Annotated in this window: 112 protein-coding genes, 1 tRNA gene and 1 pseudogene (2 of these 114 running past the window's edge); 62 read left to right on the top strand and 52 right to left on the bottom strand. The window is 64.1% G+C overall.

Annotated features, from left to right (window positions below; genetic code table 11):
- On the top strand, positions 1-397 hold the 3' portion of the coding sequence (gene rimO / locus JQ627_RS08305; RefSeq protein ID WP_212483707.1) for a 30S ribosomal protein S12 methylthiotransferase RimO. The gene continues 923 nt to the left of window position 1, outside the view; 397 of the gene's 1320 nt are visible here — the last part of the coding sequence; its start codon lies beyond the left edge, outside the window; its stop codon occupies positions 395-397.
- A 77-nt stretch (positions 398-474) separates the two neighbouring features.
- On the opposite strand, the gene JQ627_RS08300 is transcribed toward rimO, so the two are convergent.
- Positions 475-717, bottom strand: coding sequence for a hypothetical protein (locus JQ627_RS08300; RefSeq protein ID WP_212483706.1), 243 nt, complete (start codon positions 715-717; stop codon positions 475-477).
- 124 nt (positions 718-841) lie between these two features.
- On the opposite strand from JQ627_RS08300, the gene JQ627_RS08295 reads away from it, so the two are divergent.
- Positions 842-1042, top strand: a complete 201-nt coding sequence (locus JQ627_RS08295; RefSeq protein WP_212483705.1) for a hypothetical protein — start codon at positions 842-844, stop codon at positions 1040-1042.
- Positions 1043-1052: 10 nt separating this feature from the next.
- Here the strand turns inward: JQ627_RS08295 and JQ627_RS08290 are convergent, their stop codons facing one another.
- Positions 1053-1994 carry a hypothetical protein gene (locus JQ627_RS08290; protein ID WP_212483704.1) on the bottom strand — a complete coding sequence of 314 codons (942 nt, stop codon included), beginning with the start codon at positions 1992-1994 and terminating at the stop codon, positions 1053-1055.
- A gap of 298 nt (positions 1995-2292) precedes the next feature.
- Here JQ627_RS08290 and JQ627_RS08285 point away from each other — a divergent pair, with 298 nt between their 5' ends.
- Together JQ627_RS08285 and JQ627_RS08280 are read left to right on the top strand one after the other, a co-directional pair.
- Complete coding sequence (locus JQ627_RS08285; RefSeq protein ID WP_212483703.1) at positions 2293-2496, top strand: hypothetical protein; 204 nt, start codon at positions 2293-2295, stop codon at positions 2494-2496.
- Positions 2497-2746: 250 nt separating this feature from the next.
- Positions 2747-3937 (top strand): acetylornithine transaminase, encoded by a 1191-nt coding sequence (locus tag JQ627_RS08280; RefSeq protein ID WP_212483702.1) that lies wholly within the window; start codon positions 2747-2749, stop codon positions 3935-3937.
- Positions 3938-4055: 118 nt separating this feature from the next.
- On the opposite strand, the gene JQ627_RS08275 is transcribed toward JQ627_RS08280, so the two are convergent.
- The 3 genes from JQ627_RS08275 to pcsA form a co-directional block, all read right to left on the bottom strand.
- Positions 4056-5030 carry a quinone oxidoreductase gene (locus tag JQ627_RS08275; RefSeq protein ID WP_212483701.1) on the bottom strand — a complete coding sequence of 325 codons (975 nt, stop codon included), beginning with the start codon at positions 5028-5030 and terminating at the stop codon, positions 4056-4058.
- An 81-nt stretch (positions 5031-5111) separates the two neighbouring features.
- Complete coding sequence (locus tag JQ627_RS08270) at positions 5112-5846, bottom strand: TerC family protein (protein WP_212483700.1); 735 nt, start codon at positions 5844-5846, stop codon at positions 5112-5114.
- Complete coding sequence (gene pcsA / locus JQ627_RS08265; RefSeq protein WP_212483699.1) at positions 5843-6622, bottom strand: phosphatidylcholine synthase; 780 nt, start codon at positions 6620-6622, stop codon at positions 5843-5845. The genes JQ627_RS08270 and pcsA overlap by 4 nt, the downstream gene beginning before the upstream one ends.
- A gap of 87 nt (positions 6623-6709) precedes the next feature.
- Here pcsA and JQ627_RS08260 point away from each other — a divergent pair, with 87 nt between their 5' ends.
- Positions 6710-7894 carry a UbiH/UbiF family hydroxylase gene (locus tag JQ627_RS08260; RefSeq protein WP_212483698.1) on the top strand — a complete coding sequence of 395 codons (1185 nt, stop codon included), beginning with the start codon at positions 6710-6712 and terminating at the stop codon, positions 7892-7894.
- A gap of 6 nt (positions 7895-7900) precedes the next feature.
- On the opposite strand, the gene JQ627_RS08255 is transcribed toward JQ627_RS08260, so the two are convergent.
- Positions 7901-8854 carry an AEC family transporter gene (locus JQ627_RS08255; protein ID WP_071913784.1) on the bottom strand — a complete coding sequence of 318 codons (954 nt, stop codon included), beginning with the start codon at positions 8852-8854 and terminating at the stop codon, positions 7901-7903.
- 106 nt (positions 8855-8960) lie between these two features.
- Here JQ627_RS08255 and hspQ point away from each other — a divergent pair, with 106 nt between their 5' ends.
- Positions 8961-9293, top strand: coding sequence for a heat shock protein HspQ (gene hspQ, locus JQ627_RS08250; protein WP_014495177.1), 333 nt, complete (start codon positions 8961-8963; stop codon positions 9291-9293).
- Positions 9294-9386: 93 nt separating this feature from the next.
- On the opposite strand, the gene JQ627_RS08245 is transcribed toward hspQ, so the two are convergent.
- Entirely contained in the window at positions 9387-10208 is an 822-nt protein-coding gene (locus tag JQ627_RS08245; RefSeq protein WP_212483697.1) for an invasion associated locus B family protein, read from the bottom strand.
- 272 nt (positions 10209-10480) lie between these two features.
- Here JQ627_RS08245 and JQ627_RS08240 point away from each other — a divergent pair, with 272 nt between their 5' ends.
- From JQ627_RS08240 to JQ627_RS08230, 3 genes are all read left to right on the top strand, one after another.
- Positions 10481-12325 carry an extracellular solute-binding protein gene (locus JQ627_RS08240; protein WP_212484091.1) on the top strand — a complete coding sequence of 615 codons (1845 nt, stop codon included), beginning with the start codon at positions 10481-10483 and terminating at the stop codon, positions 12323-12325.
- Positions 12326-12329: 4 nt separating this feature from the next.
- Positions 12330-13832, top strand: coding sequence for a class I adenylate-forming enzyme family protein (locus tag JQ627_RS08235; RefSeq protein ID WP_212483696.1), 1503 nt, complete (start codon positions 12330-12332; stop codon positions 13830-13832).
- An 84-nt stretch (positions 13833-13916) separates the two neighbouring features.
- Positions 13917-15140, top strand: a complete 1224-nt coding sequence (locus JQ627_RS08230) for a GGDEF domain-containing protein (protein WP_212483695.1) — start codon at positions 13917-13919, stop codon at positions 15138-15140.
- A gap of 112 nt (positions 15141-15252) precedes the next feature.
- On the opposite strand, the gene JQ627_RS08225 is transcribed toward JQ627_RS08230, so the two are convergent.
- From JQ627_RS08225 to JQ627_RS08215, 3 genes are all read right to left on the bottom strand, one after another.
- The gene (locus JQ627_RS08225) at positions 15253-16389 is read right to left on the bottom strand and encodes an acyl-CoA desaturase (protein ID WP_212484090.1); all 1137 of its coding nucleotides are present in this window, start codon (positions 16387-16389) and stop codon (positions 15253-15255) included.
- Between the two features lie 296 nt (positions 16390-16685).
- Positions 16686-20204 carry a transcription-repair coupling factor gene (gene mfd, locus JQ627_RS08220; protein WP_212483694.1) on the bottom strand — a complete coding sequence of 1173 codons (3519 nt, stop codon included), beginning with the start codon at positions 20202-20204 and terminating at the stop codon, positions 16686-16688.
- A complete protein-coding gene (locus JQ627_RS08215; protein ID WP_212483693.1) occupies positions 20201-20491 on the bottom strand; it encodes a succinate dehydrogenase assembly factor 2 in 291 nt (96 codons plus the stop codon). Before JQ627_RS08215 ends, mfd begins: the two co-directional genes overlap by 4 nt.
- 184 nt (positions 20492-20675) lie before the next feature.
- Between JQ627_RS08215 and recG the strand changes: the two genes are divergently transcribed.
- On the top strand, positions 20676-22784 hold the full coding sequence (gene recG / locus JQ627_RS08210; protein ID WP_212483692.1) for an ATP-dependent DNA helicase RecG: 2109 nt from the start codon (positions 20676-20678) through the stop codon (positions 22782-22784).
- Here the strand turns inward: recG and panE are convergent.
- From panE to JQ627_RS08195, 3 genes are all read right to left on the bottom strand, one after another.
- On the bottom strand, positions 22781-23710 hold the full coding sequence (panE, locus tag JQ627_RS08205) for a 2-dehydropantoate 2-reductase (protein ID WP_212484089.1): 930 nt from the start codon (positions 23708-23710) through the stop codon (positions 22781-22783). The genes recG and panE overlap by 4 nt on opposite strands.
- A gap of 194 nt (positions 23711-23904) precedes the next feature.
- Positions 23905-24735 (bottom strand): helix-turn-helix domain-containing protein, encoded by an 831-nt coding sequence (locus tag JQ627_RS08200; RefSeq protein WP_212483691.1) that lies wholly within the window; start codon positions 24733-24735, stop codon positions 23905-23907.
- Between the two features lie 96 nt (positions 24736-24831).
- Entirely contained in the window at positions 24832-25221 is a 390-nt protein-coding gene (locus JQ627_RS08195; RefSeq protein ID WP_212483690.1) for a nuclear transport factor 2 family protein, read from the bottom strand.
- A gap of 175 nt (positions 25222-25396) precedes the next feature.
- On the opposite strand from JQ627_RS08195, the gene JQ627_RS08190 reads away from it, so the two are divergent.
- Positions 25397-25918 carry an AAA family ATPase gene (locus JQ627_RS08190; protein ID WP_212483689.1) on the top strand — a complete coding sequence of 174 codons (522 nt, stop codon included), beginning with the start codon at positions 25397-25399 and terminating at the stop codon, positions 25916-25918.
- A 27-nt stretch (positions 25919-25945) separates the two neighbouring features.
- On the opposite strand, the gene JQ627_RS08185 is transcribed toward JQ627_RS08190, so the two are convergent.
- The 3 genes from JQ627_RS08185 to glmS all read right to left on the bottom strand — a co-directional run bounded on the left by JQ627_RS08185 (position 25946) and on the right by glmS (position 29602).
- Positions 25946-26803 carry an NAD(P)-dependent oxidoreductase gene (locus JQ627_RS08185; protein ID WP_212483688.1) on the bottom strand — a complete coding sequence of 286 codons (858 nt, stop codon included), beginning with the start codon at positions 26801-26803 and terminating at the stop codon, positions 25946-25948.
- A gap of 106 nt (positions 26804-26909) precedes the next feature.
- Positions 26910-27686, bottom strand: coding sequence for a DUF502 domain-containing protein (locus JQ627_RS08180; RefSeq protein ID WP_212483687.1), 777 nt, complete (start codon positions 27684-27686; stop codon positions 26910-26912).
- A gap of 89 nt (positions 27687-27775) precedes the next feature.
- Positions 27776-29602: a glutamine--fructose-6-phosphate transaminase (isomerizing) gene (gene glmS / locus JQ627_RS08175; RefSeq protein WP_212483686.1), complete on the bottom strand. Its 1827-nt coding sequence runs from the start codon at positions 29600-29602 to the stop codon at positions 27776-27778.
- A 220-nt stretch (positions 29603-29822) separates the two neighbouring features.
- Here glmS and JQ627_RS08170 point away from each other — a divergent pair, with 220 nt between their 5' ends.
- Positions 29823-30041 carry a hypothetical protein gene (locus JQ627_RS08170; RefSeq protein ID WP_212483685.1) on the top strand — a complete coding sequence of 73 codons (219 nt, stop codon included), beginning with the start codon at positions 29823-29825 and terminating at the stop codon, positions 30039-30041.
- Between the two features lie 7 nt (positions 30042-30048).
- Here JQ627_RS08170 and JQ627_RS08165 read toward each other — a convergent pair whose 3' ends face one another.
- Both JQ627_RS08165 and glmU read right to left on the bottom strand, forming a co-directional pair.
- Positions 30049-30234 (bottom strand): hypothetical protein, encoded by a 186-nt coding sequence (locus tag JQ627_RS08165; protein ID WP_212483684.1) that lies wholly within the window; start codon positions 30232-30234, stop codon positions 30049-30051.
- A gap of 47 nt (positions 30235-30281) precedes the next feature.
- The gene (glmU, locus tag JQ627_RS08160) at positions 30282-31637 is read right to left on the bottom strand and encodes a bifunctional UDP-N-acetylglucosamine diphosphorylase/glucosamine-1-phosphate N-acetyltransferase GlmU (RefSeq protein ID WP_212483683.1); all 1356 of its coding nucleotides are present in this window, start codon (positions 31635-31637) and stop codon (positions 30282-30284) included.
- 171 nt (positions 31638-31808) lie between these two features.
- Here glmU and JQ627_RS08155 point away from each other — a divergent pair, with 171 nt between their 5' ends.
- Positions 31809-33191, top strand: coding sequence for a hypothetical protein (locus JQ627_RS08155; RefSeq protein ID WP_212483682.1), 1383 nt, complete (start codon positions 31809-31811; stop codon positions 33189-33191).
- Between the two features lie 183 nt (positions 33192-33374).
- Complete coding sequence (locus JQ627_RS08150; protein ID WP_212483681.1) at positions 33375-33755, top strand: hypothetical protein; 381 nt, start codon at positions 33375-33377, stop codon at positions 33753-33755.
- On the opposite strand, the gene JQ627_RS08145 is transcribed toward JQ627_RS08150, so the two are convergent.
- Positions 33715-35379: a beta-(1-6) glucans synthase gene (locus JQ627_RS08145; RefSeq protein ID WP_212483680.1), complete on the bottom strand. Its 1665-nt coding sequence runs from the start codon at positions 35377-35379 to the stop codon at positions 33715-33717. The two genes, JQ627_RS08150 and JQ627_RS08145, sit on opposite strands and share 41 nt — an antisense overlap.
- A 221-nt stretch (positions 35380-35600) precedes the next feature.
- On the opposite strand from JQ627_RS08145, the gene JQ627_RS08140 reads away from it, so the two are divergent.
- From JQ627_RS08140 to JQ627_RS08110, 7 genes are all read left to right on the top strand, one after another.
- Positions 35601-36194, top strand: coding sequence for a beta-1-3, beta-1-6-glucan biosynthesis protein (locus tag JQ627_RS08140; RefSeq protein WP_212483679.1), 594 nt, complete (start codon positions 35601-35603; stop codon positions 36192-36194).
- Between the two features lie 214 nt (positions 36195-36408).
- Positions 36409-39078 (top strand): glycosyltransferase, encoded by a 2670-nt coding sequence (locus JQ627_RS08135; RefSeq protein WP_212483678.1) that lies wholly within the window; start codon positions 36409-36411, stop codon positions 39076-39078.
- A 328-nt stretch (positions 39079-39406) separates the two neighbouring features.
- Positions 39407-39482 (top strand) — tRNA-Lys (locus JQ627_RS08130).
- 379 nt (positions 39483-39861) lie between these two features.
- On the top strand, positions 39862-40152 hold the full coding sequence (locus tag JQ627_RS08125; RefSeq protein ID WP_212483677.1) for a hypothetical protein: 291 nt from the start codon (positions 39862-39864) through the stop codon (positions 40150-40152).
- Between the two features lie 174 nt (positions 40153-40326).
- Positions 40327-40599 carry a hypothetical protein gene (locus JQ627_RS08120; protein WP_212483676.1) on the top strand — a complete coding sequence of 91 codons (273 nt, stop codon included), beginning with the start codon at positions 40327-40329 and terminating at the stop codon, positions 40597-40599.
- 927 nt (positions 40600-41526) lie between these two features.
- Complete coding sequence (locus JQ627_RS08115; RefSeq protein ID WP_409363804.1) at positions 41527-41850, top strand: hypothetical protein; 324 nt, start codon at positions 41527-41529, stop codon at positions 41848-41850.
- Entirely contained in the window at positions 41847-41993 is a 147-nt protein-coding gene (locus JQ627_RS08110; RefSeq protein ID WP_212483675.1) for a hypothetical protein, read from the top strand. Before JQ627_RS08115 ends, JQ627_RS08110 begins: the two co-directional genes overlap by 4 nt.
- A 14-nt stretch (positions 41994-42007) precedes the next feature.
- Here JQ627_RS08110 and JQ627_RS08105 read toward each other — a convergent pair whose 3' ends face one another.
- On the bottom strand, positions 42008-42244 hold the full coding sequence (locus tag JQ627_RS08105; RefSeq protein ID WP_212484087.1) for a hypothetical protein: 237 nt from the start codon (positions 42242-42244) through the stop codon (positions 42008-42010).
- Positions 42245-43360: 1116 nt separating this feature from the next.
- Positions 43361-44023, bottom strand: a complete 663-nt coding sequence (locus JQ627_RS08100) for a hypothetical protein (RefSeq protein WP_212483674.1) — start codon at positions 44021-44023, stop codon at positions 43361-43363.
- A gap of 280 nt (positions 44024-44303) precedes the next feature.
- On the opposite strand from JQ627_RS08100, the gene JQ627_RS08095 reads away from it, so the two are divergent.
- The 3 genes from JQ627_RS08095 (at position 44304) to JQ627_RS08085 (ending at position 45873) form a co-directional block, all read left to right on the top strand.
- The gene (locus JQ627_RS08095; RefSeq protein ID WP_212483673.1) at positions 44304-44474 is read left to right on the top strand and encodes a hypothetical protein; all 171 of its coding nucleotides are present in this window, start codon (positions 44304-44306) and stop codon (positions 44472-44474) included.
- A gap of 718 nt (positions 44475-45192) precedes the next feature.
- Positions 45193-45435, top strand: coding sequence for a hypothetical protein (locus tag JQ627_RS08090; protein ID WP_212483672.1), 243 nt, complete (start codon positions 45193-45195; stop codon positions 45433-45435).
- Positions 45436-45609: 174 nt separating this feature from the next.
- Complete coding sequence (locus JQ627_RS08085; protein WP_409363803.1) at positions 45610-45873, top strand: hypothetical protein; 264 nt, start codon at positions 45610-45612, stop codon at positions 45871-45873.
- A gap of 522 nt (positions 45874-46395) precedes the next feature.
- Here JQ627_RS08085 and JQ627_RS08080 read toward each other — a convergent pair.
- The 3 genes from JQ627_RS08080 to JQ627_RS08070 all read right to left on the bottom strand — a co-directional run bounded on the left by JQ627_RS08080 (position 46396) and on the right by JQ627_RS08070 (position 48479).
- Positions 46396-46764, bottom strand: a complete 369-nt coding sequence (locus JQ627_RS08080) for a hypothetical protein (RefSeq protein ID WP_212483671.1) — start codon at positions 46762-46764, stop codon at positions 46396-46398.
- A gap of 146 nt (positions 46765-46910) precedes the next feature.
- A complete protein-coding gene (locus tag JQ627_RS08075) occupies positions 46911-47303 on the bottom strand; it encodes an NUDIX hydrolase (RefSeq protein WP_212483670.1) in 393 nt (130 codons plus the stop codon).
- Between the two features lie 96 nt (positions 47304-47399).
- Positions 47400-48479, bottom strand: a complete 1080-nt coding sequence (locus JQ627_RS08070) for an AI-2E family transporter (protein WP_409363800.1) — start codon at positions 48477-48479, stop codon at positions 47400-47402.
- Between the two features lie 169 nt (positions 48480-48648).
- Between JQ627_RS08070 and JQ627_RS08065 the strand changes: the two genes are divergently transcribed.
- From JQ627_RS08065 to JQ627_RS08055, 3 genes are all read left to right on the top strand, one after another.
- The gene (locus JQ627_RS08065; protein WP_212483668.1) at positions 48649-48870 is read left to right on the top strand and encodes a hypothetical protein; all 222 of its coding nucleotides are present in this window, start codon (positions 48649-48651) and stop codon (positions 48868-48870) included.
- 186 nt (positions 48871-49056) lie between these two features.
- Positions 49057-49284: a hypothetical protein gene (locus JQ627_RS38980; protein ID WP_249142947.1), complete on the top strand. Its 228-nt coding sequence runs from the start codon at positions 49057-49059 to the stop codon at positions 49282-49284.
- Positions 49285-50003: 719 nt separating this feature from the next.
- Positions 50004-52049: an acetoacetate--CoA ligase gene (locus tag JQ627_RS08055; RefSeq protein ID WP_212483666.1), complete on the top strand. Its 2046-nt coding sequence runs from the start codon at positions 50004-50006 to the stop codon at positions 52047-52049.
- A 6-nt stretch (positions 52050-52055) separates the two neighbouring features.
- On the opposite strand, the gene JQ627_RS08050 is transcribed toward JQ627_RS08055, so the two are convergent.
- Entirely contained in the window at positions 52056-52268 is a 213-nt protein-coding gene (locus JQ627_RS08050; RefSeq protein ID WP_212483665.1) for a hypothetical protein, read from the bottom strand.
- A gap of 207 nt (positions 52269-52475) precedes the next feature.
- Here JQ627_RS08050 and JQ627_RS08045 point away from each other — a divergent pair, with 207 nt between their 5' ends.
- Positions 52476-52778 (top strand): hypothetical protein, encoded by a 303-nt coding sequence (locus JQ627_RS08045; RefSeq protein ID WP_011087444.1) that lies wholly within the window; start codon positions 52476-52478, stop codon positions 52776-52778.
- A 5-nt stretch (positions 52779-52783) separates the two neighbouring features.
- Here JQ627_RS08045 and JQ627_RS08040 read toward each other — a convergent pair whose 3' ends face one another.
- Together JQ627_RS08040 and JQ627_RS38975 are read right to left on the bottom strand one after the other, a co-directional pair.
- Complete coding sequence (locus tag JQ627_RS08040; RefSeq protein WP_212483664.1) at positions 52784-53017, bottom strand: hypothetical protein; 234 nt, start codon at positions 53015-53017, stop codon at positions 52784-52786.
- Positions 53018-53140: 123 nt separating this feature from the next.
- Entirely contained in the window at positions 53141-53542 is a 402-nt protein-coding gene (locus tag JQ627_RS38975; protein WP_249142946.1) for a hypothetical protein, read from the bottom strand.
- A 233-nt stretch (positions 53543-53775) separates the two neighbouring features.
- Here JQ627_RS38975 and JQ627_RS08025 point away from each other — a divergent pair, with 233 nt between their 5' ends.
- The 3 genes from JQ627_RS08025 (at position 53776) to JQ627_RS08015 (ending at position 55394) form a co-directional block, all read left to right on the top strand.
- A complete protein-coding gene (locus JQ627_RS08025) occupies positions 53776-54363 on the top strand; it encodes a formyltransferase family protein (protein WP_212483662.1) in 588 nt (195 codons plus the stop codon).
- 196 nt (positions 54364-54559) lie between these two features.
- Positions 54560-54904 (top strand): hypothetical protein, encoded by a 345-nt coding sequence (locus tag JQ627_RS08020; protein ID WP_212483661.1) that lies wholly within the window; start codon positions 54560-54562, stop codon positions 54902-54904.
- Positions 54849-55394, top strand: a complete 546-nt coding sequence (locus tag JQ627_RS08015; RefSeq protein WP_212483660.1) for a hypothetical protein — start codon at positions 54849-54851, stop codon at positions 55392-55394. The genes JQ627_RS08020 and JQ627_RS08015 overlap by 56 nt, the downstream gene beginning before the upstream one ends.
- Positions 55395-55444: 50 nt before the next feature.
- On the opposite strand, the gene JQ627_RS08010 is transcribed toward JQ627_RS08015, so the two are convergent.
- Positions 55445-55843 carry a RidA family protein gene (locus tag JQ627_RS08010; protein ID WP_038955466.1) on the bottom strand — a complete coding sequence of 133 codons (399 nt, stop codon included), beginning with the start codon at positions 55841-55843 and terminating at the stop codon, positions 55445-55447.
- Positions 55844-55986: 143 nt separating this feature from the next.
- On the opposite strand from JQ627_RS08010, the gene JQ627_RS08005 reads away from it, so the two are divergent.
- Positions 55987-56862 (top strand): DMT family transporter, encoded by an 876-nt coding sequence (locus JQ627_RS08005; protein WP_212483659.1) that lies wholly within the window; start codon positions 55987-55989, stop codon positions 56860-56862.
- 204 nt (positions 56863-57066) lie between these two features.
- A complete protein-coding gene (locus tag JQ627_RS08000; protein ID WP_212483658.1) occupies positions 57067-58494 on the top strand; it encodes a caspase family protein in 1428 nt (475 codons plus the stop codon).
- Positions 58495-58547: 53 nt separating this feature from the next.
- Here the strand turns inward: JQ627_RS08000 and JQ627_RS07995 are convergent, their stop codons facing one another.
- The gene (locus JQ627_RS07995) at positions 58548-59507 is read right to left on the bottom strand and encodes a LysR family transcriptional regulator (RefSeq protein ID WP_212483657.1); all 960 of its coding nucleotides are present in this window, start codon (positions 59505-59507) and stop codon (positions 58548-58550) included.
- Between the two features lie 126 nt (positions 59508-59633).
- Here JQ627_RS07995 and solA point away from each other — a divergent pair, with 126 nt between their 5' ends.
- The 5 genes from solA (at position 59634) to JQ627_RS07970 (ending at position 64137) form a co-directional block, all read left to right on the top strand.
- The gene (gene solA, locus JQ627_RS07990; RefSeq protein ID WP_212483656.1) at positions 59634-60803 is read left to right on the top strand and encodes an N-methyl-L-tryptophan oxidase; all 1170 of its coding nucleotides are present in this window, start codon (positions 59634-59636) and stop codon (positions 60801-60803) included.
- 76 nt (positions 60804-60879) lie between these two features.
- Positions 60880-61692 carry a transporter substrate-binding domain-containing protein gene (locus JQ627_RS07985; RefSeq protein WP_212483655.1) on the top strand — a complete coding sequence of 271 codons (813 nt, stop codon included), beginning with the start codon at positions 60880-60882 and terminating at the stop codon, positions 61690-61692.
- 98 nt (positions 61693-61790) lie between these two features.
- Positions 61791-62534: an amino acid ABC transporter permease gene (locus JQ627_RS07980; protein ID WP_212483654.1), complete on the top strand. Its 744-nt coding sequence runs from the start codon at positions 61791-61793 to the stop codon at positions 62532-62534.
- Complete coding sequence (locus JQ627_RS07975) at positions 62531-63373, top strand: amino acid ABC transporter permease (RefSeq protein WP_212483653.1); 843 nt, start codon at positions 62531-62533, stop codon at positions 63371-63373. Before JQ627_RS07980 ends, JQ627_RS07975 begins: the two co-directional genes overlap by 4 nt.
- A gap of 11 nt (positions 63374-63384) precedes the next feature.
- A complete protein-coding gene (locus JQ627_RS07970; protein ID WP_249142944.1) occupies positions 63385-64137 on the top strand; it encodes an amino acid ABC transporter ATP-binding protein in 753 nt (250 codons plus the stop codon).
- Positions 64138-64183: 46 nt separating this feature from the next.
- Here JQ627_RS07970 and JQ627_RS07965 read toward each other — a convergent pair whose 3' ends face one another.
- Both JQ627_RS07965 and cysK read right to left on the bottom strand, forming a co-directional pair.
- Positions 64184-64426 (bottom strand): BrnA antitoxin family protein, encoded by a 243-nt coding sequence (locus JQ627_RS07965; protein WP_212483652.1) that lies wholly within the window; start codon positions 64424-64426, stop codon positions 64184-64186.
- Between the two features lie 3 nt (positions 64427-64429).
- Positions 64430-65407, bottom strand: a complete 978-nt coding sequence (cysK, locus tag JQ627_RS07960; RefSeq protein WP_212483651.1) for a cysteine synthase A — start codon at positions 65405-65407, stop codon at positions 64430-64432.
- A 223-nt stretch (positions 65408-65630) separates the two neighbouring features.
- On the opposite strand from cysK, the gene JQ627_RS07955 reads away from it, so the two are divergent.
- Complete coding sequence (locus tag JQ627_RS07955) at positions 65631-65849, top strand: hypothetical protein (RefSeq protein ID WP_212483650.1); 219 nt, start codon at positions 65631-65633, stop codon at positions 65847-65849.
- 1 nt (position 65850) lies between these two features.
- Here JQ627_RS07955 and tgt read toward each other — a convergent pair whose 3' ends face one another.
- On the bottom strand, positions 65851-66996 hold the full coding sequence (gene tgt, locus JQ627_RS07950) for a tRNA guanosine(34) transglycosylase Tgt (protein ID WP_212483649.1): 1146 nt from the start codon (positions 66994-66996) through the stop codon (positions 65851-65853).
- 193 nt (positions 66997-67189) lie between these two features.
- Here tgt and JQ627_RS07945 point away from each other — a divergent pair, with 193 nt between their 5' ends.
- The 4 genes from JQ627_RS07945 to JQ627_RS07930 all read left to right on the top strand — a co-directional run bounded on the left by JQ627_RS07945 (position 67190) and on the right by JQ627_RS07930 (position 71402).
- Positions 67190-68398, top strand: coding sequence for a patatin-like phospholipase family protein (locus tag JQ627_RS07945; protein WP_212483648.1), 1209 nt, complete (start codon positions 67190-67192; stop codon positions 68396-68398).
- A 135-nt stretch (positions 68399-68533) separates the two neighbouring features.
- Positions 68534-69280: a TetR/AcrR family transcriptional regulator gene (locus JQ627_RS07940; RefSeq protein WP_212483647.1), complete on the top strand. Its 747-nt coding sequence runs from the start codon at positions 68534-68536 to the stop codon at positions 69278-69280.
- A gap of 252 nt (positions 69281-69532) precedes the next feature.
- A complete protein-coding gene (locus JQ627_RS07935; RefSeq protein ID WP_212483646.1) occupies positions 69533-70138 on the top strand; it encodes a PepSY domain-containing protein in 606 nt (201 codons plus the stop codon).
- Positions 70139-70364: 226 nt separating this feature from the next.
- Entirely contained in the window at positions 70365-71402 is a 1038-nt protein-coding gene (locus tag JQ627_RS07930) for an aspartate-semialdehyde dehydrogenase (RefSeq protein WP_212483645.1), read from the top strand.
- Positions 71403-71514: 112 nt separating this feature from the next.
- On the opposite strand, the gene queA is transcribed toward JQ627_RS07930, so the two are convergent.
- From queA to coaD, 5 genes are all read right to left on the bottom strand, one after another.
- Entirely contained in the window at positions 71515-72588 is a 1074-nt protein-coding gene (gene queA / locus JQ627_RS07925; protein WP_212483644.1) for a tRNA preQ1(34) S-adenosylmethionine ribosyltransferase-isomerase QueA, read from the bottom strand.
- A gap of 119 nt (positions 72589-72707) precedes the next feature.
- The gene (locus JQ627_RS07920) at positions 72708-73172 is read right to left on the bottom strand and encodes a peptidylprolyl isomerase (protein WP_212483643.1); all 465 of its coding nucleotides are present in this window, start codon (positions 73170-73172) and stop codon (positions 72708-72710) included.
- A complete protein-coding gene (locus JQ627_RS07915) occupies positions 73169-73594 on the bottom strand; it encodes a hypothetical protein (protein ID WP_212483642.1) in 426 nt (141 codons plus the stop codon). Before JQ627_RS07915 ends, JQ627_RS07920 begins: the two co-directional genes overlap by 4 nt.
- 9 nt (positions 73595-73603) lie before the next feature.
- On the bottom strand, positions 73604-74167 hold the full coding sequence (locus JQ627_RS07910; protein WP_212483641.1) for a peptidylprolyl isomerase: 564 nt from the start codon (positions 74165-74167) through the stop codon (positions 73604-73606).
- A gap of 41 nt (positions 74168-74208) precedes the next feature.
- Positions 74209-74706 carry a pantetheine-phosphate adenylyltransferase gene (gene coaD, locus JQ627_RS07905; protein ID WP_212483640.1) on the bottom strand — a complete coding sequence of 166 codons (498 nt, stop codon included), beginning with the start codon at positions 74704-74706 and terminating at the stop codon, positions 74209-74211.
- A gap of 249 nt (positions 74707-74955) precedes the next feature.
- Here coaD and JQ627_RS07900 point away from each other — a divergent pair, with 249 nt between their 5' ends.
- Positions 74956-75213, top strand: coding sequence for a hypothetical protein (locus JQ627_RS07900; RefSeq protein ID WP_212483639.1), 258 nt, complete (start codon positions 74956-74958; stop codon positions 75211-75213).
- Between the two features lie 199 nt (positions 75214-75412).
- Positions 75413-77266 (top strand): potassium transporter Kup, encoded by a 1854-nt coding sequence (locus JQ627_RS07895; RefSeq protein WP_212484084.1) that lies wholly within the window; start codon positions 75413-75415, stop codon positions 77264-77266.
- A gap of 226 nt (positions 77267-77492) precedes the next feature.
- Here JQ627_RS07895 and gyrA read toward each other — a convergent pair whose 3' ends face one another.
- The 3 genes from gyrA to JQ627_RS07880 form a co-directional block, all read right to left on the bottom strand.
- Complete coding sequence (gene gyrA / locus JQ627_RS07890; RefSeq protein WP_212483638.1) at positions 77493-80237, bottom strand: DNA gyrase subunit A; 2745 nt, start codon at positions 80235-80237, stop codon at positions 77493-77495.
- A gap of 180 nt (positions 80238-80417) precedes the next feature.
- Positions 80418-80816: a DUF2306 domain-containing protein gene (locus JQ627_RS07885; RefSeq protein ID WP_212483637.1), complete on the bottom strand. Its 399-nt coding sequence runs from the start codon at positions 80814-80816 to the stop codon at positions 80418-80420.
- Positions 80817-81017: 201 nt separating this feature from the next.
- Positions 81018-81512, bottom strand: a complete 495-nt coding sequence (locus JQ627_RS07880) for a single-stranded DNA-binding protein (RefSeq protein WP_212483636.1) — start codon at positions 81510-81512, stop codon at positions 81018-81020.
- 451 nt (positions 81513-81963) lie between these two features.
- Here JQ627_RS07880 and JQ627_RS07875 point away from each other — a divergent pair, with 451 nt between their 5' ends.
- The 6 genes from JQ627_RS07875 to JQ627_RS07850 all read left to right on the top strand — a co-directional run bounded on the left by JQ627_RS07875 (position 81964) and on the right by JQ627_RS07850 (position 89629).
- Positions 81964-82731: an outer membrane protein gene (locus JQ627_RS07875; RefSeq protein WP_212483635.1), complete on the top strand. Its 768-nt coding sequence runs from the start codon at positions 81964-81966 to the stop codon at positions 82729-82731.
- 241 nt (positions 82732-82972) lie between these two features.
- Positions 82973-83656, top strand: a complete 684-nt coding sequence (locus tag JQ627_RS07870) for an outer membrane protein (RefSeq protein WP_212483634.1) — start codon at positions 82973-82975, stop codon at positions 83654-83656.
- Between the two features lie 721 nt (positions 83657-84377).
- On the top strand, positions 84378-87350 hold the full coding sequence (gene uvrA / locus JQ627_RS07865) for an excinuclease ABC subunit UvrA (protein WP_212484083.1): 2973 nt from the start codon (positions 84378-84380) through the stop codon (positions 87348-87350).
- Positions 87351-87399: 49 nt separating this feature from the next.
- Positions 87400-87963 (top strand): DinB family protein, encoded by a 564-nt coding sequence (locus JQ627_RS07860; RefSeq protein WP_212483633.1) that lies wholly within the window; start codon positions 87400-87402, stop codon positions 87961-87963.
- Positions 87964-88019: 56 nt separating this feature from the next.
- On the top strand, positions 88020-88667 hold the full coding sequence (locus tag JQ627_RS07855; RefSeq protein WP_212483632.1) for an HAD-IA family hydrolase: 648 nt from the start codon (positions 88020-88022) through the stop codon (positions 88665-88667).
- 35 nt (positions 88668-88702) lie between these two features.
- The gene (locus tag JQ627_RS07850; RefSeq protein WP_212483631.1) at positions 88703-89629 is read left to right on the top strand and encodes a nucleoside hydrolase; all 927 of its coding nucleotides are present in this window, start codon (positions 88703-88705) and stop codon (positions 89627-89629) included.
- A gap of 126 nt (positions 89630-89755) precedes the next feature.
- Here the strand turns inward: JQ627_RS07850 and JQ627_RS07845 are convergent, their stop codons facing one another.
- The 3 genes and pseudogenes from JQ627_RS07845 to JQ627_RS07835 all read right to left on the bottom strand — a co-directional run.
- Positions 89756-90709, bottom strand: coding sequence for a cytochrome D1 domain-containing protein (locus JQ627_RS07845; protein ID WP_212483630.1), 954 nt, complete (start codon positions 90707-90709; stop codon positions 89756-89758).
- Positions 90710-90711: 2 nt separating this feature from the next.
- On the bottom strand, positions 90712-91281 hold the full coding sequence (locus JQ627_RS07840) for an SRPBCC family protein (protein WP_212483629.1): 570 nt from the start codon (positions 91279-91281) through the stop codon (positions 90712-90714).
- Between the two features lie 133 nt (positions 91282-91414).
- Positions 91415-92001, bottom strand: a pseudogene (locus JQ627_RS07835) (ATP-binding protein); the annotation flags it as partial.
- 265 nt (positions 92002-92266) lie between these two features.
- On the opposite strand from JQ627_RS07835, the gene JQ627_RS07830 reads away from it, so the two are divergent.
- Positions 92267-94348, top strand: coding sequence for a DUF1217 domain-containing protein (locus tag JQ627_RS07830; RefSeq protein WP_212483628.1), 2082 nt, complete (start codon positions 92267-92269; stop codon positions 94346-94348).
- 16 nt (positions 94349-94364) lie between these two features.
- Here the strand turns inward: JQ627_RS07830 and JQ627_RS07825 are convergent, their stop codons facing one another.
- The 3 genes from JQ627_RS07825 to JQ627_RS07815 all read right to left on the bottom strand — a co-directional run bounded on the left by JQ627_RS07825 (position 94365) and on the right by JQ627_RS07815 (position 97445).
- Complete coding sequence (locus tag JQ627_RS07825) at positions 94365-95225, bottom strand: PCC domain-containing protein (protein ID WP_212483627.1); 861 nt, start codon at positions 95223-95225, stop codon at positions 94365-94367.
- A 9-nt stretch (positions 95226-95234) separates the two neighbouring features.
- On the bottom strand, positions 95235-96842 hold the full coding sequence (locus tag JQ627_RS07820) for an acyl-CoA synthetase (protein ID WP_212483626.1): 1608 nt from the start codon (positions 96840-96842) through the stop codon (positions 95235-95237).
- 105 nt (positions 96843-96947) lie between these two features.
- Entirely contained in the window at positions 96948-97445 is a 498-nt protein-coding gene (locus JQ627_RS07815; RefSeq protein WP_212483625.1) for a hypothetical protein, read from the bottom strand.
- A 94-nt stretch (positions 97446-97539) separates the two neighbouring features.
- On the opposite strand from JQ627_RS07815, the gene JQ627_RS07810 reads away from it, so the two are divergent.
- The 3 genes from JQ627_RS07810 (at position 97540) to JQ627_RS07800 (ending at position 98793) form a co-directional block, all read left to right on the top strand.
- Positions 97540-97899 (top strand): hypothetical protein, encoded by a 360-nt coding sequence (locus JQ627_RS07810; protein ID WP_212483624.1) that lies wholly within the window; start codon positions 97540-97542, stop codon positions 97897-97899.
- A gap of 91 nt (positions 97900-97990) precedes the next feature.
- Positions 97991-98506 (top strand): DUF3828 domain-containing protein, encoded by a 516-nt coding sequence (locus JQ627_RS07805; protein WP_212483623.1) that lies wholly within the window; start codon positions 97991-97993, stop codon positions 98504-98506.
- Positions 98507-98517: 11 nt separating this feature from the next.
- The gene (locus JQ627_RS07800) at positions 98518-98793 is read left to right on the top strand and encodes a GNAT family N-acetyltransferase (protein WP_212483622.1); all 276 of its coding nucleotides are present in this window, start codon (positions 98518-98520) and stop codon (positions 98791-98793) included.
- Positions 98794-98842: 49 nt separating this feature from the next.
- On the opposite strand, the gene JQ627_RS07795 is transcribed toward JQ627_RS07800, so the two are convergent.
- Complete coding sequence (locus JQ627_RS07795; protein WP_212483621.1) at positions 98843-99241, bottom strand: SPW repeat protein; 399 nt, start codon at positions 99239-99241, stop codon at positions 98843-98845.
- A 286-nt stretch (positions 99242-99527) separates the two neighbouring features.
- Between JQ627_RS07795 and JQ627_RS07790 the strand changes: the two genes are divergently transcribed.
- Positions 99528-99797 carry a GNAT family N-acetyltransferase gene (locus JQ627_RS07790; RefSeq protein WP_212483620.1) on the top strand — a complete coding sequence of 90 codons (270 nt, stop codon included), beginning with the start codon at positions 99528-99530 and terminating at the stop codon, positions 99795-99797.
- A gap of 53 nt (positions 99798-99850) precedes the next feature.
- On the opposite strand, the gene JQ627_RS07785 is transcribed toward JQ627_RS07790, so the two are convergent.
- Positions 99851-100267, bottom strand: a complete 417-nt coding sequence (locus JQ627_RS07785; protein ID WP_212483619.1) for a DUF3597 domain-containing protein — start codon at positions 100265-100267, stop codon at positions 99851-99853.
- 333 nt (positions 100268-100600) lie between these two features.
- Between JQ627_RS07785 and JQ627_RS07780 the strand changes: the two genes are divergently transcribed.
- Together JQ627_RS07780 and JQ627_RS07775 are read left to right on the top strand one after the other, a co-directional pair.
- On the top strand, positions 100601-101509 hold the full coding sequence (locus JQ627_RS07780) for a DUF2189 domain-containing protein (protein ID WP_212483618.1): 909 nt from the start codon (positions 100601-100603) through the stop codon (positions 101507-101509).
- Positions 101510-101639: 130 nt separating this feature from the next.
- On the top strand, positions 101640-102464 hold the full coding sequence (locus JQ627_RS07775) for a lytic murein transglycosylase (RefSeq protein WP_212483617.1): 825 nt from the start codon (positions 101640-101642) through the stop codon (positions 102462-102464).
- A 72-nt stretch (positions 102465-102536) separates the two neighbouring features.
- Here the strand turns inward: JQ627_RS07775 and JQ627_RS07770 are convergent, their stop codons facing one another.
- A complete protein-coding gene (locus JQ627_RS07770) occupies positions 102537-102863 on the bottom strand; it encodes a hypothetical protein (protein WP_212483616.1) in 327 nt (108 codons plus the stop codon).
- A gap of 633 nt (positions 102864-103496) precedes the next feature.
- Between JQ627_RS07770 and JQ627_RS07765 the strand changes: the two genes are divergently transcribed.
- From JQ627_RS07765 to JQ627_RS07750, 4 genes are all read left to right on the top strand, one after another.
- Entirely contained in the window at positions 103497-103649 is a 153-nt protein-coding gene (locus tag JQ627_RS07765) for a DUF1127 domain-containing protein (RefSeq protein ID WP_007590701.1), read from the top strand.
- A 126-nt stretch (positions 103650-103775) separates the two neighbouring features.
- Positions 103776-105203 (top strand): methylenetetrahydrofolate--tRNA-(uracil(54)-C(5))-methyltransferase (FADH(2)-oxidizing) TrmFO, encoded by a 1428-nt coding sequence (trmFO, locus tag JQ627_RS07760; protein ID WP_212483615.1) that lies wholly within the window; start codon positions 103776-103778, stop codon positions 105201-105203.
- A gap of 7 nt (positions 105204-105210) precedes the next feature.
- Positions 105211-106305 (top strand): AMP-binding enzyme, encoded by a 1095-nt coding sequence (locus JQ627_RS07755; protein ID WP_212483614.1) that lies wholly within the window; start codon positions 105211-105213, stop codon positions 106303-106305.
- 73 nt (positions 106306-106378) lie between these two features.
- Entirely contained in the window at positions 106379-106963 is a 585-nt protein-coding gene (locus JQ627_RS07750) for a CAP domain-containing protein (protein WP_212484082.1), read from the top strand.
- 175 nt (positions 106964-107138) lie between these two features.
- Here the strand turns inward: JQ627_RS07750 and JQ627_RS07745 are convergent, their stop codons facing one another.
- From JQ627_RS07745 to JQ627_RS07735, 3 genes are all read right to left on the bottom strand, one after another.
- Complete coding sequence (locus JQ627_RS07745) at positions 107139-107612, bottom strand: VOC family protein (RefSeq protein ID WP_212483613.1); 474 nt, start codon at positions 107610-107612, stop codon at positions 107139-107141.
- Between the two features lie 122 nt (positions 107613-107734).
- Positions 107735-109069: an MFS transporter gene (locus JQ627_RS07740; protein ID WP_212483612.1), complete on the bottom strand. Its 1335-nt coding sequence runs from the start codon at positions 109067-109069 to the stop codon at positions 107735-107737.
- A gap of 42 nt (positions 109070-109111) precedes the next feature.
- A protein-coding gene (locus tag JQ627_RS07735; RefSeq protein ID WP_212483611.1) for a hydroxymethylglutaryl-CoA lyase crosses the window boundary here: on the bottom strand, positions 109112-109955 show its 3' portion. It continues 98 nt past the right edge of the window; the window shows 844 of its 942 coding nt (coding positions 99-942); the start codon falls outside the window, past its right edge; its stop codon occupies positions 109112-109114.

Genomic DNA, 109955 nt, shown 5'->3' with positions numbered 1-109955 from the left:
CGATGCCGACTTCGCCTATCTGCTCGACTGGCTGGAAGAGGCCGAGATCGATCGCCTCGGCTGCTTCAAATATGAGCCGGTTGCGGGAGCGACCTCGAATGCGATCGAGAACCCTGTCCCGGAAGAGGTCAAGCAGGAGCGCTACAACGCGCTGATGGCCCGCCAGCAGAAGATCTCCGCGCGGCGGCTGAAGCGCAAGGTCGGTACGCGCCAGCAGATCATCATCGACGAGGTCGGCCCGACGGTTTCAAAAGGCCGCTCCAAGGCCGATGCGCCGGAGATCGACGGTGCGGTCTATCTCTCCAGCCGCCGCCCGTTGCGCGTCGGCGAGATCGTCACCGCGAAGATCGAGCGCGCCGACCAGTACGATCTGCACGGCAGCGTCGCGGGGTTCTGACGGCGCTCGTCGACGGCGCCTAGTCCACGGTCGCCCGGTAAACTCCGTCCTCGCCGAAGTGATAGAGACGCTTGCCGCTAGCGCTTCATTGCCACGCACGGTCCGCGCTGACGGCGCTGTCCCTGGCCAACGACGCCGTTTGAACCAACGTTGCCTCCGCCCGTGATCTTCATGGCTTTGCCGGGGCCACACTCGACATAGACAACTTGGCCGGGGCCGAGCTGTCCCGCAGGAGGCTCGGTCTTCATGACCATTTGCGCCAAGGCGGCCTGTGAAGCGAAAACGAACGCAGCCAACACACTCAATCGTAGAATTTTCATCGCAATCTCCCCCAAAAGAACCGGCGGCAGGATAGCGGCTACAGGATAGTCCGCAAGTAGACGCTGCGATTTCCTACAACCGCAACATCGTCAAAGAGCCGCCGCGCGACTAGAGGAATTTTTCATGCGCGCACTTGTTCTTACTGTTCTTCTCATCGTCGCCATCGGCAGTCCCGCCTCCGCTCAGCAAAAGGCGCCGCAATCACAAGCAAATGGCAAGACGTGCACTTACGACCAGTGCGTCTCCGTGAACAAGGCGCGTGGTTGGGATAAGTGCTGCGGTCAGTCGCTGGTGCAGCGCCAACCCTTCAAGTGCGACAGCTAGGCGTTGCGCGTCACGCCAGCCATTTCGGCACCCAGCGCTCGGGGCGCGGGGCGCGGGCGAGATCGGCCTTCGCCTCGGACAGCAGCGCCGGCTCGCCGTCGATGGTCGGTCGCACATCGTATTCGAAATTCGGCATGACACGGCCGTCGGCATAAAGACCGAATTTCATCGCGTACCACAGCCCGAGTTCGGGTTGCGCACGGCGCATTTCCTCGCGCAAATCGCGCAGCAAGGATTCGATCGCAGCAGCCTCCTCGAACGGCTGCGGCCCGCGCGTCAGGACGCGGGCCAGGTACTGCTTGCCGACGATCGCGACTTCGAAGCGCGTGGTGTCCCAGGGTTTCTTGCCCTTGGGCAAATGCGCAGCGAGCCGCCAGCCGAGCTCGGCCATCAGGCGATGATTGGCCCAATAGTCCTCGCGATCGCGGCTCCATTTTTCCACGAAGCCGCGGAAATCGGGCAGCTCAGGCGCGCCGTCGTCGCATGCCGCCTTGTCGCCGGCCGGCTGTCCGGCAAGCCATCGCGCGAGCGCGTCCGTCTGGCACTCGACCTCGTCATGCGGCAGCAGGTCGCTCCACGGCTTGTCGAATTGCTGCCACGTCAGCTTCGCCAGCAACCCGTCGAGGCTCGGCGCCAGCAGCTCGTAGTCGCCCTCGGAGCCCAGACCCACGATCGGCGGATTGTCCCGGTCCAGGCCCGCGCCATACCAGCCGCCGACGGCCGAGCCATCCGGCAGCCGCATGAACAGTGAAAACCTGTCGCGCAACGGGCTGCCGTCGACGATCGGCGCGGAATCGGAGAACTGGCCTTGCAGGGAGAAGCAGCCGACGCTGCCCCAGGGGCGCCCGTTCAGCCAACCGGCAAAGTCGACCAGCAGGGAGGGCGCCTCGATGCCCGGCGGAAACGCGCCGCGAATGCTGTCGAGGTCGATCGGATAAGGCGTATCGGACAAGGCGTTTAAACTATCTGGTTGGTCCCGTCTTCTTGGTCTGAGTCGGGATACGTTCGGTTCGAACCAATTTGCGTCCTGCGATCACAAACGCGCTAGAGGCTCGTTGGTTTCTGTACCGGAATCAAATGACATACAACCACGATTACGGGGGCCGATTGGCGCGATGAACTCGCTGAGCAAGCTACGCACTGCGAAGCTTTATCGCCGCAAGGGCGACCCGGAGCGGGCGGCTACCGATCGCGACCGCGATCGATCTCGCCCCTCAGGATAAGGCAGTCTCGGACAGCAGAAGCTGCCCGTGCTGGCAGCGCTCGACCGCCTCGGCGCAGCCGAGACCCCCGCAGGTTTGATCGTGTACGTTGCCCTGACGATCATCGTCACAACGCTGATGGCCGTCGGGGTGGAGGCGCCGATCCTTGAGGCGAGGCCGTCCTACAGTGCCGGCCAGGGACCATCGCTCGATGCTCGTGAACGCGACGCTCGCGCGGTCGTTGAGGGGTGAACGCTGCCCGAGCATGGGGTTGACAAGCCCTGCCCTTCGGCAGTAGGGACGCGCCCCATGATCAAGGCTCGGACCCACCTGCGCACCGAAATGCTCCGTCGTCGCTTCCGCGACGATGAGAGGGTGCGCCATGTCCGACGACGCCGCTGAACCACTGAGTTCAGCCGAGTTTTCGAGAAGGCCGCACCCGCAAGGTGCGGCCTTTCTGCTTTTCGCATGCCTTTTTCACCCGCCCCCAGAGGAGTTCGACATGACGACGCATCCGTACGACGCGCTGATGGACATCACCGCACGGCCCAAGGCCGTGTTCGTCCGCGGCGCCGGCTCCTACCTCTGGGACGACAGCCGCAAGCGCTATCTCGATTTCGTGCAAGGCTGGGCCGTCAACTGCCTCGGCCACTCCCCGCCTGGGATCGCCGACGCGCTGACCGCGCAAGCCAAGCGGCTGCTGACGCCGAGCCCGGCCTTCTACAACGAGCCGAGCCTGAAACTGGCGCAGGCGCTGGTCACAAGCAGCGCGTTCGACCAAGCGTTCTTCGCCAACTCGGGCGCGGAGGCCAACGAGGGTGCGATCAAGCTCGCGCGCAAATATGGCAGCCTCCACAAGGGCGGCGCGTTTGAGATCATCAGCTTCGAAGGCGGTTTCCACGGCCGGACGCTGGCGACGATGTCCGCCTCGGGCAAGAAGGCGTTCGAGCCGCTGTTCGAGCCGAAGGTTGCCGGCTTCAAGAAAGCGAAGCTGAACGACATCGCCTCGGTCGAAAAGCTGATCAACGACAACACGGTCGCGGTGATGCTGGAGCCGATCCAGGGCGAGTCCGGCGTATGGCCCGCGACCGATCGGTTCTTGCAGGAACTGCGCGCGCTCACCGAGGCACACGGCCTGCTCCTGATCTTCGACGAGATCCAGACCGGCATGGGCCGGACCGGAAAGCTCTTCCACTACGAGCACACCGGGATCGCGCCCGACATCATGACGCTCGGCAAGGGCATCGGCGGCGGCGTGCCGCTCGCGGCCCTGCTCGCGACCGAACGCGCCTCCTGCTTCGAGCACGGCGATCAGGGCGGCACCTTCAACGGCAACCCGATCATGTGCGCGGCGGGGCTTGCAGTGCTCGCGGAGGTCGGCAAGCCCGACTTCCTGAAGGCGGTGACCGAGACCGGCCTGCTGCTCGAAAGCGAGTTGCAGAAGGTCTCGGCCCGGCACGGTCTCGGCGGCGTGCGGGGACGCGGGCTCCTGCTCGCGCTCGATCTCAAGCTTCCGATCGCACCGGGCATCGTCGCCCAGGCGTTCGCGGCCGGCGTGCTGCTGAACGCGCCGCAGCTCGACACGCTGCGCTTCATGCCGGCGCTGAACGTCACGCGGGCCGAGATCGCCGAGATGATCGATTGTCTCGATACGATCCTGACGAAGGCGGGCGCGGCAAGGCGGGTAGCGTAGAGCTTCCCACTTTCCGTCATGCCCGGGCTTGTCCCGGGCATCCACGTTCTTCGTTCCGCGCGTCAAGGCGTGAATGGCCGGGTCAAGCCCGGCCATGACGGCTTTCTCGAAGCACGATCTACGGCTTCAGGATCGACGCGCCCGTGGTCTTGCGGCTTTCGAGGTCGATATGCGCCTTCGCGGCATCCTTCAGCGCGTAGGCGTGGTTGATCGGCACGTGCAGCTTGCCGTTGATGACGGCGGAAAACAGCGTGTCCGCGCCTTCCAGCAGTTCCTTGCGGGTGCCGACATAGTCGTTCAGCTTCGGCCGGGTCGCAAACAGCGAGCCGTGATTGTTGAGCTCGGCGATCGAGAACGGCGGCACGGGACCTGATGCATTGCCGAACGAGACGAACATGCCGCGCGGCTTCAGGCACGACAGCGAGCCCGGGAATGTCGCCTTGCCGACGCCGTCATAGACGACGTCGCAGCCCTCGTTGCGGCTGATCTGCTTCACGCGCGCAACGAAATCTTCTTCGTTGTAGAGGATGACGTGGTCACAGCCATTGGCTTCCGCAAGCTCGGCCTTCTCGCGCGAGCCGACCGTGCCGATGACATGGGCCCCGAGCGCCCTCGCCCATTGGCAGGCCAGGAGGCCGATGCCGCCGGCCGCGGCATGGACCAGCACGCGATGATGCGGCTCGACCTTGAAGGTCTTGTGCAGGAGATACCAGACCGTCAGCCCCTTCAGCATCAGCACGGCGCCCTGCTCGTGCGTGATGTGGTCGGGCAGCTTGACCAGTTTCTCCCAGGGGATGTTGCGCTCGCCGGTATAGGCGCCGAGATTGTGGTAGTAGGCCACGCGGTCGCCAGGATGGAAATGCGTCACGCCGGGCCCGACCGCGACGACCTCGCCCGACGCCTCGTTGCCGGCGATGAAGGGCAGCCCCGGCGCCTTGTAGAGGCCGGTGCGATAGTAGACGTCGATGAAGTTCAGCCCGACCGCATGCTGGCGGATGCGCACCTCGCCGGTAGCAGGCGCCGGGACCTCGACGCTCTCATAGACCAGGGCTTCGGGGCCTCCGACCTTGTGCACACGGACGGCTTTGGTCATCACCTGACCTCCTCTCGGGCTTCTCGCGGATGAGCGAAAGACATCGCGCCCGCCTTGTCAACTCGACCCAGATTGGAACGACTAGATGGACGGCTTGCGGGCTTTCCGGCGGTTACGCTTCGCCAGCACGTTGAAGAATTCCACCGCCGCCGAGAACGCAATTGCGAAATAGATGTAGCCGCGCGGAATGTGGAATTGGAATCCGTCCGCGACCAGCGCGACACCGATCAGCACAAGGAAAGCCAGCGCCAGCATCTTGGTGGTCGGATGCTCCGCGACGAATCGCGACACCGGCCCGGACGAAATGTACATGATCAGGCAGGCGATTACGACGGCCGCGATCATGATCTCGATGTCCTGCGCCATGCCGATCGCGGTGATGATCGAGTCCAGCGAGAACACGATGTCGATGATGATGATCTGGACGATCACCAAAAAGAACGCGTTGCCACCGGATTCGCGGCCCCCTTCGGCCTCATCGGCTTCGACCTCGGCGTGGATCTCGTGCGTCGCCTTGGCGATCAGGAACAGCCCACCGCCGATCAGGATGAGATCGCGCCAGGAGAAGCCGTAACCCGAAAACGAAAACACCGGCGCGGTCAGGCCGATCAGCCAGACCAGCAGGCTGAGCAGGATGATGCGGAAGATCAGCGCCAGCGCGAGCCCGATCTGGCGGGCGCGGTGGGCCTGCTTCTCGGGGATGCGCGACACGATCACCGACAGGAAGATGACGTTGTCGATGCCGAGCACGATCTCGAGCGCGGTCAAGGTGAGCAGTGCGGCCCAAGCTTCAGGACTAGTGAGGAGGTGCATCATGCGAAGGATCTTGCCAAGCGGATCAATGCGTCGCTGAAGCTGATCCAGAGCGCGATGGCGCAGAGCACGATGGTCACGCCCGCGCCGACGCGAAAATCCATCTCCAGCACGTAGAGGCCCAGCACGGCCCAGATCGCGATCAGCGACATCGTCAGCCAGCGCAGCCGCACGACCCGGACCGGATGCAGCACGTGGAACGGCACGAAAGTCAGCACGACAAGCGCAGCGACCAGGAGCGTCGATGCCAGCGGCGGCCAGTGCAGCAGGAACAGGTAGAATGCCGCCGCATTCCACAGCGCCGGAAAGCCGCGGAAATGATTGTCGTCCGCCTTCATACGCAGATCGGCGAAATATAGTGCGCTGGTGACGATGATGGCGATGCCGAGCAGCGGTGCGGCCACCGGCAGCAACAGCCCGCTCGCCACGATCGCATAGGCCGGCACGAAGACATAGGTGACGAAGTCGACCACGAGATCGAGCACGTCTCCCGACCAGTTCGGCTGTACGTCCTTGACGTTGAGCCGGCGGGCGATCGGCCCGTCGATCGCATCGATGATCAGGGCGACGCCCAGCCACTGAAACATCGCCGCCCAATGCTCGCGCACGGCCTCCAGCATGGCCAAGAGCGCGATGGCCGCGCCGAATGCGGTGAAGATGTGCACCGAGAAGGCCGCGGCGCGGATCGCCGGTCTCGGCTTCAGGGAATCCTGCTGGGTATCCAACTGAGTATCCATGGCTTCTGCTATCAGAATGAGACCGGTTTGCACATCCGCCATTGCGGCGCGCGGTCGCACAATTCGCGATAAAATCAGGGAAAAATAGGTGGGCTTGAATTTGCCGTGGGGCGTGTCAAATGTCGTTCCATGACAGACGCATCGACACTTTTTGACGCGGCCGTGATCGGCGGCGGACCGGCGGGACTGGTGGCGGCGATTGCACTGGCGCAGGCCGGCGCGCGGACCGCGCTGGTGGCGCGGCGCGTGCCCTATGCCGACAACCGCACCACCGCCCTGCTCGGCGCCTCCGTCGAGCTCCTGGAGAGCCTCGACGTCTGGCCGCGCTGCAAGGACAAGGCGGCCGCGCTCGAAATCATGCGCCTCGTCGACGACACCGGCCGGCTGTTCCGCGCGCCGGAGGTCCGGTTCTCCTGTCACGAAATCGCGCTCGACGCCTTCGGCTACAACATCGACAACCGCTCGCTGATGCTGGCGCTGGAAGAACGCGCGGCCGAGTTGTCCAACCTCGTCCGTTGCGATGACGAGGCCGAAAGCGTCGTCATCGAAGCCGACGACGTCGCGATCCGCACGGCGTCCGCTCAATTCTTCTCGGCCCGGCTCGTGGTCGGCGCCGACGGCCGCCACTCGCTGTGCCGGGAGGCCGCCGGCATCGCGGTGACGCGGCGCGACCTGACGCAGACGGCGCTGACCTTCAATGTCGGCCACGCGCGCCCGCATCGCAACGTCTCGACCGAGTTCCACACGCCGCATGGCCCTTGCGTGTTCGTGCCCCTGCCCGGCGACCGCTCCAGCATCGTCTGGGTCGCGGCGCCTGCGGAAGCTGAGCGGCTTCGCGGCTTGAGCGACGCGGAGCTGTCCGCAGCGATCGAAAGGCAGTCGCATTCCATTTTGGGACGCATGACGGTCGAGCCGGGCCGCAACCTTTTCCCGCTTGCGATCGAGCGTCCAAAATCCTTCGGCCGCGACCGCATCGCGCTGGTCGGCGAGGCCGCCCATGTGGTTCCACCGATCGGCGCCCAGGGCCTCAACCTCGGCCTGCGCGATGCCGCTGACATCGCCAGGCTCGCGGGCGAAGCCATCGCTGCGGGCCAGGATCCCGGCGCACCCGACCTGCTCAAACGCTACGACCGCGCGCGGCGTCCGGATATTTTGAGCCGCACGTTTGCGATCGACATCGCCAACCGCTCCCTGCTCAACGACTTTCTGCCGCTCCAGCCGGTGCGCGCGGTCGGCATGCACCTGCTCGGCGCCATCGGCCCGCTCAGGCGCTTCGCCATGCGCGAGGGCCTGACCCCGACGTGGCGGCGGTAGGCCCGCTTACGGAAACGCCAGCCGGCCGGTCTGGATCGCCCACATCACGCTGGTCAGCGTGACCACGGATGCGAAGGTGCCGAGCAGCACCGCGACGGAAGCGGATTCGATCCAGGCGTCGTTCTGCCGGGCGATCACGAACACATTGAGCGCCGGCGGCAGCGAGGCCATCAGCACGGCGGTCGCGGCCCAGGGCTGCGCGAACGGACCGAACGCCAGCATCAGGCCGAACGCGGCGAGCGGGTGGATCAATAGCTTCACCGCGATCACGCCTGGCACTTCCCACGGCACACGGTTGAACGGGCGGAGCGCCACGGTCACGCCGAGCACGAACAGCGCGGTCGGTGCGGCTGCGTTCTGAAGGAACGTGATGGTGCGGTCGAGTGCGACCGGCAGTTCGATATGAAGCGCCGCCACGGCCGCGCCAAAACAGGCCGACATGATCAGCGGGTTGAGAACGATCTGCTTCAGCACGACACCGAAGGCATGGACCAGCGAGGGATGGTCGCGGTCGGAGAGCTCGATCAGCAGCGGCACGATCGTGAACAGGAAGATGCTGTCGCAGCAGAAGATCAGCGCGGTCGGCGCCGAGGCCTTCGGTCCAAGCACGGCGAGCGCCAGCCCCGGCCCCATGTAGCCGATATTGCCATAGCCGCCGGAGAGGCCCGCAAGCGTCGCCTCGCGCAGCGTCAGCCGTCCCAAAACCTTGCCGACCACCAGCGCCAGGGTGAATGCCGCAACCGTGGACAGCGTGGTTGCCACCAGAAACGGCGGGTTGTTCAATTCCGCAAACGGCGTCTTCGACATGATCGCAAACAGCAGCGCCGGCAGCGACACGTAGAGCAGGAAGAAGTTCATCCAGGCGAGGCCCGATTCCGGCAGCGATTTGGCTTTGCCGCAGGCGAATCCGACGAAGATCAAGCCGAAATAAGGTAGCGCCAGATTGAGGATATCGACCATTGATGAAGTGTTTTCTGAGGATTTGGGGGCTATCTGCCCCTTAGCCGAAGGTTAATTACAGATCAGGGCACTAGCATCGGCCACAATCCTGGTCTATCGACGAGGAATGATTAAAGCCCGGACCGCCAAATTCCAGATCGGACAGGTCGTGCGCCACCGGATCTTCTCGTTCCGCGGCGTGATCTTCGACATCGATCCGGAATTCAACAACACCGAGGAGTGGTGGCTGTCGATCCCCGAGGAGGTGCGGCCTCACAAGGATCAGCCGTTCTACCACCTGCTCGCGGAGAACGCAGAATCGGAATACGTCGCCTATGTCTCCGAGCAGAATCTGGTGCCGGACGATTCCGGCGAGCCGATCCGCCATTCGCAAGTTGCCGAGATCTTCATCAAGGACAAAACCGGCGGCTACCGCCCGCGCAATCCGTCGCTGAACTGAGCCAGCTTGAACTGAGTTTTGCCGCATCATGCGGCCCGCAAAAAAGGCGCTCGAACCGAGCGCCTTTTTCATGTCCCGGATTTGAGTCCCGATTTACTTCTGGCCGGCCGGAGCGGCGCCGGGAGGCGTGCCTTGCTGCTCGAGCTTCTTGCGCTGCTCGTCGGCCTTCTTCTGAAGCTCTTCCTGGAGCTTCTTCTGGGTTTCCTCGAACACCTTCGGATCGGTCGGCGGACCGTCATAGGCCTTCTGGAATTCGCCGGCGAGCGGCAGCGGCAGCGTCAGGGGCGCGCCGTTGGCATTGATCGCCTGGACAACGAGGTTCTGCCCCTTCTTCATGTTGCCGATGAGCTCGGGCGTGGCTTCGTAGTCCGACATGCAGCCGTTCTGGAAGCAGATCACATAGGGACTCTGCAACGGCGGATTGTTGTCCACGATGATGCGGGTGCCGTGCACGAGCTGCATGCCGAGCGGCAGCGTCACGCGCAGGATCTTCTTGGGCTCGCCTTCCGGCTCGATGATCACGGCCGCGATGACCGGCTGGCCCGACTCGATGCGGCCGTCCTTGCCGGTGAAGCAGACCTGCTTGGCGTTCGCGTCCTGCCCCTTGAGGCAGAACTTGGTCCAGGGAGCGTAGATCAGCTGGATCTGCTGATCAGCCGGTTGGGCCGCGCCCTGCTGCGCCGGAGCGCCCTGCGCGGGAGCCGGCTGGGCGGGAGCCTGGGCAGCCGGCGCCGGAGCCTTGGGGGCAGCCTTGGGAGCGGCTTTCGGTGCCGCCTTGGGCGCGGCGGGTGCGCCGGGGGCCGGCGCCGGGGTCTGGGCCTCGGCGGCAAACGGAACGGCCAACGCCGTCGCCGTCAACAAGGCGAGAAGTCGCCCGCGCGGCCGTACGGACGCGGCCAAGTAACGGAAATTCATTGCGGAAAACCCTTTCTGAACGGGAAGTGCCCGAACCGCTCCGAAGCGACGAACCTAGCCGCGTTGGGCGCGGCTCTCTCCCCGTCAATTGAGGCGGATAAGTGACGGGCTCGACGCTCTTGCGCGATTGCCCGCCTTCTTAACGTGGTCGACGAAAAGATCAATGCCGACAAGCGTCTTTGGCCACGGCTTGAACCGCTCTTGGGCCTGCGCTCCGTGAAATTCCTTGTGATAGGATTCAGGCCCGCCGGTCCTCGAATCAACGTGTGCCGATGTTCATGTTCCAGCGCCTTCTCGAGGGCCTTCTTGAGGGCCTTGGCACCCGCCTCTGTTTTCTCGCCTTCGTCCTCGCCTTGGCGCTCTCCGCAAGCGGCGCGGGAGCCGAGGAAGCCCATGCCATCGCGATGCACGGCAAACCGGCGATGCCGGCCGATTTCACCCACATGCCCTACGCCAACCCTGATGCCCCCAAGGGCGGCCGGCTGACCTGGGGCATTCTCGGCACCTTCGACAGCCTCAATCCCTTCATCGTCAAGGGATTGGCCGTGCAGCCGGTGCGGAACTACGTGGTCGAGAGCCTGCTCGCGCGCGGCAATGACGAGCCGTTCACGCTCTACGGCCTGCTCGCCAGATCGGTCGAGACCGATGACGAGCGGAGCTTTGTCACGTTCCGCCTCGATCCCCGCGCCCGATTCTCCGACGGCAAGCCGGTACTGGCAGAGGACGTGCTGTTCTCCTGGCAGTTGCTGCGCGATCACGGCCGCCCCAACCATCGGCAGTATTACGCCAAGGTCGCCAAGGCCGAGGCGCCCGATCCTCTCACCGTCCGCTTCGATCTGGCCGGCGCCAAGGACCGGGAATTGCCGCTGATCCTCGGCCTGATGCCGATCCTGCCGAAGCATGCAGTGGATGTCGCGACCTTCGAGGAGACGACGCTGACCGGCCCGGTCGGCTCGGGCCCCTATCGCGTCGCCGCGGTGAAACCCGGCGCCAGCGTCACGCTCACGCGCAATCCCGATTATTGGGGGCGCGATCTGCCGATCAATCGCGGGCTCTACAATTTCGACGAGATCAGGCTCGACTATTTTCGCGAGGCCAACGGCCAGTTCGAGGCCTTCAAGCGCGGCCTCTATGATTTCCGCGTCGAGCACGAGCCGCTGCGCTGGCACGATGGTTACGACTTTCCGGCTGCCAAGAGCGGCGAAGTGATCCGCGACACCGTCAAGCCCGGCGTGCCGCAGCCTTCGGAATTCCTGGTGTTCAACACGCGCCGCCCGATCTTCGCCGACATCCGCGTGCGCCGGGCACTGACGCTGCTGCTCGATTTCGAGCTCATCAACCGCAACTACTTCTTCGGACTCTATTCGCGCGTTGCCGGGTATTTCGCCGGCTCCGACCTGTCGGCTTATGGCCGGCCCGCGGATGCGCGCGAGCGCGAGCTGCTGAAACCCTTTGCCGCGCAGATTCCGCCCGACGTCATGGACGGCTACCGCCTGCCCGTAACTGATGGCTCGGGGCGCGACCGGACGAAGCTGCGCGCGGCACTCAAGCTCCTGTCGGACGCCGGCTACGATCTCGACGGCACCGTGCTGCGTAACCGCGCGACAAAAGCCCCCTTCACCTTCGAGATGCTGGTGACGACCCGCGACCAGGAGCGCATCGCGCTCGCGTTCCAGCGCGACCTCAAGCGCGCCGGCATCGAGCCGACCGTTCGCGCGGTCGATCCCGTGCAGTTCGACCAGCGCCGGCTCGCTTACGAGTTCGACATGATCCAGAACCGTTGGGACCAGTCGCTGTCGCCCGGCAACGAGCAGTATTTCTATTGGGGCAGCGCGGCCGCAGACAATCCGGGCACGCGCAACTACATGGGGGCCAAAGATCCCGCCGTCGATGCCATGATCGACGCTCTCCTCGAGGCCCGTGATCATACGGCCTTCGTCTCGGCGGTGCGGGCGCTCGACCGCGCCTTGATCTCCGGTTTCTATACAATCCCCCTGTTTAACGTATCCGAGCAATGGATCGCACGCTGGAATCGGATAGAACGGCCAAAGGCCACCGCGCTGTCCGGCTACCTGCCGGAGACCTGGTGGTCGAAGGGACAGCCGCAAGCGAAGTGACGCCGTGAATCAGCCAGCCGTATCGCCGACGCTCGACACGCTGTTTCAGCGCACGCTGATGCGGCAACCGCACGCGCCCGCTCTGCTCGATCCCCTCAACAAGGCCCGCGTGACCGGCCACCAGCCGCGGCGGATGACCTACGCCGAGGCCGACACCGCCATCGAGGCCCTGTCGGCGCATTTCGTCGAATCGGGCCTGCCGGCCAATTCCGTCATCGCGATCCAGCTGCCTGCTACGGTCGAGTTCGTGCTGACAGTGCTCGCCGCGCATCGCGCCGGGCTTGTCGTCGCCGTGCTGCCGCTGCTCTGGCGCCATGCGGAACTGACCGCCGCGCTGAACCGCACCGCGGCGCGCGCCATCGTCACCATGAGCAAGGTCGACGGCGTCAGCTATTCCGACCTCGCGATGCATGCCGCCGCAGAGGCCTTCTCGATCCGGTACGTCTGCGGTTTCGGCGCCGACCTGCCCGAGGGCATGGCCTCGCTCGACGACGTGCTGGCCCGCCCGCCCGGCACAACGCGCGCCGTGATCCAGGACGGCCGCAAGGCGGCGATGATCTCCTTCGACGTCACCGCGGAAGGCTTCCGCCCGGTGCCGCGGCCGCATTTTAGCCTGATCGCCGGCGGGCTCGCGATGTCGCTTGAGGCGGACATCAAGCAGGGCGCGACCGTGATGGCGGCGTTCACGCCGATGTCGTTCGCGGGCCTCGCCTCCTCGCTCGCGGTGTGGCTGCTCTGCGGCGGCGCGCTGGCGCTGCATCATCCCTTCGAGAACGATGTGCTGGAACAGCAGATCAACGAGCACGAATGCGAGGTGCTGATCGCCCCCGCGCAGCTCGCGCTGCGGCTCGGCGATTCCGATCTCGCGGCGCGGATGCCGAGCTTGCGCAACGTCATCGGCCTCTGGCGCGCGCCCGAGCAGGTGGCGGCGAGCGATGCCTGGATCGCGCCGCATGCACCGCTGACCGACGTCTATCTGTTCGGCGAGGCCGGGCTGTTCGGCGCCCGCCGCGGCGAGGACGGCATGCCGGTGCCCGTGATGCCCGGACCGCACGGCGCCCCGCGCGAGCAGGCCGGCTCCTCTATCGCCGGCGAGATCCTGCTGACCCCCAAGGGCACGCTCGGCCTGCGCGGAGCAATGGTGCCGATCGCGGCCTACGCGCCGCCGCAGCCGGTCGGCGACACCCTGACGGCGCAGCCGCCGCGCGATTATGTCGACACCGGCTATGCCGCGCGGCTCGACCGTCCGAGCGGCGCGATCTGCATCACCGCGCCGCCCTCCGGCATCATGGCCGTCGGCGGCTACCGCTTCCTGTCCAACGACCTCCAGGAATGGGCGCGCCGGCTCGGCCAGGGCGCCCTGCTCACCGCGCTGCCCGACCGGCTCTCGGGTCACCGGCTGGCGGGACGGGCGCAAGACAATGCCCGCGCCCGCGAAGCGCTCAATGAACTTGGGCTTAACCCCCTGATGGTCGAGGCTTTTCGCGACCGCTCCGGGCCGGTTTAAGCGCAGTTTCGCCCCATCCATTGACGCTGCATTAAGGCGACCGGACTAGATTGCGCAGCATCTGTTGCGTGATCAGAGTTTGCGATGTCCCAGGCGGGCCCGATCCTGTTTGTGTCCAATGCCCAGCGGCCGCCCTTCATTGCGGCACTGGACGAGGGCCGTCTCTTTCCCGTCGTCGACGCCGACTGGGCCAGCGCGGCGCGCGCGGTCGAGCAGGTGCAGCCGGCCGCGGTCCTCGCCGCGATGCATGTCGGGCACGAACCACATCTGGCGACGCTCGCCAGGAAGATCGCGGACCAATCGCCCTACCTGCCTTTCGTGGCACTCGATGCTGCGGGCACGCTGCCGCAGAACGCCCTGCCGTTCTCCTCGCGGGGCGGTAACTCCGACCGCCTCGTCGCGCGGCTCCGCGCCGCGCTGCGCGTACGTACCCTCCATGCGACGGTTCTGCGCCGGCTGCCGGAGGCGAAAGTCGGGTTGCCGGAGAGTGATCCGGCACGCGATGCAACCGTGCTCCTGATCGGCCGCGGCGCAGCCTATCCTGTGCTCTCCGTTGCACTCGGCGAACGCGTCGGGGTCGTCGGCGCGCTCTCGATCGAGGCCGCGGCCAAGCATCTCAACACCCGCGATATCGATGGCGTCGTGCTCGCCGAAGGTTTCACCGCGCGCGTCACTGACGCCTTCCTCACGGTGCTCGCCGAAGACACCCGATTCCGCAGCCTGCCCGTGGTCGTCACCGCGCACCAGCTCGCGCAGACTTACGACCTGCCCAATCTCGAGCTGATCCCGGGCGAGCCGGCGAAGGTCGCCGCCAACGCGCTGCCGTTGATCCGCCAGCACGCGATGGAAGCGCAACTGAGCCGCACGCTGCGCTCGATCGATGCCGGCGGCTGGCTCGATCCGCGCAGCGGCCTGCTCACGGTGGAAGCTTTTGCCCGCGATTTCGCCAAGGCGGTCGAGCAGACTCTCGCCCGCGGCGGCGGCCTCTCCGTGGCGCGCTTCGCCTTCGAGCCCGGCAATTCCCGCGCCCAGCTCGACGCCGCACGGATCCTGAGCCGCCTGATGCGGCAGATGGATTTTGGCGCGGCGCAGAAGGACGGCTCTGTCATCGTCGTATTCGCGGAGACCGACTTCCGCACCGCCCACATGATCGCCCGCCGCCTGTCGGCGGTGATGCGGCACACCTCCAACGGCAAGCACGAGATGCGCAGCGATCCCGTCGTCAGCGTGGACTCGCTGTCGCCGTCGGATACGGCGCGGTCACTGCTCGGGCGTCTCTCAGCCGACGCGTCGCGCGCGGCGTCGTAGCCACAACCTCGCTGCCGTAGGGTGGGCAAAGGCGCGCAGCGCCGTGCCCACCATTTTCAACAAAGACGAAACGCGTGGGCACGCTCCGCTTTGCCCACCCTACGGTAGCGCGCTAAGCGCCACCATTCGTCCCTGGCTGAGCGCTGGTCGCCAGAGCGGGAGCAGGCGCCGCCAGAAGAAATCCGACGGAGTCATGCAGGAGCTCGTAGGCCCGGTCGACAATGTCGTCCAGCGATATGGTCTTGGCGAACATGCGCTGCGCCTCGGCCAGCAACTGGTCGCGCGTCGGCATGCTGGCCAGCCGCAGATCGGCACGGTGCTGCAACAGGTGGATCGCATCCCGCACCGACAATTCGGTCTCATGGATCGACGTCCTGATCGCCGACGCGATGTGTTCAGGATTGAAGCGGGCCGCGAGCTGCTCGGCCGCCTGCTTGACCACGCGTGATCCCAACCGATGTTCGTTGCGCAGAACTTGCTTCGGCGGCATCTTGAGATCCCGGACGATCCCGAGCCAGGACAGGACCACCAGGATATAATAGGTCAGATCGACCTCATACCAGCGGAAGCCCTGCCGAGCGCTGGCCTGATAGGCGTGGTGATTGTTGTGCCATCCCTCACCCATCGTGACGAGAGCGAGCAGCCAGTTGTTGCGGGAATCGTCACCGGTCACATACCGCCTGCGGCCGTGAACATGTGCGAGGGAGTTGATGCAGAACGTGCCGTGATACACCAGCACGGTGCTCCAGAGGAAGCCGACCACGAGTCCTGACCACCCCGCAATGAGGAAGCAGAGGCCCGCGAGCACGAATGCCGGCAGAAGCTCCAGTTTGTGCAGCCACATCAACTCGGGATACGACGCGAGATCCGATACCTTCACCAGGTCGGTTGCATCGTGCTGCCGGTAGAATATCCAGCCGACATGACTGTAGAGGAAGCCCTTGTGCCGGGGCGAATGCACATCCTTCGCCGTATCCGAGTGAAGGTGATGATGGCGATGTTTGGCAGCCCACCAGAGGACGCTTTTCTGAGCGCTGCTCTGGGCAAGGAAGGCCAGGATGAACTGAAACACCCGGCTCGTCGCGTAAGCCCGGTGCGAGAAATACCGGTGATACCCGGCGGTGATCGCAAACATGCGCAACCAGTACAGAACCGCGCAAATGGCAACGGCTTGCCACGAGACGCCCGACCAGATCGCCGCGACGCATCCCGCGTGGACTAATACAAACGGCAGGACCTGCGGATACATGACGTCGTCGTGTTCATCATCGTGTTCCTGACCTGAATCGATATCGATAGACAAGCTCGCAACCTCAGCAGTTTCAATGGGCGGGCTAGCCCCGCGTTGCGGTACAAAAAACCCGCGGCCGGTAAACCAGTCGCGGGTCACACGAATCAGGTCATCAGTCGGGCACGCAATCAGCGGCGAGGCCAAATCGTCGGCCGAACTCGACGAATCGAACATGGCTGTCGTTCGATCATTCCGCAAGTGGCCATATGCCGCTGTTTTGTATCCAAGTACCGCTCCAGCGGCGCTCGGAACAATTACGCCGCCTTCTTGCTCTGCGCGAGCTGTGCCAGCTGCCGCATGATCTCCGTGGTGCCGGCGAGACGCTCTTCCGGCGTCTCCCAGTCCTGCAGGAACACCACCTTCATGTCGGGCCGCACCTTGGCGGCCTGGCCATAGCTGCGGATGAACGACACCAGGCGGTCGGGATAGGCGAACGAATTATCGCGGAAGGCAATGACAGCGCCCTTCGGGCCGGCGTCGATCTTCCCGACATTGGCCTTGCGGCAGAACGCCTTGATCGCGGCGACCTTGAACAGATAGCGCACCTCGTCCGGCAGCACGCCGAAACGGTCGCGCATCTCCGCGCCAAAGTTCTCGATCTCCTCCTCGGTGTCGAGATCGGCCAGACGCCGGTACAGCGACAACCGCACCGAGAGATCGCCGACATAGTCTTCCGGAATCAGAACGGGCATGCCGATGGTGATCGAGGGCGACCATCGATCGGCGGCGGGCTCGGACACGCCGGCCTTGAGGTTGACGATCGCCTCCTCCAGCATCGACTGGTAGAGCTCGAAGCCGACCTCCTTGATGTGGCCGGACTGCTCCTCGCCGAGCAGGTTGCCGGCGCCGCGGATGTCGAGGTCGTGCGAGGCGAGCTGGAAGCCCGCGCCCAGGGTCTCCAGCGATTGCAGCACGGTGAGCCGGCGCTCGGCCTGCGCCGTGATTTTCTGCTGCGCCGGCAGCGTGAACAGCGCATAGGCCCGCAGCTTGGAGCGGCCGACACGGCCACGGAGCTGATAGAGCTGGGCGAGACCGAACATGTCGGCGCGATGCACGATCAGCGTGTTGGCATTGGGGATGTCGAGGCCGGATTCCACGATGGTGGTCGACAGCAGGATGTCGAACTTGCCATCGTAGAACGCGGTCATGATGTCCTCGATCACGGCGGGCGGCATCTGGCCGTGCGCGACCGCGACCTTCATCTCCGGCACGTTCTTGTCGAGGAAGTCCTTGACCTCGGCGAGGTCGTCGATGCGCGGCACGACATAGAACGCCTGGCCGCCGCGATAGCGCTCGCGCAAGAGCGCCTCGCGGATCATCAGCGGATCATGCGGGGCGACGAAGGTGCGCACCGCGAGACGGTCGACCGGGGGCGATGCGATGATCGAGAGCTCGCGGACGCCGGTCAGCGCGAGCTGGAGCGTGCGCGGGATCGGCGTCGCCGAGAGCGTCAGCACGTGCACCTCGGAACGAAGTGCCTTCAGCCGCTCCTTGTGAGTGACGCCAAAATGCTGCTCCTCGTCGACGATGACGAGACCGAGATCGCGGAATTTGATGGCCTTGCCAAGCAGTGCATGGGTGCCGACGACGATGTCGACCGAACCGTCCGCAATGCCCTTCTTGACCAGGTTCAGCTCCTTGGTCGCGATCAGGCGCGACGCCTGCGCCACGTTCACCGGAAAGCCCTTGAAACGCTCGGTGAAGGTTCTTGCGTGCTGGCGAGCCAAGAGCGTGGTCGGCACCACGACAGCGACCTGCTTGCCTTCGAGCGCGACGGCAAAGGCCGCACGCAACGCCACCTCGGTCTTGCCGAAGCCGACGTCGCCGCAGATCAGCCGGTCCATGGGACGGCCGAGTTCGAGGTCCTTCAGCGTGGATTCGATGGCACCGAGCTGGTCCTCGGTCTCGTCATAGGGGAAGCGCGCACAGAACTCGTCGTAAAGGCCTGGTTGCACCGGCAGCTTTGGCGCCTCGTGCAAATGGCGCGCGGCCGCGATCTTGATCAATTCGCCCGCGATCTCGCGGATGCGGTTCTTCAGTTTCGCCTTGCGGGTCTGCCAGCCGCCGCCACCGAGGCGATCGAGCTCGACCGTGGTCTGGTCGGAGCCATAGCGCGACAGCAGCTCGATGTTCTCGACCGGCAGGAACAGCTTTGTCTCGGCCGCATAATGCAGCTCGAGACAGTCGTGCGGCGCGCCGGCGACGTCGAGGGTCTGCAGGCCGATGAAGCGGCCGATTCCGTGATCGACGTGGACGACGATGTCTCCCGCGGCAAGGCTCGTCACCTCCGAGATGAAATTGTCGAGCTTGCGGCTGGCCTTGCGCGGCCGGACCAGGCGGTCGCCAAGGATGTCCTGCTCGCTGATCAGCGCGATCTCGTCGGTCTCGAAACCGCTTTCCAGGCCGAGCACAGCGAGCATGGTCTCGTTGCGCGGGGTCGCCTGCACTGTCCGCCAGCTATTGACGCTGGTCGTATGCGTCAGCTTGTGGTCGCGCAGCATCGAGGTCATGCGGTCGCGCGAGCCTTCGCTCCACAGCGCGATCACCACCTTCTTGCGCTGGGCGTGCAGCGCCATCACGTGGCTGACGACGGACTCGAACACGTTGACGGTGGTGTCGTTGCGTTCGGGTGCGAAGTCGCGGCCCTTGCGGGCGCCGGCATCGACGATTGTCGCACCATCGGCCGGAACCGAGAACTGCGTCAGCCGCACCAGCGACATCTCGCTTTCGCGCCTGGTCCATTCCTCGTCGGTGAGATAGAGCCTGTCAGGCGGCAGCGGCTTGTAGATGGCACCGCCGCCCGGATGCTCCATCGCGTCGCGGCGGGCCTGATAGTAGTCCAGGATCTGCTTGAAGCGCTCGCGGACGGCGTCCTCGGCCTGCGGCTCGATCGCAATGGCTGCGCCTTGCAGATAGTCGAACAGCGTGTCCATCCGGTCCTGGAACAGCGGCAGCCAGTGTTCCATGCCGGGATGGCGGCGGCCTTCGCTGACGGCCTCATACAGTGCATCGTCGCGCTCGGGCGCGCCGAACTCGGCGACATAGCCCATGCGGAAGCGACGGATGGTGTCGGTGACGAGCTGGAATTCCGAGATCGGAACGAGGTCCAGCGAGCGCATGTCGAGCAGCGTGCGCTGGGTTTCGGCGTCGAAGGTGCGGATCGATTCCAGGCTGTCGCCGAAGAAATCGAAACGGACCGGCTGCTCCAGGCCGGCCGGAAACAGGTCCAGGATGCCGCCACGCACGGCATATTCGCCGGGCTCCCGCACGGTCGAGGAGCGGTTGTAGCCGTTGTGCTCGAGCCAGGCGACGATGGTGTCCATCGGCACCACGTTGCCGGGGGCGACCGACAGCGCCTGCGCCGCGACCAGATCGCGCGAGGGCACGCGCTGCACGACCGCGTTGACCGTGGTCAGCACGATCAGCGGCTTGTCGCTGCCGGTGAGCGAGGCAAGCCGCGCCAGCGTGGTCAGGCGCTGCGCCAGGATGCCGCCATGCGGCGAGACGCGGTCGTAGGGCTGGCAGTCCCAGGCCGGAAAGGTCAGCACCGGAAGATCGGGCGCGAAGAATTGCAGCGCGCGCTCGAGCTGCTGCATCCGCGCACCGTCGCGGCAGACCACGGCCAGGCTGACGGCCGGTTTCTTCGGCCGCGCCGCGATGGCCCGCGCCAGGTCGGAGACGACCAGGCCTTCGGCGCCTTCAGCGACGTTGGCAAGCGTCAGCGCACGGCCGGGCGTCAGGAGCTCGGCCGGAGATTTCATCCCCTGCTTCATGCGTCGCGGTCCGCGATCGGAAACGCCTTGATGCGGGCAAACAGCGCGCCGGTGACATCGGCTGGCAGCACCTTGTCACCGGTGATGGCGGCATAGAGATCGGGATCGTTGACCTCGAGCAGGGTCTCGAGCTCGGTCAGCTCCGCGTCGGTCAGATTACCGATCTCGGCATCCGCGAAACGGCCGAGGATCAGGTCCATCTCGCGCGTGCCGCGGTGCCAGCAGCGGAACAAGAGCCGCTTGCGGCGATCGTCCAGCCCGTTGCTCGATCGTGTCGTCCCCGTCATGTCTCAAATCCAGTCAAACGCAGAAAGCCCGGACGTGCCGGGCCGGGGTGATATAGCCACTCGGACCGCCCCTGTCAGCCCTCGATTTGGCATGGCCCGCTGCCCGGCGAGCGGCGCGAAAAAAGACGTGGATGCCCGGCACAAAGCCGGGCATGACGGCGAGGAACAACCTTAGATTCCAAAAATGCGCCCCAGCCTGCTCAATCCCCTGTTTGCTCCCGTGACCAGCCTGCCCGGCGTCGGTCCGAAGCAGGACAAGCTGCTGCAGTATCTGCTCAGTCGCAATGAGACGCCGCGGCTGGTGGACCTGTTGCTGCATTTGCCGAGCCAGGTCATCGACCGCCGCGCGCGGCCAAAGATCCGCGACGCCGTCCAGGGAACCATGGTGACGCTGGAGGTCACCGTCGATCGCCATCGCCCGCCTCCGCCACGCAACGCCCGCGCGCCGTATCTGGTCTACGCCAGTGACGAAACCGGCGATGTCGTGCTGACCTTCTTCCACGCCAAGCCCGGCTATGTCGAAAAGCTGCTGCCTGTCGGCGAGAAGCGCTTCGTCTCGGGCACCCTCCAGACGTACGACGGCATCCCGCAGATCGTGCATCCCGACCGCGTGCTTGACGAGGAGGCGATCGCAAAACTCTCCGGCATCGATCCGGTCTATCCGCTGACCACCGGCCTGGCGCTCGGCTCGCTCCGCCGCGCGGTGGCGCAGGCGCTGCAGAAGCTGCCGGCCTTGCCGGAATGGATCAGCCCGGAGGTGATGCGCCGCTGCAATTTTCCGCCGATCGGTGAGGCGCTCACCCGCGTCCATCAGCCGGTCGAGCTCACGGACATCCTGCCGGAAAAGCCGTTCTGGTCGCGCCTCGCCTTCGACGAGCTTTTGGCCGGACAGCTCGCGTTGGCCTTGATCCGCGCGCAATTGCGCCGCCCGGCCGGCGTCCGCAACGCCGGCGACGGTCACTTGCGCAACAGGATCATCGACGCGCTGCCCTATGCATTGACGATTTCCCAGCGCGACGCCGCCGCGGCAATCGCCAACGATCTGCAACAACCGGTGCGCATGCTGCGCCTGCTCCAGGGCGACGTCGGCTCCGGCAAGACCGTGGTGGCGCTGCTGGCGGCCGCTGCCGTCACTGAGGTCGGCAAGCAGGCCGCGCTGATGGCGCCGACGGAAATCCTGGCGCGGCAGCACATCAAGACCATCGCCCCGCTCGCGGAGCGCGCAGGGCTGCGGGTGGCCATCCTTACCGGCCGGGAAAAGGGCAAGGAGCGACGCGAGCTGTTGGCGCAACTTGAAGCCGGCGAAATCAATCTCCTCGTCGGCACCCACGCGCTGATCCAGGACGACGTGATCTTCAACGATCTCGCCCTGGCCGTCGTCGACGAGCAGCATCGTTTCGGCGTGCGCGAACGCCTGGCGCTGACCTCGAAGGGCGAGGCCGTCGACGTGCTGGTGCTGAGTGCGACGCCGATCCCGCGCACGCTGGTGCTGACTTATTTCGGCGACATGGACATCTCCGAGTTGCGCGAAAAGCCCGCCGGCCGTCAGCCGATCGAGACCCGCACCATCTCGATGAGCCGCCTCGACGAGGTCACTGATAGCATCGGCCGCGCGTTGCAGGCGGGCAAGCTGGTCTACTGGATCTGCCCGCTGGTCGAGGAATCCGAGGCCGAGGGTACCGAGCACCTGACCAATGCGACAAAACGGTTCGAAAGCCTGCAAAAGCGTTTCGGCGACCGCGTCGGCCTCGTCCACGGCCAGATGAAGGGCACCGAGAAGGACCGCGTGATGGGCCAGTTCGCCGCCCACGAGATCGGCCTTCTGGTTGCGACCACCGTGGTCGAAGTCGGCGTCGACGTGCCGGCCGCGACCATCATGGTGATCGAGAACGCCGAACGTTTTGGACTGGCCCAGTTGCACCAGCTGCGCGGCCGCATCGGGCGCGGCTCGGAAGCCTCGACCTGCCTCTTGCTCTACAGCGAGCCGCTCGGCGAGATGTCGAAGGCGCGGCTGAAGGTCATCCGCGAGACCACCGACGGTTTTCGCATCGCCGAGGAAGATCTGAAGCTGCGGGGCGAAGGCGACGTGCTCGGCGTGCGCCAGAGCGGCCTGCCCGGCTATCGCATCGCGCGCTCGGAGGTCCACGGCCAGCTCATCACGCAGGCTCGTGACGAGGCGCTACGCATCCTCAAGGACGACCCGAAGTTGAAGGGCGAGCGTGGCGAGGCGCTACGCTGCCTGCTGTATCTCTACGAGCGGGACGAGGCGATCCCGCTGATCGGGGCGGGCTAGCCTACTGCTCTTTGCCGCCCGATTTCGTAGGCCGCCACATGCGCGCGAGCCAGATTAAGCAGCGGCGCATCGATATCAAGTGCACGGGCGCGATTGGCCATATCGCCGAGAATATGCTCCGCCTCGGTGATCGAGCCGCGCTCGATGTCGCGCAGCATCGACGCCTTGAGCGGCGAGTCCGGGGTCGTGAACAGTCTTCGGTCGAATTCGATGAACGGCGCGCGCGGCTCAAATCCGGAAGCCGTCGCAATGGCGCAGCATTCCGCGAACAAGCGGAAAATAGACTGCTCGCCGTTCGGCACGGCCAGGATGTCGCCGATACTCGCGCGCATCAGGCAGGTGATGCCGGCGAGCGTGCTGAGCTGAACGAACTTTTCCCACATGTCCTGCATGATCGCTTCGCTGGCGCGCACGTCGATACCAGGGACGTGGAGCAGTGTTTCCAGCGCGAGCGCACGCTCACTCAACGCTCCATCGAGCTCACCGAAGACAATCGTCTGATTGGCCATGAACTGAACGACACGGCCATCGGCGTCGAGCCCGGCACTGACGTTCGCCAGGCCGCCGAGGACGCGGGCGGCGCCGAACCTCGAGGTCAGGGCGTCGATATGCTTCAATCCGTTCAGGATCGGCAGGATCATCGTATCGGTGCCAACGGCCGGGGCAAACTGGCTCATCGCGTCGTCGAGCGAATAGGATTTCACGCCGACGAGCACGACGTCGAACGTCTCCTTCAGATCATTCGCCAGCAGGATCTTCGGCTGCACCGCAAAGTCGCCATGCGGGCTCACGACCTGCAATCCGGCCCGGCGCAATTGCTCGGCCCGCTTCTCGCGCACCAGAAAAGTCACGTCGCGCCCGGCTCGGGCCATGCGCGCTCCGTAATAGCCGCCAAGCGCGCCCGCGCCGATCACCAGCACTCTCATTCCGACTCCCATTGCTGCTTCAGCAGAAACAGTAACAGATGGCGCTCGCGCCGTCTCCTCCTCGTCATTGCGAGCGCAGCGAAGCAATCCAGAATCCCTCAGCGGAAAGACGCCGGATTGCTTCGCTGCGCTCGCAATGACGATGTGGGTGGAGCTTGGTACGCGTCGATCAGACGGGGTTGCGGCAACTCCCCTCACCCCGCATGCGCGCGCAAAAACCTGGCGTGCTCGGCTTCGGTCGCATCGTTGGCGGGGAACATGCACTCGAGCCGCAGCTCTTCTGCCGTCACCGTCTGCGGCGTTCCCACGGTCGTGATCAGGGAAAAATAGTCCAGCGTCGCGCCGTCCTTGACGAAGGTGACCGGGATCATCGGCATCGCATCGGAGGCCGACGGCGCGCGCCATTCAGGCTTCACGCCCGGGTATTGCGACAGCTCCTCCAGCAGCGCCTTCGTCCTGATATCCACGATGTGCCCGACCGCCTCGCGATACACCCGTGCAAGCAATCCGCGGGCGGTCTGCGGCCAGTTCGCGATGTAGGGACGCATGCCGGCCGGATCGAACATCAGGTGCAGCAAATTCCGGGGAGTCGGTCGCGAGGACATGTCGATGAAGCAATTGAACAGACGCGGCGCGGCCTCGTTGGTCATCAGCACGTTCCAGTACCGGTCCATCACGATGGCCGGAAACGGCTCGTGCTGGCGCAGCATCCGGCCAAGCGCACGGTTGATGCTCGTCATGGCCGGCGTGTCGAGCGCCGAATCGGCATATGACGGCGCGTAGCCGGCGGCGAGCAGCAGCTCGTTTCTCTCGCGCAAGGGAACGTCGAGGGCCTGCGCGAGATCGAGCAGCATTTGCCGGCTCGGAATGCTGCGGCCGCTCTCAACGAAGCTGATGTGCTTCTGCGAGACGCCCGCGTCGAAGGACAGATCGAGCTGCGTCTTGCCGCGAATATCCCGCCATTGACGCAGCAGAGCACCCGCGGATCTGACGGCTGTCTTGATGTCGCTGGCAACAGCTTTCATTCGATCGATCCCTCCGGTCGATATCGTCAACGCACATCGGCGGCAGCGCCGGTTTACCCGAGGCGCCGCCGCCAATGGCAGGCTGATTCCGAGCGATCAACCGAAGGTGACCGGCCCCACGGCGCCGACCCAGTGCCGCACCTTGGTGTCGTCGGTCTCGTCCATGTAGAAAAAGTGCGTCATCGTCGGATGCACCGTCGTCATCGAGGGATCATCGGGTGTCATGTCGACGACACCGCGAAACACCTTCAGGGAGCCGGCATCCCAATATTCGGTGACGTGATGCAGCGCGGTGAATCCGGTGTCGATGAAGGCCTTCAGATTGGCGCGGATCTCCTCGCGCCCCTTCCAGTCGGCGACGCCGAGATTGCAGACGGCATCCCCCGCAAAACAGTCGAAACCTCGCCCGAAGGTCTTGTCGTCGATCTCCTTCCACATATCGAGCAGCCATTGTGGCGGCGCCTTCTTCGTAAACACGACTTGCATCTCTCTCTCCTCATGCTGTGACACGCGCACTCCACAGGGGGCCAGAAGGCTTCGCGCGGGTGGACAATCGGCAAAGTAGACGGGCTGCGAATTGGCTCAATTACATGCCGGGTAATAAAGCGCGCCCGGAAGGCACGCTCTTTCCCCGCGACCGACTTTGTGGAACCTTGCGCCCATGCGCCGGATCATCGTCGTAGGTTCTCAAGGAAGCGGAAAGACAAACCTCTCCCGAAATCTCGGGCGGAAGCTTGGGCTGCCGGTGGTGCATCTCGACGTGCTCTATTGGCGGCCCGGCTGGAAGCCTTCCGATAAGCCGAGCTTTCGGACACGCGTCGCGGACGCGATCGCCGGCGAGGAATGGGTCATCGACGGCAGCTTCTCGGGGCTGGCCTTCGACCTCACGCTTGCGCGTGCCGACACCCTGGTCGTCATCGACCGACCGCGCTGGGTCTGCCAGTGGCGCATTCTCTGGCGCTCCGCGTTCGATCGCGACACGACGCGCCCCGATCTGCCCAAGGGATGTCCGGAACAGTTCGACTGGAAACTGATGAAGGAGGCGTGGCGCTACGACACCGAGCGCGTGCCCGTCATCGAGGCCGAACGCCTTCAATATGGCCCTGACGTCCCGGTCGTGCGGCTGAGACGCGACCGGGACATCCAGGGTTTTCTGGAGTCGGTTTCAGTGCACGGCGAGTGATCCATTGCCGTGACTCAGGCTGGACGGTCAGGCCTTCTTGTGCGCGACACGCGCAGCGAACGCCTTCAGCAGTGCCGCATCCGCCGCTTCGCCATTCGCATCCGCGGCGAGGTGCTCGAACCAGCGCGCAAAGCCTTCGTAGATCTGGCTCGCCGGATGATCGGGCCCGAGGAAGCCTGAGATCTCCCGCATCTCCGCGACCCAGCGATAGGCCTTCGGGATCATGTCCGGGAGCGCGACTTCGAGCCGGGCCAGGACCGCGGGCTGGCTCAGCGCGAGTTCGTCACGCAGCGCATCGGCCGCCCCCGCTTTCGTTGCCGCGACCACCATGGCCGAGCCGATGCCGGCCAGGCCCTTGACGATGCCGGCATAGGACATCTTCAGCGCGGAGGCTGCGCCGACGGGTCCCTCGACAATCCGCAGGTCGAGTCCGAGATCCTTCAGCACCGCGAGGTCCTTGGCGTGCTCGCCGGAGATGTAGAAGGCCGGGCTCTTGCTGCCGGGCTGCGGCGGGAAACCGATGATGCCGCCATCGACGAAGGGCGCCTGCGCCGAGCCGATGATCTCCTCGATTCTTTGCACGGTATCGACATTGACCGCGTTGCAGTCGACAACGACGGGCTTCTTCTCGCGCCTGACGATCAGCGCCGCCAGCCGCTCAGCCAGCGCGACCGCTTCGCCCGGCGGCACGATCGAAAGGATGATGTCGGCCGCGGCGATCGCGTCGTCCTCGGCGCCGATCATGCCGGCATCCGTCGCGCGTTTGCGCGTCGCCTCGCTGCGCCCCTTCAACGACGTCAGCACGCGTGCGCCGTTCTCGCCGAGGCGGCGGGCCACCGCGCTGCCCATGGCGCCGGGCGCGAGGATCGCAATGGTCTTGGTCATCATGCACTCCAGGTCGAATTTCCGAGCGAGACGCTCAGATCAGCCGGAGAATAGCAGAGGATGCGAACGCGCGCGTGACCGACGGCCATCCCGCGGAGGAATGGCCCTACTCTACCTTCGCAGGCTGCGGCTGCGGCGGCAGCGCCGACGCGTTGGCAATGCGCGCGGCGTTCGCCATGCCCGCGAGCGCCGCAGCCTTCTTCGGGTCGGGCGCCGAGCCCGGCTGCACCACGCCGGCCGACATGATCAGCGTTGCGGCGTCCTCGGTGCTCATGTCGACTTCGACGATCTTGCTCTTGGGCACGTAGAAGAAGAAGCCCGTGGTCGGGTTCGGCGAGCACGGCAGGAACACCGAGACGTGCTCCTCCTGCCCCGGCAGGCTGCGCGCGACCTCTTCATTCGGCGACTGCGAGATCAGCACGATCGACCACATGCCCGGCGACGGAAACTCGACCAGGCCGACTTTCCGGAAGCTCGAGCCCTTGCCCGAGAACAGCGTCTCGAACACCTGCTTCAGGCCGCGGTAGATGGCGCGCACCGCCGGAATGCGGCCGAGGAAGGTCTCGCCGACATCGACCAGCGTCCGGCCGATCAGATTGGCCGCGAGGAAGCCGACCAAGGTCAGCGTGAAAAATGCGACAATCAGTCCCCATCCGGGGATGACGTAAGGCAGGTAGGTTTCCGGCCGATAGGCCAGCGGCACGAACGGCCGCACCACGCCGTCGACCCAGGTGACGAACCACCAGACCAGATACAGCGTGATGGCAATTGGCCCCGTCACGACGAGGCCGGTGAGGAAATAATTGCGGAAGCGGCCGATCAGGCCGGTATGCGGTTCCGGAAGGGGATCAATGGGCGCAGGCGCGTCGTCGCGGGGGGTCATTCGGGTTCCAGGTCGGTCGCAGCACACAAGCTAGGGTCTTCTAGCAGGTTTTGGAAGACCACGAAGCGACCGACCGATATCCCTTCTGCCTATTCCACGGTCACCGATTTCGCGAGATTGCGCGGCTGGTCGACGTCGGTGCCCATGACGACAGCCGTGTGGTAGGCGAGCAGCTGCACCGGGACGGCATAGACCATCGGCGTGAACGCCGCCGCCATGTCGGGCATGACGATGGTGACGAGGGATTCGACGGTCGCCTCCTCCGCGCCCTTGGCGTCCGTCATCAGGATGATGTTGCCGCCGCGGGCAGCGACCTCCTGCATGTTGGAGACGGTCTTTTCGAACACACGGTCGTAGGGCGCAATGACGACGACCGGCATGGTCTCGTCGATCAGCGCGATCGGCCCGTGCTTCAGCTCGCCGGCGGCATAGCCCTCGGCATGGATATAGGAGATCTCCTTCAGCTTCAGCGCGCCTTCGAGCGCGAGCGGGAAGCTGGTGCCGCGGCCGAGATAGAGCACGTCGCGCGATTTGGCGATCTCGCGCGCGAGCTTCTCGATCTGGAGCTCGGTGGTGAGCGCATCGGACATCAGGCGCGGGATCTCGACGAGGCCATGGACGAGCTTGGTCTCGTCCTCGTCGGACAGTTCGCCGCGGGCCTTGCCGGCCGCAATCGCGAGGTTCGCCAGCACCATCAGCTGGCAGGTGAAGGCCTTGGTCGAGGCGACGCCGATCTCGGGGCCGGCGAGTGTTTGCAGCACGGTCTCGCTCTCGCGCGCGATCGTCGAGGTCGGCACGTTGACGACAGCCACCGTGTGCACGCCCTCAGCCTTGGCATAACGCAGCGCGGCCAGCGTGTCGGCGGTCTCGCCCGACTGCGAGATGAAGATGGCAAGATCGCCCTTGCGCAGCGGCGCCTCGCGGTAGCGGAATTCCGAGGCAACGTCGACCTCGACAGGCACGCGCGCAAAACGCTCGAACCAGTATTTTGCGACGAAGCCGGCATAGCTCGCGGTGCCGCAGGCGGTGATGTTGATGCGCTGGATGCTCTTGAAGTCGAACGGCAGCTTGACCGGCAGCGAAACGCGCTCGGTCGCCATGTCGACATAGCGCGCCAGGGTGTGACCGACCACTTCCGGCTGCTCGTGGATTTCCTTCGCCATGAAGTGGCGGTAATTGGCCTTGTCGACCAGCGAGGTCGAAGCGGCGTGCTTGATCTTGTCGCGCTGGACGGCGTGGCCGTCCTTGTCGAAGATCGTCGCGCTCTTGCGGGTCAGCACGACCCAGTCGCCGTCTTCGAGATAGCTGATCGTGTCGGTGAACGGGCCGAGCGCGATGGCGTCGGAGCCGAGATACATCTCGCCATCGCCATATCCGATCGCGAGCGGCGGGCCGTTGCGGGCGCCGATCATGAGGTCGTGGTCACCGGCGAAGATGAAGCCGAGCGCGAAGGCGCCGCGCAGCCGCGCCAGCGTCAGCTTCACCGCTTCCACGGGCTTGTTGCCGCGCGTGAGCAGATCGTCCACGAGATGCAGCACGATCTCGGTGTCGGTTTCGGTGTGGAACACCGTGCCCTTCTTCTCGAGCTCCTCGCGCAGCTCGCGGAAATTCTCGATGATGCCGTTGTGGACCACGGCAACGCGTTCGGTCGCGTGCGGATGGGCATTGTTGACGGTCGGCTTGCCGTGGGTGGCCCAGCGGGTGTGGCCGATGCCGGTCGTGCCTTTGAGCGGCTCGGCCTCGAGACGCTTCTCCAGGTTCTTCAGCTTGCCCTCGGCGCGGCGGCGCTCGAGATGCTTGCCTTCGAGCGTGGCGACGCCCGCGGAGTCGTAGCCGCGATATTCAAGACGTTTGAGCGAATCCACCAATTGCTCTGCAACCGGCTCGCGCCCGAGAATGCCGACAATCCCGCACATGCGGACCAATATCCCCCAAACCGTCGAAAAATCGCCTAAACGACGCGCTCGGTTCTTAGCGAAGTTCCTAAGGAACCAGATACTCAATAATTATTGCTGATTGAGACAGCGCCGGTTCGCTTCCGATTTCGACTGCGTCGAATTGGCCGGCCTTAAACCGCGCGAATTAACTTGTTGTCAATAAGTTTGACCAACGATTCCCGGCCAGGAGAGTAAGGCCATGAAGAGCTCGTCCGGCCGCAAAGGTCTGTCATCGATATCTGTGCACCCCAGCGAGACCACGGGCACGCACCTTGCACATTGGCCGCCGCCCCAGCGCGGCAAGGAAAACAAGCCGGTTTTCGTCAAGCACACCGCCGGAGAACCTGCGAAACGCGCGAAGCCGCGCGGCTGGCGCCTGACGCGCGCTATCTTCTCGGAATTCTCCGACGACGAATAGCGAAGCCTCACCACCCCAGAACCAGGGCGAACACGAGGAAAACGACGAACGCCCAGAACCCCAGTCCCGTGAACAGCGAAGCCATCTCGCTTGGGCGGCGCTCACCGAACTGTTCCAACACCCATCGTCCCGGCGGCATGATGACCCGCTTGACGAGGAATATGATCGTATCGTCGACGAAGTCGTCGTCCATGAGCGCGCAGCCTAAACAACACCGATCGGGGATCGGCGCGCGGCCGCTCATTTCTCCGGCTTCTTGCCGCCCGTCTTCATCTCGCGATAGCGCGCCGCGCCACCTTCCCGGATGGTCTGCTGGTTGCGCTCCAGCGCCATGGCGTCGTCGGGCACATCGCGCGTGATCACTGAGCCCGAGCCGATATAGGCGCCGTTCCCGATCTTCACGGGCGCGACGAGAGAGGAGTTGGTGCCCACGAAGGCACCCTGCCCGATGATCGTCTTGTGCTTCTTGAAGCCGTCGTAGTTGCAGGTGATCGTGCCGGCGCCGATGTTGGAATTGGCGCCGATAGTGGTATCGCCAATGTACGAGAGATGGTTGACCTTGACGCCGGCCTCCAGCGTCGCGGCCTTGGTTTCCACGAAATTGCCGATGCGCGCGCCGTCGCCGAGCGAGGTGCCGGGTCGCAACCGCGCATAGGGGCCTATCGAGACGTTCTTGCCGAGCGTGGTCTGCACGATATGCGAGAAGGAATGGATCACCGTGCCGTCGGCGATCGACACGCCCGGACCGATCACCACAAACGGCTCGATGGTGACGTCATTGCCGAACACCGTGTCGGCGGACAGATAAACGGTCTCGGGCGCGATCAGGGTGACGCCGGCTTCCATCGCCGCTTTCCGCAAGCGCGCCTGCATCACGCTTTCGGCCTCCGCGAGCTGCGCCTTGGTGTTGATGCCGCGCACCTCGTCCTCGCTGGTCTCGATCACGACGGCCTCCCATCCCTGTTCACGAACGACGCCGACCGCGTCGGTCAGATAATATTCGCCCTTGGAATTCGCATTGCCGACTTTGTCGAGGATCGCGAGTGCACGGCGCCCGTCGATCGCCATCAGGCCGGCATTGCACAGATCGATCTCGCGCTCTTCCGCGCTGGCATCGGCCTGCTCGCGGATCGCGACCAGACGGCCGCCCTCGACGATGAAGCGGCCATAGCCGGTGGGATCGGCGGCGCGAAAGCCGAGCGCGGCGATCGCCGCGCCCTTCGCGAGCGGCGCGCGCAGCCGCGCAAAGGTCTCGGCCGAGATCAGCGGCGTGTCGCCGAAGGCAATCAGCAGATCGTCCGCGCCCCGCGCAATCGCCTCGCGCGCCGCCAGCACCGCATGCGCGGTGCCGAGCCGTTCCGCCTGCACGAAGGTGAGCGCATCGGGACGGATGCGCTTCGCCTCGTCCGCGACCGCCTGGTGGTCGGGGCCAATCACGACGGCGAGCGAGGTGCCGGTTCCGTTCGGTGTGGCGGCGAGCACGTGCGCGAGCAGGCTCTGGTGCGCGACCGGATGCAGCACTTTCGGCAGGTTCGATCGCATGCGCGTGCCTTCGCCGGCGGCGAGCACGATCGTGAGGCTGGAACGAGCGGTCATCGAAATCCTGTCAAATACGGCCGAATCAACGGGCGGCGGCAGGCCGATGCCGTCATGAGCTGACGCCTTGCTACCCCCGCGAACGCCCGGAATTCAAGTGCGACTGGGATTTCCTGTTAATGTTTCCCGGTTGATTCGGGGAAGCTGTTCGGGGCTGGGCACTTAACGTTCATGGCAAAGGATTCCGACCCACTGGCGGATGCCTTCGGGACCAAGGAGACCGGCGGGCTGTTCTCCGGACTTTTGGCCGAGGAAAGCGCGGTCGACCGCCGCATGATGTGGCGGCTGGGCTCGTGGGGGGTGACCGCCGTCGGCGCCGTCGTGCTGGCCGTGATGGCCAATCAGGCCCAGCTCGGCTGGCGCCGTGACCAGGTTGCGTCGGCCGATCTGTCGCGCCAGGCCGACCGGCTCCAGATGCTGACGAAGGAGAGCCAGAACGAGGCCCGCCGCCTCGCCTCCGCCATCGAGACGCTGAACACCGATCGTGACCGGCTCTATTCGCGCGTCACCGTGCTCGAGCAAGGGATGGATTCCGTCACCGGCGCCATCGCCAGGCAGAGCGCGAAGCCGCAGGACGTGCCGGCACCTGACGCCCAGCCCGCCGCCCCGAGCGTCGCGCCGGTCGCCTCGACGCCGGCTTCCTCAAGTGACAAGCCGCGCGTGGCTGCCGCGAAGGAACAGGCGAATGAGCCTGCAAAAGACGCCCTGAAGGAGGCTGCAAAGGACCAGTTGATCCCGCCGCCGCAGACCGCTGCCGCGGCCTCGCTGGTGTCGCATTCGCCGCTGACAACGTCGGCACTGCCGACGCCTCCGCTGGTGCCCTCCAAGTCGATCATGGCGCCACCCGATCCCGCCGCATCGAAACTGATGCAGCCCGAGGCAACCGAGAAGGCCGCCGAGAAGAAGCCCGAACAGGCACCCGCCCCGACCGAGGTCGCCGCGGCGCCAGCCAAGCCGCCGGAGGCGGCCGAGAGCGAGGCCCCTGCAATCGCAGTCCAGCAGACGCGCTTCGCCATCGACCTCGGCGGCGCCAACTCGATCGATGGCCTGCGCGCGCTCTGGCGCAGCCTGAGCAAGTCCAATCCGGAGATCGCGGCATTGCGGCCGATCATCATGATCAAGGAAGGCAATACCGGCCTCGGCATGCAGCTCCGCCTGGGCGCCGGCCCCCTGATCAATGCCGCAGCCGCCGCAAAGCTCTGCGCCGGCCTTGGCGAAAACGACCGCCATTGCGAGACCACCGTGTTCGACGGCCAGCGGCTGTCGATGCGCGGCGGCCAGGAGAAGGGGCAAGAGAAGGGGCAAGAGAAGACTCAGGACCGAGTTCAGGAGAAGAACTCCGAAAAGAACCAGGACGCGGCGCCGCAAGCCGAGACGACGCCTGCGCCCGCGCCGGCCGCCAAGCCGGAGAAGCACCGCCGCAGCTACTCCTCAAAACGCTCGTCGAAGCGCGAAGAGCCCGCGCCTGCCCCCGCGGCTCCGCCGCCGGCCGCACAGGCGAAACCGGAGACGGCCTCTGCGGGATCGACGCTGTCGTCGTTCTTCAGGCGGTAGGAACGAGTACGAGTTAGATCATTCCCCGCCGATCCTTGTTGCGCGCCCCCTGGGCTCACTGCGCCCTCTAATCAGCGTGGGGCGTTGATGGCCGTCGCGCAATGAATCGTCGAACGGCGCAAGCGATCAGAAATATCCGCCTCCCCTGTTGCCCCCTCCCTTCATCCCGACCATATTGCGCCCATGACAAAAAAGCCCTTCCGCCTCACGCCCTACCAGGTGCAGTTCCTGATCGTCGTCGGCTTCATGTCCGTCGGCTATGCGATCTATCTGCGTTATCTCGGCATCGAGAACTCGACCGTCGGCCTCGCCTGTGATGCCGGCCTGCAGACGCTGATCTGCAAGGCGCGCTCGGTCGCGACGGTGCTGTTCAAGAATTCGGTGTTCGGCATCGTCGCGCTGGTGGTTGCGACGCTGAACCTGATGCGGCCGTCGATCGTGCTGCTGACCGTCGGCATCGTCGCCGCCGGCCTCGGCATCGTGCTCTACAATGTCGTGCTGTCGGGCCTTGCGATCGGCCTGTTCATCCTTGGATTTGCTCGGCCCGCGCCCGCCACAGCGTGAACGCGAACAGCAGATAGATCGCGCAGGTCCACAGCGACTGCCAGTTCTCGCGGCCCTCGTTGAACAGCACATAGGCGGCCGCCAGCGTGAGCAGGCCCGCAAATACCGATTCCGCAATCGGACGCTGGCCGATCTGCGGCCGGTTCAGCGTCAGCACCGCGAACGGCACCACCGCCATGGTCAGCGAGGCGTAGGGGAAATCGTGGTAGCGCGAGTCGAACACGAAGGCGAGCGCGGTCTGCGCCGCGATCACCGCGGTCACCGCCAGCGTCAGGCCGAGCACGGCGGTGAGCTTCGACCATTTCCGGCCCTCGCGCGGACCCAAGAGATCGAGAAAGGTCGGAAGGCTGCGGCCGATCACCATCGCCTGCGCGCAGAAGATCGGCGACAGGATGCCGGCGAGCAGCAGCGCACCCCAGTGCAGCCAGCCGCCGATGCCGTAGCTCTCATAATACATCTTGTCGACGCCGATCCCGAGCAGGACGCCGGCTGACGTCGCCGAGATCGCGACGCCGAGCCAGGCCGAGAAGCGCGGCGTCCATGGCCGCCTGCGCAGCGTCAGGCCGGCGACCGCGAACACCAGCACGCAAAGGCCCATGCCCGTGCCCATGTACCATTTCCAGTACGGGAAATTGCTGATCGGCTGGCCCGGCGGATATTTCAGGTTCCGGCGCACCGAGTCATACAGGCCCCAATAGCCGCCGACGGTGCCTTCCAGCTTGCGCTTCCAGGGCTGGTCATAGGACTCGATCAGATTGACGCGAAACTTGTTCGCTTTCGCGAGGCTCAGGATTTCCGAGACGACGCGCGCCTGGTTGGTGCGCGACGGCAGCGCGCCCTCGCGCATGCGCCCTTCGCTGGGCCAGCCGGTTTCGCCGATCAGGATCTCCTTGCCGGGGAAGGCCACCGCCATGCGCTCGCGGATCGCCTCGACATGGCTCGCCGCGAACTTCGCCTTCACCGGAACATCCTCCCAATAAGGCAGGATGTGGATCGTGACGAAGTCGACGGCGTCATAGACCTCGCGATTCCTGAGCCAGAACTCCCAGACGTCGGCATAGGTGACGGGGACGCTGACCTGCGCCTTCACCGAGCGGATGATGGACACGAGGTCCGCGGTCGTCATCTCGCCGCGCAGCAGCACCTCGTTGCCGACGATGATGCTGGTGATGATGCCGGGAAAATCCTTGGAGAGGCGGACGGCGAGCGCGGCCTGCTCAAAATTCTTGGTGCGGTTGCTGGAGAGCCAGATGCCCTGGAGCACCTTCAGCCCGCCGACCTTGGCGGCGATCGCCGGCACCTGGTCGAGCCCGTTCTCCATCGAATAGGTGCGGACGCAGTCGGTGATCTCCTTGAGCTGGCGCAGGTCCTGCTCGATCTGGTCGGCCTCGATATGGGTCCATGCGTTCAGCGGCGACTGCTCGCCGCGGAACGGCGCATAGGAGACGCATTGAACTTTGTCGCTGGGATCGATAGGCGCGCGCGCGAGCGTGATCGGCGTGGCCAGCCACCACCACACGGCAGCAATCGCACCCAGTGAAACGAGCAGAAGCGCCAGTGGCGTACGAAGAGAAATCGGTTCCGTCCTCCGCGAGGTGCCGTCGATTACCTGCTCACGCGCCATCTGCCAAGGGGTGTGTCCGGGATCGATACCTCCCTATCCCGCGGAATTTACCTGCGGCCGTTCGACAGAGGCCTAGGATCGTGACTTTGCTGGACAAAATTTGAAATTCAGGTCATGGACTCGGGAGGACTTTGCCGCCGCATTGGAGACCCATTTGGACGCCATCACCGGCGGGTCCGCGAGGTCCTGACGCGGGCGTCAGCTGATATATTGGGGAATTTATGCGGCAACGGGTGTTCGAGTTACGAAATGCGGTCCTGCGGCAGTTCGCCGCCACCTTGGCCGTCTCCTCCCTGGTCGTCATGGTCGGTCTCGGTGGCGCCTCCGCCCAGAGCGGCACGCCCGCCCCGGACCAGGGCAAGGCAGCCGCCCAGCCCGCCGATGCCGCCGCCAAGGACGCCGCCCAGAACCAGCGCCGCACCGACGAGTTCGCCGAAGCCGCCCAGGTCATCAACGGCCCGGCCGGCAACCCCGAATGCGTCTGGCTCGGCCGGCGCGTGGTGCGGCTGATGTGGCGCGACGACCTCGATACCGCATTCCGCCATCTCGACCTCTACGACCGCTTCGGCTGCCCCGGCGGCCACATCCAGGCCGCTTTCCGCTGCCTGACCCGCTTTGGCGGCCAGATCGATCCCAAGGTCGCAGAGACCCTGGACAGCCGTGTGCACGCCTGCTGGATCAACCCGGCATCCCAGCCGCAGCAGGCGGCAGCCAGCGCCTCCCAGCCGGCGGCGCCGGCCGCCGCCAACGCGCAGCCGCAGCCGGCCGCGAGCCCCTCGCCTGCGGCAAGCCCGACACCGGCGCCCCCGAAATAGCCGCGATCGTTTCAGCCACCGTTCAGGAACGATCGGCAATAGAAGCGGTTGGCACTGCCGCACATTTCGAAACTGTCATGCCCTCATACGGTCATGAGGCCATGACAGTTGTGAAACCGCGCGGCGGAGGTATGCTCCATTTGCCGCGGACTCGGTCGGATCTCGGGGTCGGATCCGCTTCCCTGCCACCTCAGCCCCTTTTGGTTTAGCCGCGATGCGCGTTGTCGCCGCCGTTCTGTTGCTCGTGTCCGTGCTCCATGCCGGGATCTGGGGAGTCCTGCGCGACAAGGAACCCGCGCCCGACTTCAAAGGCCTGCTGCCCAGCGTCTCCTACGCCCCGTTCGAAGGCGCGGCCCACCCCGACATCGACAACATCCCGACCGTCGAGAAAATCCGCGCCGACCTGAAGACGTTGTCGACGATGACGCGCGCGATCCGTCTCTATTCGTCGACCGGCGGCGTCGAGCTGGTGCCGCCGATCGCGGCCGAGTTTGGCCTCAAGGTCACCGTCGGGGCCTGGATCGACAAGGACAAGGACCGCAACGAGCGCGAGATCAAGGCCGCCATCGAGCTCGCCCGCAAGAACAGCAATGTCGTCGGCGTCGTGGTCGGCAACGAGGTGATCTACCGCGGTGAGCAGAAGGTCGAAGACCTCATCGACATGATCAAGAAGGTCAAGGGCTCGGTCCGCGTGCCCGTCACGACCGGCGAGATCTGGAACATCTGGCGCGACAATCCCGACCTTGCCTCCAACGTCGACTTCATCGCCGCCCACGTGCTGCCCTACTGGGAAAACTTCCGCTCGGACCAGGCGGTCGACCAAGCCGTCGACCGCTACAACCTGTTGCGTAACCTGTTCCCCGGCAAGCGCATCGTGATCGCCGAGTTCGGCTGGCCGAGCCAGGGCTACAATTTGCGCAATGCCGACCCCGGTCCGTTCCAGCAGGCGCTGACCTTGCGCAACTTCGTCAGCCGCGCCGAAGCCATCGGCATGGAATACAACATCGTCGAAGCCATCGATCAGCCCTGGAAATTCTTCGAAGGCGGCGTCGGCCCGTACTGGGGCATCCTCAACGCCAGCCGCGAGCCGAAATTCGCCTGGACCGGCCCGGTGGAAAACCCTGACTATTGGAAGCTGATGGGAATAGCGCTGCTGGTCGGCATCCTCCTGTCGCTGCCGATCCTCCGGCTGGAGCAGCCGACCGCCAAGCAGGCGTTTCTGCTGTCGGCGACCGCCAACGGCGTCGGCGCCTGGGCCGCGACCGTGTTCGCATTCTGGAACGGGCACTATTTCATCTTCGGCTCGGCCTTCGCGCTCACGCTCGGCATGATCCTGCTTGTTCCCCTTGTCCTCATCGCGATGGCGCGCGTCGACGAGATCGCGGCGGTGGCTCTGGGCCGGCCGCCGCAGCGGCTGCTCTCCAAGGGCAAGCCGGTCGAGAACGTTCCCGAGAATTACTACCCGAAGGTCTCGATCCACATCCCCGCCTATTTCGAGCCGGTCGAGATGCTGAAGCAGACGCTCGATGCGCTGTCGCGGCTGAACTATCCGAACTACGAATGCGTCGTCATCATCAACAACACACCCGATCCCGCGTTCTGGCAGCCGATCCAGGACCATTGCCGCGCGCTCGGTGAACGCTTCAAGTTCATCAACGCCGAGAAGGTGCAGGGCTTCAAGGCCGGCGCGCTGCGGATTGCGATGGACCGCACCGCCGTCGATGCCGAGATCATCGGCATCCTCGATGCCGACTATGTCGTCGATCCCGACTGGCTGAAGGACCTCGTGCCTGCTTTCGCCGACCCGCGTGTCGGCCTCGTGCAGGCGCCGCAGGAGCATCGCGACGGCGACCTGTCGATCATGCACTACATCATGAACGGCGAATATGCCGGCTTCTTCGACATCGGCATGGTCCAGCGCAACGAGACCAACGCCATCATCGTGCACGGCACGATGTGCCTGATCCGCCGCGCCGCGATGGACATGGCCGGCGGCTGGTCATCCGACACGATCTGCGAGGACTCGGATCTCGGCCTTGCGATCCAGGAGCTCGGCTGGACCACCCACTACACCAATCACCGCTACGGCCAGGGCCTGCTCCCCGACACCTACGAAGCCTTCAAGAAGCAGCGGCACCGCTGGGCCTATGGCGGCCTCCAGATCGTGAAGAAGCACTGGCGGCACTTCCTGCCCGGCCGCAGCCGGCTGACGCCCGACCAGAAGCGCGAATACGGCCTCGGCTGGCTGAACTGGCTGGGCGCGGAAAGTCTCGGCGTGGTCGTGGCGCTGCTCAACCTCGTCTGGGTGCCGATCGTCGCCTTCGCCGACATCGCCATCCCCGACAAGATCTTGACGCTGCCGATCATCGGCGCCTTCATCGTCTCGCTCGCCCACTTCCTGTCGATGTACCGCGCCCGCGTCGCCATCAAGCCCGGCCAGATGCTGGGCGCGATGATCGCGGCGATGAGCGTGCAGTGGACGGTGTCGCGCGCGGTCGCGCAGGGCCTCATCACCGAGCACATTGCATTCGCGCGCACCTCCAAGGGCGGCCTGTCCCGGATGTCGATCGAGTTCCAGGCATTCTGGGAGGCCGTGATCGGCACCCTGCTGGTGATCGGCGCCGGCGTCCTGATCGCCTCCAACAGCTATCGGCAGATCACCGAGATCTACATCTTCGCGGGCGTCCTGGTGCTGCAGAGCCTGCCGTTCCTGGCCGCCGTCGCGATCGCCATCCTCGAGCTCAGCCGCATCAACTCGTTCCAGTTCTGGCGCGACAGCGCGATCCGCACCGCCGAGCTGATCGGCCTGCGCCCCGTCGCGCTGCCGACCCCCGCCGGCACGCCACAACCGGTGCCGAACGAGGTCCGGCGCGAGGCGAACTGACGGGCCGGACGGGTCCCGGCGCGGGTGAAACCTCCGCGCCGGCAAGCCACCGGCGCTGTTCGGCGTGGATAGCGGCCACCAATCGGGTTGAAAATTCCGGCCTAAGCGGTGGAAACCGCGAGCAAATCCCCGCGCCTGCCAAGAGTTTTGGCCGCCACCCGCGCTATTGACCTCCGCGCCCCATCCCCCTACACAGCGCGGGCCGAAAGCATGATCCGGAAACAGCCGGTTTTTCCCCGCGACGCCAGTTGAGCGTGGCGGCAAGACATGCTTCTCGAAATGACCGAAGACGATGGCGATCGATCTTGAAAGCCATCAGCGGCCATGGGAGCGCGTAGCTCAGCCGGTAGAGCACGTGACTTTTAATCACGGGGTCCTGGGTTCGAGCCCCAGCGCGCTCACCAAGCCAGATCAATAGCCTACGCCAAATCGACCGCCGACCAAAAAAGCCCCCTGTGGGCACTGTGTTGGCAAATCGATTGCCGATCTGAGCGTCGAGGATGGCGGCTCAGTAGTTGCTCGCGATCGACAATAGGCCGGCGCGCTCAAGCGGCAGCACGCCCTCCCCGTCCGATGGCTAGCGCCCCTGACTCTACCGGCGCAAACTGAAGCGGGACCAATGATGGTATCAGCCCTTTTTCCTGCTCTCCTAGGCGGCGGGCCATGGTCGTTACCGCTTCAACCGGCGGCGATGCGTCATCAGCCGTGACCGGACGCCATTCCGATACATTGATGCCGCAATCGGCACGATGTTATGCTGATTGCAGAACCGGGAGTTTCTCGATGCGCAAAATCGCCGCCGCTGTCATGTTCGCCCTGATCGCACAGACCGCATTGGCTCAGGACCATGTTCCAATGTACGGCGAAGAGGCCAAGGCCAAGACCGAGGTCGAGAAGGCGAACGACATTCGGGCCGAGCGCGCCTATCAACGCTCCCTCGGCAATGTTCCCGACCAGAAGGCAGTCGATCCGTGGGGAACTGCCCGCGGCGGCGAAGCGAAGAAGCCGGCCACGCCGGCCAAACCGGTAGTGAAACAGTCGTCCAAGGCCAAGAGCGGCAACACCCCCAACTAGCGAATTCTAAAGTGGGCCGCCAGCGTGAACCGACGGGCCCGGGTCTGTAGCACCTCGAGCCGCCGCTTCCACCTGAATTTGTAGGGCAGATTTTTTTCTAACCTGAGTTAGTTTTTTCCATGCCCAGCGTCGACTACCCCAATTTTTTCTGCGCGAGCGCAAGGGGTCGGCCAGGTGGTTCAACAACTGAGACTGGAGGATTGGGCCTGGCAAATCGCCGCCGACGTGTATCGCTTGAATCTGTATAGCCGACTCACCGGACGAGAGGCCGCGGGGGGCGCCGTATCAGACGAACAGCTTGCCAGAGCAATCCGCGAAAGCTTCACTCAAACAAACGACGCTGCTTATCGAGAAATGGTTGAGTTGGCGACCGATGCCGCTTTATCGGCCTACGATCGCGTCGTCTCACGCAATGTCAAACAGGCGCGCGCTCAACTAGCGAACTAACGGCTAGTCGGCGGATGATGGCTAGCCTGCCACGCAAGAGAAACCGGCCACCTTGTGAGCCGGCGGGGAGTTGACTGAGATTACAATTGGTGTCGCCGGTCGCGGTTAGACCTTATCGGCAATCCTGATCGATTAGAACCGTTCGCTCACTTTTTCAGGACCCCCGCAACTGCTGTTCCAACGGGCGTCGTACTCCTTCTCCAGGCTCGTCAGCATCTCGGCCGAATGAAACACGGCGAACCTCAAATGCTGGTTCTCGAGCTTCGCCCAAACATCGACGGGTTTCAGCTGTTTTCGCCTATATTTCAGGGGATTTGACGCCCACACGAGAAATCGAATCTCGATCAATGCATGACCGCCTCCTCTGCCAGATCCAGGCAGATGCACTCCATGCGCGTGAGATCGTCGATGTCTTGCTGCTGCTGCCCCATGCCACAGGCATCAGACTCGTGATCGGCGCCAGTCGTCGAGCGTCGGTGTTGTCCACACCCACGATGCGCAGTGGCTCACGCGCGTTCCGGAGCCCAAGGGATTGATAATTTGCGAGGGCTTACCGATGCCGCTTTGATCGCGGCATGCCTCGCCCTGCCAGACGCCACACGCCTACTCGCGCCGACGGCCGGCCGGTCAAGATCACCCTGGCTGAGATGCGCGAAATGGGCGTGCACGGCGTCCTGGTCTATTGCGCTGATTACCGATGCAGCCACAGCGTGACCCTGAACGCCGATTGCTGGCCAGACGATCTGCGCCTGTCCGACCTCGAGCCACGTTTCATTTGCCAATCGTGCGGCCGGCGCGGCGCGGACGTCCGGCCGGACTTCAATTGGAACGCAAAGAGGCCTATCGGCGGCATGGGCTATCGGTCGCCACTTAAAGACGGCCCCGGCCATGGGGGCTTTTGAGGTATGGAGGCCGGGGCCGTTGGAGGTGCTTGGACCTTTGGGAAGGCAAAGCCTCGTAAGCCTAGGAAGAATCGGCTATCAGCACTGTTCGCTTCCCTACATTGGTTACAGGTTCCATCGGCTGCTCGACGCCGGCGAGTTCATCGCCACGCTGCCGAAGAAAGGGCACGCCGCGCCGGCATGGCAAGCGGCGATGGAAGCCTTGATCCTGGTGGCGGAAGGTGGCGGCCCGACGGTGATTGCGCGGATCGGAGTCATGCGCGCTGTGAACCGCCACTACGTCCCGGAGTTTAACCCCAAGGGAAAAGAACCGCATTGGGGCCGGCGCAAGCTGAAGAGGGATCAATGACCGTCTTCGTGTACGTCAATACGGCCAGGCAGGTGGGCGACATCGAGCACATCAAGATTTTCGCAACGGTGGACGCCGCGGAACGATGGTTCGAGGAGAACGACCCGGAGGGCGTCGCCTTCGAATACGATGTGATCGAGTGATGTGGAACGGATAATCAGCGCCACATCGTTGGTGGGTTCAGGGCCTTGCGCCCCGCCGCTTTCAACGCGTCGGTTGAGATCTGGCCATGTGCCGCGGCATCGAGCAGCTTCGAAGCAACGTACGCTCTGGCGCCCGTCTCGCTTACGGGAATATTTTCGCAAACTTCATCGAGCACTGCCCTGAGCAGCGCAGTCATTTCAGCATCAAACACGCCGAACTCCCGAAATTGAGAAGATGCTGAACGCTGCACAAGCGGAATATGTTCGCTTGGCAGCGTTCGCCGCGTATTCCGGTCTGGGCTCTGAAATCCCAGCGCCCGCCAAACTGGCACCTGTCTGTCAAAGTAATGTGACAGCTTCAAAGGCTAGCCAGCTTGACCCGGAGGCTTGCCGGGCCGGCCGCGACTGCCCGGCCTCGACGCGCCAAGCGCAGAAGACTGGTGCGTGCGGAGCAAGCTCCTGATGCGCGGAGGGGCAAAGGCTATGGAGTGTTGGCCCGCCGGTTTACAACCTTGGGGAAAACGCTCCCTAGGTCAGTCCGGCTGCATTTTCCGAATCGCCTCCCTGTGCTCGCTCATCCAATATTTCGGTTGCGGGAGTGCGGGTTTGAGCCAGTTTTTATCAGTGCTGTTGTTGGTGACGGCTGTGACGTTGACCCTGTGTTTTGGGGTGGCAGCTTGGCGTCAATCCGCCGGCAGAGATGTCGATATCACCGCAACGATTCCGCATCAGGAAACCGGCTGGCGAGCGAGGCCCAGCAACTAAGACCCTTGCGTAGCATTCATGGCAGGGTCACGACGCTGCCGAGCGCCGACATTTTAGCGGCTCAGTCGGCGGCCCTCGCCCTGATGGGAACGACTCTCCAATCGAGTGATTGAGATAGTGGTCTGTGGCGCGATACCCGGCCACTCTGGGATTGTGCCATCCACCCGGAACGGCCCATCGTCCGACGCGCGCATTTGGCGATGGGCCGGTTCTCGCCGGCAGCCTGGCTACCCTACGGGAAGGCAGCGCTAGGTCGCTTCTCCCAAGCCCCGCGAATGTCGGCTACCGAACAGACAGTTCCGATTGGAGCAGGCAGACTGCCGTGATCCGGGATTTTGCATCACCCTCCCGGGGCTGGAACAACGTCGCCCGCCTTATTGCAAGCGGGCGACGTTGTTGTTTGTGGGCCCTCGTTTTCCACACCCACGGCCCGCAGCAACCCGGCGCGGTCCCGAACTACCGGGAATCGATAATTTGCCGAGCGCGCCCGCCGCCGCTTTCACGGCGGCATGCGACCCCAGGAGATCGGCTTCGGCGAGATGGGCATCCGGGCCGTCCTGATCTATTGCGCGGACCATCGCTGCGGCCACAACGACGTGCCGTCAGCTTTCCGGGGCCGACACTGTAGCCGGCACACTCAGCGGCGCTCCTCCAACCGAAACAGGCCCCACGGATTTCGACTGCCGAGCCATCCGCTTGCGCATCGCTGCGGACAGTCCATAGCGAGCATTCGCTCTTCGAATGGAGGATGTGACGTCCGACATCATTGCGTTTTGCAGCGAGTCGACCTTCGCAATGAGCGTGGAGAGCTGCGAAGATATCTTCTTCACATCGACCCGTTCGTCCGTGATGCTCTGCCGCAGAGAAAGGAGCACCATCGAATCCTGCTGCAGCAGAGCGGCATTTTGCTGCAATGAGTAATTGTTCTCCTGCAGCGAAGCCGTGTGTTGCTGCTGGGCCGACTGAATATCCTTCAAGGCAGCGACAACCGGATCCGGTTTTGGCGCGGAAGCTTCCCGACGCGGAAACAGGTCCGCCAGACCACCGACATTCGGCGACGGAAAATCAGACGGCAATGTATAGATGGCCGCCGCGCCGTTGATGGCCAGGGCACACACCGACAGCGCCAGGACCGATTTCCGGCCGGACCGCTTGGTCGGTGCTGGAGCTTCCGGGGCTGCGGGTTCAGGTGCCGCAGCTGCGAGCGCGAGGGCTGCGGGATCGAATTGTTCGACGAGGCCTTGCGCTTCCGATGTCGTGGTCATGTGGATTGACCTCAAATGAGCGAGCAAAGGGAAGCCGTCGCCGGAACGTCCTCGCGACAGCTCCTCTACGCAGCACCCATCTACACAACTGCCTAAAATTGTAGGCTTTTCTGCTTAATTCCACGTTAGCGATGTAGCCGCCTGGCAGGCCGGGGCACCCCGGTCGAGTACGGGGTTTATGCGATGGAACTGGTCATGGGGCAGCCTGCTTCGAAGCGCGACGAAGCCGGGAGACAACGCCCTCAAATGGTGTAAGATTCAGGGAAACGGGAGGAACGGCATGTTTGAAATCAGCGGTTTCGACACGGCAGGCATCGTCAGCCTCAAGCGGCTGTCACTCACGGCCGCCCTCAAGAAGGCCAGAGAGCTTGTCGAAGACGGGTGCTGGGACGTTCAGATCGTTGATCCGACTGGGCGCGTACACACTTCGTTTGAAGAGCAGGCCGCTTAGCCGCGCCGCATTCACTCCCCAGAAAACTCAGCCCGCTCGTCAGATCGCACTTTGCGAACTCTGGGCGTTGCGCTGATCGAAATGAAAACCCCAGCGCCCGGTAGGGAGCGCTGGGGCGTTTTCAAAATATCAATCGGTAAAGCAATGAAGCCTTCATAGCAGCGGTCTCGAACAGCAACTGTGAACTGGTTCACACTATTTCGCCGGTTTTTGCATATCCGCGTCTGACGGCCTCTCCGGATGGTGGCAGTGCCCGCCGACAACGCAACCGATCCGCTATCCGCCGCGGCCAACATTGGACGAAGCACTATTCAGCCATCGCTGCGTTGCTTCATCGCTCCAGCCGGGGACCGCGAAGCGCGCCCGAGGATTTACGTCCGCGCCGGAACGATCAACCGCGGGATAGCGCGGATGATGTATGCGGGAGCGATGCGCGGTTGCAGCGTTTGCGGCAGTGCACAGGACGATCAATAGACCAACGGCCAGAACAGAGCGCATCGTATCGGTTCCAATCGAGCAAATGCCCGGGGCTGATGTGATGCGCCAACCGTTCCGCCGCAATCTGACGCGGCTTCACAGCCAAGAGAGGCAAGCGTGAAGGCAACGCGCTTGCAGCGGCACGACCAGCCCTCAACCCCGCGCGCCGCACCGTTGCCAATCAACTCGTTTGGGAGCACGCTCGCTTCAGGCGCCTAAGACGCCGCACGGGGAGAAGCACATGAAGGAACCGGGCCTGGACGGTCGCCACCGGGACAAGGATGGCGCGATCAGCAAGAAGCACGGCAACACGCTGGTTGGTACCCTGCGCAAGATCTATGGAAAAGGGTTTGCGGCCGGTTATCCGGATGCGACTGAGCTCAGTGAGGTCCTGTCTCAGCTCAACGAGACATCGTTGAGCCAGTTGCGCCGCGATCACGACACCGGCCATCTCGGGCACAAGATCAGCCACGCGTCGAAGTGACAACCGTAAGCAGGGACGTCATGACGTCCCCCATCTCACCCTCCTTGCTTTCGGCAGAGTGCTACGATCGATCAGACAGGCTGTGACAGACGTCACGCTTGAGAGCCGCGGATTCGGATCGTCGGCAGCGCGTGCCGCATTTGCCGTTTGAGCGCCGACAAACCGCGCGCTAGCATGAGCCTTTTTCGAGAGGCTCATTTGAGAACAATCATTTTGATCGCTGCCATCGCGCTCCTTGCAACCGCCCCCGCCCGCGCGCAGGCGCTCGTCGATCCCAACAAGGTTGCTCCCGAATATCGCGAGGCGGCCGAGAAGCGCCGGGCCGAGCAGATCCGGCAGCGCGAATGCGCGCTCAAGGCGGATCTCGACAAGGTGCTGCTGAGGGATCGCACCGACTTTCTGAATCATTGCCTGGCGGCGCTGGCCGCCAAGCAGTAGCGGCGGATCAATCAACGCTGACACCTGCGCCTGCCGCCTGATGCGGTGGGCCGATCATGTCCGGTCGCGCGTTCCGCGAGCGCTGCTGCATGCTCGCGCAAGTTGCACCGGGCACGTCAAAACCCAACGGTCAACCCACCTGACCATTCAGACTTTCTTCAGATCTTTGGGCTCACGTGGTGATCCATTTCCAATGATCATTGTTGTCCGCGCATGAGCTCGGTCCAGATTCAGTGCACGCGGTGCAAGGGTGTGTTTCGCGATCGCGCCGGGCGATTGCAGGACGGCTATTCCAGGCAATGTCCGAGTTGCGAGGTGGTGTTGTTCTTCGCCGAGGACTCCCAACACCCCTTTGTCAAACGCGCGATGCGCGATGCGCGCAAGGTCCGCAAGCAGTTGCACGAGGCCGAAGCGGCGAGGATATCGGCCCCGGAAACGGCCGCGGGACCTTCACGGTCGTTCACTGGAAGAGCGCGCCCGCAGGGCCGATCAGACTAAAGCCCGTAGCGAAATTCCTCAGCCTCAGTACCGGCGATAATAATTCTCTGGCCGATCCTGGAATTGCAGTGGGACCGTCCCGTTCGGATAGCAAAGACTGTCGCGGATATCGAGATCGGCGCCGTGGCCGCACGGTACCGGACGCCGACGGGCCCCATAGTATGGCCGCTGCCCCTGATAGTACCCCTGAAACGCCGCCATGTCTTCGTGGCGCAGATAGCCGTTGGGATAGCACATGCCATCGCGGGCGCTCAGGTCCCAATGGTCGCCACACGGCGGCGGATGCCGCGGCACGCCGCGATACTGCACCTCGAGCGGACGCTCGACAGTTGCGGCCGGCACCGGTGCGCCAGCGTGAAGAGCAAGGATCGTGGCGATCGTGGCTATCAACATGGTGAGTTTCCTTCTGACAGCAGAACGATGGCCGGGTCGCACTGAATGCCACATGAACGTTGGAGCAGCCCAGCGACGGTCACCGTCGCGCTGCGGACCAGCGAGCGATTTGTCGCACCCGCGCCGCGAAGACGCGGCCGTCCTCCTCACCGGCGCGGCGGCTTCCTCGGAAACAGCCGATCGCGGATGTAGCGCGAGGTCGGCGTCAGGCGGATGCCGCGCGGCTTCTGCCAGGCGGCGCGGTCGAGCTCCTTCTTGTCGCCGATCGCGAGCCTCCCCTTGGCGCCTTTGGCGATGAAGATCGCGTCGCTCATCTTGCGACCGGAGCGCTTATTCCTGGCCTTCACTTCCTTCCAGAGGCTGATCCTGCCGAGCTTCAGCTTGGGCAACTCCTCCTTGATCTCCCGCCGCAGGCAGTCCTTGTCGGACTCGCGCGCGCGCTTTCGTCCGCCCGGGAACATCCACAGGCCGTCCGATCGCCGTCTGACCAACAAAACCTTGCCGCGCCTTGCGGCAACCAGCTTGGAAGACTTCGCCATTGCTGCCGTAGATCGAAAACAGAATCGCCCCATCGTAACTTGTCTAGTTGAATAGACAAGTTCGCGGGCGCCTTGACCACAGCCCGTCCGGGAAGTTCAGCTTTCGCCCGCCGCCGCGCGGTCCTCGGTCCTGATCCAGGCCATCATCATCTCCCAGGCCACCGACAGGATGATCGGCCCGATGAACAGGCCGACGATGCCGTGGGCGAGCGTGCCGCCGATCACGCCGACGAAGATCACGATGGTGGGCGTGGTGAGGCCGCGCCCCATCACCAGCGGCTTCAACATCGTGTCGATGAAGCCGACGAGGACGAGAAACACGGTGAGCGCCAGCGCTGTGGTGACGTCCTTGGCGGTCCAGATCCAGATGATCACCGGCAGCAGCACGAGGAAGGCGCCGATCTGAACGATCGAGAGCAGCAGGACGATGAAGGCGAGCAGGCCCGCGCTCGGCACGGCGGCGAGCTTGAAGCCGATGCCGGCAAGCAGCGCCTGCACGATCGCGACGCCGATCACGCCTTGCGCCACGGCGCGGATGGTGGCGCCCGCAAGCTCCAGGAAATGTTCGCTCTGCTCGGGCACGATGCGGAACAGGAAGCCGCGGCCGGCCGCAACCAGCCGCGGCCCATGCGGAAACAGGAAGCCGGCGACGAACACCGAGACCAGAAACTGGAGCGTGCCGAGGCTCGCATCGCCCGCAAGCGACAACAAGGGTCCGGCCAGCGGCTGGAGATAGGGCGCGACCTCGCGCAGCACCGCACGTATGTTGTTGTAGGCCTGATCCCAGAGATCAAAGAGCCAAGGGCCGACCACCGGCCACGACTTGAGCTGCTCCGGCGCCGACTGCAGCGCGAGGTCGCCGGTGCCGAGCTGCTTCGCCAGCTCGCGCGCACCGTCCACCGCGCTGAGGCCGAGCCAGGTCGCCGGGCCGATGACGATGCCGAGCGTGATCAGGGTGAGGATCGCGGCCGCGGTCTTCGGGCGGCCGCCGAGGATCTTGGCGACCCAGCTGAAGGCCGGATAGAACGCGACCGCGAGCACGGCGCTCCAGGCCAGGATCGGCACGAACGGGCGGATGATCAGGAAGGTCCAGATGATCAGCAGGCCAAGCAGGCCGACCCGGATCAGGAGCTGGATGATGTCCTCTCCCGTCAGGAGCTGACGGAGACTTTTCACGGGCACGCCTTTCCTTGCGGCATTGACGCGGGTTCCGGCACTTGCGCGGCCCAGCGTTATTGCCAGCCGCGCATCCGGCGTCAAGACGACCGGGTCGGCGGCCCCTCCCCGCCAGGACGCCCCGGCGCTGGAATTAGGAACGCTTCGGCCCAAGGCGCATTCCGAGACGATGCAGCGCCGCCCCAGAGAGCCAGATCGACATGAGGGGATTCATCGCGGCGTCCGTTTCTCGCTCAAGCGGAACGCCGCGCCGGGCTATTGGCGCTACGCCTATGCCTTCGGCGACAGGGTCGTCTCTGGGCGCGTGCAAGGCAGGTTGCCGCTCCTGGCCATCAGGCGCGTGCAGATGCGCATCGACCGCGACATGCGGGGTGGCCGGACCGACGGCTGATCCTTCCGGCACGACTGGGGCCGCTGGAAGTGCTGCCGGCGGCGATTTGGGCTGACCGGCGCTGCTGCACGCTTGCACGCGGGGTTTGGCTAACGACCATTAACCAGATTTCCACGCGCCGATTTACGCGGCTGCAAAGGCACGCACCTACCCTTCCCACAACGCATCCAAGAACACTGACGTGCAATGGCCAACAGCATCTGGACGACCGAAGAATTCACCTGCGCGGGTTGCAGCATGAACTACACCGCGACGCGGGAAGCGCACAGCGAAGCCCACACCGGCAGCTTCAAATGCAGCATCTGCAGCGGCGTGGTGCACACCTGGTCTGGGAAGCACCACTTCTTCGGCTGGTCGGCAGTGAAGACAAAGCCGCCGGTGTTCGGGAGACGATGGGCGGGAGTGGGTTGGTAGGCCGAGGCAAGGTTCTCACTGCCGTTGCCCGGATTGTGCCTCGCTCCATCCGGGCTACGAAACCCCATCGCCACTCTCGCCGTCATTGCGAGGAGCTCTTGCGACGAAGCAATCCAGAGCTTCTCCGCGGAAAGATTCTGGATTGCTTCGCTGCGCTCGCAATGACGATGCTGAAGCAACGACGCATAATGCATCGACGGAGCTCGCGGTGACACCTTGCCCGTCGTCGGGCAAGACACTTCACGCAAAACTCCCAATGCGATTGTCAGCCCTACCGCTGCGGCGGAAATAGCGATCCTTTGATCATGGCAACTGCTACGGTATAAAAAACCCGCGGCAGGTTTCCCCGCGCGGGTGTTACGAATTTCCGATGATGCCACTCTGCCAGTGTTTTGCCCGACGTGTCAAATCCGGACGAGGCGATGCGTCGCGCCGTCGAGATATCGGTAGGCCGTTCGCGTTGGACAAGTCCGAAAAAGACCTGCTTGGCACCAACTGAAAATGACGAATGCATTCAATACCCCCGCTACTGTGCATGGGGTTGTTTTTCAGCTTTTACTTTGAGGGCGTTTGAACGCCAGCTTCAGCGCCGGCCGCGCGGCATCGGGCCGGGATCGGCGGCGAGCGCTTTGCCGTGACGCAGGGATGAGGAACTGACGCTTCTGCTGCGCCGAGACACCGGATAAACTCCCCCTCTCCGCAACTGAAGCCGACATGCAATGACCGCACCCTTCGTTCCCCAGATCGCCCTCTACCGCAACTGGCTCGCCGCGCAGCGTGGCCTCTCCTTCGCGGACTATGAGGAGATGCGGCAGTGGTCGGTGCGCGATCTCGACGGCTTCTGGCGCAGCATCTGGGACTATTACGATCTGCAATCGCCGACGCCGTTTGCAGCCGTGATGACTGAGCGCAAGATGCCGGGCGCGGTGTGGTTTCCCGGCGCGCAGGTGAACTATGCGCGGCAGGTGTTCCGGCATGTCGAGGCCGCCGATGCCGCCGGCCTGTCCGCGATCATCAGTGCAGGCGAGGACGGCAAGCTCAGCGAAACGAGCTGGCCGGAGCTGCGGCGCAAGGCGGCGGCGCTGGCGCTGCATCTGAAGGACAGGGGCATCAAGCCCGGCGACCGGATCGCTGCCTACCTGCCCAACATCCCCGAAACCATCATCGCATTTCTGGCGAGCGCCAGCATTGGCGCGGTCTGGAGCGTCTGCGCGCCTGACATGGCCGCGCCCGCCGTGATTGACCGCTTCAAGCAGATCGAGCCGAAAGTGCTGATCGCCTGCGACGCCGTCACCTATGCCGGCCGCCGGCACGACCGCAAAGACGTCGTCGCGGAGCTGCGGCGATCGCTGCCGACGGTCGAGCACGTCATCCTGCACAGCGAGGCCGCACCCGCAACGCCGGACGCTTTGCTCGCCGGCATCGTCGCAAGGACAGGCGCCGCGATCGACGCGTTCGAGCCGGCCTGGCTGCCGTTCGATCATCCGCTCTGGATCGTCTATTCCAGCGGCACCACCGGCCTGCCGAAGCCAATCGTGCACGGCCATGGCGGCATCGTCATCGTGGTGCTGGCGCTGCTGGGCCTGCACAACGACCTCGGCTGCTCCTACCACGAGAACTCGTTCGGCGAGCGCTATCACTGGTACAGCTCGACCGGTTGGATCATGTGGAATTCGCAGGTCGGCGGCCTGCTCAGCGGTACCACCTGCTGCATCTTCGACGGCAGTCCCGGCGGCGCCAGGGACAAGCCGGACTGGACCACGCTGTGGCGGTTCGTGGCGCAGTCGAAAGCGACCTTCTTCGGCGCGGGCGCGGCGTTCTTCGCCAACTGCGCCAAGGCCGAGGTCGATCTCACTGCGGCCGGCGACCTTTCGCGGCTGCGCTGCCTCGGCTCGACCGGCTCGCCGCTCAGCGCCGACACGCAAGCCTGGTTCAACGAACGGTTCGCCGCGCTGTCGAAGACCAACGGCAGCAAGGCGCAGGCCGATATTTGGTGGGCGAACATTTCCGGCGGCACCGATTTCGCCGGTGCCTTCATCGGCGGCAACCGCGAATTGCCGCAGACGCCCGGCGCGATGCAGTGCCGCCTGCTCGGTGCGGCGGTCGAAGCCTTCAGCGAACAGGGCCGCGCCGTCATCGACGAGGTCGGCGAACTCGTCTGCACCGAACCGATGCCGTCGATGCCGCTCTACTTCTGGAACGACAAGGGCGACGTGCGCTATCGCTCCAGCTATTTCGAGACCTATCCGGACAATTTCGACGGCAGCGGCCGCGGGCCGGTGTGGCGGCACGGCGACTGGCTCAAGGTCAATCCGGACGGCTCCTGCGTCATCTATGGCCGCAGCGATGCGACCATCAACCGGCACGGCCTGCGCATGGGCACCAGCGAGCTCTATTCCGCGATCGAAGCGCTGCCGGAGGTGCTCGACAGCCTCGTCGTCGACCTCGAATATCTCGGCCGCGACAGCTACATGCCGCTGTTCGTGGTGCTGCGCGAGGGCACAGCGCTCGACGCCACGATGCAGGCCAGGATCAACAAGGCGATCGAGGCCGGCCTGTCACGCCGCTTCCTGCCGAACGAGATCTTCGCCGTCGCCGAGATCCCGCGCACGCTCTCCGGAAAGAAGCAGGAGCTGCCCATCAAGAAGCTCTTGCTCGGCCAGCCTGTCGAGAAGGTCATCAACAAGGAGGCGATGGCCAATCCCGCCTGCCTCGACTGGTATCTCGCCTTCGCCCGCGACTATCTCGCCCGAACCGCGGCGTAGCTTCGATCAACCGCCGCCGAAATTGGAGGGATCGAGATTCCTGTTCTCTGACGGCGGAATCGGCGGCTGCCCGGGAAATTTGTACCAGCCGGGCGGCACCGGCGCGTCCTCGGGCAGAGGGACAGCGACGTGATGGCGCGGGCGGGCATGATGCGCCGGCGCGGCAGCCGCCGCGGCGCATGTTGCAATCAAGAGGACCAAAGCCAGGACAGACCGCATCGTACGTACTCCAGAAGTCCACCCGGGCTGCCATGTGGTGCGGGAACCACGCCGGGACGATGCATCGCAACGTCACGATGTCTCACATAGACGGCATCGCTGCTGCCAGGAGACGCCAGAGATCAACCCAATTGCGCCAATGGCGTTTGGATTCCGTTCACCGATCGCCGCTAGATCAGGATGGATCCTCCGCGACGAACAGCAGCTATGGCCGACCTCAACGCCGTCCTCACCAGGCTCAACGACCGTCTGCTCCGCCTCGAAGGCGAGCTGTTCGTGCTGCGCTCGCTGGCGCGCGCGACGCTGACGGCCGGCGACGACCATGCAGCGCGCATGCGCAAGCTGGTCGAGGCGGCAAAGGTCGCGCTCGACGACGAGGCAAAACGTGAGCTCGACAAGCCGACGCGCAAATATGTCGATGCGGCAACCGCGCTGGTGGAGGAGCTGCTGGTGGAGCCGACCCCGGCACGGCCGCTGTTTACCGTCATCGACGGCGGCCGGCGCGACTGAGCGCGTCAGATCGGACGCGTCCCGAGGGAATCCGCGGACTCGGCCTTCAGCCGGCTGAGCCCCTCCTCGATGATCGCGATCTCCTCATCGATCTTGCCGATCGGCAGGCTGAAATCGTAGCCGGACCTGCTCTTCAGGTCGACCGCGAGCCGCTGCCTGTGCATCATCAGCTCGTCGAGGCCGCGGCGGTTCTTCAGTCGCACATAGGCGTCGACGATCTGCTCAATTGCGCTCGGCATGAAATCGGTCCCGGCAAAAAAGCCCGCGCGGCGCACCCACGCCGGCGGGACATTTTTGGTGTCGCGGTACGCAATACAAATCCGCGACGGATTCGTCGATACGACAGGCAGATTGAGAACGCGTTACCGTTTGATGATTTCGCGATGGCCGGCATGAAAAAGCCGCTGGCGATCACGCGCCAGCGGCCAAAAGCCGGGTTCGAAAACGGGTTCGGAATGAAATTTGGCCAGCCCCGGTTCGTGTATTCTAACGGCAACAGGAGGCTCCTTCTGCTCAAAATGAAACAGAGGAACCGACGAGTACATCATTTGCCGTCGATCGTGGCCGCGCAGCAACGCTAGTCCGTGACGCAAAAATATTTGCGCGGCAGCCTGCGACAGGCGCTGTAGCGGTAGTACGGCCGGTAGGCGTGCGCGATCGAGCGCGGGCGGCTCCGCGCCGTAATAGGCACCGTGGTAGAAATTATAGACCGGTCCCTCGGCGCAACGACAGGCATCCCACGTCGGACCGATGAAGGGCGCCACCCCGACCTCGGGCGGGACCGCCGGGTACGGCCCGCCGGCGCGCCCGGGAGTGGCCACGCTCAGTGCAATGCGCGCATGGCAGCACCGGAACAGCCGGCTGCGCGATCACGGGTTCGTCTCGCCCCGCGCCCGGCGCATTGTTGATAACCGGCACAAACCGCCCGCAGATGGTGACAGGGCGCACCGACGTGTTATCGGGGGGATGACGCAGTTGCGAGACGGATCGGACACCCATGCGCATTACCCTCGTCGGCTCCCGCCATTTCGGCGTGACCACCCTGAACATGCTCCGGGAGCACGGCGTCTCGATTGTGCGGGTCGTCGTGGCTGATGCCGAGGATCGCCTCGCTGCGGCCGCCAAGGCGGGCGGCATCGAGGTGGCGGTCCAGGCCAATCCGAAGCTGGTGGTCGCCTCCGAAATCGGCCCCGACACCGACCTGATCATCACCGCCCACAGCCACGCCCGGATCGGCAAGGACGCCCTGGCCGCGGCGAAGTTCGGCGGGATCGGCTATCATCCCTCGCTGCTGCCGCGTCATCGCGGCAAAGCCGCCGTGGAATGGACCATCAAGGAAGGCGATCCGATCGCCGGCGGCACGATCTATCAGCTTGCCGACCGCATGGACGCCGGCGCCATCGCCGCCCAGGACTGGTGCTTCGTCAAGAAGGGCGAGACGGCTCGCGAGCTCTGGGAGCGCGCACTCGCTCCGCTCGGCCTCAAACTGCTGGCCGACGTGATCGACTACGTGAAGGTCCACAAGGCGCTGCCCTCCAAGGTTCAGGACGAGCAGTTCGCGACCTCGGCGCCAAGCCTTTCCTGAGTCGTTTCCCGAGTCCTCTCCTGACGTTTACCCTTAACGTGAAGCTGCGTTGATTCTGCTTCGAAAATTGGGGCCGGAAACACAAATAAACCATTGTTTCAACAGGAACAATTTTCGCTTTGGCAACGCATCAAATTTCCGTCACATTTGGCCCGAATAAGCGTCAGCATATCAGACAGATTCAAGGACGGAATTCATGCGTTTTGGTCGCATTGCGGCATTCTGTGCCGTTTCGGTTATCACCCTCGCCGCTCCCGCCTTCGCCCAGACCCCCTATGACGGCAACTGGCACGTTACCATCGTAACGAAGAGCGGTTCCTGCGAGCCGACCGCAAGCTCCATGCTGACGGTTGCCGACGGCAAGATTACCGCGCCCGGCGCTAACGTTTCCGGCACCATCGGCAGCGGGGGACTTGTGAAAGTTTCGATCAATGGTGCATATGCCAACGGTCAACTCAGCGGCAACGCCGGATCGGGGAAGTGGAATGGAGCATCTGCAGGCATACCGTGCAGCGGGCGGTGGGAAGCATCGCGCCAATAAGCAATTCGGGACCAGCGTCCTAACCCGGCGGCTGCTGATCGCGGCCGCCGTTTTGTTTGCGGCGGGGATCGCCAACTCTGAGAGCAAGGCCCAGGCCGGCCCGTTCGCCTCGCTGGCGGGGAGTTGGAGCGGTGCAGGCACCGTCACGCTGGACGACGGCTCGACCGAGCGGATCCGGTGCCGGGCGAGATACGCCCCGATCGGACCGACGATGGAGATGTCGCTGACCTGCGCAAGCGACGCCTACAAGTTCAATCTCGGCGCCAACGTCAAGGCTGAAGGTAGCGCCATCGCCGGCAGCTGGTCCGAGGCCAGCCGCAACATCAGCGGCTCCCTCCAGGGCCGCGGCGCTGGCGGAAACTACGAACTGGTCGCCTCAACCGCCGGCTTCAACGCCAACATCTCGCTGAAGACGTCCGGCAACAAGCAGAACGTCACGATGCGCGCGGACAGCCAGTTCCGCGGCGCCAACATCTCGCTGTCGCGCTAAGGCGGACCCCGTTCAAGACAAACGCCCCGGCGATCTCGCCGGGGCTTTTTTTATGCGTTCGGCACGAACGCAGTCACCTCGATCTCGACCTTGGCCCGCTCGTCCACGAGACCACCGATGTAGAGCAGCGTCGAGGGCGGGAAATTGCGCCCCAGCGTCTCCTTCCAGGCCGCGCCGATGCCGGCGCCGGCGGCCTCGTATTCGCTGCGGCTGGTCAGGTACCAGGTCAGGCGGACGATGTGCTCGGGGCCGGCTCCGGCTTCGCCCAGGAGCTTGATGATCCGCTTCAACGCGGTTGCAACCTGCGCCGCCATGTCGGGAGCGTAATTGCCGGTCTCGTCACCGCCGGTCTGCCCGGCCAGCACCACCCAGCGACCCGGCCCCTCTGCCACCACACCATGTGAGAAGCCGCGCGGTTTTTTCCATTCGGCCGGCTGCAAGATTTGCATGAGCGAAGATCTCCCTTTTCTTGTTGTTCAATGATGCCTTAGCACGCCGCCCTGCATCGCTGCATCCGCAGATTTGACCGTTGCAAACGGCGACGATGTCGCTGATACCGGCCGTCCCCTCAGGTTCGATCTCCCGCCCCCCGATGAACACGACACCGTCCAAAACGATGGCAGCCCTGTGGATGGCCGGCTGGCTGGCGCTGATGCTGGTCATGGCGGTTGCCGGGCGCGAGACCACGCGCGAGTTGAACGTCTTCCAGATCATGGAAGTGCGCTCAGTGATCGGGTTCACGCTGCTCCTGCCAATCATCTACCGGACCGGCGGTTTCAAGGCGGTCGCGACCAAACGCCTGCCCCAGCACCTCGCACGCAACGGGGTCCATTATTTCGCACAGCTCGGCTGGTTCTATGCACTGACGCTGATCGGGATCGGCCAGGTCGTCGCGATCGAGTTCACCATGCCGATCTGGACCGCGCTGCTCGCCGCAACCTTCCTCGCGGAGCGCATGACCGCCTGGAAGATCGCGGCCATCGTGCTCGGGATCATCGGCGTCGTCATGATCGTGCGGCCCGCTACCGGCGAGATCAATCCGGGTCAGCTGATCGCGCTGGGGGCCGCGATCGGCTTCAGCATTTCCATGATATTGGCGAAATCGCTGACCCGGACCGAGAGCGCATTGTCGATCCTGTTCTGGATGATCATGGTGCAGATGGTCGTGGGCCTGCTGCCGACGCTCTATGTCTGGACCTGGCCGTCAGCCGCCCTCTGGGGGTGGCTCTTCGTCATCGGGGTCTGCGGCACATTCTCGCACTACTGCCTGGCCAGCGCGCTCCGCTACGCGGACGCAACCATCGTGGTGCCGATGGACTTCTTGCGGGTTCCCCTCACGGCAACTGTCGGCTGGCTGCTGTATTCGGAGCGGCTCGACGCCTGGACCGTGCTCGGCGCGGCGCTGATCCTGTGCGGCAATCTGCTGAATTTGAAGCCGGCACCGCAGGTTACGGCCCGCGCGCAGTGAACCTCGCGCCGCCTCGCGCGACAAAACGAAGTGGCCGTGTGATTTGGATCACGTTGGAGGGGTATTCCATCGTGCACATTCGGCCACACAGCAGCGGGTTGATTGCGACGTACCGCCGTTTTGGTGGTGCGAAGTCGGGCGCTTCGTGTAGGTTCGTTGCCAATTTGTTGCTGCCTGCAATTCGATTCTGTTGGGGGATTTCAGATGCGCATTCTCACCTTGCTCGCCTCGCTGATGTGCGTGGCACTGTCGGTCAGTGCCGCGAAGGCCGACCGCCGTGTCGCCTTCGTCGTCGGCAACGGCTCCTACAAGAACGTCGCGCAATTGCCGAACCCGCCGATCGACGCCAAGGCGATGGCGGCGACCCTGCGCAATGTCGGCTTCGAGGTGATCGAAGGATCCAACCTCACCCGCGACCAGATGACAGAGAAGCTCCTGGACTTCGGCCGCAAGGCGCAAGGCTCCGATGTCGCAGTGTTCTATTACGCCGGCCACGGCATCGCGGTCAGCGGCAGCAACTACCTCCTGCCTGTTGACGCCGACATCAAGTCTGAGATGGATGTCAAGTTGGGGGCAGCCATCAATATCGACCTGACGCTCGAGCAGACCATGGGCGACGCCAAGGTCAAGCTCGTCTTCCTCGATGCTTGCCGCGACAATCCGTTCGCCGCCAAGATCAAGTCGAACTCGGCGACCCGCAGCGTCAACGTGCAGAGTGGTCTTGCCGAGATGAAGTCGGGCGAAGGCACGCTGATCGCGTTCGCCACCGGCCCGGGCCAGACCGCGCTCGACGGCCAGGAGGGCAACAACAGCCCGTTCACCCGCGCGCTGATCGACAACATCACCAAGCCCGGCGTCGAGATCCAGCAGGCGATGACGTCGGTGCGCGCCCAGGTCAACGAAGAAACCCACAAGGGCCAGCTTCCCTGGGGCCACACCAACCTGATCGGCGCGGTCTATCTCAACCAGGCACCGACGACGCAGGTTGCCAACGCGGCGCCGACGGCGGCTGGCAGCGTGCCGGCGGCGACCGCCGGCAGCTCCGATGGCGTCGAGCTCGAATACTGGCGCTCGGTGAAGGAGTCGAACAAACCGGAAGAGCTCAACGCCTACCTCACCGCCTATCCCAACGGTCAGTTCAAGGCGCTGGCGCTGGCGCGCCTCGCGGCGATCAAGAGCGGCCCCTCGACCGCTACTCGTACGCTCAACGCCGGCGTTGATCCTGCGACTTTCACCGACGAGGCCACTCAGCTCACCGAGGACCAGATCGGCCTCGACAAGAACGGACGTCGCGACGTGCAGCGCCGCCTCACCGGGCTCGGCTTCGATACCAAGCAGACCGGGGCGTTCAGCGACGAGACCCGAACGGTGATCAAGCGCTGGCAGGCCGCGCGCGGCTATCCGTCGTCCGGCTATCTCAATAAACACCAGCATAAGGCCCTGCTCTCCGAGGTCGTGGCCACTCCGCCGACCGCAAGCGATAGCAGCCAGAAGGCGGCCCGACGTGCCAGCGCTCCGGCTCCGAGCAGCGCGCCGGCTCCCCAGCAGCGCAGCAACCCGGGCGATGCGGCCGGCGCGGCCTTCGTTGGCGGTGTCGTCGGCGGCATGATGGGCGGCATGTTCCGCCGCTGAGGCGAGACCAGATCGCAAACACAAAAGCCCGGCTCTCGCCGGGCTTTTTCTTGCTAATAATCCTGGGTGAACCAGGGCACGAGCGTCCGGACGCGCGGCATCGCTTGCGTCGTAATGCTCATTCGGGCCATCTCGGCGATGCGCGGCGCCAAGGATGAGAGATCTCCACGGCGGGTCACCAGAAGCAGCTCGCGAAAGAATCCAGGGCCCGGCAACGGGAGAGCGCTGACCTGGGGCGCGTGTGCAAGCCCCTGCAACAGACACAGCGGCGTGGTGATCGCCACGCCCATGCCGGTCGCGACCATGGCCACCAGGCTGTCCGAGGTGTCAAACTCGAAAGCCCGTGGCGGCCGAATGCCCAAGCGGCTCAGATGGCGCTCGACCTGAGCCCCGACGTACGAGCGTTCGCTATGCCGGACCAGACGATGCCGGGCGAGAATCTCGCGCAAATCGAGATCGGCGAATTCGGCCTCCAGTCCGCGTGGCACCACGAGCAGGTATGGCTCGCGGTAGAACGGGAAGCGCTCGACATCATACAGGTCGTCCATCGCATCGCAGGTGATCGCCGCGTCGATCATGCGACGAACCAGGGCCTCCGCATGGGAGTGAGCAAGACCCGACCATGCAGACAAGCTTAGCGCAATCGAGCCCGTCATGAGCTCCTTGACGAGATGCGCGCCGACCGTGCCCGCGTAGGAATCGACGAGCCCGAGCCTGAGATCAATACGCGCAGACTGTTCCGCCGCAGCCCGGAGCGTGCTGAGAAGCACGTCGAAGTCGCGATTCAGATCGAGAACGCGGTCTGCGAGGATGCGCCCTGCCCGCGTCGGCGTCAGCGGCCTGCGGCTCCGGTTGAAGAAGGCGACGCCGACCGCGGCTTCGGCACGCCGCACCGCCTGAGATACCGCGGATTGCGTCATCCCGAATTGGCGGGACGCCTCCATCATGCTGCCGGAGTCCGCAACGGCAGCGACTATCTGCAAGCTTCGCAGATCGGGAACAGGTGATTGCATGTCGGCAACTTAAGCAAAAGTCATATGAATATGCAAATTCGCTTCATTCCATGAATTATCCTTGTAGCAGAGCCACATTTAAAAGCAGAATTCGCGCTGTCCTAACAATTAAGCAGCCCCCGATCCATGAGCGAGAAAGCGGATATTCTGGTGATCGGCCTCGGTGCCATGGGCAGCGCGGCTCTCTATCAACTTGCCAAGCGAGGGGTGAAGGCGGTCGGTCTCGATCGATTTGAACCGCCCCATACGATGGGATCCAGCCACGGCGAAACCCGCATCACCCGGCAGGCGGTCGGTGAAGGCCGCGATTACGTGCCCCTGGTGCTCGATACCCACCGGATCTGGCGTGAGCTCGAAGCCGAGACATCTGCCGAGCTGCTGAACCCATGCGGCCTCGTCGTCATGGCGCCCGGTGTCGGCGAGACGTCGCACCACGGCAAGCCGGATTTCGTCGCGCGCTCGATCGGGGCGGCGCGTGACTTCGGCATCGCTCATGAAGTGATCGACGGGCGAGAGGTGGCCTATCGTTTCCCGCAGTTCCTGAATCTCCAGGGCAACGAGAAGGCATATTACGAGCCCGGCGGAGGGTACGTTTTTCCGGAGCGCTGCATCAAGGCACAACTGACGCGCGCGGAGCAGCTCGGAGCAACGATACGCACGGGAGTCGAAGTTCTCTCGATCGTGCAGAAAGGCTCCGCCGTTCGGGTGGAAACGTCCTCAGGCACATTCGAGGCGGACCAGGTGGTGGTGTCGGCCGGCGGCTGGAATGCCCACCTGCTTGGCGCGCCGTTTGACCGCGTGCTCACGGTGAAGCGGCAGGTGCTGCATTGGTACGAGCTCGACGATACCAGCGCGTATCGCGCCAACGCCCCAGTATTCATCTGGATGCATGGCGCGACGGATGTCGACTACCTCTACGGCTTCCCGCCCCTGCCCGGCGATCATCGCCTCAAGGTCGCGACCGAGCAGTACGAGACCAGCACGACGGCCGACACCATCGACCGCACCGTCGATCCCGCGGAATCGGCTGAAATGTACCGGAAGCACGTCAAGGGGCGGCTCGCCGGCGCCACACCGCGCGTCGCGCAGGCGGCCGCCTGCATCTACACGGTGACGCCCGATCGGGGCTTCATCATCGACCGCCATCCCGACCAGGACAGGATTTGCGTCGTCTCGGCGTGCTCGGGCCACGGCTTCAAGCACTCGGCAGGTATCGGCAATGTCGTGGCCGGGATGGTGACCGACGGTCGAAGCGCGATCGACCTCAGCCCATTCTCCATCTCTCGATTTTCGTGACGTTTGGCACGAGCCTTGTATCTTGAGAAAGCGCGCGCAGCGCGCATCGTGATTACAATCCTGGAGGCGTCATCCGATGAGAGACATTGTCCGTTCCATGATGACAGGTGCTGCGTTGCTCCTGATGCTCGGCAGTGCCCAAGCCGCCGATGGTGTCGATGCCATCAAGCAGCGCGGCACGTTGAATGTCGGCGTCAAGGCTGACTACAAGCCCTTCGGCTTCCGCGATCCCACGGGCAACGTGGTCGGCATCGAGCCGGATCTCGCCGCAGACATTGCCAAGCGCCTCGGAGTCAAACTCGAACTCGTTCCGGTCGCGGCCTCCAACAGAATCGAATTTCTTCAGCAGGGAAAGGTTGACCTGCTGATCGCGACCATGTCGGACAGGCCGGAACGCCGTCGCGTGGTTCAAGCCATCGAACCGTTGTACTACTCGGACTATGTGAACATCCTCCTCAACAAGAAGTCCGGCATCAAGGACTGGGCCGACCTCAAGGGAAAACCCGTCTGCGCCACGTCGGGGGCCTGGTACAACAAGGACGTCGCCAAATCCTACGGCCCCGAAATCGTTGCGTTCGACGGCTCGGAGAAGCCTCTGTTCGCCATGAAGCAGGGCAACTGCATCGGCTATGTCTACGATCAGACCTTCCTGCAAGGCAAGCTGCTCGAGGACGAGTGGAAGACGGATTATGACCTCCCGCTCAAAGGCGTTCTGCCATCGCCATGGATGATCGCCGTCGCGCTCGAAAACACCAGTCTTCAGAAGCTGCTCGAAGATACGACAAAGGACTGGATGAAGACCGGCTTCATCGTGGCGGCGGAAAAGAAGTGGGGCATTACGCCGACCGAATATTCTCTCTCCATGCACGAGCAATTCAAGGACAAATGAGCACGTGAGGCGGAGCGCCAGAACGGTCCTGCGCTCTGAACAGGTCGAACCAATGCACTGATACGAGGCATCGCCTCAAGACTTCGGTGTCGCGCAACATGCAGGCAATCGGCGACTGGTTTCAGCACCTCTACGAGACGACGGGGCTGAATTTCTCCGTGTTCTACGATGCGTACGATTGGGACCGCTATTTCGGTGGCCTCAAGATGACGCTGCTTCTGAGTGTCACGACCATCCTGCTGAGCCTGATCATCGGTGCGGTGGGCGCCTTGCTGCAGGGAAGTCCGTCGATGTTGTTGCGGCTGCCCGTCAATGCCTTCGTGGTGGTGTTCCGCAACACGCCCCCGCTGGTCCAGCTCTTCTTTTTCTATTTCGGCCTCGGCACCATGCTGCCGGCCGTCGAGGCGGCCGGCATGCGCGTGCCACTGCTGAGCAACGTGCAGTGGGCCATCATTTCGCTGTCGCTGTTCGCGGGCGCCTTCAACGTGGAAATCTTCCGCTCCGGCATCGAGGCGGTGCCGAGGACGACGCTGGAAGCCGCGGAGGCGCTCGGATATACGCGCCTCAAGGCTTACATCCACATCGTCCTTCCGCTGGCAATTCGCGTCTGCCTTCCCGCGCTGAACAACAACCTCGTCAACCTGCTCAAGACGACCACCCTCGCCTACGCGATCGCCGTTCCCGAAACGTTGTATGCGGTCAAGCAGATCTGGTCGGAATCGCAGAACGTTTTCGAGATGATGGTCGTGTTGCTCGCGACCTACGGCATCCTTGTCGGGGTCCTCGTCTGGCTGATGCATCGCTGGGAACGGGCGATGCGCATCCCCGGATATGCGCGATGAAGACCACCGGGTCCGGGCACAAGCTTGCCGTCCTTCTGCCGTATCGCCCCGCGCCGCCCCGGATGTCCGTTCGGATCAGCCCGCTGTCCGCTGCGATCCTGTGTTTCTGCGCCATGATGGCCGCATCCACCGCGTGGGCGCAGGCCGGACCCGCGATGTTGTCCCCGCTGCAAGTTATCGTGAAGTGGTCACCGCTGTTGCTGCGCGGGTTCGCCTTCAACATCCTGATCTCCCTGCTGGCGATGTTGCTGGGGACCATCGCCGGGCTTGGCCTGGGCCTGACCCTTTTGTCGGAGTCCCGGCTGCTCGCCGCTGTCAGTTGGCTCGTCACGCAATTCTTCCGCAACGCGCCCTGGCTGGTGCTGCTGTTCTTCGTGATGTTCCTGGTGCCTTTCCAGGTCACCCTGTTCAAGACGACCATCCCCTTGCCCGACTGGATCAAGGCGACGGTGGGCTTCGCCCTGCCCGTCATGGCGAATGTCGCCGAAGTCGTGCGCGGTGCCGTCCGCTCCATTCCGTCGACGCAGTGGGAAGCGGCGGAATCGCTGTCATTCACGCGGCGCCAGACCATGTGGCTGATCATGCTGCCACAATGCATCAAGCGCATGCTGCCGCCCTGGATGAACATCTATGCGATCGTCGCGATGTCGACGGTGCTCGCATCGATCGTGGGAGTTTCGGAAATGCTCACCCTGACGGCGCAGGTGCATGCCGCCGAAGGCGGCAGGCCGGAGCTGTTCGCGCCGCTCTACGGTTTCGCGCTGCTTTGTTTCTTTCTCTACTGTTATCCGATCAACCTCTGGACCGCCCGTCTCGAGCGCCGGTTCCGCGTACGCTGAGGAAACAGAGCATGGCCACGAGCTGGACTCCGGATCAGCCCATCGTCCAATGCGTCGATGTCAGAAAGTCGTTCGGAGCTCTCGAGGTTCTGAAGGGCATCAGCCTGTCGGTCAGGAAGGGCGAGGTGATCTGTATCATCGGCCCGTCCGGATCAGGGAAATCCACGCTGATCCGCTGCATCAATGCGCTCCAGCCGATCTCGTCCGGCAGCATTCAGATCGAAGGCATCGAGGTTTCCGATCCCAGGCTCGACAAGCTGGCGCTTCGCCGCAAGGTCGGGATGGTGTTTCAGCAATACAACCTTTTCCCGCACAAGACCGCGCTCCAGAACGTGATGATGGCGCCGATCCACGTTCTCGGTCAGAAACGCGCCGAGGTCGAAGCGCGTGCCCGGGCGCTGCTCGCCAAGGTGCGGCTCGCGGGGAAGGAGGACACCTATCCCGGCGAACTCTCCGGCGGACAGCAGCAGCGCGTGGCCATCGCCCGCTCGCTGGCGATGCGGCCGGACATCATGCTGTTCGACGAAGTGACCGCCGCCCTCGATCCGGAAACGGTCAAGGAGGTCCTGGTCACCATCCGGGAGCTTGCCGAGGATGGGATGACATGCCTCCTCGTCACCCATGAAATGAACTTCGCCCGTGAAGTCGCCGACCACGTCTACTTCACCGATCGCGGTGTGATCGTCGAGCACGGGCCGCCGGAAACATTGTTTACGGCGGCCAAGGACGAGCGAACGCAGCGGTTTCTGTCGCAGGTCCTCTGAATTCGCGGGCGCGCCGGCTTTCGGCCCCCGATCTGGCAGCTGGCGCCTACTTCCCCGCCGCCTTGCGCAGCGCTTCGTTGATGCGGTCCTGCCAGCCGGGGCCGCCCTCCTGGAAGAACTCCAGCACGTCCTGATCGATGCGCAGCGTGACCTGCTCCTTGATCCCCGGCGCCACGTTCGGCTTCGGCGGCGGCGCGGCGACCTTGGCGGTCACCTTCTTGAACGCCGCCTCTGCCTCCGTCCTCGCATCGCCAAGCGTGCGCGGCCGCCTCGGTGGTTGATCCGCCATGTCCTAGATTCCCTCAAACAGAGCCGTCGAAAGATACCGCTCGGAGAAGGACGGCACCACTGCCAGAACGGTTTTTCCCGCAGCTTCCGGCCGCTTGCCGATCTGGAGCGCCGCCGCGATCGCCGCGCCCGAGGAGATGCCGCCGGGAATGCCCTCGTGCCGCGCCAGCGCCCGTGACGTCTCGATCGCGGTCGTCGAGTTGATCTTCACGATCTCGTCGATCACGGAGCGATCGAGGATGTCAGGCACGAAGCCCGCGCCGATGCCCTGGATCTTGTGCGGCGTGTGCTGGCCGCCCGATAACACCGGGCTCTCCTCCGGCTCGACCGCAACAACACGTAGCGAAGCTTTACGCGGCTTCAGCACCTGGCCGACGCCGGTGATGGTGCCGCCGGTGCCGACGCCGGCGACGAAGTAATCGATGTTGCCGGCGGTGTCATTCCAGATCTCCTCCGCGGTGGTGCGACGGTGCACCTCGGGATTGGCGAGGTTCTTGAACTGCTGCGGCATGACCGAGTTCGGCGTCGTCTTCAGGAGCTCCTCGGCGGTCGCGATCGCGCCCTTCATGCCCTGTGCCGCCGGCGTCAGCACCAGCTCTGCGCCGAGAAAGGCCAGCATCTTGCGCCGCTCGATCGACATCGATTCCGGCATCACCAGCTTGAGCCGGTAGCCGCGCGAGGCCGCGACGAAGGCGAGCGCGATGCCGGTGTTGCCGGAGGTCGGCTCGATCAGCACGGTGTCAGGCTTGACGATGCCGGCCTTCTCCATCGCGATGATCATGGCCGCGCCGATGCGATCCTTCACGCTCGCGGCGGGATTGAAATATTCAAGTTTTGCCAAAATCGTCGCGTTCACGCTGTGCATGCCCGGCAGCCGCCGCAAGCGCACGATCGGCGTGTCGCCAAAAGCCTCGACGATCGAAGAGTAGATCCGGCCGCGGCCGGGCTGGTGCACTGCACCCGTGCTGGACGATGCGTCCATGATGAACTCCCTGTGGCGACAATTTGCGCTTCTGTAGCGTCTCTTGCGCACTTACGGACACCTTGAGACGACACGCAAGCGACAATGCGGTACATGTTAAATACGCTGCATCGCAAAATCGCGTGAGCTGTAATTATTAGAAAACCTACGCATTTGTGTTGCGACCTCGTCAACTGATTCTGCTTATGTTAGACTTAGGTCTCAAAGCAGAGAGGTCACCACGATGTCAGCAGTCGCTGAAGTGTTGTCGACCGTCGCATATCATCGCGATCCGCGTTGTAGCGAGTTGCCCACCTGTCCCGTCTGCGCCGACTCCATGGTCGCCGCCGAAGCATCCGCCTACGTCTCGGACCACGTGATCAGCTATCTCTGGACCTGCGACACTTGCGGCTACGGCTTCGTGACCAAGCACGCCGTCAAGCAGCGGTTGATGTGCAACTGATCTAGCGCGGGACGATGTCGCCCCTCGCCCAGTCCTCGCGCGTACGCCGGTAGAACTCCTCGAACCTTCCGTGTGCGATCGCGTCCCTGATGCCCTGCATCAGGAACTGGTAGTAAGCGATATTGATCTCTGACAGCAGCATCGCCCCCAGCGTCTCGCCCGCCTTGACGAGATGATGCAGGTAGGCGCGCGCGTAGTTGCGCGCCGACGGCCAGGAACTCTCTTCATCGAGCGGACGCGGGTCGTCGGCGTGGCGCGCGTTGCGCAAATTGACCTGGCCGAAGCGCGTGAAGGCAACGCCATGCCGGCCATTGCGCGTCGGCATCACGCAATCGAACATGTCGATGCCGCGCTTGACCGCTTCGAGGATGTCATCGGGCGTACCGACGCCCATCAGGTAGCGCGGCCGCTCTCTCGGCAGCGCCGGTGCGGTCTCGTCGATCATCGCGAGCATCACCGCCTGCGGCTCGCCGACGGCAAGGCCACCGATCGCATAGCCGTGGAAGCCGATCTCGACGAGGCCTTCGGCACTGGCGTGACGAAGCTGCGGCACGTCGCCGCCCTGCACGATGCCGAACAGCATGTAACCGTCGGGCGCACTCTCGAATGCGCGCTTGCTTCGCTCGGCCCAGCGCAGCGACAGCCGCATCGCCCGTTCGATGTCGTCGCGCTCGGCCGGCAGCCGCACGCACTCGTCCATCTGCATGGCGATGTCGGAGCCGAGGAAGCGCTGCACCTCGATCGAACGCTCCGGCGACAGCTCGACCTTGGCACCGTCGATATGCGAGCGGAACGTGACGGCGTGCTCTGTGACCTTGCGCAGATCCGACAGCGACATCACCTGGAAGCCGCCGGAATCCGTCAGCATCGGGCCATTCCAGCCAGTGAATTTCTGGAGGCCGCCAAGCGCGGCGATCCGCTCGGAGCCCGGACGCAGCATCAGATGATAGGTATTACCGAGCACGATGTCGGCGCCGGCCTCGCGCACCTCGCGCCAGTGCATGCCCTTCATGGCCCCGGCGGTTCCGACCGGCATGAAGGCCGGCGTCCGCACCACGCCATGGGGTGTGGTCAGGCGCCCGGTGCGCGCGGCTCCATCGGTGGCGAGCAATTCAAAGTGATTGGGAAGATCGTTGTCGGGATTCATGGCGGTGCTTATTGCGTGTCGGACGTGGCCGATCAACCCGCCCGGACCATGCCGTGGACGGCTTTTGCCTCAGACTGGGACATAATTGGGCACGGTTGCCGATGCCCGCCACTCTTGTTAAACAAAACGATACAGTGTAGTTTTACTTTCGGGGCTGGACGAGATGCCGCGGCGAATTCGCCGGCGGCCGTAGATGCGTGATCGCCAGCCACCGACAATGCCCCTTCCTGCGTATTCGACTGACGTTTCCGGCCCCTCACGAGGCTGGATCAGGCAGACAGGCGCCCACCTGACTGGAGTCCTGGTCCTGACGTGCACTCTGGCGCTCGGCGCCTGCACCTCCCTGCCCCGCACGCCCTATACGGCCGCTGAAGCCAGCACATCGCGCGTGCTCGATATTGACGGCCTCCGGCGCTACGCCGACGAGCCCGTCACGAAATTCAGCTTCGACAAAGACACCAGTACCGCGACGAAATCCTATCTGGCGCTATCCGGCGGCGGCGCTGACGGTGCCTATGGCGTCGGCGTGCTGAGCGGTTGGACCGCTGCCAGAACCCGCCCCACCTTCTTGGTCGTCTCGGGCGTGAGCACCGGCGGCCTGATCGCGCCCTTTGCGTTCCTCGGCTCGCAGTATGACGACACGCTGAAGGAGGTCTACACCAGCGGCATCGCCGAGAGCCTCTTGAACGATCCCAGCATCATGCGCGTGCTGTTCGGATCCGGCCTGTTCGGCAACACGCGGCTGCGCGAACTCGTCGCCCGCTATGTCGGGCCGGAGATCATGACCCAGGTCGCGCGAGAGAACGCCAAGGGCCGAAAGCTCCTGGTGGTGACGACCGATCTCGACACCCAGCGCACCGCGATCTGGGACATGGGCAAGATCGCCGCGGTCGGGACACCGGAGGCGCTGAAGCTGTTTCGCGACGTGATGGCGGCCTCCGCCAGCATTCCCCTGGTATTTCCTCCGATCATGATCGATGCCGAGGGCCAGGGCCGCAGGTTTCAGGAGATGCATGTCGACGGCGGCGTGACGGCGCCGGTGCTGACGCTGCCGGAAGCCCTGCTCTTCCAGGGTAGCCGCCTGCCGGGCACCGCGAAGATGGACATCTACATCCTCGTCAACAAGAAGATCGAACGCAATTTCAAGCTCGTCTCCAACAGCACAATCGACGTTGCCTCGCGCAGCCTGTCGGCGATCACCCAGTCGCAGACGCGCTCGATCATCTTCTCGACCTATGATTTCGCCAAGCGCAACCGCCTCGGCTTCCATCTCTCCTACATCGCGCGCGATTATCCCGCGCCGCCTTCGGAAGAGTTCGACACCGCCTATATGCGGGCGCTGTATCAGTACGGGTACGAGAAGGCGGCGGCCGGCCAGGCCTGGACGTCCGCGCTTCCTTGAGACCCTCGTGACGGAACGAGGTCGTACCGGGACCGTTGACGATACGGCCAATTCGGCCAGATTCGCGATGACGCCCCGGTTGCTGCGCGTTATAGAGCAATGACAACCGTCAGAAACGCGCAGGAATCGTTGGGCATGGGATTGACTGCGACCAGGACAAGACCGGCAGCGGCGCGGCGCGAGGTGCCAAAATCGCGCGGCGGCCGGCCGACGAAAACCGCCGCGATCGAGCGCGATCAGCGGCTGATCGAGGTTGCCACCCGCCTGTTCCTGGATCGCGGCTTCGACGCGACCTCGCTCGACGCGGTCGCAGAAGCGGCGCGGGTCAGCAAACCCACCGTCTATTCCCGTTACGGGGACAAGCGCGGCCTGTTTGCCGCCGTGCTGAGGCGCGAAATCGCGCGCTGGCTTGCGCCGCTATCGGCAGCCGCCGAGACCCAGCTCTCCAGCGCCTCGGACATTTCGGTCGAGCAGCGGCTGGTCGAGATCGGGCGCGAGATGCTGACCTTCACCTGCGGGCCCGATGCCGTCGCATTCAGCCGCATGATGACGTCGCAGGCCATCAACTTCCCCGACATCGCCAAGCTCGGCAAGGAGGAAGGCTGGCTGAAGGCCGTCGCCACCACGGCCCGCTTCTTCGACCATCTGGTGGCGCAGGACGCGCTCGATGTCGACGACACCACGATCGCGGCAGAGGTGTTCCTCGACGTCGTCGTCGGTCACACCCACCGTTTGGCGACGTTCGGAACGGCGCTCGAGCTGAAGGCCGCCGAGAAACGCATGCGCGCGGCAATCAAGCTGTTCCTGGCCGGTGCACTGGGGCCTGCCGATCGCGTCCAGGACGCCCCCAAGGGCACGCCGCGGCGACGCTCATCCCGCTGACAATTCCGTGAGATCGCGATCTATCCCCCAGGGGAGCACGCCCCTCTCATTGACCAAAATAAAACGATACGGTATGGTTTAGTTATAAGGCGATGCGGACCGCTTTTTTCACCAGCCCCAAAAGAGGTCCGTATCGCTTCGATCGCCGCGGCGGGTACAGCCCGCCACGGCGCTCCGCGGCCGACCGAGGCCCAAGGTCGGCCGCGAATTCTTTACGATCATCCGGCATACTCGCCGGCCAAGGGTTCGAGCATGAAGGCAGCACGACAACACCCCTGGACGTTTTTTGCGGTCGCCCTGTCGGCGTTGCTGATCGGAGCGCCGGCGCAGGCGGTCGTCGCGGCCGGTGGCACGCCCACCGCCCTTCATGGCGAGACAGATGGTAACGCCGAGACCGAACGCCAAGCCGTCAGCCGCGAGATCGAGCGCTTTCGCAGCTCGCCGATCTCGATCAGCCAGGCCATGGCGATTGCCGAAGCCCGTCATGCCGGCGCCACGACCGCGGATGTGAGTTTCGACGGAGCCTCTGGCGTGCCGGTCTACCGGGTGAAGACCCTGCACAACGACCGCATCTGGCGCCACACCATCAACGCCGCGACCGGCGAGCTCATCGGCGGGGAAGCCGCCCTTCCCCTCGCCGAGCTCGATCTCGACGACCGCAGCAACCTCGCAGCGCTCGGTGCAATCAGGCACCGCCTTGCGGATGCCGTGCATGTCGCCGAACGTGCGGCCTCGGGCAAGGCGATCAGCGGCGGACTGGTGCGCGAACGCGGCCGGCTGAATTTCGCGATCGTCGTCATCAGCGGCGGCAACCTCAAGGAGGTCATCCTCAAGCCGCCGGGCGCCCGGGCGAAATAATGGAGGCTTGGCCGGCGGTCACAATCTCGCCTAAAAGCCATTGACGGGCGCAGGACTCTCCCGCATAAGTCGCCACCATGTTCACGACCACCAAACGCACGACCAAAACCACCACGGCCTCAGGGGCCCGGGGAGGCGTGCGCTTGTAGTCGTCGACTAGAACGCAATCCACTCTACCGAAGCCCCGCCCATGATGGTCCGGGGCTTTTTTGTTGTCTAAAACTCAATGGAGGACAAAGTGAGTAACGATCCCGTCGTCGCGATTGTCGGCGTCACCGGTGCGGTGGGCGCCGAATTCATCGCCACCATGGACAAGCGCGGCTTTCGCGTCGGCAAGCTCAAGGCATTGGCGAGCGCCCGCTCGGCCGGCAAGACGGTATCGTTCCGCGGCAAGGATGTCGTTATCGAGGAGCTGACCGAGCGCGCCTTCGAGGGCGTCGACATCGCCCTGTTCTCCGCCGGCGGCAGCATCTCGAAGAAGTATGCGCCGATCGCGGTCAAGGCCGGCGCGGTCGTGGTCGACAACTCCTCCGCCTTCCGCATGGATCCGAACGTGCCGCTGGTGATCCCCGAGATCAACGCCAACCGCATCCGCGACCACAAGGGCATCATCGCCAACCCGAACTGCGCCGCGATCACAGCGCTGGTGCCGCTCTGGCCGATCCACCAGAAGAACCGCATCAAGCGCGTGATCATCTCGACCTACCAGGCGGCCTCCGGCGCCGGTGCTGCCGCGATGGACGAGCTCGTCGAGTCCACCCGGGCCAATCTCAACGGGCAGGTCTATACGCCCAAGGTGATGCCGCACCCCTACGCCTTCAACCTGTTCAACCACAACACCGCCGTCGATCCCGAGACCGGCTACAACGACGAGGAGACCAAGGTCATCAAGGAGACCCGCAAGATCTTCGAGGACGAGAAGATCGCGATCGGCGTCACCTGCGTCCGCGTGCCGGTGCTGCGCGCCCATTGCGAGGCCATCACCTTCGAATGCGAGAAGCCGATCAGCGAGGACCAGGTCCGCGCCATCATGGCGCAGGCCCCCGGCGTGAAGATCGTCGACGACCGCGTGAAGAACTACTTCCCGATGCCGATCGATGCCTCGGGCCAGGACGACGTCCTGGTCGGCCGCATCCGCAAGGATCTCAGCGACCCCAGTGGGCATTCGATCTCGATGTTCGTGGCGGCGGACCAGCTCTTGAAGGGTGCAGCGCTGAATGCGGTGCAGATCGCGGAGCTGCTGCCGCAGCGCGTGATGGCGTAACGGAAGGTGCGTAGGGTGGGCAAATGCGCGCAAGCGCCGTGCCCACCACTCCTACCGCGCATTCAAACAAGATGGTGGGCACGCTTCGCTTGCCCACCCTACAGCGCCGATGTCAGTCGCGGGCCCGAAACAGCAAACACGCATCCCCGTACGAATAGAACCGGTAGCCCCTCGCGATCGCGTGCGCATATGCCTGCTGCATCGTCTCCAGCCCCGAGAATGCCGACACCAGCATGAACAGGGTCGACTTCGGCAGGTGGAAGTTCGTCATCAGCACGTCGACGGCACGGAAGCGGTAGCCGGGGGTGATGAAGATCGACGTCTCGGCCGCGAAGGGCTGGATGGTGCCGTCCTCGTTGGCTGCGCTTTCCAGCAGCCGCAATGACGTGGTGCCGACAGCGATGATGCGGCCGCCATTCTTGCGCGCGGTGTTGAGCCGCTCGGCCGTCTCGACCGAGATCGTGCCCCACTCGGCATGCATCTTGTGGCCTTCGGTGTCGTCCACCTTCACCGGCAGGAAGGTCCCTGCCCCGACATGCAGCGTGACGCGGTTGACGCCGACACCGCGCTCGCGCAGCGCCTGCTCCAGCGCCGGGGTGAAATGCAGGCCCGCGGTCGGCGCGGCGACCGCGCCTTCGTTCGCCGCGAACATGGTCTGGTAATCGGCGAGGTCCTGATCGTCGGGCGTGCGCTTGGACGCGATATAGGGCGGCAGCGGCGGGCTGCCGACATCAGCGATCGCCTGGTCGAGCGCGGGCCCATGGAACGAGAACGACAACGTCACCTCGCCCTCCGCACCTTTGGCCTCGACCTCGGCGTCGAGATGGCCGAGCAGGCAGACCTTGCCCTCATTGCCGAAGCGGATGCGGTCGCCGGCTGTGAGCTTCTTCGCCGGCTTCACCAGCGCCTGCCAGCGCGAGCCGTCGAGGCGCTTGATCAGCGTCGCCTCGATCTTCGGCTCGGTCTCGCGGCCGATGCGGCGGCCTTTGAGCTGCGCCGCGATCACCTTGGTGTCGTTGACGACGAGCTGGTCGCCCGGCTTCAGCCATTGAGCGAGGTCGGCGACGATCTGGTCGCGCAATGCGCCGCCTTCCACGACCAGCATCTTCGCGGAGTCGCGCGGGTGCGCCGGGCGCAACGCGATGCGCTCGGGCGGCAGGTCGAAATCGAAGAGGTCGGTGCGCATTCCTAGAACTTGTCATCGCCCGCGCAGGCGGGCGATCCAGTACTCGCCATCGTAGTCGTAACCACCGCCGGTGGTTACTGGATGCCCGCCTGCGCGGGGCATGACACCGGCAAAGCCGCCTATTCCTTGTCCGCGGCCATCCGCGCCTTGACGATCTTGTCGGGGTTCTGCACCGGCTCGCCGCGCTTGATCTTGTCGACGTTCTCCATGCCCTCGGTGACCTTGCCCCACACCGTGTACTGGTTGTCGAGGAAGCGGGCATCGTCGAAGCAGATGAAGAACTGGCTGTCGCCGGAATCGGGGCTGGCGGCGCGGGCCATCGAGGTGGTGCCGCGCACATGCGGTTCCTTGTTGAACTCGGCCTTAAGCTTCTTGCCGGAGCCGCCGGTGCCGGTGCCCTGCGGGCAGCCGGTCTGCGCCATGAAGCCATCGATCACGCGGTGGAACACGATGCCGTCGTAGAAGCCCTCGCGGACCAGTTCCTTGATGCGCGCGACGTGGCCGGGCGCGAGATCGGGCCGCATCTCGATGGTGACGGGGCCCTGCGTGGTCTCGAGGATCAGGGTGTTTTCGGTGACGCTCATGCTCGTCTCTCTTGCGTTGGGGGTGAAGTCTTGTCCGGTGAGGTCTTGCGGTTGCGGAACTGGATCGCGAATGGACGTCCCGCGGCGGCGCCAGCCATTGCTTCGGTAAATGGCATCGGCGTGCAGCGTTGCAGCGCCTCCATCACCGCGACCCGGTATTGCAGCCGGTCATTGTCGGAGGCCTCCGCGGATTCATAGGTAATCCTCGGATGGCCCAGAATGTTTCCGGCCCGGTTAAAGCTCACGACGACGGTGATGTCGATAGGGCGAGCCTTGTTGGGCGGCGGCGGCTTCCAGCAGGTCCGCAAGTGCTGGAAGATGTCCTGGATAGTGTTGACCTCTGCGTCCCCGGCGGCCGCGCCGGAAACGCCGAGCAGCAGCAGCGCGGCAGCCAGCAAAAGCCTATTGCCACAGCGCGCCATGGTCCCATCCTATTTGATGTCGGAGGCGACCTGGACCTTCACCATCTTGTCGGGATCGGTGACGGCACCGCCGGCCGAACCGGGCGGTGCCTTCTTCAGCTTGTCGACGACGTCCATGCCCTGCACGACCTCGCCGATCACCGTGTACTGGTTATCGAGGCTGCCGCCGTCAGCGAACATGATGAAGAACTGCGAGTTGGCGCTATCGACGCTGTCGCCGCGCCGCGCCATCCCGACGATACCGCGGGCGAAATGAACCTTGGAGAATTCCTGCTTCAGGTTCGGATATTTCGAGCCACCGGTGCCGTTGAATTTCTCGCCGTCGCCGGTCTGCGCCATGAAGCCGTCCATGACGCGATGGAAGGGCACGTTGTTGTAATAGCCCTCGCGTGCGAGCTGCTTGATGCGCTCGGCATGCTGGGGCGCAATGTCGTTCCGCAGCTTGATGACGATGCGGCCCTTGGTGGTGTCGATGACGATGGCGTTGGCCTTGTCGAGGTTGGCCGGCAATTGCTGCGCCACCGCCGGCACCGCGAACAGAAGCGCGGCAAGAACTGCGAGAATTCGGATCATGACAACTCCGGATCAGAAATGAAGAGAGAGGAAACGCGCCGTTATCCGGCGAATTTTGTCTTGAGCTGGGCCGCGACGAGCGGCGGCACGAAGGTCGAGATATCTCCACCCATAGCCGCGATTTGACGCACCAACGTGCCGGTAATTGGGCGGACGGCCGGAGAGGCCGGCAGGAACACGGTTTGGACGTCGGGCGCCATGGCGCCGTTCATCCCGGCGAGCTGCATCTCGTAGTCGAGGTCGGTGCCGTCGCGCAGACCCCGAATCATGATGGTCGCGCCGTGCCTGCGTGCCGCAGTGACCGCAAGATCGTCGTAGGTCACTGCCTCGAGCGTGCAGCCGCTTGCGGCCGCAACCGGCCCGCAGACGTCATGGAGCATCTTGAGCCGCTCCTCGGTCGAGAACAGCGGCTTCTTGCCGGGATGGACCCCGATCGCGACCACCAGCCGATCGCACAGGGGGACACTGTTCCGGACCACGTCCAGATGGCCGTTGGTGATGGGATCGAAGGAACCCGGGTAGAAGGCGATACGCGGCATGGCCCCGTCCTACCGCGCCCGGCGCGGCCCGGCAAGCCAGACAGGTTCCCTGCCGGTTTTTCGGCGGCGCCGCGTCGGAATTCCCTGAATTGTTTCGTCCTGAGGGCGGCCACGAAACAAAACGGAGCGCGAACGAAACCATTTCGGGCGCCCGCGAAGACGTCCGGAAACTGGCCATGGTTACTAATCCGCCCAACGAATGACGGGCCGCACAACTGGGCGTAGCGGCCGCATCACAGGGGACAGTCAATGATCAAGACCATCTCGGCCGTCGCTATTGCCGCGTTTGTTGCCGCCGCTCTCACTGTCCTTCCCGGTTTCGCTCCGTCCGTCGAAGCAAGCGTCCCGCAGCCGCTCGCCAAGAGCGACCGCCTCGATATCCGCACCGTCGGCAGGGACTGCTCGCAGCAGGCCTGGCCGAACTTCGAGGCGTCTTGCCTGCGCCAGGCCGGCACCAAGGCCAATATCCGCGAGGCGCGCCTCGTGACCGCCGACCGGACCCCGTAGTCGAGCCTGTCAGCTTCTCGTCAGAAAACCTTACTGATATAAATTTCATGGATATTTGCGACGTCCCGTCGCAGACTGTCTGATGCTCGCGCCCGTCGGAATGGCCCGCCGGGCGCGATCCCATCGGGGGGGGGGGTCGACATTGTCCAGTACGCCCGCAGTCGTCTCCGGCCATCACCCTGATCCTCTGCCGATTGCCATGACCATGGGCGCCCTCGGGGTGGTCTATGGCGATATCGGCACCAGCCCGCTCTACGCCTTGAAAGAGGCCGCCAAGGCAGCTGCCCATGGCGGCACTCTGAGCCACGACGCCGTCCTGGGCGTTGCCTCGCTGATCCTCTGGGCGCTGCTGCTCATCATCTCGCTGAAATACGCACTGCTGATCCTGCGCGCGGACAATCGCGGCGAAGGTGGTATCGTCGCGCTGCTGGCGCTGCTCCATGCGCGTCACGCCCAACCCGGCACCTGGCGAGCGCATCTGCTGGTGGTCGGCTTGGTCGGCGCCGCCTTGCTCTACGGCGACGGCGCGATCACCCCGGCGATCTCGGTGCTCTCAGCCATCGAAGGCCTCAAGGTCGACGCGCCCTCGCTCGCACCGGTCGTCGTGCCCATCACCGTCGCCATCCTGATCGGCCTGTTCATGATGCAGAAGCAGGGCACGGGCTTCATCGGCCGCATCTTCGGGCCGGTGATGATGGCCTGGTTCATCGTGCTCGCCGCGCTCGGCATCCATGGCATCGCCAAGGCGCCCGCGGTGCTTGCGGCGCTGAGCCCGCTCTATGCCTTCAACTTCCTGATCCACCAGGACTTCCACGTCTCTTTCGGAATCCTCGGCGCAGCCTTCCTCGCGGTGACCGGCGGCGAGGCCATGTATGCCGACATGGGGCATTTCGGGCGCTTTCCGATCCGGCTGGCCTGGTTCGCGGTCTGCCTGCCCGCGCTGGTGCTGAACTACTTCGGCCAGGCCGCGCTCCTGATCACCGATCCCGGCATGATCGAGAATCCCTTCTTTCAGCTCTGCCCAGACGCCCTGCACTATCCGCTGGTCGCCTTCTCGGCGCTCGCGACCGTGATCGCCTCGCAGGCGATCATCTCCGGCGTGTTCTCGCTGACCCAGCAATCGATCCAGCTCGGCTTCCTGCCGCGCATGCAGATCCGCCACACCACGAGCCATGCAATGGGCCAGATCTACGTGCCGCTGGTGAACTGGCTGCTGGCGGCAGCAACGCTTGGCGCGGTCCTGAGCTTCGGCACCTCGGAAGCGCTTGCCGGCGCCTACGGCATCGCGGTGTCGCTGCTGATGGCGATCACCACCCTGCTTGCCGCGCTGGTCGCGATCCAGTGGGGCTATTCGCCGTGGCTCGTGGTTGCCGTCAACGGCTTCTTCTTCGTGATCGACGTGATCTTCTTCTCGGCCAATTCAATCAAGCTGTTCGAAGGCGGCTGGTTTCCGCTGCTGCTGGCAGCCCTTGTCGCCTTCATGATGCTGACCTGGCGCGCCGGCGTGAAGCTCGTCGAGGCCGCCCGCGGCAAGCTGCGACAGCCCGAGGAAGACCTGATCGAAACCGCGGTCAACAAATGCAGAGCAAGGCTGCCCGGGACCGCGGTGTTCCTGGCATCTGCGCCGAAAGGCGTGCCGCTCGCGCTGACGCAGTTCGTCAAGCACAACCACGTCCTGCATGAGCGAGTTGTCCTCGTCACCGTCGTGATCGAGGAATCCCCGCACATCACCGACGAAGACCGCGCCGAGGTAATCGAGATCATCCACGGCATCACCCGCGTGATCCTGCATTACGGCTTCATGCAGAACCCGACGATCTATGACGGGCTGACGCTGGCCTGCCGCCAAGGCAAACTGCCCGGCATCGACCTCTCCGACATCACCTACTATGTCGGCCGCGAGACCATCATCCCGCGCGAGGACGTCCCCGGCATGTGGGTCTGGCGCGAAAGCGTGTTCGCCTTCCTTCAACGCAACGCCGAACGCTCCGCCGCGTTCTTCGGCGTGCCGACCAGGCAGGTGGTGGAGTTCGGCACGGAGCTGGAGATTTAGCGAAGTTCGTGGCCCGGATGCGACGCGAGCGTGGTTCAATGCGCGCGCAACACTTTCGGCGTCGTCCCCGCGGATGCGCCGCCCCATAACCACAGGGAGGGTTGGCGAAGACCGAGGTCACAAACCTTGCGCTACAGCATTTCCCTGTGGCTGTGGGTCCCGGATCTGCGCTTCGCTTGTCCGGGACGACAGTGGCGAGCAGGCGCGAGCGTTACGGGGCTACACGTCACTCCCCGCTCGACGCCCCGTTCTCGCCATTCCCGCTCTCGGCCTCTTCCGTGATGTGCTCGACCGAGACAACGTGCTCGTCCTCGGCGGTATCGAACACGATCACGCCCTGGGTCGAGCGGCCGGCGACGCGGATGCCCTCGACCGGGCAGCGGATCAGCTGGCCCTTGTCCGTGACCAGCATGATCTGGTCGGCGTCCTCCACCGGGAATGAGGCCACCAGATTGCCGTTGCGGTTGTTGACGCTCATGGCGACGATGCCTTTGCCGCCGCGGCCCGTGGTGCGGTACTCGTAGGACGAGGTCCGCTTGCCGTAGCCGTTGACGGAGACAGTGAGCACGACCTGCTCGGCCGCCGACATCTCGACATAGCGCTCCTGCGGGAGCTGGAAGCTGCCGGAGGTCTCCTCGGCCTCGGCATCCGCCGGAGCCTCGTCGGCCACGGCTTCGCCGGCCACCGCACGGCGCATCTTCAAATAGGCCGAACGTTCGTCCGAGGTGGTCTCCATGTGGCGCAAGATCGCCAGCGAGATCACCTTGTCGCCTTCGGCAAGCGCAATGCCGCGCACACCCATCGAAGTGCGGCCGGTGAACACGCGCACGTCGGGGACGGGGAAGCGGATGCACTGGCCGCCGGCGCCGGTCAGCAGCACGTCGTCGCGCTCGGTGCAGATCTGCACGTCCACGATCGCTTCATTCTCATCGAGCTTCATGGCGATGATGCCGGAGCGGCGGACGTCGACGAAGTCGGACAGCTTGTTGCGCCGGACATTGCCGCCGGTGGTCGCGAACATCACGTCGAGGTTGCCCCAGGTGGACTCATCCTCGGGCAGCGGCATGATGGTGGTGATGCGCTCGCCCTGCTCCAGCGGCAGGATGTTGATCAGCGCCTTGCCGCGCGCGTTCGGCGCAGCCATCGGCAGGCGCCAGACCTTCTCCTTGTAGACCTGGCCGCGCGACGAGAAGAACAGCACCGGCGTGTGCGTGGAGGCCACGAACAGACGCGACACAAAATCCTCGTCGCGGGTCTGCATGCCGGCGCGGCCCTTGCCGCCGCGGCGCTGCGCCCGGTAGGCCGACAGCGGCACGCGCTTGACGTAACCGGCGTGGGAGACGGTGACGACCATGTCCTCGCGCTGGATCAGGTCCTCGTCCTCGACCTCGCCTTCCTGCTCGATGATCACGGTGCGGCGCGGGGTCGCGAACTCGGCCTTCACTTCGGCGAGCTCGGTCTTGATGATGCCCAGCACACGGGCGCGCGAGCGCAGGATGTCGAGATAGTCGGCGATCTCGCCGGCGAGCTTGTCGAGTTCGTCGCGGATTTCATCACGGCCGAGTGCGGTGAGGCGTTGAAGGCGCAGGTCGAGAATGGCCCTCGCCTGCTCCATCGACAGCCGGATCGTGCCGTCCTCGCTGATGCGGTGGCGCGGATCGTCGATCAGCGTCAGCATGTCCTCGACGTCCCGGGCCGGCCAGTCGCGCGACATCAGCGTGTCGCGCGCAGTGGTCGGGTCGGGCGAGGTCCGGATGACGCGGATCATCTCGTCGATATTGGCAACCGCAATCGCGAGACCAACCAGGATATGGGCGCGATCGCGCGCCTTAGCGAGCAGGTACTTGGTGCGCCGCGTGACGACCCGTTCACGGAAGTCGACGAAGATCGCCAGCAGGTCCTTCAGATGCATGATCCGCGGACGGCCGCTGTCGAGCGCCACCATGTTGACGCCGAAGCTCGTCTGCAGCGGCGTGAACCGGTACAGCTGGTTCAGCACCACATCAGGTACGGCGTCGCGCTTCAATTCGATGACGACGCGGTAGCCTTCGCGGTCGGATTCATCGCGCAAATCGCCGATGCCTTCGATCTTCTTTTCCTTCACCAGCTCGGCGATGCGTTCGACCATCGTCGCCTTGTTCACCTGGTAGGGAATCTCGGTGATGATGAGCGCCTCGCGCTCCTTGCGGATGGTCTCGATCGCGACCTTGCCGCGCATGACGATCGAGCCGCGGCCGAGGTGATAGGCGGAGCGGATCCCCTGCCGCCCGAGAATGACGCCGCCGGTCGGGAAATCCGGTCCCGGCACGATGTTGATGAGCTCGTCGATGGTGAGCGCGGGATTATCGATCAACGCGACGCAGGCGTCGATGACCTCGCCGAGATTATGCGGCGGGATGTTGGTCGCCATGCCGACCGCGATGCCGCCGGCACCGTTGACCAGAAGGTTCGGGAACTTGGCCGGCAGGACCGACGGCTCGGTCTCGTTGTTGTCGTAGTTCGGCTGGAAATCGACGGTGTCCTTGTCGATGTCTGCCAGCAGAGCCAGCGCCGCCTTCGTCAGCCGCGCTTCGGTGTAACGATAGGCGGCCGGGGGATCGCCATCGACCGAGCCGAAATTGCCCTGACCGTCGATCAGCGGCACGCGCATCGAGAAGTCCTGCGCCATGCGGACCATGGCGTCGTAAATCGACTGGTCGCCGTGCGGGTGATACTTACCGATGACGTCGCCGACCACGCGGGCGGACTTGACGTACTTCTTGTCGGGCGTGTGCCCCTGCTCGTTCATCGAGTACAGGATGCGGCGATGCACCGGCTTCAGACCGTCGCGCGCATCAGGCAGCGCACGCGCCACGATCACGCTCATGGCGTAGTCGAGATACGACTTCTTCATCTCCTCGAAGATGGAGACGGGGCGAATATCCGAGGGTTGCGCCGGCTGGTCGCCGGGCTTGTTGTCGTCGTCAGCCAAGGGGAAATCCGGTGAGGTTTTATCTGGGAATCATATAGCGCATCGGGGCCCTGATAACCACCCTTGCAGGCTCTCGGGAAGCGCTTTTTCCCTTCGTTCTTTCATGTACTTACCGGGTTGGCCGGAGGCTGTTCCCGCGCTCCGTTCCGGGCACCGGCGGGACCTCGATTTCGGCGATCGCTACAGCCCGAAAACCACGGCATGCATGATCCGTCCAGGCATGAGGGTGAACAGCCCGGCAATGACGAGCGCGCCGACGAACGTCATGATCATGATGCGCCGGTGATCGGCGACCCGATGGGTGTGCGCCCGCCACACCGCGAGCGGTAGCATCACCAGCGTGAAGATCGAAAGGAGATGGATCGGGCTGAACGGCCCGACCAGGCGGATCTGGTGGATCCAAAACGACGATGCCGCAACCACCGCCATGAGCCCCACCCAGATCCAGCCGATCGTCCGGTGCGGAAGCGTGCCCTTGGGGGCGGCAAACTGAACGAGGCCGAGCACGAAGGCGGCCATGGCGGCAAAGGCGTGCAGCGGGATCGCTGGAGTGGCCTCAAGCAGCGGCGCAACGCTCATGCAGGACTTTCTCCGATCGACGGCCAACCCATGTGAATAGGATTAACATTAAGTTAATACCATTCACATCACGCCTCGTCAAAGGCTTGAGGCAGCACATGAGGCAAGCTCGGAAAACCCGAGCTTTGCCCGTCAATTGGTAAGGAATCCTGTCGCTATACGCGAGCGAGGCGACATCGGCGGAGAAGCGCCCCGCCTGCATCAGAACGGAATATCGTCGTCCATGTCGCTGTTGCGGCCACCGCCGCCAGCGGCAACGGCGCGGCGCGGTGCGCTGCTGACGGGACCGGAGGAGCCAAAATCGCCGCCCGGCTCGTCGCCGAAGCTGCCGCCTCCGCCGCCGCCGCGGCCGTCAAGCATCGTCAGCGTCGAGTTGAAGCCCTGGAGCACGACCTCGGTGGAGTACTTCTCGGCGCCGCTCTGGTCGGTCCATTTGCGGGTCTGAAGCGCGCCCTCGATGTAAACCTTCGCGCCCTTCTTCAGGTACTGCTCGGCGACCTTGCAGAGCCCTTCATTGAAGATCACGACGCGGTGCCACTCGGTCTTCTCCTTGCGCTCGCCGCTGTTCTTGTCGCGCCACGTCTCCGAGGTGGCGATGCTCAAATTCGCGATCGGCCGCCCGTCCTGGGTGCGGCGGATTTCGGGATCCTTGCCGAGATTTCCAACCAGAATGACCTTGTTGACGCTTCCCGCCATCGCCGCTCTCCACTCCAAATGCCGCTGAATTTCAAAAGGCCCGGGACGCGCCCGCGTACTCTGCAACCTGTTGACGCGACCCTATACGCTTGCGCGGACGGATCGGCCCGTCACCCCTCCACTTATCCCCACATATAGCACCCGCGGCCGGTTCGTTCCAGATTTGTTCCTCTGTTATCTCTCACGTTGTTGCGTGGGCACGACGACACCGCGCTGCACAAAGACGGCCTGCGCCAAATGGAACTTTCCCCAATTCCTGGAGGACGACGAAAACAGCCTAACATTCATCAAGTTAGGAGCAGTCCAGATGCCGCCTGACTGTTGCATTCCGGAGACGGACTCCGCCTCCCGCCTAAGCTACGCTTGCTGCGGAACTGGATTCTTATGGGCGTCGCGCCTGATCGGCCGCTTCGGGGACTTCGAAAAGCGGATCGAAACTGGGGAGACTGCAATGAATAAGATTTTGATTGGTACTATTGGTGTAATTGCGTTGGGGCTGTCGGCTCCCGCAAGCGCGGCAGATCTCGCTGCGCGTCCCTACACCAAGGCCCCGGCACCGATGATCGCGACCATCTACGACTGGAGCGGCTTCTACATCGGCATCAACGGCGGCGGCGGCACCAGCCACAAGTGCTGGGACGGCGATGCCGGCGGTGGCATTTTCCTTGGCGAAGGCTGCCACAATGCGACCGGCGGCACGGTCGGTGGCCAGGTCGGCTACCGCTGGCAGTCAGCCAACTGGGTGTTCGGCTTCGAAGGCCAGGGTAACTGGGCCGATTTCTCGGGCGATAACATCAGTGCGATCACCGGCCTGCGCGATCGTTCGGAGATCAACGCCTTCGGCCTGATTACTGGTCAGGTCGGCTACGCCTGGAACAACGTACTGCTCTACGTGAAAGGCGGCGCCGCCGTCGTCAGCGATCGCTACCGCAGCTACGATGTCGCCAGCGGCCTCGAAGTCGACCGGGCCAACGAGACCCGCTGGGGCGGCACCGTGGGTGCGGGCGTCGAGTTCGGATTCGCGCCGAACTGGACCGTGGGATTCGAGTACGACCACATCTTCCTCGGCGACCGCACGATCGGCTTCACCGGATCCGGCAATTTCGGGATCGCCCCGTTCGGCGTCGCCACACGCTCTGATCGCATCAGCCAGGACGTCGATATCGGCCTCGTCCGCGTGAATTATCGCTGGGGCGGCCCCATGATCTCAAGATACTGACATCCATCTGATATCGCGTTGAAATCAAAGGCCGGCCTCGCGCCGGCCTTTGTGCTTTTTGCGTGAGAAACGGGGTTAATAAGTCAGTTCTCGTTACGTTTTGTCGCTGTTGTGGCTTTTTGGAGACACAACTTGCGGCTTTGCTGGTGTAAGCACGTCATTAATTGGACCGCGGCGTCCGATGCCCTTCCCGATCGCGGAAGGCGACAACAGAAACTGGGACTGGGATTAGGTTTTTAAAATGAAGAAGGTTTTGTTGGCTTCGGCCTGTTTGTTCGCTCTCGCTGCTCCGGCTTCGGCCGCTGATCTCGCGGCGCGCCCCTACACCAAGGCTCCGGTGGCTGTGGCCTCGGTCTACAACTGGACCGGCTTCTACCTCGGTATCGTCGGTGGCGGCGCTTGGGAAAGTGCTTCCGGCGACCCGAAGATTCAGGGTGGCTTCGTCGGCGGCACCGCCGGCTACAACTGGCAGACCGGCAACGTCGTGTTCGGCCTCGAGGCCGATGGCGCCTGGGCTGACGTCAGCGCTTCGGCGACTGCTCCGGTTCTCGGCATTCCCCTCACCACCAGCTTCAAGACTGACGCGATGGGCACCGTCCGTGGCCGCATCGGCTACGCCGTCAACCAGATCCTGTTCTACGGCACCGGTGGTTACGCCTGGATCGACAACAAGATCAGCCTCAGCGCGCTCGGCGTGACCGTCTCCGACACCAAGTGGCACTCCGGCTGGACCGTCGGTGCGGGCGTCGAAGCGTTCTTCGCTCCGCAGTGGTCGGTCAAGGGCGAGTACCTCTATCGCAGCCTCGGCAGCGAGGACTACTTCTCGAACCTCGGCGCTCCGCTGGCGTCCGGCACGCTCAACTTCCACACCGTGCAGGTCGGCGTGAACTATCACTTCGGGGGCCCGGTGGTCGCGAAGTACTAAGCTTCGCTTCCAACGCACCGCGTTACGAAAGGCCGGCCTTATGCCGGCCTTTTTGTTTTCGCGCGACGGCTCGCCCAACCGTCAAGGAATCGTGGGACGAGAATCGTCCACGCGAAATGGCTCGGTGAGTTGGGGACGTGAAATGAAGACTTCGGCGCTGAAGACTCGCGCGCTGAAGACCGACGCGCTGAAGACCTGCGCGCTTGCAGCGGTCAGCCTGTTCGCACTCGGCTCGGTTGCACCCGCCAGTGCCGCCGATCTCCCGCTCTACAAGGCGCCAGTGGCGCCCGTCCTCGCCTACGACTGGAGCGGCATCTATGTCGGCATCAATGGCGGTGGCGGCTTGGCCCATGCCTACCGGGGCGTGACCAGGGCGCTCGGCATCGCGGTCGATCCGGCCGTCGGCGAAGGCTGTCACAATGCGGGCGGTGGCACGGCTGTCCCTGTGCGGATTGCCCCAAGTCCGCATCCAAACGCGAACGAAGGGCCGGCCTCGCGCCGGCCCTTCGCATGTTCCGACCTGCCAGCTCCTGCCAGATGCCGCCAGATGCCGCCAGCGCGCCAACAATCCGTTGACGATTCGCACACGCCACTGGAAATCCGTCCCCGTTCTTCCTACGTTCGCTCACATACCCATCGGCGCCGATCCCGGTTCCGGGCGACGCGCGCCTTTTTTATTGGCGCGATCGCGCACCTTTGGGATTCCTTGAGGGCAACTCGGATGGATGAAGTGATCAAGGCGAAGCGCCAACAGAACGCGGGCTCCAGCCTGCGCGCAATTACGATCCGTGGCGCGCGCGAGCACAACCTCAAGAACGTCGATGTCGAGATCCCCCGCGACAAGCTCGTGGTGTTCACGGGGCTGTCAGGCTCCGGCAAATCCTCGCTCGCCTTCGACACCATCTATGCCGAGGGCCAGCGCCGTTACGTCGAATCGCTGTCGGCCTATGCGCGCCAGTTCCTGGAGATGATGCAGAAGCCTGATGTCGACCAGATCGACGGCCTGTCGCCGGCGATCTCGATCGAGCAGAAGACGACCTCGAAGAACCCGCGCTCGACCGTCGGCACCGTCACCGAGATCTACGACTACATGCGCCTGCTCTGGGCGCGCGTCGGCGTGCCCTATTCGCCCGCCACGGGCCTGCCGATCGAAAGCCAGACCGTCTCGCAGATGGTGGACCGCGTGCTGGCGCTGCCCGAAGGCACCCGCCTCTATCTGCTCGCCCCCGTCGTGCGCGGCCGCAAGGGCGAGTACCGCAAGGAGCTCGCCGAATGGCTCAAGAAGGGCTTTCAGCGCGTCAAGATCGACGGCACCTTCCATGAGCTCGCTGAGGCGCCAACGCTCGACAAGAAATTCCCGCACGACATCGACGTCGTGGTCGACCGCATCGTGGTGCGCGCCGACATCGGCCAGCGCCTCGCCGAAAGCTTCGAGACCGCGCTGAAGCTCGCCGAAGGCCTCGCCGTCGTCGAATTCGCGGACGCTCCGGCGGCTGCACCTGCGGAAGAGAAGAAGAAGACCGCAAAGATCCACGACAAGAGCGGGCCCGAGCGCATCCTGTTCTCGGAAAAGTTCGCCTGCCCCGTCTCCGGCTTCACGATCCCCGAGGTCGAGCCGCGCCTGTTCTCGTTCAACAACCCCTATGGCGCCTGCCCCGCATGCGGCGGCCTCGGCGTCGAGCAGCATGTCGACGAAGACCTCGTCATCCCCGACAAGGAGCTCGCGATCGGCAAGGGCGCGATCGCGCCCTGGGCCAAATCGTCGTCGCCCTACTACGTGCAGACGCTGACTGCGCTCGGCAAGCACTACAAGTTCACGCTGACCACCAAATGGAAGGATCTGCCCAAGAAGACGCAGAACGCGATCCTCCATGGCTCCGGCGAAGACGAGATCAAGTTCTCCTACGAGGACGGCGTCCGCTCCTACGACACCAAGAAGCCGTTCGAGGGCGTCATCACCAACATCAACCGCCGCTATCGCGAGACCGAGAGCGAGTGGGCGCGCGAAGAGCTGGCAAAATATTTCCACGACGTTCCCTGCGAGGGCTGCAAGGGTTTCCGGCTGAAGCCCGAGGCGCTCTGCGTCAAGATCGGCGGCAAGCATATCGGCGAGATCTCGGAGCTGTCGGTCAGGAAGGCCGGCGAATGGTTCGAGACCGTGCCCGACGCGCTGAACACGCAGCAGAACGAGATCGCCGGCCGCATCCTCAAGGAGATCCGCGAGCGCCTCACCTTCCTGCTCGACGTCGGCCTCAACTACCTCACTTTGTCCCGCTCCTCTGGCACGCTGTCCGGCGGCGAGAGCCAGCGCATCCGCCTCGCCTCGCAGATCGGCTCGGGACTGACGGGCGTGCTCTACGTGCTGGACGAGCCCTCGATCGGCCTGCACCAGCGCGACAACGCGCGCCTGCTCGACACCCTCAAGCGCCTGCGCGACCTCGGCAACACCGTGATCGTGGTCGAGCATGACGAGGACGCGATCCTGCTCGCCGACTACGTCCTCGACATCGGGCCCGGCGCCGGCATGCATGGCGGCAACATCGTCGCCGAAGGCACGCCCGCCGAGATCATGCGCAACCCTAAATCGCTCACCGGCAAGTACCTGACCGGCGAGCTCGAGGTCGAGGTGCCGGAGCGGCGCCCGCCGAACCATCGCCGCACCATCAAGGTGGTCAACGCGCGCGGCAATAACCTCAAGAACGTCACGGCGGAGATTCCACTCGGCCTGTTCACGGCCGTCACCGGCGTCTCCGGTGGCGGCAAGTCGACGCTGCTGATCGACACGCTTTACAAGGCCATCGCTCGCAAGCTGAACAACGCCAGCGAAGGCGCCGCCCCCCACGATCGCATCGAGGGTCTCGAGCACATCGACAAGATCATCGACATCGACCAGTCGCCGATCGGCCGCACGCCACGCTCCAACCCCGCGACCTACACCGGCGCCTTCACGCCGATCCGTGAATGGTTCGCCGGCCTGCCCGAAGCGAAGGCGCGCGGCTACGAGCCCGGCCGCTTCTCCTTCAACGTCAAAGGCGGCCGTTGCGAGGCCTGCCAGGGCGACGGCGTCATCAAGATCGAGATGCACTTCCTGCCCGACGTCTACGTTACCTGCGATGTCTGCAAGGGCAAGCGCTACAACCGCGAGACGCTGGAGGTCCTGTTCAAGGGCAAGAGCATCGCCGACGTGCTCGACATGACCGTCGAGGAAGCCGCCGAGTTCTTCAAGGCGGTGCCGCGCGTGCGCGAGACCTTCCAGACGCTCCATCGCGTCGGGCTCGACTACATCCATGTCGGGCAGCAGGCCACCACGCTGTCCGGCGGCGAAGCCCAGCGCGTCAAGCTGGCCAAGGAGCTGTCCAAGCGCGCCACCGGCCGCACGCTCTACATCCTGGACGAGCCCACCACCGGCCTGCACTTCCACGACGTCAAGAAGCTCCTGGAGGTGCTGCACGAACTGGTCGCGCAGGGCAACACGGTCGTCGTCATCGAGCACAATCTCGAAGTCATCAAGACCGCCGACTGGGTCATCGACCTCGGCCCCGAAGGCGGCGACGGCGGCGGTGAGATCGTCGCCTGGGGCCCACCGGAGGACATCGCGAAGGCGCCGCGGAGCTACACGGGCAAGTTTTTGGAGCCGGTGCTGAAGAAGGCAAGGAAACCGAAACGGCGGAGCACGAGCGAGGCGGCGGAGTAGTCTCACCAACCTAAATTCGCCAACGCATTGGTCCCAAGGGAGATCAAGCTTGTCCGCAGGCCTCGTGCAGACCTACCGCGCCTTCGCCTACAATAATGCCTGGGCGAACCATCGGCTGCTCGCGGCCTGCGCCGCCCTGAGCCAGGCGGATTTCGAAGCCAAGCGATGCGGCTTCTTTCCGAGCCTGCAAAGGACCTTGAACCACATCTTTGTCATTGACCTCTTCTACGTCGATGCGCTGGAGGGTGGATGGCTCGGGCCCGCCGCCTGGAAGAACGAAGTGCCGTACCCATCGCTCGCAGAATTGAAGCCGGCTCAAGTCGCAATCGATACACGGTTGATCGCCGTGTGCGATGCCTTGACGCCCGAGCTTCTCGACGATGCTGTGAGGGTCAACCGCAACACCCGCATCCAGATCGAGCGCCGTGACCGGCTGCTCATGCATCTATTTCAACACCAGATCCATCATCGCGGACAGGCGCACGCCATGCTCTCTGAAACAAGCGTCGCCCCGCCTCAACTCGACGAATTCTTTGCGGAGGGAGAAGCGCCACTTCGGGCCACCGAGTTCGCCGAGCTCGGCTGGACGGAGGACAGCGTTTGGATATCATGAGCGAATGAACCGGACAGCGTTCGTTTGCTCTTGACTTTTGATCATCCATTTTCCCGATGCCCGCACCCTACTCCCTCGCCATCTTCGATCTCGACGGCACGCTGGCCGACAGCTTTCCGTGGTTCCTGCGCACCATCAACGACGTAGCCGATCGCTTCAATTTTCGTCGCGTCGCGGATGAGGACGTCGAAGCGCTGCGGCATGCTTCGAGCCGCGAGATCCTCAGCCGGCTCGAAGTGCCGCTGTGGAAGCTGCCGGCGATCGCGCGGCATGCGCGGCGGTTGAAGGCGGAGGCAGCAGCCGAGATTTCGCTGTTCGCCGGCGTCGAGGCGATGCTGCGGACGCTGGCCGGGAATGGCGTGCAACTCGCGCTGGTGACGTCGGACAGCGAAGCCAATGCGCGCGAGAAGCTTGGCGATGCGGCGTCGTTGTTCGCACATTTCGACTGCTCGGCGTCGCTGTTCGGCAAGCCGGCGAAATTCCGCCGTGTTGTCAGGCGCGCGGGCGTGGAGCCGGGCAAGGTCATCGCGATCGGCGACGAGCTGCGCGACATCGAGGCCGCGCGGGCCGTGGGCATCGCCTGCGGCGCGGTCAGTTGGGGCTATGCCGCGCCGGCGGCGTTGCAGGCGCTTGCGCCCGATCACATGTTCGCGCAGATGGATGAGATCGCAGACGTGGTCTGCCGGATTTCGCTCAAGGCCTGATCCGCAATCGGCACGCCCGGCCCAAGGAGACGGTGATGACACTCTCGGACGCAGCCCGCCTCAAACTCCTGGAGCCGCCGGTCGGCAAGGTGCGCGTGGTGCTCGACACCGACACCTACAACGAGATCGACGATCAGTTCGCGCTGGTGCAGATGCTGCTGTCGAAGGACCGGTTCGACGTCGAGGCGATCTACGCCGCGCCGTTCTTCAACGCCCGCGCGGACAATCCCGGCCACGGCATGGAGCTGAGCTACCAGGAGATCCTCCGTCTGCTGGAACGCCTGAACATCCCGCCGGAAGGCCTGGTTCATCGTGGCGTCACCGACTATGTCGGCCCCGGCAAAACGGCGCGGCCGGCAGCCGCCGTCAACGACCTCGTGGCCCGGGCGCGCGCTGGCTCCCCTGACAATCCGCTCTACGTCATTGCCATCGGCGCCATCAGCAATATCGCCTCGGCGCTGCTCAGGGCCCCCGACATCATCGACCGAACCGTGGTGGTCTGGCTTGGCGGGCATGCGCTGGAATGGCCGCACACGATCGAGTTCAACCTCAAGCAGGACGTCGGCGGCGCGCAAGTGCTGTTCGACAGCGGCGTGCCGCTCGTGCTCGTGCCATGCAAGGGCGTTACCTCGCATCTTCACAGCACGGTGCCGGAGATCGAGCGTTACGTCGAACCGCATGGCAGCATCGGCGCGTTCCTCGCCATGCGCTTCAAGGACTATTCGTCCGACCATCTGGGTTGGGCCAAGGAGATCTGGGACATGGCGCCGGTCGGCTGGCTTCTCAATCCCGATTGGGCGCCGAGCGTGATCATCCCGGCCCCGGTTCTCACGGATCAGATCACGTGGAGCGTCGATCGCCGGCGGCATCCGATCCGCTACGTGACCTATGTGGATCGCAACCCGATCCTGAAGGACTTCTTCTTGAAGCTGAAGTCGTTTGCCGCGCCGAAGGTGCCGTAGGGTGGGCAAAGCGACTTGTCCGCCGTAGCTCGAAGAGCGAAGGCGGAAGCGTGCCACCATTGCGTACCGAGGCAGCGGAGAGATGGTGGGCACAGCGCGCTGCGCCTTTGCCCACCCTACGCATCCCTACTCCATCTTCCGCAAGAACGCCCCGAACGCGCGCGGACCGTCGCCGGTCTTGACCTCGCCGATCACCTTCAGCTCGGTAGCATCGATGATGCTTAATGTGTTGCTCTCCCAGCAGGCGACGATGATGCGCTTGCCGTCGGCGGTCGCATTGATGCCCTCGGGATAGTCGCCGACAGTGATCCGCTTGATCGGCTTCAGCGTGGCGAGATCGAACACGCTGACGGTGCCGCCATACTGGTCGGTGACGAAGCCGCGGCCTGGCGTCAGCGCCACCGCATAGGGACGCATCCCGACCGGCACGCGGCCGATCTCGCGGCCCTCGGCGATGTCGATCACGGAGACGTCGTTGGAGCCGACATTGGCGGTGTAGGCGCGCTTGCCGTCGGCATCGATGGTGACGCCGAACGGACGGATGCCAACCTTGATGGTCGCCTTGCGCTCACGCGTCGCGGTGTCCACCACCGAGACGCTGTCGTCGTCGCGGTCCGCCGAGAGCAGCAGCCTGCCGTCAGGCGTCACCGCGAGGCCGGACGGCGAAGCGCCGACCGCGATGCTGGCCGTGACGCTGCGCGAGGCCGTATCGATCACCCGCACCGCGGCCGCATACCAGTCCGCGACATAGACCGTCTTGCCATCGGGCGTCACGGCAATGCCGAGCGGCCCGCCGCCGACCTCGATCCGCCCCGAGACCTGCCGCGTTGCCGCGTCGACCACGGTCACCGCCTTGGCGTCCGGGCTCGTGACATAGGCAAGGCGCCCATCCGCGCTGACGGCCACGCCGGCCGGCTTGCCGCCGATCGGAATGGTCGCGACACTGCGCGATGTCGCGAGGTCCACGACCATCAGATCGTCACTGAGCTGGTTGGTGACGAATGCCTCTTCGGCGGACGCGCTGCCAATGCTGGCAGCGCAAAGGCTGGCGGCGAGCACCGCCAGGGCCAGCGCCCGCACGGTCAGCTTCCGCTCTCGATCTTCTTCTTCAGCGCCTCGAGGCCGGCCTGATAAAGCCCCTTCACCGCCTTCACGGCGGCCTCGTCGCTCAGCTCCGGCGGCGGATCATTGTTGGGGAAGCCGCGGTAGAACGCGCCCGCCCATTCCAGCGTCGAGCCCTTGCCGTCCGCGCTCGGCGTCACCGTCAGCGTCGAGGAATAGTTGGTGACCGGGAGCACCTTCACGTCCACCTTGGTGATCCTGTAGGAATAGGTCATCGCGCCAGCGTCGAACTTGTAGAGTTCCTCATCGACGGTGGCGCCTCCCGTCAGGGTCAGCCGCCGCGTCGCTTCGATCTCATTGCCCTTCTCGCCCTCGGTCTTGGTGACAGGAGGCAGCCAGCTCATGTCCTGGAAATTGCCGATCGCGGCCCATACCTTGGCGGGGGCTGCGTTGATCTCGATGGATTCGCGCACCTTCTGCCGGGTCGGCCCATGCGCCCAGACCGGGCCAAACGCCGCCGTCAAAGCCACCGCGCCCGCGGCAGTCAGCACCGCGCCCATGGCCGTGCGCCGTCCAATCGTCACCCTCATCTCGTTTCCTCATACGTCCCGTTGATCGTGCGCGACTTGAGGCGCGCTGGAATCATGGTAGCGCATTTTGCGGCCGAGGGGAGACCTGTTCGTGGCGGCGCCGCGGCGGGCGCTCGCGCGCCCCGCAACCCCAGATGCGGGAGTCTTCCATGCGTCGTAAGAGCTTGAGGAATTCGATCTGACGCGCCGGCGAAAGTGCCGATTCCGGCTCGTCGAAAATGAAGATGCCCTGGCGCTGGCAGCGCTCTTCGAAGAAGCGCAGGAAGCCTTCACCATGGGAATGCGAAAGGAAATCGGGGCCGGCCTGGCCGGCATCACGTGCGGCCTTGTCGAGATATCGCGCCACCGAGAAAAAACTCTCGGCGCGAAAAAACCAGCCATTGGTGATCTTCGGCAGCCAGCTTGCGCGCAAGGCTTTGGAAAGCTGGCCTCCCATCTTCTCCCGTGCATCGGAGTGGTCGACGGGCATGTACCCCTTCCCGCCACCGGCATCGTCGTAGCCGGCGAGCCCTGCAATACCATCGAGGATGGTCGACTTCCCGGTGCCATTCTCTCCGACGTGATCGAGATGGCCGCGTCGAAGGTGAGCTCAAAATCATCCGGGAAGATGGGCAGGCAAAACGGATAAGCCGCACGATAGCGAACTTGCGACGGGTCGAGCCAGACCCGCTTCAGATACGGCGCCGGCAGGTTGATGGTGCGATTGCTTCTACGGCTCATGCCCGGCTTCCAACCCACTCCGGTCGATATTTTGGCCGGAACATATCGGGAACACAATCCTCGCGAAAGCAGCACCTGAGAAACATACAGCAACAAAACCCGGTATGCGTCACTCAGACGCAAACTAAAACCTAAGATTGCAGCGCGGAATCACCTTAAGAAAACGCTGCTGCGAAACAGCTTGCTGGCATGAGGCCGGCGCCCACCCCGCGACCCGGCAATGATTGACGGAAGTCCAGGACCGTAGAGCCGCGAGGAATGCGCGATGGTATCAACGTATTTCAGTTACAATTACATTGCGCACCATCTCACGCAGTCCCTGACGCGGGTTGAACAGCAACCCGACGTGGCGCGGGAGGCCGCCTATTACAAAGCCAACATCGGCAAGGTGAAGACCATTGACGACTTCATGAAGGATTATCGCCTTTATCATTATGCGATGAAGGCATATGGCCTGGAGGACATGGCGTACGCCAAGGCCTTCATGAAGAAGGTGCTGGAGAGCGACCTCAACGACTCCAAGAGCTTCGTCAACAAGCTGGTCGACAAGCGCTACCGGGAGTTTGCCGCGGCATTTTCCTTCAACGGGACTGCGACGCCGGTCGCGCAATCGGACAACCAGACCGACGAGATGATCGGTCTCTACACGGCGACCAAGAAGAGCCAGGTCGTTGCACTCGCCAGTGACTCGAATTACTACAGCGCCCAGATCGGCACCATCAGCAATGCAGACCAGATCCTGAACAACGATCGTCTTCGCAACTATGTCTATTCGGCATTCGGGATCGACGAAAGCAAGTGGCCGCCCAACACGATAAGCCAGGTCCTGCGCAGCGATCCCTCGGATCCAAACAGCTACGTCAACACCACGTTCGCTTCTCAGCTGAATGGCCTCAAAGCCAATCTTGCTCAAGCCCAATCAGATGTCAGCGCCGCCAAATTGAAGATTGCCGACTACACGGCCCAACTATCGCAACCGGGTGCCAACGTGACCCAGTTGAACGTCCAGATCCTGATCGAAAAGCATCACCTGGAGTCGTATACAAACAGCGTTTCCAGCCTCAACGACCAGATTGCGACGATCGGCGGCTTTGTCGACCTGGCCGGCGCGTTCGAGTTTTCGTCCGACGGGTCGCTTCCGGCAGGTACGCCTGCGCAGACAGCCGCAAATATCGCGCTCACGAAACAACAGTTCGACGACAGCAAGGCCGACGTCTACGCGGCGGCAAGCCCGATCTACGAAGCTTTGGCGATCAAGCAATTCAGAACGGACCTCATCAAGATCAATTCAGTCCAGGCGTTCGTATCGACGCCTAGCGTGTATGATTTTGCGCTAGGCGCCGTCGGCCTCGATCCCGGAACGGTCTCGAAGGCGACAATCCAGGCAGTCCTCGAAAGCGACCTCAACGACCCCAAGAGCTACGTCTATACCCTCAAGGACAACAGGTACGTGGAGCTCGCACGCGCCTTCAATTTCGACGCAAAAGGCAATCTGACAACCCCCTTGGTGGCGCAGGACTCGGCTGAGGTCCTCCAGATCGCGAGGGAATACGTCATTGGAGCGGTGAAGAGCGCGAGCACGGCAACCACCCAGCAGCAGGCCGCAGTTCGGGCACAGGCCACGAAGGATGCGACGGCTTATCAGGAGGCCATCACCGGCATCGACAGTGTTTCCGATCTTCTCGCAAACAGGCCGATGGTCGATTTGATTCTCCTGGCCAAGGGTTTGGACCCCAGGAAGGTCAGCACCGATTTTCTCAAGAAGATCTTCGCCTCCGACCTGAACGATCCGAAGAGCTTCGCGAACACGCAGAGCGATCCTCGCTTTGCCGAAATCGTGGCGTCGTTCAATTTCGACAGCAAGGGTAACGTCGCGCGCCTGCCGATGATGGGTCCCCAGAAGCGGGATCAATTCCGGGAAACGCAGGCGAATTATCTCCAGCAAAGCCTGGAGCAGCAGCAGGGCGAGACGAATCCCGGCGTACGCCTGGCGCTCTATTTCCAGCGCAAGGCAGGAGAAATCACGTCCGCATATGACATCCTCGCCGACAAGGCCCTTTCGGAGGTGTTCAGAACCACCTTCGATCTGCCTGATTCGATGGCCTCGATGCAGATCGATCAGCAGGCCAAGGTCGTGGACAGATTCATGAAGATCAAGGATCTTTCCGATCCCGCGAAGGTTGAGAAGCTGTTGAACCGGTTCTCCGCCATGTATGACGTCAAGAACAGCCAGAGCATCGGTCAGGGCCAATCTCCCTTGCTCGACCTCTTTCAAGGATCGAGCTCAGGCATATCAGGGATAAGTCAATCTACGTTCCTGGCCATTGCCAAGCTGCGTGCTCACTGATGATCGCTCGCCGATACTAGCCCAACACCTCGAGTACCAGCTCCATGGTCATCAGTACGGGATTATCCCCACGGATCAGACGGCCCTCCGCAATGCCGCCAGTGTAGTCGATCAGGGCAATGTCGAGCGCCGCCTCCGGTGCACCCGAACTGCCCATTACGATCGTCCCCGCCGTCACGGCGAGCTCGGTCGCGAACGGCTCGGTCACGCCGCCATGGGTGAAGCGCGCGCCGATGGTCGAGCCGACGCCGCCGTGGATCGTCGCGCGCGCGATGCCATGCGCGCGGCAGAACGCTTCGAGGCAGCCGGCAAAATCCTGATTGGGCCGCAGCCGCAGCGCGAAGGCGCGGCTCGTCGTGTGCGCGCCACTGCTCGCGGCCGCGACCGGCCCGAACAGCTTGAAGTTGGTCTCGGGATCGGGCTCCGCGGCGAACATCGCACCGTCGATGCCGAAAGCCTCGACCTCGAACGGCTCGGCGACAACAGTCTCGTCCGGCAGCATGTGGCCGCCGCTTGTCTTGCCGTCCGCCTCCGTCCACAGCCCGTGGCAATGGAAGAACGGCGCGCCGTCGCGCATACCGAGCGTCATGCTGCCGAGTTTCGTGCGCGTCACGCCGCTGGGGCGAAAGGTGTCGCTGTAGAACGCTGCGTTATCACCCGTCTTCGACAGCGCCGGCATCACATATGCGAATGGTCCGAGCGCAGCCCTGCCAAAATTCAGCACGCCATTGGCAAACCCCTCTGCCGCAAAACCACGCCGCGCGGCTTCGAGCAGCGGCAGACCTGCTTCGAGCCTGAACGAAAACGCGCGCCCCCTCGCCTCGACCCACTGGATGCGTTCGGCGACAGGCGCGCCCGGCTGCTTGATACTCCGCATCGCGTACGCTCAGCCCGCCTGCTTGCTGTCGAGATCGAGCAGTCCGCGCGCCTCGAGCTCATCGCGCACCATGCGCTTCGGGACCTTGCCATAGCCGGACTTCGGCAAAGTTTCCCAGAAGAAGAAGCGCTTCGGCATCTTGTAGCGCGGCACCTTCGGCAGCAGGAACGCCGCCATCTCGGCTTCACTCACGGGCTTCTCGCCTTCGCGCGCAACGCAGACGGCGACCCCGACCTCACCCCAGGTCGCATCCGGCACGCCGAGCACGGCAACCTCGCCGACCGCGGGATGGGTCAGGATCTTCTCCTCGATCTCGCGCGGATAGATGTTGGACCCGCCGGAGATGTACATGTCGGAGGCACGTCCGGTGATGTAGACGAACCCCTCCTCGTCCATGTGACCGAGATCGCCGGTGCGGAACCAGCCGTTGCGGAACGCCTTCGCATTGGCCTCGGGGTTGTCGTAGTAGCCGGCGAGCACGGCAGGCCCGATCACGCAGATCTCGCCGCTCTGGTTGGCGGCGAGCTCGCGGCCCTCGTCATCCTGGATCGAGACCTGCATGCCGGTGCGCTCGAAGCCGCAGGTGCCGATCCTCGCATGCGGGCCGTCTTCGGGATCGTGCAGCGCCGCCGGCAGCACGGTAATGTTGCCCGTGACCTCGCCGAGGCCAAAATACTGCACGATGACCTTGCCGAGCTTCTTCAGCGCGGCCTTCTGGTCCTCGCGGTACATCGGCGCGCCGGCATAGATCGCGTGACGCAGCGAGGAGTGATCGTATTTGTCGGCAGCGGGGTGCTCGACCATCATCTTCAGGATCGTCGGTACCGTGAAGAGATTGCTGACGCGATGGGTCTCGATCAGGCGGAACGCTTCGTTGATATCGAATTTCTCCGTCGGCAGCAGCACGGTGCACACGCCGCGGGCGGTCTGCACCAGCTGATGCACGCCGGCGCCATGCGACAGCGGCGCCACCACCAGCGACGCGTCGGCTTCCGTGACGCCAGGGGTGAGATCGGCGAGATGGTTGGTGACCACAAAGCCCATCTGGCCGTGGGTCAGCACCGCCGCCTTGGAACGGCCAGTGGTGCCCGAGGTGAAGAAGAACCAGCAGGGATCATCGTGCTCCACTGCGACATTCTCGACGACGCTGCCAGCCTGCGAGGCGATGGCGTCCGCCACCGAGCGTTCGCCGAACGAACCCTTGCCGTCGACGCTCCAGGTGAATTCAAGCGCGCCACCGCTCACGGCCGCGGCGTGCTCCGGAAAATCGACATGGCACAGAAACGCCTTCGCGCCGGAGGCCTGCGCGAGATAGGTGACCTCATCCGGCATCAGGCGGAAATTGGTGGGCACCCAGACCGCACCGAGCCGAAACGCGGCGAACATCGAGAAGAACATCTCGTCGCCATTCTTGGAATGGACGAGGATACGGTCGCCCTTGGCGATGCCGCGCGCGGCGAGTGCGGCGGCCAGCGCCGAGACCTGCGCATCGATCTCGCGCCAGGTCCAGGACTTGTCACCCCAGACGAAGCCGGGGCGCGCGCCATGCCGCCGCGCATTCTGGGTCAGCATGTGAGCGAGATTCATGACGCGGCGGGACATGCGCAGGGGCTGCATCGGGCTTCCTCTTCGACGGCGGACGGCGTGCGGGCCGCCCGCTCATTGCAGCCCATTTATCGCCATCGAACGCGGCGTAGCAAGGCCGTCGGCCGCGCATCTGCCCTACGGCTGCTTGAACGCAAACGGCGTCGCCGTGACGGCTTTCTCCTTCCGGCAGGGCTGCGCACCAAAACCGCCGCAATAGCTGCCGTGCAGATCGAAGCGAATGGTGCGCGCCGCACCACGCTTCATTGGCGGCGCCATAATCTTGTAGCTGCGGACATAGCCGTCGAATACGGGGCGCACGCTGCCGTCCGGCAGCGTCACCAGGATGTTCATGACGCAGCCGCCGGTTCCGCAATAGGTGGTCTCGCGCTCCCCGCATTTGGTGTCGCGGAAATCGACGATGTAGTCCTCGCGGCCGTCCCCGGTCAGGTCGATCTTGCGCACGGTGTCCGGCGCGAAGGTCACCAGGCCACCGTCCTGGCTGTCGCATTCCTCATTGGCGTAACGCAGCGCCTTCTGCACGCCGGGCGGATAATCGGAGGGATTGAACGGTTTGGCCTCGTCGGCACGCGCAGCGGTGGCAAGCAGTGTGAGCGGGAGGACCAGATATCGCATTCGCGTTGGTCGTGCGCAGGGCCGCAATCGTTCAGGGAATTTTAAACATGATCGGCGCAACCTCAGCCAGTTCTCGCGTACAGAGTGCCGCATCATGGTCAAAGCGCCCGCCCTCCTCCTGCTGTCGCTGGCGCTCGCCGGATGTGCTATGGCACCGCAAGCGCATCTCTCCTCCGATCCCGGCTTCAAGCCGGCGCGCTATGCCTGGGATGGCGCCGGAGAGGATCCCAACCAGCCGCGTTCTACCCCGCGTGCAACGCGCGCCGCCGCGGCATCCGAGCACAGCAGATCGCAAGCCGGACTTCAGCCCTATTCGAAGGAATGGTGGCAGGCCCAGGACGGCATTGAGGCCGAGCAGGACGCCAAGGTCAACCGTTCGCTCGTCATCTGCCAGGGCTGCATGCGCCCGCAACCTCAGCCTGAAGACTCCCGGCTCGCCAAAGCGACCGATTGAACCGAACGGCCACTTCATCGGTCTACCGAGATACGCGCTGACACCGGCCACTCTGGCCTGCCGTCGCGCGCCATCATCTCAGGGATATCTCATGCTCACCCGCCGGACTTTTGCTGCCGCCTCACTGCTTGCCACCATCTCCCCGGCATTCGCCGTGATGCCCGCCGCCGGCGATCCCGTCGCCATCCTGACCGCGATCTACACCCGCGCCGCCATGGGCAAGGGAGATGGCGGCGGTACCTTCGTCATCGAGAACAAGGCGGCCAAGGCACAATATCTCTCCAAGTCCCTGGTCGCGCTGTGGGCCAAGGCGGATGCGCATACGCCCAAGGGCGACGTCGGGCCGGTCGATTTCGATCCCGTCACCAATTCGCAGGAACCGGACGTAAAATCGTTCAAGGTTGACGCCGAGAAGATGGAGGCCGACAAGGCGTCGATCGCGGTGACCATCACCGGCCACCGCAACGACCGCAAACCTGCGGACCAGATCGTGCATTACGACTTCGTGCGCGAAGCCAATAGCTGGCGGATCGACGACATCAAGGGCTCCTCCGACGGCGAAGCCTGGTCGATCCGCAAGATGCTGGCGGACTCGCTGAAGAGCTGACCGGAGACGACATGAGCGACGTCATCAACAACAAGGCCCATCACCGCTATGAGCTCGAGGTGGAAGGCCATCTTGCGACCGAGCATTACAAGCTCGATGGCGACATCATTACGTTCGAGCATACCGACGTACCGAAGGAGCTCGGCGGCAAGGGCGTCGGCTCGAAGCTGGTGCAAGGCGCGCTCGACCAGGTTCGCGCAGCCGGATTGAAAGTGATCCCGCAATGCCCATTCGTGAAGGCGTGGATCGAGAAGCACCCGGAGTATGCGGATATGGTGAAGAGATGAGCGAGCGCAGACCCGCCGAGCGCGCGGCGGGCCTGCTGAAATCTACCGCCTATTGCCCATGCTTCAGCAGATCCTGGTCACTCAGATCCCAGTCCTGCCACAGCTGGAGCACGCCGAGGATCACCGCCACCGCTCCGAGACTCGTATGGTAGATCCGGAGAAAACCTTCGCCGGAATAACCGAACACATAGGGCGAGACGATGAGCCAGAGCCCGGCAAGGATCGTCGCCACCTCCTGCCAGCGCTGCAACGCGACATATTCGAGCTGGCTGAGGCCAAACACGACGAGGCCGATTGCGACGGTGTTCAGGACAATCATCTGGTGTTCGACGTTCGGCGAGTGATCCTGGATGGGGAACCACGGCGACGCGACAATCAGCGCGCCGAGCAGCATCCCGCACCAATCCTCCCATGTTCGATGAGTATTGAAGAAACCAAAGTCCGACATCGTACCCTCCTACAAAAGAGGCATACGTCGGCGGCTGGCGATCATGACACTCCGAACGTCGAGCGACCCTGCCGGCCGCATTCGGGCGTATGTCCTGAAGCAACATTTGGGGAACCGGGCGCACGTTTGCAAGACTGCCGTTTTTTGCCGGCGAGGCCGCAAGCGAATTATGGTTCACGCATCGACCGGATATCTCCCCTGCGGCAACCTCCCTTGGTCGCACCTTGGCAAGGGCCGGTTCAGGCGCCTAGATCAGAGAACACGCAGCGCTTCGAAGGGATCTGGCATGGCGGTACGAGACAACAAGGACAGGAGTCGCTTCGAGCTCGATGCGGGCAACGAAATTGCCTTCGCCAATTACCGGCTGACGCCGTCGGCCGTGATCATCACCCATACCGAGACGCCGCGCGCGCTACGCGGCCGCGGCATTGCATCCGAGTTGGTCAAGGGAGCGCTGGACTTGATCCGCCGTGACGGGAAGAAGGTGATCGCGGGCTGCGGCTTCGTCGTCGATTATCTCGAGAGGCACCCGGAGGAGGCCGATCTCCTCGCCTGAACGCAAAAAGGGCCCGCGCGAGCGCAGGCCCTTGGCAACGACCGTGCGATCGGTCAGTGCTTGATCTCTGGCGGCAGCTTGCCGCCATTGGCAGCGAGCTTTGACATCACCTGCTTGTGCAGCCAGACGTTCATGCTGGCCGAGTCGTTCATGTCGCCGCTGTAGCCGAGCTCCTTGGCGAGATCCTTGCGCGCAGCAAGGCTGGAATCGATGTCGAGCGCCTTCATCAGGTCGACGATCGAAGTCCGCCATTCCAGCTTCTCGCCCTTGTGCGCGGCGACCGCCGCATCGACGATCGAAGCAACGTCCACTGTCGACGCGGGCGCGGCAGCAGGTGCCGATCCGCCCGGCGCGGCGCTGGCGGGCGCGCTGCCCGACGGTGCGCTGCCTGCAGGTGCGCTGCCTGCGGGTGCTGCGGAAGCCGGATGGCTGCCGAAGATCGCGCCCATGATTTTCCCGAAAATGCTCATGTCTGCTCCCCGAATAGGATCCGTTGGAAGGGCCTTGAGTGACACTTATAGACGAAGTTACTGCGTCGCGCCCGCGAAGTTCCTGCGAACGAGCAAGCAGCATCAGCTTATCTGCGGCGAAATGACGACCGAATGACATAGTTGAGGTTGCAGTGCGGCATCGAATCTCAATCAAGCGTGAGGGACAGGACTCGGAAATCGGCGTACGCTTCAGTTTCAGCTCGCGATGTCGTCCGGAATTCGCGTCTGGCCGGAATCGCGAAACTCAGAAAGGCGGCCGCTTGCGCCGTTGTCGGCGCCGAATTCGGCTGCATGGCAAGGGAGCTAGCGACCATGGCCACGCTCTACCAGGGCAATGTCCCCCCTGTGGCCCAGACCGCGGATGCGGCTGGACCGATGATCCGAACTATCCAGCTGTCCGATCTGCATGACGCGCTCAGGCGCGGCTGGGAAGATTTCAAGGCGGTGCCGAGCCACGCCATCATCCTCTGCGTGATCTATCCGGTGCTGGGCCTCGTGCTCGCCCGCGCGGTGATGGGCTATTCGGTGCTGCCGCTCTTGTTCCCGCTGGCCGCAGGCTTCGCGCTGATCGGCCCGTTCGCCGCTCTCGGTCTCTATGAGCTCTCCAGCCGACGCGAACGCTATGAGGAGGCCAGCGCGTGGGATGCCATGGAGGTGCTGCGCTCGCCTTCGTTCGGCGCCATGCTCGGTCTCGGCACGCTGCTGCTCGCTCTGTTCGTGACCTGGGTTGCGACCGCGCAGGCGATCTATGTCGCGGCGTTCGGCTATGAGGGCGCGACCGGGATATCTGATTTCCTGACGCGCGTTCTCACGAGCCGGCAAGGCTGGTGGCTGATCGTGGTCGGCTGCGGCACCGGCTTCCTGTTCGCGCTTGCCGCGCTCTGCATCAGCGCCGTGTCGTTCCCCTTGATGCTCGACCGCCATGCCGGCGCGTTCGAGGCGATGGTGACGTCGCTGCGCGTCGTCGCAAAGAACCCGGTGCCGATGGCGGCCTGGGGCCTGATCGTCGCGGTGCTGCTGGCGCTCGGCACGATTCCGGCGTTCCTTGGCCTTGCCGTGGTGATCCCCCTGCTCGGCCATGCCACCTGGCACCTCTACCGCAAGGTGATCGTCTCGGAGCCCGGCGCACGTCCGGTGCCGCCCCCGCCGCATCGCCCGCGCAAGCCGGCCGCCGACTTCCCCGCCAACCTCTTCCCCTGGCGGAATCGGACGGACGCCTGACGATATCGTGACATGCACTCCTGCCCGGGACCAGGCAGGAGTGCGCACTGTCATACGCCTTGCTTTGGCCGCGGTTACAACCGAGATTGCGCCCGCCGGTCAGATCACTTCACGGAATCAATTTCATCTGATGACACCGACGATTTCTCGTCTCGCTCTCGCAGCCTTCGCCCTCTCCGCGTCAATCATAACCGCCCAGCCAGCCCTCGCCGCTGTTGCCTGCGGCTCCGGCAATTTCGACGCCTGGCTCGCGGACTTCAAGACCGACGCCGCGGCCAAGGGCATCTCACAGCAGGCCGTCGCCGCCGGGCTTGCCGGCGTGACGCTCGATCAGAGCGTGCTCAATCGCGACCGCTCGCAAAAAGTCTTCACTCAGACCTTCGAGGAGTTCTCCGGCCGCATGGTGCCGCCGCGCATGCAGCGCGGCTCCAACATGATGAAGCAGTACGGCTCGGTACTCTCCCGCATCGAACAGACCTACGGCGTACCGGGCGAGGTGCTGGTCGCGATCTGGGGTCTCGAGACCGATTTCGGGGTTAACACCGGCAAGTTCGCCACCATCCGCTCGCTGGCGACGCTGGCCTATGATTGCCGCCGCTCCGACCAGTTTCGCGCCGAGCTGCTGGATGCGCTCCGCATCGTCCAGCGCGGCGACCTCGCCCCCGCCGACATGAAGGGCGCATGGGCCGGCGAGCTTGGCCAGACCCAGTTCATGCCGTCGTCTTGGATGAAATACGCCGTCGATTTCGACGGCAATGGCAAGCGCGACCTCTTGCACAACGCACCCGACGTGCTGGCTTCCACCGCCAATTATCTTGCCGGCTATGGCTGGCAGCGCGGCAAGGATTGGCAGCCGGGCAGTCCGAATTTTGCGGTGCTACAGCAGTGGAACAAGAGCGAGGTCTATTCCAAGACCGTCGCCTCTTTTGCGGCCCAACTCGCGCGCGCCCCTTAAGCCTTCGACAAACGCGTAGGGCCGATCGCCCGGCGACCGGCCCTCTCTCGGTGCGTTTACTTCTCGAAGTTTCTATTTGCCCATGGTCGCCTGCATCGCCTTGTTCAGGTGCGCGCCGCACACACCCATTTTGCCGTTGAGCAGCGCATCCTGCGCAGCCGCGATCTCCTTCTGCGCCACGAACTTGCTGTCGCCGTCGGCCATGTTCTCGATCGCAGTCTCCGTCTTCTCCAGATTGGCCGAGCTGCAACCGCCCATGGCGTGCTTGGCGGCCTGAGCCGGCGCGACGGCGAACGCGACGGCGGCAATTGCGATAACCCCGAGTAACTTCGTCATGATGTTACTTTCCTTCTCTTCTTCTTGGGACAGAGCCAGCGACATTGCCGGAATCTGCGACATGACTTTTCTCCGGGCGCGGCAACTTGCCGCAATAAATTCCTCGCGAGAATTGCGTGATGTTGCGCGCAGCGCAGAGGCACCATGCGAAATTTCTGATTTTCATTACACCTTTGTAATGAACACTACACGTTCGGCGTGTGTGCACCGCACCAGGGAGGCGGTTGCGGTCTGAAACGGGTCAGGATGAGTTTCGGTAGACTCCTTGGCCGCTCGTCTGGCGCTACGCCCAGAGTCGGATCGTCTGGGATTCGGTCGCACGGCATCTTTCCTATTAATGAACTTGTATTCATCTCTATAGTTCCACCATCATGCAATTCGTGCATGCGAGACTTGGGCGCAGACGCTGACTAATCGCCTTGAGAACAGTTGGAACCTTACCTATTTCCATTTCGCCGGTACCGAGAGTGGTTGCAGTAAACCCGTGAATTCACGGTGATTTATGACAACGCTTTCCCTATTTCGCCTACCCTTTGGGCGAGAGTGCTCCCGGGTTAATCGTCCGTTACCTCCGCCATGCACCCAGCGCTTAGCTGCATCGCAACATCGGAACTTTCGCACTGCACCACTCTCACCTATATTCATTTCAACGATGAGGCCCGGGCAAGGGCTGAATCGAACTACAGGAGACTACCAATGCTGCTCTCGCTCATCCGCATGATCCAGGCTTTCCGGGACTATCAGCGCAATGTTGCCGAGCTGTCCCAGCTCAGCGATCGCGAACTGGCCGACATCGGCCTCGATCGCTCGGACATCCCGCGCGTTGCCGCCGGTCAGTATCAGGGCTGATTTCGTTCAGCCCTTCACCGGACGAACCGATAGCGCCCGCCTCGTGCGGGCGTTGTCGTTTCTGATGGCAGAAAACTCCATCTCGGCGATTCCACTGACCGCCGAAAAGCGCTACCTGTCCGCCCCATGACAGGACACCAATCCAACATTGTGCACGTGATCGGCGCCGGCCTTGCCGGTTCCGAAGCCGCCTGGCAGGTCGCCAAATCCGGCGTGCCCGTGGTGCTGCACGAGATGCGGCCGACCCGCATGACCGAGGCGCACCGCACCGACGGGCTCGCCGAACTCGTCTGCTCGAATTCGTTCCGCTCGGACGACGCCGCCAACAACGCCGTCGGCCTGCTGCACGCTGAAATGCGCCGGCTCGGCTCGCTCATCATGCGCGCGGCCGACGCCAACCAGGTGCCCGCCGGCGGCGCGCTGGCGGTCGATCGCGACGGCTTCTCGGCGGCCGTCACCAAGGCGCTGAACGAGCATCCCCTGATCGAGATCGCCCGCGGCGAGGTCAAGGGCCTGCCGCCGGCCGACTGGAGCAACGTCATCGTTGCGACCGGCCCCCTCACCTCCGCGCCGCTCGCCGACGCCATTCGCGAGCTCACCGACGAGAACGCGCTCGCTTTCTTCGACGCGATCGCGCCGATCGTGCATCGCGAGTCCATCGACATGTCGGTAGCCTGGTTCCAGTCACGCTACGACAAGGTGGGCCCCGGTGGCACCGGCGCCGATTACATCAACTGCCCCATGACCAAGGAGCAGTATGACGGCTTCGTGGCCGCGCTGATCGCCGGCGAGAAGACCGAGTTCAAGGAATGGGAGACCAACACGCCCTATTTCGACGGCTGCCTGCCGATCGAGGTGATGGCGGAGCGCGGCCCCGAGACGCTGCGCCACGGCCCGATGAAGCCGGTCGGCCTCACCAATCCACACGATCCCACCACCAAAGCCTACGCGATCGTGCAGCTTCGGCAAGACAACAAGCTCGGCACGCTCTACAACATCGTCGGCTTCCAGACGAAGCTGAAGTACGGCGAGCAGCAGCGCATCTTCCGCGCGATTCCGGGGCTGGAGAAGGCCGAGTTTGCCCGCCTCGGCGGCCTGCATCGCAACACCTTCCTCAACTCGCCAAAGCTGCTCGACGGCCAGTTGCGCCTGCGGGCACAGCCGCGGCTGCGCTTCGCCGGCCAGATGACGGGTTGCGAGGGCTATGTGGAGTCCGCCAGCGTCGGCCTGATAGCCGGCCTCTATGCGGCGGCCGATGCACGCGGCGAGACGCTCGCGAGCCCACCGGGCACGACTGCGTTGGGATCGCTGCTCGGCCATATCACAGGCGGCCATATCGAAACCATCGAGCCGGGCACGCGCTCGTTCCAGCCGATGAACATCAATTTCGGCCTGTTCCCGCCGCTCGCGACCGCGCCGACGAAGAAGCCCGACGGCACGCGACTGCGCGGCAACGAGAAGACGGTGGCCAAGAAGCAGGCGATGAGTGCATTGGCGCTCGCCGATCTCGATAGCTGGATCGCCAATCACCTGCGCATTGCCGCAGCCGCGTGAGTTCTCGATGAGTCTCCCCAAAGACGACGCCGCGACACTGTCGGCGCGCTGGACCGAGGGCGTGCTGCTCAAGCGCGACGTATTCTCAACCGTCGAGCGCGGCCGCTTCCGAGGCGACGGCGGCGAGGTCGATGCGGTGCTGCGCCGGCTCGACGAGGTGCCGTGGTGGTCATTCCTGCTCGCGCGCCATCTGTTCGCGCGTGAGAAGCACGCGCTGGTGCTGGCCAAAGGTCTCGACGTCGGCCCCGAACTGCTGTGGGCCGGCCGCCGTGCACTGGTGCGCGGCTTCGTCGACGGCGTCGCGCTGCATCTGGCGAAGCCCCATGGCGACCTCGCCTATTTCCGCTCGGCCAAGGCGGCGCTACGCCGGCTGCGCCGCGCCGGCATCTGCCACAACGATCTCGCCAAGGAGCAGAACTGGCTGGTCGGCCGCGACGGCCGCGCCTATGTGACCGACTTCCAGCTCGCGGCATGCTTCAACCGGCGCGGCCGGCTCTACCGCATCCTCGCCTACGAGGACCTGCGGCATCTGCTCAAGCACAAGCGTTCCTATGCACCGGAAGCGCTGACGCCGCGCGAGCGAAAAATCCTGGCGAAGAAATCGTTCGCCGCCAGCCTGTGGCTCGCCACCGGCAAGAAGGTCTACCGGGCAATCACACGCGGCCTGTTCAATTTCACCGACCGCGAGGGCGGCGGCCGCCGGCTGGTCAACGACGCGCCGGTGCTGGCCGAGCTGATCCGCAAGAATCCGGCCGTGCGCGACACCGCCATCGTCGCCTTTGCCGACCGCCGCTCCGGCGTCGGGCTCTATGCCTTCGTCGAGGCCGATCAGGCCACGCTTGAAGGCGAGCTTCGGAGCGAGCTTTCAGCCGCCAAGGGCCCGAAGCCGCCGGAACACATCCAGGTCGTGCACGCGCTGCCGCGGGATACCAGCGGCAAGCCGCGGACCGAGATCCTGCAACTGGTCGCCATGAACCAGCTCGACCTGATCGAGCCCATGATGAAGAACGACCAGGACCGCGCCTTCCTCAAGGACATCCTGGAGCAGCGCAAGAACCTGCGCGACCGCTTCAATTTCGAGGCGGACCTGCCGACCAGCTAGCACGGGCCCGCGCCTTGAAGCCTCCACATTGGCGATAGAGAAGCGGTCGGAGTATTCAGACTTGGCAGGGGTTATGGGCGCTCGGGGGACGACGAAGCATCGTGTGGCTGGCGGCCTGATCGCCGGCCTTCTGCTGCTGGCAGGCGCGCCCGCGATGGCCGAGTCCCCTGCCGAGCAGATCTCCAGCTTCCGCCTCAAGCACGGCGAAGTCCGCGTCGTCCGCGATTCAACCCTCGACCGCATCGCCATGGACCAGGCCCGCGCGATGGCGGCGAAGGACGACCTCAGCCACGACGCGCTCGGCCCGTTCAACCGGCGCGTCGCACCGGCCGGCGCGGGACGCGCCGCCGAGAACATCGCCTACGGCTACGACAATTTCGAGAAGACGCTCGGCCAGTGGATCGACTCGTCCGGGCATCGCAAGAACTTGCTGCTGCACAACGCCTCCCGGGTCGGCATCGCGAGCGCCAGAAATGCCAGCGGCAAGCGCACCTATTGGGCGATGGTGATCGCCGGCGACTACGAGCCGAAAGGCAAGGGCAAGGGCAAAGGCAAGCAAGACGGGGAGCCGTTGGTTGCCGTGAAGCGTGAGGCCGCACCCGCCAGCAAGCCGAAATCCAGCGGCTGCCACATCAAGCTGCTCGGTCTCTGCATCTGAGACGAGACGCCGTGCGCCTCTTCGGCCAGCCAGTTTGGCCGCGCCGCTGTCTTGGACCTGACCTCATCGCCCCGAAGCTCGAGATGTTTCACCAAGCGTCGCCTGCCGTGGAACACGCCGCTCCACCTGCTGCAGTTTGAAGAGATGCCGCACTGAAGCGGAACGGCAGACAGTGTCAGCCGCGGCGCGCGGCCTCGATCGCTGCGACGTCGATCTTCGTCATCCCCATCATCGCATCGAACGCACGCTTGGCCTCGGCTCCGCCGGCCGCCAGCGCCTCGGTCAGCACGAGCGGCGTGATCTGCCAGGAGAGGCCCCATCTGTCCTTGCACCAGCCGCACGCGCTTTCCTGCCCGCCATTGCCGACGATGGCGTTCCAGTAGCGGTCGGTCTCTTCCTGATCGTCGGTCGCGATCTGGAACGAGAAAGCCTCGTTGTGCTTGAAAATGGGACCGCCGTTGAGGCCGAGACAGGCAACGCCGGCAACCGTGAACTCGACGGTCAGCACATCGCCCGCCCTGCCGGAGGGGTAATCGCTGGGCGCGTGATGTACGGCGCTGACGGCGCTGTCGGGAAATGTCTCGGCATAGAAGCGGGCGGCCGCCTCGGCGTCCTTGTCGTACCAGAGGCAAATCGTGTTCTTCGCCATTGCGCATCCCCTTCGGTTCCAGGCCATTACACCGCCATCCATTGAGGACGGACGGCGGTGCGATGTCTTTTGCCTAAATACCCTCTTGAATGCGCGTCACCAAGGCGCGCCGATGCCGCGGCCTATGCTACCTGGGGTTCCGTCACGTCCCTGGCTTTCAGGTCTCGCGGAAGCACCGTCAGCAGCAGCACCGCACAGAGCACGCACAAGCCGCCGATGACGTAGAGCGCGGGCGTCGTGCTGCCGGTCACATCCTTGACCGAGCCGACCATGACCGGGCTGACGATGCCGCCGACCTGCCCCAGCGTGTTGATGAGCGCGATCCCGCTCGCCGCCCCCGCACCGGTGAGAATTTTCGGAGGCAGCGTCCAGAATGTCGGAATGGCCGCAACCACGCCGGCACCAAGGATGGCAAGCGCGCCAACCAGCGTGACGACGCTCCTGTCGAATGCACCGGAGGCGAAGAAGCCCACGGCCGCGGTCAGAATCAAGGCTGCGACAAATTTCGGCCGCTCGCCTGATGCATCCGACAATCGGCCTACGACGATCATGCAGATGGCGCCACAGATATAGGGTACGGCGGTCAGGAAGCCGATCGCGGCTGCACTGCCTCCGCCGGCCGCCTTGATCAGGTCAGGCGCCCAAAAATTGAGGCCGTAGGACGCGATCTGGATCAGGAAGTAGATGAACCCCAACAACAGCACGCCCGGCATGAGCAGCGAGCGCCATGCTGAATGCTCGCCGATCTCGCTTTTCTGGCGATCCAGCTGCACCGAGATCAGCCGGCGCTCCTCGTCGCTGAGCCATTCGGCCTGCTCGATCCCGTCGTCGAAGCGCAGCAGCACGACGAACCCAAGCGCGAGGCACGGAATGCCACCGGCCAGGAATAACCATTGCCAACCCGCGAGACCGTGCAGCCCATTCAGATAATTGAGGATGAGGCCCGAGATCGGCGCGCCGATGATCCCCGAGAATGCGGTGGCGAGAAAGAACACGGACGTCATGCGGCCGCGGTGCGACTTCGGAAACCAGAGCGTCAGATAGTAGAGAATGCCGGGCGCGAAGCCCGCCTCCATCGCGCCGATCACGAAGCGCAGCGCGTAGAACTGCCACTCGCTATGGACGAAAACCATGGCAGCTGTCGCCAGCCCCCAGGAGATCATGATGCGGGCGATCCAGCGCCGCGCGCCGAAGCGATAGAGCAGCATGTTGCTCGGCATTTCCAAAAGGACGTAGCCGACGACGAACAGGCTGGCGCCAAATCCGTAGGCGGTGTTGCTGAGGCCGAGATCGGCCTGGAGCGCCGCCTTGGCGAAGCTGATGTTGACGCGGTCGAAGAAGGCGAAGAAGTAACAGATGATGATCAGCGGCATCAGCCGCCATGCGATCTTCTTGATGACTTGATGTTCTGTAATTCGAGTGTCAACGTCGGCGGTCGCCGTCGTGGCGATTGTCATGGTTTCCTCCATTATGTTTTGAAATTTTGATTACGGTCGTTCTCAGCCTGCGCGCCGCAGCCGTTCGGGTATGGGATGCAGGTCGAGCGGGCGGCCGGCCTTGGCGACCTGCCCTGGCACTTCATGTCCGATCAGTTCGGGCAATCGGAACGAAAGATCGATCAGGCGCTGCAGATCGAGGCCGGTACGCAAGCCCATCTCATGGCAGAGATTGACGAGGTCTTCGGTACAGACATTGCCCGAAGCGCCCGGCGCAAATGGACATCCGCCGAGGCCGCCCAGCGCAGCGTCGAAGCGGCGCACGCCGGTGTCGCAGGCAGCGAGAATATTGACCAGCCCAAGACCGCGCGTGTTGTGGAAGTGAAGCGTGAGCATGTCCGCAGGGACCAGCATCAGAACCTCGGCCACCAGCTCCGAGACCTGAATAGGATTGGCCATGCCCGTGGTATCGGCGAGCGTGATGCCGTCGGCTCCGAGAGCGAGATAGCGCTTGACGATATCGAGCACCTTCTCGAACGGCTGCTTGCCTTCGAACGGGCAGCCGAACGCGGTCGCAATTGTGGCGTTGACCATGGCGCCGCCGGCATGCGCCGGCTTCACGATCTCGGCAAGCGAGCCCAGCGACTGCACATGCGTCAGATTCATGTTGGCGAGGTTGTGCGTCTCGCTCGCCGACATCACGAAATTGAGTTCGTCGGCACGCGCCGCCAGCGCGAGCTCAGCCCCCTTCCGGTTCGGGATCAGCGCCGTGTAGATCGTGCCGGGACGCCGCTCGATGCCGGCGAAAACGTCCGCCGCGTCGCGCAGTGACGGAACGGCCAACGGCGAGACAAACGACGAGACTTCGATACGGCCGAATCCGATCGCGGAGAGCGAATTGATCAGC

The organism is Bradyrhizobium liaoningense (assembly GCF_018130785.1).
Lineage (GTDB): Bacteria > Pseudomonadota > Alphaproteobacteria > Rhizobiales > Xanthobacteraceae > Bradyrhizobium > Bradyrhizobium liaoningense_A.
This window is presented reverse-complemented; position numbering and strand designations above follow the sequence as displayed.

Bases quoted from the DNA above. Each gene is read 5' to 3' on its own strand.
- JQ627_RS08300 (WP_212483706.1), bottom strand. From the start codon at position 717: ATGAAAATTCTACGATTGAGTGTGTTGGCTGCGTTCGTTTTCGCTTCA.
- JQ627_RS08295 (WP_212483705.1), top strand. From the start codon at position 842: ATGCGCGCACTTGTTCTTACTGTTCTTCTCATCGTCGCCATCGGCAGT.
- JQ627_RS08280 (WP_212483702.1), top strand. From the start codon at position 2,747: ATGACGACGCATCCGTACGACGCGCTGATGGACATCACCGCACGGCCC.
- JQ627_RS08275 (WP_212483701.1), bottom strand. From the start codon at position 5,030: ATGACCAAAGCCGTCCGTGTGCACAAGGTCGGAGGCCCCGAAGCCCTG.
- JQ627_RS08270 (WP_212483700.1), bottom strand. From the start codon at position 5,846: ATGATGCACCTCCTCACTAGTCCTGAAGCTTGGGCCGCACTGCTCACC.
- pcsA (WP_212483699.1), bottom strand. From the start codon at position 6,622: ATGGCGGATGTGCAAACCGGTCTCATTCTGATAGCAGAAGCCATGGAT.
- JQ627_RS08260 (WP_212483698.1), top strand. From the start codon at position 6,710: ATGACAGACGCATCGACACTTTTTGACGCGGCCGTGATCGGCGGCGGA.
- JQ627_RS08255 (WP_071913784.1), bottom strand. From the start codon at position 8,854: ATGGTCGATATCCTCAATCTGGCGCTACCTTATTTCGGCTTGATCTTC.
- hspQ (WP_014495177.1), top strand. From the start codon at position 8,961: ATGATTAAAGCCCGGACCGCCAAATTCCAGATCGGACAGGTCGTGCGC.
- JQ627_RS08245 (WP_212483697.1), bottom strand. From the start codon at position 10,208: ATGAATTTCCGTTACTTGGCCGCGTCCGTACGGCCGCGCGGGCGACTT.
- JQ627_RS08240 (WP_212484091.1), top strand. From the start codon at position 10,481: ATGTTCATGTTCCAGCGCCTTCTCGAGGGCCTTCTTGAGGGCCTTGGC.
- JQ627_RS08230 (WP_212483695.1), top strand. From the start codon at position 13,917: ATGTCCCAGGCGGGCCCGATCCTGTTTGTGTCCAATGCCCAGCGGCCG.
- JQ627_RS08225 (WP_212484090.1), bottom strand. From the start codon at position 16,389: ATGTATCCGCAGGTCCTGCCGTTTGTATTAGTCCACGCGGGATGCGTC.
- mfd (WP_212483694.1), bottom strand. From the start codon at position 20,204: ATGAAGCAGGGGATGAAATCTCCGGCCGAGCTCCTGACGCCCGGCCGT.
- JQ627_RS08215 (WP_212483693.1), bottom strand. From the start codon at position 20,491: ATGACGGGGACGACACGATCGAGCAACGGGCTGGACGATCGCCGCAAG.
- recG (WP_212483692.1), top strand. From the start codon at position 20,676: ATGCGCCCCAGCCTGCTCAATCCCCTGTTTGCTCCCGTGACCAGCCTG.
- panE (WP_212484089.1), bottom strand. From the start codon at position 23,710: ATGAGAGTGCTGGTGATCGGCGCGGGCGCGCTTGGCGGCTATTACGGA.
- JQ627_RS08200 (WP_212483691.1), bottom strand. From the start codon at position 24,735: ATGAAAGCTGTTGCCAGCGACATCAAGACAGCCGTCAGATCCGCGGGT.
- JQ627_RS08195 (WP_212483690.1), bottom strand. From the start codon at position 25,221: ATGCAAGTCGTGTTTACGAAGAAGGCGCCGCCACAATGGCTGCTCGAT.
- JQ627_RS08190 (WP_212483689.1), top strand. From the start codon at position 25,397: ATGCGCCGGATCATCGTCGTAGGTTCTCAAGGAAGCGGAAAGACAAAC.
- JQ627_RS08185 (WP_212483688.1), bottom strand. From the start codon at position 26,803: ATGACCAAGACCATTGCGATCCTCGCGCCCGGCGCCATGGGCAGCGCG.
- JQ627_RS08180 (WP_212483687.1), bottom strand. From the start codon at position 27,686: ATGACCCCCCGCGACGACGCGCCTGCGCCCATTGATCCCCTTCCGGAA.
- glmS (WP_212483686.1), bottom strand. From the start codon at position 29,602: ATGTGCGGGATTGTCGGCATTCTCGGGCGCGAGCCGGTTGCAGAGCAA.
- JQ627_RS08170 (WP_212483685.1), top strand. From the start codon at position 29,823: ATGAAGAGCTCGTCCGGCCGCAAAGGTCTGTCATCGATATCTGTGCAC.
- JQ627_RS08165 (WP_212483684.1), bottom strand. From the start codon at position 30,234: ATGGACGACGACTTCGTCGACGATACGATCATATTCCTCGTCAAGCGG.
- glmU (WP_212483683.1), bottom strand. From the start codon at position 31,637: ATGACCGCTCGTTCCAGCCTCACGATCGTGCTCGCCGCCGGCGAAGGC.
- JQ627_RS08155 (WP_212483682.1), top strand. From the start codon at position 31,809: ATGGCAAAGGATTCCGACCCACTGGCGGATGCCTTCGGGACCAAGGAG.
- JQ627_RS08150 (WP_212483681.1), top strand. From the start codon at position 33,375: ATGACAAAAAAGCCCTTCCGCCTCACGCCCTACCAGGTGCAGTTCCTG.
- JQ627_RS08145 (WP_212483680.1), bottom strand. From the start codon at position 35,379: ATGGCGCGTGAGCAGGTAATCGACGGCACCTCGCGGAGGACGGAACCG.
- JQ627_RS08140 (WP_212483679.1), top strand. From the start codon at position 35,601: ATGCGGCAACGGGTGTTCGAGTTACGAAATGCGGTCCTGCGGCAGTTC.
- JQ627_RS08135 (WP_212483678.1), top strand. From the start codon at position 36,409: ATGCGCGTTGTCGCCGCCGTTCTGTTGCTCGTGTCCGTGCTCCATGCC.
- JQ627_RS08125 (WP_212483677.1), top strand. From the start codon at position 39,862: ATGCGCAAAATCGCCGCCGCTGTCATGTTCGCCCTGATCGCACAGACC.
- JQ627_RS08110 (WP_212483675.1), top strand. From the start codon at position 41,847: ATGACCGTCTTCGTGTACGTCAATACGGCCAGGCAGGTGGGCGACATC.
- JQ627_RS08100 (WP_212483674.1), bottom strand. From the start codon at position 44,023: ATGACCACGACATCGGAAGCGCAAGGCCTCGTCGAACAATTCGATCCC.
- JQ627_RS08095 (WP_212483673.1), top strand. From the start codon at position 44,304: ATGTTTGAAATCAGCGGTTTCGACACGGCAGGCATCGTCAGCCTCAAG.
- JQ627_RS08090 (WP_212483672.1), top strand. From the start codon at position 45,193: ATGAAGGAACCGGGCCTGGACGGTCGCCACCGGGACAAGGATGGCGCG.
- JQ627_RS08085 (WP_409363803.1), top strand. From the start codon at position 45,610: ATGAGCCTTTTTCGAGAGGCTCATTTGAGAACAATCATTTTGATCGCT.
- JQ627_RS08080 (WP_212483671.1), bottom strand. From the start codon at position 46,764: ATGTTGATAGCCACGATCGCCACGATCCTTGCTCTTCACGCTGGCGCA.
- JQ627_RS08075 (WP_212483670.1), bottom strand. From the start codon at position 47,303: ATGGCGAAGTCTTCCAAGCTGGTTGCCGCAAGGCGCGGCAAGGTTTTG.
- JQ627_RS08065 (WP_212483668.1), top strand. From the start codon at position 48,649: ATGCAGCGCCGCCCCAGAGAGCCAGATCGACATGAGGGGATTCATCGC.
- JQ627_RS38980 (WP_249142947.1), top strand. From the start codon at position 49,057: ATGGCCAACAGCATCTGGACGACCGAAGAATTCACCTGCGCGGGTTGC.
- JQ627_RS08055 (WP_212483666.1), top strand. From the start codon at position 50,004: ATGACCGCACCCTTCGTTCCCCAGATCGCCCTCTACCGCAACTGGCTC.
- JQ627_RS08050 (WP_212483665.1), bottom strand. From the start codon at position 52,268: ATGCGGTCTGTCCTGGCTTTGGTCCTCTTGATTGCAACATGCGCCGCG.
- JQ627_RS08045 (WP_011087444.1), top strand. From the start codon at position 52,476: ATGGCCGACCTCAACGCCGTCCTCACCAGGCTCAACGACCGTCTGCTC.
- JQ627_RS08040 (WP_212483664.1), bottom strand. From the start codon at position 53,017: ATGCCGAGCGCAATTGAGCAGATCGTCGACGCCTATGTGCGACTGAAG.
- JQ627_RS08025 (WP_212483662.1), top strand. From the start codon at position 53,776: ATGCGCATTACCCTCGTCGGCTCCCGCCATTTCGGCGTGACCACCCTG.
- JQ627_RS08020 (WP_212483661.1), top strand. From the start codon at position 54,560: ATGCGTTTTGGTCGCATTGCGGCATTCTGTGCCGTTTCGGTTATCACC.
- JQ627_RS08015 (WP_212483660.1), top strand. From the start codon at position 54,849: ATGGAGCATCTGCAGGCATACCGTGCAGCGGGCGGTGGGAAGCATCGC.
- JQ627_RS08010 (WP_038955466.1), bottom strand. From the start codon at position 55,843: ATGCAAATCTTGCAGCCGGCCGAATGGAAAAAACCGCGCGGCTTCTCA.
- JQ627_RS08005 (WP_212483659.1), top strand. From the start codon at position 55,987: ATGAACACGACACCGTCCAAAACGATGGCAGCCCTGTGGATGGCCGGC.
- JQ627_RS08000 (WP_212483658.1), top strand. From the start codon at position 57,067: ATGCGCATTCTCACCTTGCTCGCCTCGCTGATGTGCGTGGCACTGTCG.
- JQ627_RS07995 (WP_212483657.1), bottom strand. From the start codon at position 59,507: ATGCAATCACCTGTTCCCGATCTGCGAAGCTTGCAGATAGTCGCTGCC.
- solA (WP_212483656.1), top strand. From the start codon at position 59,634: ATGAGCGAGAAAGCGGATATTCTGGTGATCGGCCTCGGTGCCATGGGC.
- JQ627_RS07985 (WP_212483655.1), top strand. From the start codon at position 60,880: ATGAGAGACATTGTCCGTTCCATGATGACAGGTGCTGCGTTGCTCCTG.
- JQ627_RS07980 (WP_212483654.1), top strand. From the start codon at position 61,791: ATGCAGGCAATCGGCGACTGGTTTCAGCACCTCTACGAGACGACGGGG.
- JQ627_RS07975 (WP_212483653.1), top strand. From the start codon at position 62,531: ATGAAGACCACCGGGTCCGGGCACAAGCTTGCCGTCCTTCTGCCGTAT.
- JQ627_RS07970 (WP_249142944.1), top strand. From the start codon at position 63,385: ATGGCCACGAGCTGGACTCCGGATCAGCCCATCGTCCAATGCGTCGAT.
- JQ627_RS07965 (WP_212483652.1), bottom strand. From the start codon at position 64,426: ATGGCGGATCAACCACCGAGGCGGCCGCGCACGCTTGGCGATGCGAGG.
- cysK (WP_212483651.1), bottom strand. From the start codon at position 65,407: ATGGACGCATCGTCCAGCACGGGTGCAGTGCACCAGCCCGGCCGCGGC.
- JQ627_RS07955 (WP_212483650.1), top strand. From the start codon at position 65,631: ATGTCAGCAGTCGCTGAAGTGTTGTCGACCGTCGCATATCATCGCGAT.
- tgt (WP_212483649.1), bottom strand. From the start codon at position 66,996: ATGAATCCCGACAACGATCTTCCCAATCACTTTGAATTGCTCGCCACC.
- JQ627_RS07945 (WP_212483648.1), top strand. From the start codon at position 67,190: ATGCGTGATCGCCAGCCACCGACAATGCCCCTTCCTGCGTATTCGACT.
- JQ627_RS07940 (WP_212483647.1), top strand. From the start codon at position 68,534: ATGGGATTGACTGCGACCAGGACAAGACCGGCAGCGGCGCGGCGCGAG.
- JQ627_RS07935 (WP_212483646.1), top strand. From the start codon at position 69,533: ATGAAGGCAGCACGACAACACCCCTGGACGTTTTTTGCGGTCGCCCTG.
- JQ627_RS07930 (WP_212483645.1), top strand. From the start codon at position 70,365: ATGGAGGACAAAGTGAGTAACGATCCCGTCGTCGCGATTGTCGGCGTC.
- queA (WP_212483644.1), bottom strand. From the start codon at position 72,588: ATGCGCACCGACCTCTTCGATTTCGACCTGCCGCCCGAGCGCATCGCG.
- JQ627_RS07920 (WP_212483643.1), bottom strand. From the start codon at position 73,172: ATGAGCGTCACCGAAAACACCCTGATCCTCGAGACCACGCAGGGCCCC.
- JQ627_RS07915 (WP_212483642.1), bottom strand. From the start codon at position 73,594: ATGGCGCGCTGTGGCAATAGGCTTTTGCTGGCTGCCGCGCTGCTGCTG.
- JQ627_RS07910 (WP_212483641.1), bottom strand. From the start codon at position 74,167: ATGATCCGAATTCTCGCAGTTCTTGCCGCGCTTCTGTTCGCGGTGCCG.
- coaD (WP_212483640.1), bottom strand. From the start codon at position 74,706: ATGCCGCGTATCGCCTTCTACCCGGGTTCCTTCGATCCCATCACCAAC.
- JQ627_RS07900 (WP_212483639.1), top strand. From the start codon at position 74,956: ATGATCAAGACCATCTCGGCCGTCGCTATTGCCGCGTTTGTTGCCGCC.
- JQ627_RS07895 (WP_212484084.1), top strand. From the start codon at position 75,413: ATGACCATGGGCGCCCTCGGGGTGGTCTATGGCGATATCGGCACCAGC.
- JQ627_RS07885 (WP_212483637.1), bottom strand. From the start codon at position 80,816: ATGAGCGTTGCGCCGCTGCTTGAGGCCACTCCAGCGATCCCGCTGCAC.
- JQ627_RS07880 (WP_212483636.1), bottom strand. From the start codon at position 81,512: ATGGCGGGAAGCGTCAACAAGGTCATTCTGGTTGGAAATCTCGGCAAG.
- JQ627_RS07875 (WP_212483635.1), top strand. From the start codon at position 81,964: ATGAATAAGATTTTGATTGGTACTATTGGTGTAATTGCGTTGGGGCTG.
- JQ627_RS07870 (WP_212483634.1), top strand. From the start codon at position 82,973: ATGAAGAAGGTTTTGTTGGCTTCGGCCTGTTTGTTCGCTCTCGCTGCT.
- uvrA (WP_212484083.1), top strand. From the start codon at position 84,378: ATGGATGAAGTGATCAAGGCGAAGCGCCAACAGAACGCGGGCTCCAGC.
- JQ627_RS07855 (WP_212483632.1), top strand. From the start codon at position 88,020: ATGCCCGCACCCTACTCCCTCGCCATCTTCGATCTCGACGGCACGCTG.
- JQ627_RS07850 (WP_212483631.1), top strand. From the start codon at position 88,703: ATGACACTCTCGGACGCAGCCCGCCTCAAACTCCTGGAGCCGCCGGTC.
- JQ627_RS07840 (WP_212483629.1), bottom strand. From the start codon at position 91,281: ATGAGGGTGACGATTGGACGGCGCACGGCCATGGGCGCGGTGCTGACT.
- JQ627_RS07830 (WP_212483628.1), top strand. From the start codon at position 92,267: ATGGTATCAACGTATTTCAGTTACAATTACATTGCGCACCATCTCACG.
- JQ627_RS07825 (WP_212483627.1), bottom strand. From the start codon at position 95,225: ATGCGGAGTATCAAGCAGCCGGGCGCGCCTGTCGCCGAACGCATCCAG.
- JQ627_RS07820 (WP_212483626.1), bottom strand. From the start codon at position 96,842: ATGCAGCCCCTGCGCATGTCCCGCCGCGTCATGAATCTCGCTCACATG.
- JQ627_RS07815 (WP_212483625.1), bottom strand. From the start codon at position 97,445: ATGCGATATCTGGTCCTCCCGCTCACACTGCTTGCCACCGCTGCGCGT.
- JQ627_RS07810 (WP_212483624.1), top strand. From the start codon at position 97,540: ATGGTCAAAGCGCCCGCCCTCCTCCTGCTGTCGCTGGCGCTCGCCGGA.
- JQ627_RS07805 (WP_212483623.1), top strand. From the start codon at position 97,991: ATGCTCACCCGCCGGACTTTTGCTGCCGCCTCACTGCTTGCCACCATC.
- JQ627_RS07800 (WP_212483622.1), top strand. From the start codon at position 98,518: ATGAGCGACGTCATCAACAACAAGGCCCATCACCGCTATGAGCTCGAG.
- JQ627_RS07795 (WP_212483621.1), bottom strand. From the start codon at position 99,241: ATGTCGGACTTTGGTTTCTTCAATACTCATCGAACATGGGAGGATTGG.
- JQ627_RS07790 (WP_212483620.1), top strand. From the start codon at position 99,528: ATGGCGGTACGAGACAACAAGGACAGGAGTCGCTTCGAGCTCGATGCG.
- JQ627_RS07785 (WP_212483619.1), bottom strand. From the start codon at position 100,267: ATGAGCATTTTCGGGAAAATCATGGGCGCGATCTTCGGCAGCCATCCG.
- JQ627_RS07780 (WP_212483618.1), top strand. From the start codon at position 100,601: ATGGCCACGCTCTACCAGGGCAATGTCCCCCCTGTGGCCCAGACCGCG.
- JQ627_RS07775 (WP_212483617.1), top strand. From the start codon at position 101,640: ATGACACCGACGATTTCTCGTCTCGCTCTCGCAGCCTTCGCCCTCTCC.
- JQ627_RS07770 (WP_212483616.1), bottom strand. From the start codon at position 102,863: ATGTCGCAGATTCCGGCAATGTCGCTGGCTCTGTCCCAAGAAGAAGAG.
- JQ627_RS07765 (WP_007590701.1), top strand. From the start codon at position 103,497: ATGCTGCTCTCGCTCATCCGCATGATCCAGGCTTTCCGGGACTATCAG.
- trmFO (WP_212483615.1), top strand. From the start codon at position 103,776: ATGACAGGACACCAATCCAACATTGTGCACGTGATCGGCGCCGGCCTT.
- JQ627_RS07755 (WP_212483614.1), top strand. From the start codon at position 105,211: ATGAGTCTCCCCAAAGACGACGCCGCGACACTGTCGGCGCGCTGGACC.
- JQ627_RS07750 (WP_212484082.1), top strand. From the start codon at position 106,379: ATGGGCGCTCGGGGGACGACGAAGCATCGTGTGGCTGGCGGCCTGATC.
- JQ627_RS07745 (WP_212483613.1), bottom strand. From the start codon at position 107,612: ATGGCGAAGAACACGATTTGCCTCTGGTACGACAAGGACGCCGAGGCG.
- JQ627_RS07740 (WP_212483612.1), bottom strand. From the start codon at position 109,069: ATGACAATCGCCACGACGGCGACCGCCGACGTTGACACTCGAATTACA.